Annotated in this window: 109 protein-coding genes, 3 tRNA genes and 1 riboswitch (2 of these 113 only partly in view); of the genes, 56 read left to right on the top strand and 56 right to left on the bottom strand. The window is 41.7% G+C overall.

All coding sequences use genetic code 11. The annotated features are described in order from the left end of the window. Positions 1-385, top strand: partial view of a peptide-methionine (R)-S-oxide reductase MsrB gene (gene msrB / locus FRX45_RS09915; protein WP_152268251.1) — the 3' portion only. Its footprint begins 95 nt before the window's first position; 385 of the gene's 480 nt are visible here — the last part of the coding sequence; its start codon lies off the left edge, out of view; the stop codon is at positions 383-385. 175 nt (positions 386-560) lie between these two features. Here the strand turns inward: msrB and FRX45_RS09910 are convergent, their stop codons facing one another. The 3 genes from FRX45_RS09910 to FRX45_RS09900 are packed head-to-tail and all read right to left on the bottom strand — an operon-like array spanning position 561 to position 2,234. Beyond that, positions 561-977 carry an arsenate reductase ArsC gene (locus tag FRX45_RS09910; protein WP_152268250.1) on the bottom strand — a complete coding sequence of 139 codons (417 nt, stop codon included), beginning with the start codon at positions 975-977 and terminating at the stop codon, positions 561-563. Between the two features lie 18 nt (positions 978-995). Next, on the bottom strand, positions 996-1,844 hold the full coding sequence (locus FRX45_RS09905) for an arsenite methyltransferase (protein ID WP_152268249.1): 849 nt from the start codon (positions 1,842-1,844) through the stop codon (positions 996-998). Positions 1,845-1,901: 57 nt separating this feature from the next. Further along, a complete protein-coding gene (locus FRX45_RS09900; protein ID WP_152268248.1) occupies positions 1,902-2,234 on the bottom strand; it encodes an ArsR/SmtB family transcription factor in 333 nt (110 codons plus the stop codon). Positions 2,235-2,342: 108 nt separating this feature from the next. Between FRX45_RS09900 and crcB the strand changes: the two genes are divergently transcribed. Both crcB and FRX45_RS09890 read left to right on the top strand, forming a co-directional pair. After that, the gene (gene crcB / locus FRX45_RS09895) at positions 2,343-2,714 is read left to right on the top strand and encodes a fluoride efflux transporter CrcB (protein ID WP_152268247.1); all 372 of its coding nucleotides are present in this window, start codon (positions 2,343-2,345) and stop codon (positions 2,712-2,714) included. A gap of 66 nt (positions 2,715-2,780) precedes the next feature. Next, positions 2,781-2,853 (top strand) — tRNA-Thr (locus FRX45_RS09890). Between the two features lie 62 nt (positions 2,854-2,915). Here the strand turns inward: FRX45_RS09890 and FRX45_RS09885 are convergent. The 3 genes from FRX45_RS09885 to FRX45_RS09875 form a co-directional block, all read right to left on the bottom strand. Further along, positions 2,916-4,184, bottom strand: coding sequence for an endonuclease Q family protein (locus tag FRX45_RS09885; RefSeq protein WP_152268246.1), 1,269 nt, complete (start codon positions 4,182-4,184; stop codon positions 2,916-2,918). A 340-nt stretch (positions 4,185-4,524) separates the two neighbouring features. Then, positions 4,525-5,361 (bottom strand): formyltetrahydrofolate deformylase, encoded by an 837-nt coding sequence (purU, locus tag FRX45_RS09880; protein WP_152268245.1) that lies wholly within the window; start codon positions 5,359-5,361, stop codon positions 4,525-4,527. A gap of 51 nt (positions 5,362-5,412) precedes the next feature. Then, positions 5,413-6,933: a DUF4832 domain-containing protein gene (locus FRX45_RS09875; RefSeq protein ID WP_152268244.1), complete on the bottom strand. Its 1,521-nt coding sequence runs from the start codon at positions 6,931-6,933 to the stop codon at positions 5,413-5,415. Positions 6,934-7,111: 178 nt separating this feature from the next. Between FRX45_RS09875 and FRX45_RS09870 the strand changes: the two genes are divergently transcribed. From FRX45_RS09870 to FRX45_RS23265, 3 genes are all read left to right on the top strand, one after another. Beyond that, positions 7,112-8,026, top strand: coding sequence for a DUF6089 family protein (locus tag FRX45_RS09870; RefSeq protein WP_152268243.1), 915 nt, complete (start codon positions 7,112-7,114; stop codon positions 8,024-8,026). Positions 8,027-8,172: 146 nt separating this feature from the next. Beyond that, on the top strand, positions 8,173-8,565 hold the full coding sequence (locus FRX45_RS09865) for a GxxExxY protein (RefSeq protein ID WP_152268242.1): 393 nt from the start codon (positions 8,173-8,175) through the stop codon (positions 8,563-8,565). Between the two features lie 171 nt (positions 8,566-8,736). Beyond that, on the top strand, positions 8,737-8,877 hold the full coding sequence (locus tag FRX45_RS23265; RefSeq protein ID WP_193311649.1) for a hypothetical protein: 141 nt from the start codon (positions 8,737-8,739) through the stop codon (positions 8,875-8,877). A 43-nt stretch (positions 8,878-8,920) separates the two neighbouring features. Here the strand turns inward: FRX45_RS23265 and FRX45_RS09860 are convergent, their stop codons facing one another. From FRX45_RS09860 to FRX45_RS09850, 3 genes are all read right to left on the bottom strand, one after another. Beyond that, a complete protein-coding gene (locus FRX45_RS09860; RefSeq protein ID WP_193311648.1) occupies positions 8,921-9,427 on the bottom strand; it encodes a DUF4251 domain-containing protein in 507 nt (168 codons plus the stop codon). Between the two features lie 273 nt (positions 9,428-9,700). After that, a complete protein-coding gene (corA, locus tag FRX45_RS09855; RefSeq protein ID WP_152268240.1) occupies positions 9,701-10,798 on the bottom strand; it encodes a magnesium/cobalt transporter CorA in 1,098 nt (365 codons plus the stop codon). A 62-nt stretch (positions 10,799-10,860) separates the two neighbouring features. Then, a complete protein-coding gene (locus FRX45_RS09850) occupies positions 10,861-11,382 on the bottom strand; it encodes a ferritin (protein WP_152268239.1) in 522 nt (173 codons plus the stop codon). A 163-nt stretch (positions 11,383-11,545) separates the two neighbouring features. Here FRX45_RS09850 and FRX45_RS09845 point away from each other — a divergent pair, with 163 nt between their 5' ends. Then, the gene (locus FRX45_RS09845; RefSeq protein ID WP_152268238.1) at positions 11,546-12,142 is read left to right on the top strand and encodes a NifU family protein; all 597 of its coding nucleotides are present in this window, start codon (positions 11,546-11,548) and stop codon (positions 12,140-12,142) included. A 57-nt stretch (positions 12,143-12,199) separates the two neighbouring features. On the opposite strand, the gene FRX45_RS09840 is transcribed toward FRX45_RS09845, so the two are convergent. Next, a complete protein-coding gene (locus FRX45_RS09840) occupies positions 12,200-13,330 on the bottom strand; it encodes a saccharopine dehydrogenase family protein (protein ID WP_152268237.1) in 1,131 nt (376 codons plus the stop codon). A gap of 172 nt (positions 13,331-13,502) precedes the next feature. On the opposite strand from FRX45_RS09840, the gene FRX45_RS09835 reads away from it, so the two are divergent. Further along, the gene (locus FRX45_RS09835; protein WP_152268236.1) at positions 13,503-14,072 is read left to right on the top strand and encodes an AAA family ATPase; all 570 of its coding nucleotides are present in this window, start codon (positions 13,503-13,505) and stop codon (positions 14,070-14,072) included. Positions 14,073-14,352: 280 nt separating this feature from the next. Next, positions 14,353-14,583, top strand: a riboswitch (cobalamin riboswitch). 115 nt (positions 14,584-14,698) lie between these two features. Further along, on the top strand, positions 14,699-16,588 hold the full coding sequence (locus tag FRX45_RS09830) for a TonB-dependent receptor plug domain-containing protein (RefSeq protein ID WP_226805192.1): 1,890 nt from the start codon (positions 14,699-14,701) through the stop codon (positions 16,586-16,588). Between the two features lie 116 nt (positions 16,589-16,704). On the opposite strand, the gene FRX45_RS09825 is transcribed toward FRX45_RS09830, so the two are convergent. Further along, positions 16,705-18,228 (bottom strand): malate:quinone oxidoreductase, encoded by a 1,524-nt coding sequence (locus FRX45_RS09825; RefSeq protein ID WP_152268235.1) that lies wholly within the window; start codon positions 18,226-18,228, stop codon positions 16,705-16,707. 359 nt (positions 18,229-18,587) lie between these two features. On the opposite strand from FRX45_RS09825, the gene FRX45_RS09820 reads away from it, so the two are divergent. The 5 genes from FRX45_RS09820 to FRX45_RS09800 all read left to right on the top strand — a co-directional run bounded on the left by FRX45_RS09820 (position 18,588) and on the right by FRX45_RS09800 (position 24,012). Further along, positions 18,588-18,851, top strand: a complete 264-nt coding sequence (locus FRX45_RS09820) for a hypothetical protein (RefSeq protein ID WP_152268234.1) — start codon at positions 18,588-18,590, stop codon at positions 18,849-18,851. 163 nt (positions 18,852-19,014) lie between these two features. Then, entirely contained in the window at positions 19,015-21,477 is a 2,463-nt protein-coding gene (locus tag FRX45_RS09815) for an ATP-dependent helicase (protein ID WP_152268233.1), read from the top strand. 9 nt (positions 21,478-21,486) lie between these two features. After that, positions 21,487-22,542, top strand: coding sequence for an NAD(P)/FAD-dependent oxidoreductase (locus FRX45_RS09810; protein WP_152268232.1), 1,056 nt, complete (start codon positions 21,487-21,489; stop codon positions 22,540-22,542). Positions 22,543-22,752: 210 nt separating this feature from the next. Further along, positions 22,753-23,322 (top strand): peroxiredoxin, encoded by a 570-nt coding sequence (locus FRX45_RS09805; RefSeq protein ID WP_152268231.1) that lies wholly within the window; start codon positions 22,753-22,755, stop codon positions 23,320-23,322. A gap of 90 nt (positions 23,323-23,412) precedes the next feature. Continuing rightward, entirely contained in the window at positions 23,413-24,012 is a 600-nt protein-coding gene (locus FRX45_RS09800) for a carboxymuconolactone decarboxylase family protein (RefSeq protein ID WP_152268230.1), read from the top strand. 252 nt (positions 24,013-24,264) lie between these two features. On the opposite strand, the gene FRX45_RS09795 is transcribed toward FRX45_RS09800, so the two are convergent. Then, positions 24,265-25,347 carry a mannose-1-phosphate guanylyltransferase gene (locus tag FRX45_RS09795; protein WP_152268229.1) on the bottom strand — a complete coding sequence of 361 codons (1,083 nt, stop codon included), beginning with the start codon at positions 25,345-25,347 and terminating at the stop codon, positions 24,265-24,267. 79 nt (positions 25,348-25,426) lie between these two features. Beyond that, the gene (locus FRX45_RS09790; protein ID WP_152268228.1) at positions 25,427-26,389 is read right to left on the bottom strand and encodes a KpsF/GutQ family sugar-phosphate isomerase; all 963 of its coding nucleotides are present in this window, start codon (positions 26,387-26,389) and stop codon (positions 25,427-25,429) included. A 271-nt stretch (positions 26,390-26,660) separates the two neighbouring features. Here FRX45_RS09790 and recQ point away from each other — a divergent pair, with 271 nt between their 5' ends. From recQ to FRX45_RS09755, 7 genes are all read left to right on the top strand, one after another. Beyond that, positions 26,661-28,940, top strand: coding sequence for a DNA helicase RecQ (gene recQ / locus FRX45_RS09785; protein ID WP_152268227.1), 2,280 nt, complete (start codon positions 26,661-26,663; stop codon positions 28,938-28,940). A gap of 223 nt (positions 28,941-29,163) precedes the next feature. Further along, positions 29,164-29,236, top strand: a tRNA-Phe gene (locus tag FRX45_RS09780). 148 nt (positions 29,237-29,384) lie between these two features. Continuing rightward, positions 29,385-29,699: a GIY-YIG nuclease family protein gene (locus FRX45_RS09775; protein WP_226805190.1), complete on the top strand. Its 315-nt coding sequence runs from the start codon at positions 29,385-29,387 to the stop codon at positions 29,697-29,699. A 798-nt stretch (positions 29,700-30,497) separates the two neighbouring features. Then, on the top strand, positions 30,498-30,812 hold the full coding sequence (locus tag FRX45_RS09770; RefSeq protein WP_152268226.1) for a hypothetical protein: 315 nt from the start codon (positions 30,498-30,500) through the stop codon (positions 30,810-30,812). 1,106 nt (positions 30,813-31,918) lie between these two features. Continuing rightward, entirely contained in the window at positions 31,919-32,212 is a 294-nt protein-coding gene (locus tag FRX45_RS09765) for a hypothetical protein (protein WP_152268225.1), read from the top strand. Further along, positions 32,209-32,784: a hypothetical protein gene (locus tag FRX45_RS09760; protein ID WP_152268224.1), complete on the top strand. Its 576-nt coding sequence runs from the start codon at positions 32,209-32,211 to the stop codon at positions 32,782-32,784. The genes FRX45_RS09765 and FRX45_RS09760 overlap by 4 nt, the downstream gene beginning before the upstream one ends. A gap of 574 nt (positions 32,785-33,358) precedes the next feature. Next, positions 33,359-34,981, top strand: a complete 1,623-nt coding sequence (locus FRX45_RS09755) for a hypothetical protein (protein ID WP_152268223.1) — start codon at positions 33,359-33,361, stop codon at positions 34,979-34,981. A gap of 195 nt (positions 34,982-35,176) precedes the next feature. Here FRX45_RS09755 and FRX45_RS09750 read toward each other — a convergent pair whose 3' ends face one another. The 3 genes from FRX45_RS09750 to FRX45_RS09740 all read right to left on the bottom strand — a co-directional run bounded on the left by FRX45_RS09750 (position 35,177) and on the right by FRX45_RS09740 (position 37,325). After that, positions 35,177-35,815, bottom strand: a complete 639-nt coding sequence (locus FRX45_RS09750) for a peroxiredoxin (RefSeq protein WP_152268222.1) — start codon at positions 35,813-35,815, stop codon at positions 35,177-35,179. Positions 35,816-35,966: 151 nt separating this feature from the next. Beyond that, complete coding sequence (locus tag FRX45_RS09745) at positions 35,967-36,428, bottom strand: DUF983 domain-containing protein (protein WP_152268221.1); 462 nt, start codon at positions 36,426-36,428, stop codon at positions 35,967-35,969. Positions 36,429-36,437: 9 nt separating this feature from the next. Then, positions 36,438-37,325, bottom strand: coding sequence for an AraC family transcriptional regulator (locus FRX45_RS09740; RefSeq protein ID WP_152268220.1), 888 nt, complete (start codon positions 37,323-37,325; stop codon positions 36,438-36,440). Between the two features lie 268 nt (positions 37,326-37,593). Between FRX45_RS09740 and tatC the strand changes: the two genes are divergently transcribed. After that, on the top strand, positions 37,594-38,475 hold the full coding sequence (gene tatC / locus FRX45_RS09735; protein WP_226805188.1) for a twin-arginine translocase subunit TatC: 882 nt from the start codon (positions 37,594-37,596) through the stop codon (positions 38,473-38,475). A gap of 226 nt (positions 38,476-38,701) precedes the next feature. Further along, the gene (locus FRX45_RS09730) at positions 38,702-39,172 is read left to right on the top strand and encodes an Lrp/AsnC ligand binding domain-containing protein (protein ID WP_152268219.1); all 471 of its coding nucleotides are present in this window, start codon (positions 38,702-38,704) and stop codon (positions 39,170-39,172) included. Between the two features lie 207 nt (positions 39,173-39,379). On the opposite strand, the gene FRX45_RS09725 is transcribed toward FRX45_RS09730, so the two are convergent. From FRX45_RS09725 to FRX45_RS09715, 3 genes are all read right to left on the bottom strand, one after another. Next, a complete protein-coding gene (locus tag FRX45_RS09725; protein WP_152268218.1) occupies positions 39,380-40,477 on the bottom strand; it encodes an ABC transporter permease in 1,098 nt (365 codons plus the stop codon). A 196-nt stretch (positions 40,478-40,673) separates the two neighbouring features. Further along, the gene (locus tag FRX45_RS09720; protein WP_152268217.1) at positions 40,674-41,819 is read right to left on the bottom strand and encodes a glycosyltransferase; all 1,146 of its coding nucleotides are present in this window, start codon (positions 41,817-41,819) and stop codon (positions 40,674-40,676) included. 24 nt (positions 41,820-41,843) lie between these two features. Continuing rightward, complete coding sequence (locus tag FRX45_RS09715) at positions 41,844-42,647, bottom strand: alpha/beta fold hydrolase (protein WP_152268216.1); 804 nt, start codon at positions 42,645-42,647, stop codon at positions 41,844-41,846. 147 nt (positions 42,648-42,794) lie between these two features. On the opposite strand from FRX45_RS09715, the gene FRX45_RS09710 reads away from it, so the two are divergent. The 4 genes from FRX45_RS09710 to FRX45_RS09695 all read left to right on the top strand — a co-directional run bounded on the left by FRX45_RS09710 (position 42,795) and on the right by FRX45_RS09695 (position 46,987). After that, positions 42,795-44,768 carry a hypothetical protein gene (locus FRX45_RS09710; protein ID WP_152268215.1) on the top strand — a complete coding sequence of 658 codons (1,974 nt, stop codon included), beginning with the start codon at positions 42,795-42,797 and terminating at the stop codon, positions 44,766-44,768. A 330-nt stretch (positions 44,769-45,098) separates the two neighbouring features. Continuing rightward, positions 45,099-46,202, top strand: coding sequence for an IS1634 family transposase (locus tag FRX45_RS09705; RefSeq protein ID WP_152268214.1), 1,104 nt, complete (start codon positions 45,099-45,101; stop codon positions 46,200-46,202). 18 nt (positions 46,203-46,220) lie between these two features. Next, positions 46,221-46,508, top strand: a complete 288-nt coding sequence (locus tag FRX45_RS09700; RefSeq protein ID WP_152268213.1) for a hypothetical protein — start codon at positions 46,221-46,223, stop codon at positions 46,506-46,508. A gap of 152 nt (positions 46,509-46,660) precedes the next feature. Further along, a complete protein-coding gene (locus FRX45_RS09695; RefSeq protein ID WP_152268212.1) occupies positions 46,661-46,987 on the top strand; it encodes a hypothetical protein in 327 nt (108 codons plus the stop codon). 206 nt (positions 46,988-47,193) lie between these two features. Here the strand turns inward: FRX45_RS09695 and FRX45_RS09690 are convergent, their stop codons facing one another. Then, a complete protein-coding gene (locus FRX45_RS09690) occupies positions 47,194-48,681 on the bottom strand; it encodes a SusD/RagB family nutrient-binding outer membrane lipoprotein (protein ID WP_152268211.1) in 1,488 nt (495 codons plus the stop codon). Between the two features lie 36 nt (positions 48,682-48,717). Further along, complete coding sequence (locus FRX45_RS09685; RefSeq protein WP_226805180.1) at positions 48,718-51,885, bottom strand: SusC/RagA family TonB-linked outer membrane protein; 3,168 nt, start codon at positions 51,883-51,885, stop codon at positions 48,718-48,720. 321 nt (positions 51,886-52,206) lie between these two features. On the opposite strand from FRX45_RS09685, the gene FRX45_RS09680 reads away from it, so the two are divergent. Then, the gene (locus tag FRX45_RS09680) at positions 52,207-53,043 is read left to right on the top strand and encodes a UDP-2,3-diacylglucosamine diphosphatase (protein WP_152268210.1); all 837 of its coding nucleotides are present in this window, start codon (positions 52,207-52,209) and stop codon (positions 53,041-53,043) included. 58 nt (positions 53,044-53,101) lie between these two features. Continuing rightward, positions 53,102-54,097, top strand: a complete 996-nt coding sequence (locus FRX45_RS09675; protein WP_152268209.1) for a glycosyltransferase family protein — start codon at positions 53,102-53,104, stop codon at positions 54,095-54,097. Between the two features lie 29 nt (positions 54,098-54,126). On the opposite strand, the gene FRX45_RS09670 is transcribed toward FRX45_RS09675, so the two are convergent. Together FRX45_RS09670 and FRX45_RS09665 are read right to left on the bottom strand one after the other, a co-directional pair. Beyond that, positions 54,127-54,411, bottom strand: coding sequence for a hypothetical protein (locus tag FRX45_RS09670; protein ID WP_152268208.1), 285 nt, complete (start codon positions 54,409-54,411; stop codon positions 54,127-54,129). Positions 54,412-54,477: 66 nt separating this feature from the next. After that, the gene (locus FRX45_RS09665; RefSeq protein WP_226805171.1) at positions 54,478-55,116 is read right to left on the bottom strand and encodes a ribonuclease HII; all 639 of its coding nucleotides are present in this window, start codon (positions 55,114-55,116) and stop codon (positions 54,478-54,480) included. 13 nt (positions 55,117-55,129) lie between these two features. On the opposite strand from FRX45_RS09665, the gene FRX45_RS09660 reads away from it, so the two are divergent. Together FRX45_RS09660 and FRX45_RS09655 are read left to right on the top strand one after the other, a co-directional pair. Then, positions 55,130-56,170: a COX15/CtaA family protein gene (locus tag FRX45_RS09660; protein ID WP_152268207.1), complete on the top strand. Its 1,041-nt coding sequence runs from the start codon at positions 55,130-55,132 to the stop codon at positions 56,168-56,170. 126 nt (positions 56,171-56,296) lie between these two features. Further along, positions 56,297-58,582, top strand: coding sequence for a hypothetical protein (locus tag FRX45_RS09655; protein ID WP_152268206.1), 2,286 nt, complete (start codon positions 56,297-56,299; stop codon positions 58,580-58,582). Here FRX45_RS09655 and FRX45_RS09650 read toward each other — a convergent pair. After that, the gene (locus tag FRX45_RS09650) at positions 58,518-59,432 is read right to left on the bottom strand and encodes a diacylglycerol/lipid kinase family protein (protein WP_152268205.1); all 915 of its coding nucleotides are present in this window, start codon (positions 59,430-59,432) and stop codon (positions 58,518-58,520) included. The genes FRX45_RS09655 and FRX45_RS09650 overlap by 65 nt on opposite strands. A gap of 156 nt (positions 59,433-59,588) precedes the next feature. Next, positions 59,589-60,146: a DsbA family protein gene (locus tag FRX45_RS09645; RefSeq protein ID WP_152268204.1), complete on the bottom strand. Its 558-nt coding sequence runs from the start codon at positions 60,144-60,146 to the stop codon at positions 59,589-59,591. A gap of 222 nt (positions 60,147-60,368) precedes the next feature. Between FRX45_RS09645 and FRX45_RS09640 the strand changes: the two genes are divergently transcribed. After that, positions 60,369-61,100 carry an LOG family protein gene (locus FRX45_RS09640; protein ID WP_152268203.1) on the top strand — a complete coding sequence of 244 codons (732 nt, stop codon included), beginning with the start codon at positions 60,369-60,371 and terminating at the stop codon, positions 61,098-61,100. A gap of 63 nt (positions 61,101-61,163) precedes the next feature. Here the strand turns inward: FRX45_RS09640 and FRX45_RS09635 are convergent, their stop codons facing one another. After that, positions 61,164-61,574 carry an OsmC family peroxiredoxin gene (locus tag FRX45_RS09635; protein ID WP_152268202.1) on the bottom strand — a complete coding sequence of 137 codons (411 nt, stop codon included), beginning with the start codon at positions 61,572-61,574 and terminating at the stop codon, positions 61,164-61,166. A gap of 183 nt (positions 61,575-61,757) precedes the next feature. Here FRX45_RS09635 and FRX45_RS09630 point away from each other — a divergent pair, with 183 nt between their 5' ends. Together FRX45_RS09630 and tnpA are read left to right on the top strand one after the other, a co-directional pair. Further along, positions 61,758-62,903: a methionine aminotransferase gene (locus FRX45_RS09630; RefSeq protein ID WP_152268201.1), complete on the top strand. Its 1,146-nt coding sequence runs from the start codon at positions 61,758-61,760 to the stop codon at positions 62,901-62,903. A gap of 150 nt (positions 62,904-63,053) precedes the next feature. Next, positions 63,054-63,506 (top strand): IS200/IS605 family transposase, encoded by a 453-nt coding sequence (tnpA, locus tag FRX45_RS09625; protein ID WP_152268200.1) that lies wholly within the window; start codon positions 63,054-63,056, stop codon positions 63,504-63,506. A gap of 352 nt (positions 63,507-63,858) precedes the next feature. Here the strand turns inward: tnpA and FRX45_RS09620 are convergent, their stop codons facing one another. The 4 genes from FRX45_RS09620 to FRX45_RS09605 all read right to left on the bottom strand — a co-directional run bounded on the left by FRX45_RS09620 (position 63,859) and on the right by FRX45_RS09605 (position 67,454). Next, positions 63,859-64,692 (bottom strand): glycoside hydrolase family 16 protein, encoded by an 834-nt coding sequence (locus FRX45_RS09620; RefSeq protein ID WP_152268199.1) that lies wholly within the window; start codon positions 64,690-64,692, stop codon positions 63,859-63,861. Positions 64,693-64,733: 41 nt separating this feature from the next. Next, positions 64,734-65,042 (bottom strand): eCIS core domain-containing protein, encoded by a 309-nt coding sequence (locus FRX45_RS09615; RefSeq protein WP_152268198.1) that lies wholly within the window; start codon positions 65,040-65,042, stop codon positions 64,734-64,736. Next, positions 65,043-65,510 (bottom strand): thioredoxin-dependent thiol peroxidase, encoded by a 468-nt coding sequence (bcp, locus tag FRX45_RS09610; protein ID WP_152268197.1) that lies wholly within the window; start codon positions 65,508-65,510, stop codon positions 65,043-65,045. It lies immediately after the preceding gene. Between the two features lie 237 nt (positions 65,511-65,747). Then, positions 65,748-67,454 carry a M23 family metallopeptidase gene (locus tag FRX45_RS09605; protein ID WP_152268196.1) on the bottom strand — a complete coding sequence of 569 codons (1,707 nt, stop codon included), beginning with the start codon at positions 67,452-67,454 and terminating at the stop codon, positions 65,748-65,750. 485 nt (positions 67,455-67,939) lie between these two features. Here FRX45_RS09605 and FRX45_RS09600 point away from each other — a divergent pair, with 485 nt between their 5' ends. The 3 genes from FRX45_RS09600 (at position 67,940) to FRX45_RS09590 (ending at position 73,121) form a co-directional block, all read left to right on the top strand. After that, entirely contained in the window at positions 67,940-68,137 is a 198-nt protein-coding gene (locus tag FRX45_RS09600; RefSeq protein ID WP_152268195.1) for a hypothetical protein, read from the top strand. A gap of 280 nt (positions 68,138-68,417) precedes the next feature. Then, on the top strand, positions 68,418-71,294 hold the full coding sequence (carB, locus tag FRX45_RS09595) for a carbamoyl-phosphate synthase large subunit (RefSeq protein ID WP_152268194.1): 2,877 nt from the start codon (positions 68,418-68,420) through the stop codon (positions 71,292-71,294). Between the two features lie 165 nt (positions 71,295-71,459). Further along, the gene (locus FRX45_RS09590; protein ID WP_152268193.1) at positions 71,460-73,121 is read left to right on the top strand and encodes a PQQ-dependent sugar dehydrogenase; all 1,662 of its coding nucleotides are present in this window, start codon (positions 71,460-71,462) and stop codon (positions 73,119-73,121) included. A 20-nt stretch (positions 73,122-73,141) separates the two neighbouring features. Here FRX45_RS09590 and FRX45_RS09585 read toward each other — a convergent pair whose 3' ends face one another. The 8 genes from FRX45_RS09585 to FRX45_RS09550 form a co-directional block, all read right to left on the bottom strand. Then, positions 73,142-74,689: a DHA2 family efflux MFS transporter permease subunit gene (locus FRX45_RS09585; RefSeq protein WP_152268192.1), complete on the bottom strand. Its 1,548-nt coding sequence runs from the start codon at positions 74,687-74,689 to the stop codon at positions 73,142-73,144. Between the two features lie 71 nt (positions 74,690-74,760). Next, positions 74,761-75,813: an HlyD family secretion protein gene (locus tag FRX45_RS09580; protein WP_152268191.1), complete on the bottom strand. Its 1,053-nt coding sequence runs from the start codon at positions 75,811-75,813 to the stop codon at positions 74,761-74,763. 30 nt (positions 75,814-75,843) lie between these two features. Beyond that, positions 75,844-77,169, bottom strand: coding sequence for a TolC family protein (locus tag FRX45_RS09575; protein ID WP_152268190.1), 1,326 nt, complete (start codon positions 77,167-77,169; stop codon positions 75,844-75,846). Between the two features lie 22 nt (positions 77,170-77,191). Beyond that, positions 77,192-77,818 (bottom strand): TetR/AcrR family transcriptional regulator, encoded by a 627-nt coding sequence (locus FRX45_RS09570; protein ID WP_152268189.1) that lies wholly within the window; start codon positions 77,816-77,818, stop codon positions 77,192-77,194. Between the two features lie 442 nt (positions 77,819-78,260). After that, positions 78,261-78,605 carry a Spx/MgsR family RNA polymerase-binding regulatory protein gene (locus FRX45_RS09565; RefSeq protein WP_152268188.1) on the bottom strand — a complete coding sequence of 115 codons (345 nt, stop codon included), beginning with the start codon at positions 78,603-78,605 and terminating at the stop codon, positions 78,261-78,263. Positions 78,606-78,628: 23 nt separating this feature from the next. Beyond that, on the bottom strand, positions 78,629-78,952 hold the full coding sequence (locus FRX45_RS09560; protein WP_152268187.1) for a hypothetical protein: 324 nt from the start codon (positions 78,950-78,952) through the stop codon (positions 78,629-78,631). 2 nt (positions 78,953-78,954) lie between these two features. Further along, a complete protein-coding gene (locus tag FRX45_RS09555; protein ID WP_226805169.1) occupies positions 78,955-79,701 on the bottom strand; it encodes a TIGR02757 family protein in 747 nt (248 codons plus the stop codon). A 35-nt stretch (positions 79,702-79,736) separates the two neighbouring features. Continuing rightward, complete coding sequence (locus FRX45_RS09550; protein WP_152268185.1) at positions 79,737-80,876, bottom strand: cystathionine gamma-synthase; 1,140 nt, start codon at positions 80,874-80,876, stop codon at positions 79,737-79,739. Between the two features lie 308 nt (positions 80,877-81,184). Between FRX45_RS09550 and FRX45_RS09545 the strand changes: the two genes are divergently transcribed. Next, positions 81,185-81,625: a hypothetical protein gene (locus FRX45_RS09545; protein WP_152268184.1), complete on the top strand. Its 441-nt coding sequence runs from the start codon at positions 81,185-81,187 to the stop codon at positions 81,623-81,625. An 11-nt stretch (positions 81,626-81,636) separates the two neighbouring features. Here FRX45_RS09545 and asnB read toward each other — a convergent pair whose 3' ends face one another. After that, entirely contained in the window at positions 81,637-83,523 is a 1,887-nt protein-coding gene (asnB, locus tag FRX45_RS09540) for an asparagine synthase (glutamine-hydrolyzing) (RefSeq protein WP_152268183.1), read from the bottom strand. 51 nt (positions 83,524-83,574) lie between these two features. Next, positions 83,575-85,308, bottom strand: a complete 1,734-nt coding sequence (locus FRX45_RS09535) for an NAD+ synthase (protein WP_152268182.1) — start codon at positions 85,306-85,308, stop codon at positions 83,575-83,577. A gap of 144 nt (positions 85,309-85,452) precedes the next feature. On the opposite strand from FRX45_RS09535, the gene FRX45_RS09530 reads away from it, so the two are divergent. Further along, positions 85,453-85,668: a hypothetical protein gene (locus FRX45_RS09530; protein ID WP_226805167.1), complete on the top strand. Its 216-nt coding sequence runs from the start codon at positions 85,453-85,455 to the stop codon at positions 85,666-85,668. Positions 85,669-85,734: 66 nt separating this feature from the next. Here the strand turns inward: FRX45_RS09530 and FRX45_RS09525 are convergent, their stop codons facing one another. Both FRX45_RS09525 and FRX45_RS09520 read right to left on the bottom strand, forming a co-directional pair. Further along, on the bottom strand, positions 85,735-86,502 hold the full coding sequence (locus tag FRX45_RS09525) for a glycosyltransferase family 2 protein (RefSeq protein ID WP_152268181.1): 768 nt from the start codon (positions 86,500-86,502) through the stop codon (positions 85,735-85,737). Positions 86,503-86,834: 332 nt separating this feature from the next. Then, positions 86,835-87,740: a sugar phosphate isomerase/epimerase family protein gene (locus FRX45_RS09520; RefSeq protein ID WP_152268180.1), complete on the bottom strand. Its 906-nt coding sequence runs from the start codon at positions 87,738-87,740 to the stop codon at positions 86,835-86,837. 592 nt (positions 87,741-88,332) lie between these two features. Between FRX45_RS09520 and FRX45_RS09515 the strand changes: the two genes are divergently transcribed. The 5 genes from FRX45_RS09515 to FRX45_RS09500 all read left to right on the top strand — a co-directional run bounded on the left by FRX45_RS09515 (position 88,333) and on the right by FRX45_RS09500 (position 93,258). Then, positions 88,333-90,351: a serine hydrolase gene (locus FRX45_RS09515; RefSeq protein ID WP_152268179.1), complete on the top strand. Its 2,019-nt coding sequence runs from the start codon at positions 88,333-88,335 to the stop codon at positions 90,349-90,351. 201 nt (positions 90,352-90,552) lie between these two features. After that, the gene (locus tag FRX45_RS09510; protein ID WP_152268178.1) at positions 90,553-92,232 is read left to right on the top strand and encodes a hypothetical protein; all 1,680 of its coding nucleotides are present in this window, start codon (positions 90,553-90,555) and stop codon (positions 92,230-92,232) included. Between the two features lie 13 nt (positions 92,233-92,245). After that, positions 92,246-92,395 carry a type I restriction-modification system subunit M N-terminal domain-containing protein gene (locus FRX45_RS23705; RefSeq protein ID WP_262884204.1) on the top strand — a complete coding sequence of 50 codons (150 nt, stop codon included), beginning with the start codon at positions 92,246-92,248 and terminating at the stop codon, positions 92,393-92,395. Further along, the gene (locus FRX45_RS23700; RefSeq protein WP_262884203.1) at positions 92,361-92,972 is read left to right on the top strand and encodes an N-6 DNA methylase; all 612 of its coding nucleotides are present in this window, start codon (positions 92,361-92,363) and stop codon (positions 92,970-92,972) included. The genes FRX45_RS23705 and FRX45_RS23700 overlap by 35 nt, the downstream gene beginning before the upstream one ends. Before the next feature lie 106 nt (positions 92,973-93,078). Next, positions 93,079-93,258 carry a hypothetical protein gene (locus tag FRX45_RS09500; protein ID WP_152268177.1) on the top strand — a complete coding sequence of 60 codons (180 nt, stop codon included), beginning with the start codon at positions 93,079-93,081 and terminating at the stop codon, positions 93,256-93,258. Between the two features lie 241 nt (positions 93,259-93,499). On the opposite strand, the gene FRX45_RS09495 is transcribed toward FRX45_RS09500, so the two are convergent. Then, positions 93,500-93,709 (bottom strand): hypothetical protein, encoded by a 210-nt coding sequence (locus FRX45_RS09495; RefSeq protein ID WP_152268176.1) that lies wholly within the window; start codon positions 93,707-93,709, stop codon positions 93,500-93,502. Positions 93,710-93,966: 257 nt separating this feature from the next. On the opposite strand from FRX45_RS09495, the gene FRX45_RS09490 reads away from it, so the two are divergent. From FRX45_RS09490 to FRX45_RS09470, 5 genes are all read left to right on the top strand, one after another. Further along, on the top strand, positions 93,967-94,419 hold the full coding sequence (locus tag FRX45_RS09490) for a carboxymuconolactone decarboxylase family protein (RefSeq protein ID WP_152268331.1): 453 nt from the start codon (positions 93,967-93,969) through the stop codon (positions 94,417-94,419). Between the two features lie 80 nt (positions 94,420-94,499). Next, on the top strand, positions 94,500-95,255 hold the full coding sequence (locus FRX45_RS09485; RefSeq protein ID WP_152268175.1) for an SDR family oxidoreductase: 756 nt from the start codon (positions 94,500-94,502) through the stop codon (positions 95,253-95,255). 72 nt (positions 95,256-95,327) lie between these two features. Further along, positions 95,328-95,678, top strand: a complete 351-nt coding sequence (locus tag FRX45_RS09480) for a YciI family protein (protein ID WP_152268174.1) — start codon at positions 95,328-95,330, stop codon at positions 95,676-95,678. 214 nt (positions 95,679-95,892) lie between these two features. Continuing rightward, positions 95,893-97,152, top strand: coding sequence for an RNA polymerase sigma factor (locus FRX45_RS09475; protein ID WP_226805165.1), 1,260 nt, complete (start codon positions 95,893-95,895; stop codon positions 97,150-97,152). 129 nt (positions 97,153-97,281) lie between these two features. Next, positions 97,282-97,938, top strand: coding sequence for an NAD-dependent epimerase/dehydratase family protein (locus tag FRX45_RS09470; protein WP_226805163.1), 657 nt, complete (start codon positions 97,282-97,284; stop codon positions 97,936-97,938). A gap of 140 nt (positions 97,939-98,078) precedes the next feature. Here the strand turns inward: FRX45_RS09470 and FRX45_RS23515 are convergent, their stop codons facing one another. The 9 genes from FRX45_RS23515 to bshA all read right to left on the bottom strand — a co-directional run bounded on the left by FRX45_RS23515 (position 98,079) and on the right by bshA (position 105,444). Then, a complete protein-coding gene (locus FRX45_RS23515) occupies positions 98,079-98,234 on the bottom strand; it encodes a hypothetical protein (protein WP_317163101.1) in 156 nt (51 codons plus the stop codon). Between the two features lie 42 nt (positions 98,235-98,276). After that, positions 98,277-98,492 carry a hypothetical protein gene (locus tag FRX45_RS23510; protein WP_226805156.1) on the bottom strand — a complete coding sequence of 72 codons (216 nt, stop codon included), beginning with the start codon at positions 98,490-98,492 and terminating at the stop codon, positions 98,277-98,279. Between the two features lie 400 nt (positions 98,493-98,892). Then, positions 98,893-100,131: a serine hydrolase domain-containing protein gene (locus FRX45_RS09460; protein WP_152268173.1), complete on the bottom strand. Its 1,239-nt coding sequence runs from the start codon at positions 100,129-100,131 to the stop codon at positions 98,893-98,895. 41 nt (positions 100,132-100,172) lie between these two features. Continuing rightward, positions 100,173-101,363: a M56 family metallopeptidase gene (locus tag FRX45_RS09455; protein ID WP_152268172.1), complete on the bottom strand. Its 1,191-nt coding sequence runs from the start codon at positions 101,361-101,363 to the stop codon at positions 100,173-100,175. Further along, positions 101,356-101,727: a BlaI/MecI/CopY family transcriptional regulator gene (locus tag FRX45_RS09450; protein WP_152268171.1), complete on the bottom strand. Its 372-nt coding sequence runs from the start codon at positions 101,725-101,727 to the stop codon at positions 101,356-101,358. Before FRX45_RS09450 ends, FRX45_RS09455 begins: the two co-directional genes overlap by 8 nt. 536 nt (positions 101,728-102,263) lie before the next feature. Further along, positions 102,264-102,350, bottom strand: a tRNA-Ser gene (locus FRX45_RS09445). 59 nt (positions 102,351-102,409) lie between these two features. Then, positions 102,410-103,453 carry an asparaginase gene (locus tag FRX45_RS09440; RefSeq protein WP_152268170.1) on the bottom strand — a complete coding sequence of 348 codons (1,044 nt, stop codon included), beginning with the start codon at positions 103,451-103,453 and terminating at the stop codon, positions 102,410-102,412. 2 nt (positions 103,454-103,455) lie between these two features. Further along, positions 103,456-104,229 carry a TatD family hydrolase gene (locus FRX45_RS09435; RefSeq protein WP_152268169.1) on the bottom strand — a complete coding sequence of 258 codons (774 nt, stop codon included), beginning with the start codon at positions 104,227-104,229 and terminating at the stop codon, positions 103,456-103,458. 42 nt (positions 104,230-104,271) lie between these two features. Further along, on the bottom strand, positions 104,272-105,444 hold the full coding sequence (gene bshA / locus FRX45_RS09430; protein ID WP_152268168.1) for an N-acetyl-alpha-D-glucosaminyl L-malate synthase BshA: 1,173 nt from the start codon (positions 105,442-105,444) through the stop codon (positions 104,272-104,274). 137 nt (positions 105,445-105,581) lie between these two features. Between bshA and FRX45_RS09425 the strand changes: the two genes are divergently transcribed. Then, positions 105,582-105,974 carry a hypothetical protein gene (locus tag FRX45_RS09425; protein ID WP_152268167.1) on the top strand — a complete coding sequence of 131 codons (393 nt, stop codon included), beginning with the start codon at positions 105,582-105,584 and terminating at the stop codon, positions 105,972-105,974. Between the two features lie 12 nt (positions 105,975-105,986). Here the strand turns inward: FRX45_RS09425 and FRX45_RS09420 are convergent, their stop codons facing one another. Both FRX45_RS09420 and FRX45_RS09415 read right to left on the bottom strand, forming a co-directional pair. Beyond that, positions 105,987-106,700, bottom strand: a complete 714-nt coding sequence (locus FRX45_RS09420) for an SAM-dependent methyltransferase (protein ID WP_152268166.1) — start codon at positions 106,698-106,700, stop codon at positions 105,987-105,989. 115 nt (positions 106,701-106,815) lie between these two features. Further along, entirely contained in the window at positions 106,816-107,577 is a 762-nt protein-coding gene (locus FRX45_RS09415; RefSeq protein WP_152268165.1) for an EI24 domain-containing protein, read from the bottom strand. Positions 107,578-107,673: 96 nt separating this feature from the next. On the opposite strand from FRX45_RS09415, the gene FRX45_RS09410 reads away from it, so the two are divergent. The 3 genes from FRX45_RS09410 to porT all read left to right on the top strand — a co-directional run bounded on the left by FRX45_RS09410 (position 107,674) and on the right by porT (position 109,988). After that, positions 107,674-108,279, top strand: coding sequence for a DNA-3-methyladenine glycosylase (locus FRX45_RS09410; RefSeq protein ID WP_152268164.1), 606 nt, complete (start codon positions 107,674-107,676; stop codon positions 108,277-108,279). A gap of 249 nt (positions 108,280-108,528) precedes the next feature. Next, positions 108,529-109,272: a bifunctional demethylmenaquinone methyltransferase/2-methoxy-6-polyprenyl-1,4-benzoquinol methylase UbiE gene (ubiE, locus tag FRX45_RS09405; RefSeq protein ID WP_152268163.1), complete on the top strand. Its 744-nt coding sequence runs from the start codon at positions 108,529-108,531 to the stop codon at positions 109,270-109,272. After that, complete coding sequence (gene porT, locus FRX45_RS09400) at positions 109,245-109,988, top strand: type IX secretion/gliding motility protein PorT/SprT (protein WP_226805154.1); 744 nt, start codon at positions 109,245-109,247, stop codon at positions 109,986-109,988. Before ubiE ends, porT begins: the two co-directional genes overlap by 28 nt. A gap of 38 nt (positions 109,989-110,026) precedes the next feature. Here porT and FRX45_RS09395 read toward each other — a convergent pair whose 3' ends face one another. Beyond that, complete coding sequence (locus tag FRX45_RS09395; protein WP_152268161.1) at positions 110,027-110,236, bottom strand: hypothetical protein; 210 nt, start codon at positions 110,234-110,236, stop codon at positions 110,027-110,029. Between the two features lie 104 nt (positions 110,237-110,340). Next, positions 110,341-112,323, bottom strand: a complete 1,983-nt coding sequence (gene gyrB, locus FRX45_RS09390) for a DNA topoisomerase (ATP-hydrolyzing) subunit B (protein ID WP_152268160.1) — start codon at positions 112,321-112,323, stop codon at positions 110,341-110,343. Between the two features lie 295 nt (positions 112,324-112,618). Between gyrB and FRX45_RS09385 the strand changes: the two genes are divergently transcribed. From FRX45_RS09385 to FRX45_RS09375, 3 genes are all read left to right on the top strand, one after another. Next, a complete protein-coding gene (locus FRX45_RS09385) occupies positions 112,619-113,578 on the top strand; it encodes a helix-turn-helix domain-containing protein (protein WP_226805152.1) in 960 nt (319 codons plus the stop codon). Positions 113,579-113,944: 366 nt separating this feature from the next. Further along, on the top strand, positions 113,945-115,183 hold the full coding sequence (gene hemA, locus FRX45_RS09380) for a glutamyl-tRNA reductase (RefSeq protein ID WP_152268159.1): 1,239 nt from the start codon (positions 113,945-113,947) through the stop codon (positions 115,181-115,183). Between the two features lie 57 nt (positions 115,184-115,240). Then, positions 115,241-115,343, top strand: the 5' portion of a protein-coding gene (locus FRX45_RS09375) for a hydroxymethylbilane synthase (RefSeq protein WP_152268158.1). Its footprint extends 875 nt past the window's final position; only the first 103 of its 978 coding nucleotides appear in the window; its start codon is at positions 115,241-115,243; its stop codon lies beyond the right edge, outside the window.

Raw genomic sequence — 115,343 nt, 5'->3', positions numbered from 1 at the left:
AGACGTTTATTATATAGCGAGGCAAAAAGGAACGGAAAGACCATGGAGCAGTAAGTACGAAAAGTTCAGCGATGTGGGAACCTATTATTGTGCGGCTTGCGGCAATCCCTTATTCAGAAGCGATACCAAATTTGAAAGCGGGTGCGGCTGGCCCAGTTTTTACGAGCCTGTTACCAAAGGCAGTATAATTTATGCTCCGGACAATACAGCAGGTATGGAAAGAACTGAAGTGATGTGTGGGCGCTGTAAAAGTCACCTGGGGCACGTATTTGAAGATGGACCGCCGCCGACCGGCCTGCGATACTGCATTAACGGTGTTGTACTTGACTTTGAAAAAGCGGCTGCGGCCGATAAAAAATTCAAAGAAGAAAATAAAAACGGCTGATTACAAAGCAAAACAGCACATGAAATTTAGTATGCAGACATGACCATGCTGCCTGTAGTATACCTATTTTAAAAAAAACTGCTGCAGATTCACAGAAATCTTCTGCGAATCTGCAGCTAAAAATAGCTGTCACCGGTAATGCTAAAGATATGCATGAAGCCTACACAGGCCCTGGTTATTGTATATTCTCTTTTACAAAATCATCCGCATACGCTTTAATCATATCTCTTACATTTCTGAATTGCTGCATGATCTCTTCCTCAGTACCTTTTGCCTTTGCCGGATCCGGGAAATTATGATGAAACTGCTGTGCGGTTGAAGGAAAAACCGGGCAGCGTTCCCTGGCATTGTCGCAAACCGTAATAATATAATCAAACCCAATACGCCGGTATTCCTCCATATTATTGGAAGTATGCTTTGAAATATCAATACCATCTTCCTTCATAATCGTTATCGCACGTGGGTTTACGCCATGCGTTTCTATACCTGCGCTGTATACTGCTGCTTTATCGCCTGCAAAATGCACAAGGTATCCTTCCGCTATCTGGCTGCGGCAACTGTTGCCCGTACAGAGTACTAAAATCTTCTTCATTCCCTTAACTTTAAATGATTACTGGCAGCATCCCGAACCACAGCAGGTATCTTTTGCTTCTACTGGCTTTTCAGCATATACGGTAATGCTGAATATACCGGTGTGACCTGCTTTAAAATCAGCCATTTCATCTTCATTCAAATAGTTCTTTAGTATATCGGCCGGGATGACGATGGGCTTTTCTTTTTGCAGAACCATATTTTCAAAACCACTCGCCTGTATCAATTCCAGGTATGCCTTCTTTTGAATGGCGCCTGCCACGCAACCCGCATACATTTCGGCATCTTTTTTAAGATTACCGGGAAGCTCGCCCACCAGCACAATATCTGAAATACTGAAGTGGCCGCCGGGTTTCAGCACCCTGTACATTTCTTTAAATACTTTGGCTTTGTCGGGCACAAGGTTAAGCACGCAATTGCTTACAATAACATCCGCTACATCGGCGGCAACAGGCATATTATCAATATCGCCCTGCCTGAATTCCACATTGGTATAGCCCAGGTTTTCAGCGTTTGCTTTTGCTTTTACAATCATAGCGGGTGTAAAGTCAATACCAATTACCTTACCGGCTGCCCCGGTTTCTGCTCTTGCAATAAAGCAATCATTACCCGCGCCGCTGCCCAGATCAATGACCGTATCGCCCTCCTTTATTTTGGCAAACTGCGTGGGCAGTCCGCAACCCAGCCCTAAATCGGCATCGGGCACATATCCTTCCACCTGGCTGTAATCATCGGTCATAATATTGTATACTTCGGTTGAACAGCCACCAGCGCCGCAACAGGAGGACTGATTTACTTCTTTATCCTGCAAGGCTATTTCACTGTATTTCTGCCTTACTATATCTTTTAGTTGTTCCTGCGTTTGCATATTTTTAATATTTAAAGTGTATGATCGAAATATTACGATTGATTGAGTCAAAAAAAATCAGCAGCATTTTCCGGCAACGGCTTTATATGCCGAAAACAAATCGCTTATGTAATTTTTGGCGATGTTCCATTCCGTTTCATCTATACAATAACAAACCTTCACCCCTTCTATATCTCCTTTTATTAAACCTGCGACTTTCAGCTCTTTTAAATGCTGTGATACCGTACTTTGCGACAGCGGCAGTTCATCCACGATATCACCACAAATACAGGACTGCTTATTGATCAATAATTTCAATATGGCCACACGTGCGGGATGCGCCAGTGCCCTGGCATATTTTGCTACCCTGTTGTCTTTTACCGAAAATTCTTCTGCCTTTGTTGCTCCCATCGTTGTAATTATATCGCAATATTACGATTAATTTTAAAAAATCAAAAGTTTTCCGGGAATATTCTTTTTTTTGTACTCCTTTTGTAGGAAGGTTTTATTTAGAATGGTATGTTCAAACAATTACTCTTTATAGGAATTGGTGGTGGTATTGGCAGTATACTGCGCTATGTAGTGCAGTGGTCAATAAGCAGGCACACTACTATGGTATTTCCTGCCGGAACCTTTATCGTAAACATTACCGGCTGCTTTTTAATAGGACTGTTTTATGCACTGGCTTCCAGGAACAATATGCTGAATTTGGAATGGCGGCTGTTTTTAATTACCGGGCTTTGTGGCGGGTACACTACTTTTTCAAGTTTTTCGTACGAGAATATAGATTTATTGAAAAACGGACATTATCTCCAGTTTTCATTGTATACGGGTTTAAGTATTTTTGCCGGATTGCTGTGCACTATTGGTGGAATGGCAGTGGGCAAATAACTGCTTCAGGCAATGGGAGTGTACAACAATTAATTGCTGATCATTATTTTGCAGCAATAACATTACGCCAACTTAGCTCAGCTGGTAGAGCATTTCATTCGTAATGAAAGGGTCGTCGGTTCGAATCCGATAGTTGGCTCAATAATATTATTTTTGAGGGATGCAGGGCGTTACCTCATAACGTCAATGGCTGAGCGATCCTTAAAACAATACCATCTGTTCGGGTTTTGTATTTAATTCCGTTTTATCAAAAAACCAGACGCGGCCATGAGCGCCGTCATAACCTGCGGTGAAATGCTTTTTATTTTGACGGAGGCGATCAACAGCAACGGATAGCTGATGATGATAACGTTGAATATCCTGTATGGGCACCTGGTGCAAAATATTGAACTCCGTACCAAAATGCGATATTGCTTTTACATACAGGGCGTTTACTTTTAAGCTGCTTTCGCTAAAGCCTGCGATCTCAGCAAATATTTCGGGCAATGGCAATACATATTTGAAAGGCTGAACCTGACCGGCTGCTTCCTGCTCGCTACGGTTGGCCAATTGTTCCACACGGTGCGCAACGCCAACGGTCAACGGCTTCCGGCACACAGGACAAGTAGCATCATGCACTTCTTCTACGCCAAATGATATATTGCAATTGCGGTGACCATCGTTGAAGTATTTGCCACGTTGCGGATAGTATTCCCAGGTTCCGGAGAAACCCTGTTTTGTTTTAAAGGCATTGAACATCGCATCGTAATCCTGTGCTGTATCGAGCAAATTCACTTCCCTGCCCAGCTTGTGGGCGGAGTGCACGTCGGAGTTGGAGAGCAGGGTTAACCCATCTAATTCTGCATACCGCCGACACATGAGCGGATCCGCAGAAAGACTTGTTTCCACAGCAAACAGCTCGTTCGTAACATCTTTAAAACAATCCTGAAGCGAAGCATGCCCGTTCTTTGAGCCCAGCGTTGAAAACCAGGGTGTCCATATATGCGCCGGTACAAAAAAGGCCCGGGGAGCAATATCCAATACTATTTTCAACAATTCATGCGCCGGTAACAAGAGTGTTGGCCTTCCGTCGGATGAAAGATCGCCGTAGCCTGCAAGGGCTTTGTTGATGTGGCGGGCAGTTTCAAAATCCGGGGCATATATTAAATGGTGGTTCTTATACTGTTTACCGTTTACTGCATATTCGCAGTTCACTTCCGTTGACAGGCAGAAGTACACCGTTCTGCCCTGTGGCTTTGCGCCGGGCAGCACAGTTAATTCCGGCAGTTGCTTTAATGTAAAAAACCCGTTACCGGCAGGCTGCAGCTTTTCCTCCAGCTCTTTTATCCATGCCGGATGTGTGAAGTCGCCCGTGCCCACTACATCAATACCTTTTATCAATGCCCACTGATACATCGTTTCCAGGCAGAGAAATTTACTGGTAGCTCCGGCATAATGCGAATGTGTATGCAGATCGGCGATAAAAAACATAACCGAAGTTACTAAATTAATTAGTATTACAATGCTAATGATTTATGTATCAGTAAGGATTGACAGGAATATCTTTCTGCTTTTGATGGCTGGGTGAGGCTATTTATCAACGGTTGTACTGGTAAGCGGCTTGTTCAAACTGCTGAAATAATGCTGCGATCTGTTCTTTTTTCATAATGGTTAGTTTTATGGTTGATGTGAAAGTAAAGCTTCTATTGGGCAGCGTTCAAATAAAGTGTAAATGGCCGGAGGGGTACGGACCTGCTCAAAGCATTTAACATTTTTTACTCATCAAAAGGCTTTCCGGGCAGATTCTCCGGGTCTTTTAAACCGTTCTTCATTAAAAGATCACCGTTTTATTTCCGCTCAGCATTACCCTGTCTTCCAGCACCAGCTTTAGTGCCTGAACCAGTACCATTTTTTCTATACCCTTGCCGGCGCGGGACATTTCGGCTGCGTTCTGCGAATGATCAACAGGAATAACGTTCTGGCATATAATGGGTCCTTCATCTAAATTATTATTTACGAAATGCGCAGTGGCGCCAATGATCTTTACACCACGGTTGTAGGCCTGGCGGTAGGGATGTGCGCCGATAAAAGCAGGCAAAAAAGAGTGATGGATGTTGATTATTTTTCCATCGTACTGTTTTACAAACGAAGGAGTGAGTATGCGCATATACCTGGCCAATACAATATAATCCGGTGCATAGCTGTTGATGGTGCTGATCAGCAATTGTTCATGTTCCTCCCGGGAAAATCCTTCTGCAGCAATATGATGATAGGGCAGGTTGAACCTTTCGGTAAAATCCTTTAACAGGGCATAGTTGCTTATTACTCCCTTTATCTCTGCATTCCATTCGTTAAAATGATTGCGCATCAGCAGGTCGCCCAAACAATGATTTTCTTTGGTAACCAATATAACCAGTTTCTTTTTGCGGTCGGGCACTACTTCTATCCGGCTATTGGGCGGAAGCACTTTTGTTAATGCTTCCAGCAATGCCTTTGCATCTGCTATCCCTTCCACTTCGGTGCGCATGAAGAAGCGATTGGTATCTTCATCTACAAACTCCTTATTTTTTACAATATTCAACCCGTTTTCATATAATACACGGGTGATCTTATAGATCAAACCTTTCTCATCGGTGCAATTCACCAGTATGGTGATTGATTTATTCATGCTTATCAATATCCTTTTTGTAAAGTAAATGTTTTTTTAATATACAGCATTTCAATCATTTTCATTTCCGATCATGACAATATGGTTTAACTTATTATAGCCTGTTCCGGCTTCCCATACATTTTCATTGGCGAGTTGTATGCTGTATTCGGGTCTTTCTGAAAGAGAAGGATATTGATCGGGAAAGTTCAACAGCAATGCATAGCTGCCGGCGGCAATGGTGTCAGGTAGTGCTTCTGTTTCCTTCCATTGTATATCGCCCGAAAACCAGAATCGTATATCGGTTTTGCAGGGAAGGATAAAAATTTTTCCGCTTTCCGTATTACGTAATACCAGTTCAACAGTACGGGGATTGAAAGGAGAAGCAAAACCTTTATTGCTGAGGTTAACCGAAAAAGCAAATGGTTCACCTGCTTTACCGGCAGCCGGAAAATGGGCATCCTTTAAAACAAAACGATAGCCCAGTCTTTTTTTAATGCTGCTCATGCAGCCCGCCGAATCCCAATCATTGTTTACTGTATTGTTGTAACCTGTATTGAGGTAACTGTAATGCATAGCCGCCATTTCTTCTTCTGCGCGCCCCGCAGGAGCGCAGTCATTTTGCGGACTAAAAGCATCATCGCAGGTTTCGCCGCCAACCGGCCCGTACCGGCTATCGGCTGCAAAATATTTTCGCATTGTTTCATTGGCAGGTTTTTTTGGAGTGGAGGAACTGCCATAATCATAGTATGTACCGTAATCATCGGAACTTGCTAAAAAGCAATCGTTATGAAATCCTATTCGTGCTTCATCGGTATTGTTGTATGCTTTTTCGCGGCTCATTGGTTTTGAATCGGTAGATGCAACTGGTCCGTATACAAATTTCTGTTTCATTTGCGGGGTGCGAACCTGCACCATCCTGTTCTTTGGTAAAGCATCTAACAGCGCTTTCAGTATGTCGTTCCTGTCGCGCCAGCTACTGTCCATTATCCTTCCGGCGCCATTTTCGGAAGCATCGCCAAAATAATCTGTATAATAGTTTTCACCCCATATACCAATAAAGCCCTGTTGCAGAACGGCGATAATATCCGCATTTTTTTGCAGTAATGGTTTCAACTGCAAAATGTGTTGCAGCACAATGGTTTTGGGCGCATCTCCATAGGGAGGGCAAATGCCTTCTTTATCGGCACAGCCATTTGCCTGTACTTTATTGATATAGGAAAAACGGATGATCATTTTTAGTCCTGCATCTCTCACCACGGTGAAATCATTATCCAGTTTCTGAAGAAAATCAGTACTCAATGGCTTGTGAACGAACTGGTCTAATATATAATACCTGAATAGCAGGGTTGAATAGATAGCGTAACTGGCACTGCCGTGCTTTTGCTGCGCTGTTCTGTATTGGATCAACTGCTGTTTGTTCAAAGGAACAAAATTGCCCGCATGTGTTTGTGAAGGGATATAGAAACCTCTTTCGGGGTTGGGGAAATCGGCGCTGCTTTCGGTATAGCGAATTGTTACAGTCTGTGCATGCAGCCTTTGAAAGTTGATAATAAAATGAACGCAAAGCAGAATAAATAGAAACCTTCTCATAGAGACGCTTAATTAATTCTATTAAAAATACAGCTTCCCGTACATTTTACTTTGATATTATGGTATTAGTCCGGAATGTTTTTTGAAAACCCTTTGCGGGTTAATAAAATATTTTATTATCTTAAGCTATCCGTTCCCGCCGTTTCATTATTTACAGCTAACACCTAAAATGCTAACCATGAAAGTGCACACAGTTTACCTGTTGTTCCTGTGCTGCTTATTGAGCAATCCCTCCTTTGCACAGGATTATTTTTACAATAACCGTTATTACGAAAGCGATTTTCTTTTTGAAGCCGGGTTTTCAATTGGCGCCATCAATTGCCTCACGGATATAGGGGGAAGGCCGGGCAATGGCAAAAGATTCCTGAAAGATTTGAACTGGCAAAATACAAAGTTCAGCGGAGGTATATTTATGGGTGTAACTTACCGTTATGCACTATCTGCCAGGTTATCATTTAATATGGGCAATATTCTTGCCTGTGACAGTATTCTAAAAAATGATCCTTCCGAAGCCCGGAACCGTTACCGGCGCAACCTGCATTTCAAAAGTAACATTGCTGAGTTGATGTTGCTTGCCGAATTGCACCCGCTGATGTTTTTCCCGGTAAATAATAAAGCGAATATATTTTCTCCCTATTTGGTTGGCGGTATAGGGTTATTTCATTTTGATCCGCAAGCCTGTCTTAACGGAGAATGGATTTCCCTAAATGAACTGCATACCGAAGGACAGGGCTTTGTGGAATATCCTGAAAGAAAGGAATACAAACTCACACAATTAAATTTTCCTCTAGGAGCTGGTATAAAATTAGAATGCTCAGCTTTACTGAATCTTCGACTCGAAATATTGCATCGCATTACCCGAACGGATTATTTAGATGATGTAAGTACACGGTATATTGATCCTTCTTTATTTCAAAAATATCTTTCTCCCAACAAGGCATCTTATGCCCTGCAATTACACAACAGGCAAAAGGAACTTGATCCTTTAATTGTAACAACGCCCAACGCTATACGGGGCAACAACAGCAGGAACGATTCTTATTTTACCATACAATGTAAGCTGAGCCTGATCATAGGACGTGAAAGAAGATAAAGTGATGGAGACGCATAATGCCACCAAGACACTAAGGCACTAAATCGCACCAAGTTGTTTTGTGAATCTTTGCGTCTTCGCGACTTTGTGGCAAGTAATAAAGGAAACCCATCAATAAAAACCGTATTGATAAAAAGATAAAACTTATGGAATATTTTCCCCTGACCAAAGAAGAAGAAACAATCGGAAAAGCCATAGTAAATGCTGCTTTTAAAATCCATACAACGCTGGGCCCCGGTTTACTTGAGAAGGTTTATGAAATATGCATGGTTCATGAACTCACTAAAAACGGCTTTCATGTTCAGCGCCAGGTAGATATCCCTATTGTTTATGATGGAATTGTTTTTAATGAAGGATTGAGATTAGATTTGCTGGTGAATGATTTAGTCATAGCAGAATTAAAAGCGGTAGAAACTATGAATCCTGTTTGGCAGGCACAAATAATAAGCCACTTAAAAATGACCGGACTCAGACTTGGATATCTTATAAATTTTACTGTTCCAATGATTAAAGAAGGTATAAAAAGGTATAGAGTATAATTGTATAATTGAACTACGGCTACGTAAAAAGAAACCTTCGTGACTTTGTGGTAATAAAGGAATGCCACATAAGTCGCGCTAAGTCGTTTTGTGAATCTTTGTGTCTTTGAGATTTTGTGGCAAGTAATAAAGGAATGCTACCAAGCCACTAAGGCACTAAATCGCGCCAAGTTGTTTTGTGAATCTTTGCGTCTTCGCGACTTTAGTATAAAAGTCGCTGGTTATGATGATTTTGAAAAGTGCTATGCCGGAAGGGTAGAAACGGGTAAGGAAGGTTTCAGCGATCCATTTATGGGAAGGGTAATAGCCTGAGAGTTCCGTGTTTATTGATTCCTTGTTATATCATATACCGCTTTTACTTTCCGGGCCTTACAAAACCATTGAAGCTGATGGAAGATCTGTTGGTAAGCTGTACATTTAACTGTGCTGAGCCATTGTTGAATAAAATAAAATCGAATGACTGCACTTCCCTGTAATCTTTTGGTCTGATCGTAATGCTCCACCGCCCTTTGTCATTTTGTTCTTTACTAATGCTAAAGTCTGTGGTTTTAAAATCCAGCGGGCTGGTCGTTTCCAGAACAGGAGCTGAATATGCCCTGCCAAAATAGGGTAAGTAGGATACGATCGTATCCTTGCTGCAATGTACTTCATATTGGCCGGTTAAATTTCTTGAACGTCCACGTTGAGGAAGGGCCCTGTCGGCAATAAATAACCAGTTATCTGTAGATATCGCCTGTGCAATTTCTTCATTGGAGCCAGTACCCGTGGCCTGCTTCGCAGGAGAGCAACCGGGGGGAATAAAAATAAATAGCATCCCTGCAAATAAACAGCAGTTTAGCAGTGAATTAAATTGTTGTTTCATATGCATAGGTTTAAAAAAAGTGTAAGTTTTCGTTGTTAAAGTTACAGGATACCTGGGTATAACAGGTAACGGATGCATAGCATTTTTAAAGGGGATTGCCGCAATTATAGGTGGTGCATTATGCTTTTAGGCAATTAAAAAAGTAGATTTGACGAAAAATTTAGATACACTGCAGTGAGTAACCAAACAAACAACGAAGGTTAGGCATCGCCTGATCAGTGGTATACCGGTTATTTTAAAACAGGAAGCTGCATTTTACATTCTGAGGTTCTCTTAATACCAGCCTCTTTTTCTGAAAAGATACAGCATAATCAGGGGAATAAACAGCATGGCTGTCACGGAAATGTAAAAACCCCACTTATTGTGGAGCAAAGGAATGGCTTCGAAATTCATTCCAAAAATGCCACCTATAACCGTGGCAGGAGCCATCAGGCAGGTAACAATCGCCATTACTTTCATCACTTCATTCATGCGAAGATTTACATTGTTGATGTAAATATCCTGCATGCTCATCATCATATCGCGGTAGTTCTCGGTAAAATCATAAGCCTGTACAATATGGTCGTATACGTCTTTAAAATATTTGGTGGTGCGGTCCTCGAGTAAGTCGCTTTCGCTGCGTATAAAACCATTGATAAGCTCACGAACGGGGGCGATATTGCGTTTGAGTACAATTAATTCTTTGCGTAAGTGGTTAATGTGTGCCAAAGAGCGGGTATTGCTCCGGCGGATCACTTCTTCTTCCAGCAGTTCAATTTGTTCACCCAGCCTTTCCATTACTACAAAGTAATTATCCACAATCATGTCGAGCATCGAATAGCACAGGTAATCCGCCCCGCGCTGTCTTATCTTGCTGTTCACCATTTTTAATTTGTTCCGCATCGGGTCAAACACATCCCTTGATCCGTCTTCCTGGAATGAAATAACAAAATCCTTTCCCATCGCAATGCTGATCTGCTCGGTTTCTACTGTTCGTGTGGTTTCATTAAAATACAGCATATTGAGCAGGCAAAATAAAATGCCTTCCACATCATCCATCTTAGGGCGCTGTCCTACGCTCAGAATATCTTCCATCAGCAGGGCATGTATACCAAACTGGTTGCAAATCGTTTCTACATCCTGCTTGCGCAGCCCGTCAATATTGATCCACGTAATATGTTCATTATCGCGGAACGAAAAGCAATCTGCTACATGAGCCGGCCTCTGTTCTTCAAAATGTTGTGCATTGTAATCATATACGTATATTTTTACTTCATCCGCTTCTTCCCGAACAGGAAGTATGGTAGGATTATATTGAAATAATTCTCTAGTACGCTGCGTACCAAACAGCGAGGCCAGCGGCAAATAACGGAGGTATTTGTTTTTTACCATCAGGTTTTGTTTAATGAACGGTATAGCGGAAGCCCGACGTTAAAAAAATGATATAATAAATTTTAGCCCCTGCCTCCTTTTTCTGATTTTAAGGAAACTTCAATGGTAACAATATCGCGGTCAAATAAATACAAGCCGCCTTTATCATCTCCAATCAGCTTCAACTTGTCAATTACTCTTCTGGCTAAAGCTTCTTCTTCTATCTGTTCACTTACATACCACTGCAGGAAATTATGGGTGGTGTAGTCTTTTTCCTTTAAACAGATGTCTACCAGCTTATTGATCTCTTCGCTTACATGAATTTCATGATTGAGCACCTGTTCAAATAAGGGCCGGATACCTTTGTATTTTTGGGCGGGTTGAGGAAGTGCCGGAATAATGCCATGCCCTCCTCTTTCATTGATAAATTTTATGAGTTTTAGCATGTGGATCCGTTCTTCATCGGAATGCTTGAACAAAAAGTCCGCAATGCCATTATATCCTTCAACCTCGGCCCAACTGGCCATAGCCAGATAGATCTGCGAGGATTCGGCTTCAAGTTGTACCTGCTGGTTCAGTGATGTTGCAATTTTAGGAGATATCATAATGTTCAGTTTATCAGTTCAATAAATGAATAATTGAAGCCCGTGCAGCATAATTTTACCGAATGTACGGAATCGTTAAATGATTGCCTAATCGGGAGCAGCCAATAGAAAATAGCCTGAAGAAGCGTAATTCTTTTTATCTTTGCATCCTAAATTTGAGTGTATGATCAGGACAGGTAACCCCGTTATAAGCATTTATACGGAAATGACACCGAACCCCGAAACAATGAAGTTTGTTGCCAATAAGTTGCTGTATCCCGGTAAAAGCATTGATTTCCCGGATATTGAAACGGCAAAGCCTTCTGCCCTGGCGCAGGAGCTTTTTGGTTTTCCTTTTATAAAATCTGTATTTATTGCCAGCAATTTTGTAACGCTTACTAAAACATTAGAAACAGAATGGCAGGATGTGATTCCTTCCATACGCAGTTTTTTAAAAGAATATCTCGAAGAAGGCAAAGCTATCATAAATGAAGAAGAGGTAGCAATATTAAAACCAGAAGCATCTAATAATGTTGCAGCCGATGACGATGATGTTGTGAAAAGAATTAAAGAGATCCTGGATAATTATGTAAAACCTGCCGTTGAAATGGACGGAGGCGCTATACAGTTCAGGAGTTATGATGATGGTGTAGTGAACCTCATGCTACAGGGCTCCTGCTCAGGCTGTCCTTCTTCCATGATCACGCTTAAAGCGGGCATCGAAGGTATGATGAAAAGAATGGTACCTGAAGTGAAAGAAGTGGTGGCGGAAGCCGAATAAGGTAATTGGTTTGATAAGAAATATAAGAGATATGTTAGCGCATGTCTCTTTTTTGTTTTACACAAGTTCCTTTTTTTTCCAAATTACATCCCGTTCTTTCAGGTACTGAATCATAAAGTCGAAGCAGGACTGGTTCCTGCCTACTTTTTCAGGCGGGAATACACCGGTTTCTTTAAAAAGTTTTTGAGCAATAAGATGCACTGCCGCGGTGCAGGTATAGCCGGTGGAACGCGCCATGGAGGTAGTTTGGCTTTTTACATCATACCGATCCATCAGGGTGTATTCAATCGTTTGCTTTACGCCTTCCTTCTCGCCCTCTACCAATATCTTCATAACGGTAAGCTCTTCTTCGCCAGGTTGTAGTTTCCATTCATTAAATAAAATAGCCGAGGCAAATTCAATTGGTGATATATCAAGGCCTTTGTATGAGATACTGTTGATATTAAAAAACCCACTTCGTTGCAATGCAATAATAAGTTCGCAGTGCCCCGGGTAGCGGAGGGTTTTTTCTTTCATGTTCGGAATATGGGGCATGGTATATAAAATGGATCGCAATCCATCTGTATTAAAAGCCTCCAGGGTGCCTACGCCTTCAAATTCCATCAGTTCAATTTCCGTTAATGCAGGTTTGGTAACAATGCAACCATTTTCCATCAGCCTTGCCGGACGTGTATATTCTTCAATTACATCAACCGGCGAAAATGGCGCTTTGTATTCAAATGGTTTTTTCCTGATCTTAGGCAATCCTCCTACATAACATTCAAAATTATGCACCTTCATTTCCTCATTGTACCTTCCTAATACCAGGTTGCTCATACCAGGCGCGACACCGCAATCTACTATAGCGGTAACATTTTTTTCTTTTGCGAGTGCATCCAACTGAAGGGTCTCTTCGGGAGAAAAAGAAATATCAACCACGTTTTTCCCTGCTTCAATAACCTGCTTCAATATGGCGAAACCCATAAAGCCGGGAACAGCGGTTACCACCACATCAAAAGATTTAAGTAGCGCGTTGTATCCGCCGGGCTCCGTAAGGTTGTATTGCTGTGTTTTTACTGAAGGCGCTCTTTGTGCAAGTATAGCAAGCGATTCAGTGCTTTTATCGAAAGAAGTGACGTCAAAAGATGCGGCGAGATCTTCAGCAATAGCGCGTCCAACCATACCGGCGCCCAAAACAGCAATTTTCATGAATGATTATTTTGAGCAATAAAGATATTATTTCGCTTTTACATCGCGTTACTTCCTTCTTTAATGAATGCATTGGGATAATAAATTTCTGTGAACTTTGTCCTTTCGCATTCTGTGTTTAATTTCCGCTATGGATACAAGAAGCCGGGTAAGTGCAATTTAAACTTTCGCTATGCAGCAACTAAAAAAAATTGTGATCATTGGTCCCGAGTCAACAGGCAAAAGTACCTTGTGCGAACAGTTGGCCAACCACTATCAAACCATATGGTGCAGGGAATATGCAAGGGAATATCTCTTAAAGCATGGAACAAATTACACGTACGACAACCTGTTAACGATTGCAAAAGGTCAGATTGAGCTGGAGGATAAAGCAGCTGCATCGGTATTGGAACATGCTGCACCAACCGTTACAGTTGGTTCCCCGCTTCTTTTTATAGATACCAATATGTACGTAATGAAAGTGTGGTGTGAATTTGTTTTCGATAAATGCCATCAATGGATCATTGAACAGATCATTAACCGGCATTATGATCTTTACCTGTTGTGCAATACTGATCTTCCCTGGGTGAAAGACGAGTTGAGAGAATACCCCGACCTAGAAACAAGAGAAAGGCTGTATCATATTTATAAGGATATTATGATTAACCAGAACACGCCCTGGGCCGACATTAGCGGTGATTATAACGAACGCTTTGAAAAAGCAAAAGAAGCGGTGGAAAGAGATTTAAAATTTGAGATTTAAAATTTGAGATTGATTCAGGTTACAAGTTGCAGGGTTCAGGTTACAAGGATGTCGCTTTAGATGGTTTCACGCAGAATGCGCAACGAATGCAAAGACGCAAAGCCCATTTTTTCACTTTTATTCAATCACCGCCAGCTACAGCATTGCTCACTTTTATTCGACAGTTGAAATGGAAGAACCTACGCTTGGTGTTGCCATTAAGCGCCATCCCTCTGCACAACGTGGAGAGGGAAAGAGGGTGAGGGGTATTTTCTTTTTTGGTATTTCCATTTTCTGTCATCACCTTTGCGCTGTATTTGGTTGGCGCCGCGGCGCCATTAAAAGGGAAGTCCGGTGTAAATCCGGCGCTATCCCCGTAGCTGTAAGGTTTGTGAGTTGGCGATAGTCAGTGTGTATTTCTCACTCACTATTCACGACTCACCTGTTGAATCTTCATACCACTGTTCCGAAAGAACGGGAAGGTGTTCAACAGTAACCAAGCCAGAAGACCTGCCAGATCCATTTCTTAATCAAAGGGCTTTCGGGTGAAAAGCCGGAGATGAAAATGACTTAATGCATTAAGCAGTTTCTTTTCCTTTCACCATGGCTCATTCGCTCAATTATTAAAATCCCGCAGGGAACAGCAGATGAACAGAACACAGGTAAGTTTTATGGCTATGCTTTTAATATGCAGCCATGCAGCATGGGCACAGGATGACAGCACCAAAGCCACCTCCTTAAACGAGGTAGTTATTACCGCTACACGGTTTCCTAAAAAGGTAAGTGAAACCGGCAAGGTAGTCAGTGTTATCAGTAAAAAGGATATAGAAAGCAGTAATGGTAAAGACCTTGCACAATTGCTCAGCGAGCAGGCGGGACTATTGGTTAACAGCGCGTACAGCAATCCCGGAAAGGATAAAAGCATTTACCTGAGAGGTGCTTCAACAGATTATATCGTTATTCTTGTTAATGGAATTCCCGTAAGTGATCCTTCTGGTACGGGCGGGGCTTTTGATATACGGATGTTTCCTTTGGAGCAGGTTGAGCGTATTGAAATACTTAAAGGAGCGCAATCTACTTTATATGGTTCGGATGCCATTGCAGGGGTTATAAATATTATAACTAAAAAAGCAACAGATAAGCCGGTGCAGGCATACGGAGGTCTGGCCGCAGGTTCGTACAAAACTTTTAAGGCCGATGCCGGCATATATGGGGCCGCCGAGGGATCATCGTATAACATTGGCTTTACGCATTACAAAACAGATGGTTTTTCTGAGGCCTCCGACACAACTGCTGCCGGGATATTTGATAAGGATGGATTTACCCGAAATGCATTTCATGCCAATTTTGATGCCCGGGTCGTAAAAGGTCTGCACTTCAAACCTTATTTCAGGTATGCGCATTTTAAAGGGGATTACGATGGCGGCGCATATACTGATGCCGACAGCAAATACGAGGCGCAAATGATTACTACCGGCGCCCAGGCACAATATAGTTTTGCAAATGGCGGGCTAACTGCTTTTTATAATTATGATGAAGTAAGCCGAACCTTTTCAGAAATATATGGCGTATATCCTTATAAGGGAAATAAAAACAGTCTTGAACTATATGCCCATTATTCATTTAATCCGCGTTTTCAGTTACTGACAGGCATTCACTACAATAAACAAAAAATGAATGATGAAACAGCAACACCTAAAAATCCAACGGCGGAACTAACAAGTCCATACCTGTCTTTTTTTGTACGCGATCCGGGTGGTTTTAATCTTGAGTTAGGCGGGCGATACAATAAACACTCCGGATACGGCGATAATTTTACATACAGCATCAACCCTTCTTTTACTTTTAGTAACGCTGTAAAAATTTTCGCTAATTATGCTACTGCATTTAAAGCGCCATCTCTCCAGGCCCTGTACGGACCTTTTAGTTCAAACACAGATCTTGCACCGGAAACCTCCACTACAACAGAAACGGGTGTGCAGGCAACGCTATTGTCGGGTACAATAGATGCAAGAGCGGTATATTTCAGGCGTACCATTGAAAATGTAATTGTATACGGTCCTTCTTTCCAATTGATTAACCTGAATAAGCAAAAAGATCATGGCTTTGAATTTGAACCTACAGTTTATATAAATAAGCAATTGACATTGAAACTTTTTTATGCTTATGTAGACGGGAAAGTAACTACAAAAAACAATGCTAAAGACAGCACCTACGCTAATCTTATCCGCAGGCCAAAACACAGTTTTGGCATTAATGCAGCTTACCAGGTTACACCACAATTTTTTGTGAGCACACAACTCAGCAGTTACGGTAAAAGAAGTGATCTGTATTATGACGCGGCTACTTTTTCACAACAACCGGCAATACTGGGCGCCTATGCGCTGTGGAATGCGTACGCCTCCTACGGGTTTGTTCAGAACCGTATAAAGCTTTTTGTGGATGTAAAGAATATTGCTAACGCAAAGTATACTGAAGTATATGGGTATAGTACGCAGGGATTTAATATAACTGGCGGAATAAGAATTAAAATATAAAGGGAGTTTCAGGATGATTGCCGGCTAAAATAACGGCTGACAATCATCCTGTTTTTGAGCCACATTTCCAGCTCCTGTTAATGTGCATACCTGCTGCAATAACATTTATACAGAACCTATAGTTCATTGGCTACTGCTTCTTTTTCATTCACCAGATCAAGCGCTGCTGCGGTTCTCTTCCTCGACTCTTTGCTGAATGTTTCATTTTCAGCTAAAGATTGCCTGTAAGAAGGAATCATTTTTTGTATTTTATTTTGCCACTCTGCTGTTTTCATTTTATCAGCAAAGCACCGGTGTAAAAGATCAATCATTATGGCTACTGCCGTGGAGGCGCCAGGGGAAGCACCTAATAATGCAGATATGCTGCCGTCTGCTGCATTTACCACTTCCGTTCCAAACTCCAGTACACCACCTTCCTCTTCATCTTTTTTAATCACCTGTACTCTTTGCCCTGCGATCTCTAAATCCCAGTCCTCAGCTATAGCATTTGGAAAATATTCCTGCAGTGCTTCTATCCTGTCTTCACCGGATTGACTTACCTGCTCAATAAGATATTTGGTTAGCGGCAGATTATGAATGCCTGCCATTACCATTGGTTTGATATTACTTAGTTTAATAGAAGAAGGAAGATCCCATAAGGAACCATTTTTAAGAAATTTGGTGGAGAAGCCTGCATACGGACCAAACAGCAATGATTTTTTTCCCTCAATCACCCGCGTATCTAAATGTGGTACGCTCATTGGCGGCGAACCTACCGCGGCCTTACCATATACTTTTGCATGATGCCGTTCAATTACCGCGGGATTATTGCAGATGAGCCACTGCCCGCTTACCGGAAACCCGCCATAGCCTTTACTTTCGGGGATATCAGATTTTTCTAACAATGGTAAGGAGCCCCCGCCGGCGCCTATAAATACAAATGGCGTAGTAATGGTTCTTTTTTTATCGGTGGTAAGGTTTTTTACTTTTATTTTCCACAACCCCGAAGCATCCTGGCTCAGGTCGTTTACTTCATGCGCCAGGTGTAGTTTTACGCTTGGAAAGTCAAATAGATACCTGAACAATTTGCGGGTAAGGGCTCCAAAATTAACATCGGTGCCTATATCCATGCGGGTAGCAGCAACTTTTACCAGCGGGTCGCGCCCTTCCATTACCAATGGTATCCACTCGGCTAACTGATCCCGAGCCTCCGAATACTGCATGCCCTTAAACAGCCCATATTGGGTGAGCGCCCGGACGCGTTTTTTCAGGTAAGCCACATTTTCCTCGCCCTGCACAAAACTCATATGAGGAATGGAACGGATAAAATCTGCGGGGTTGCGAATATGCCCACGCTCTATCAGATAAGTCCAGAATTCCCTGCTTTGAACAAACTGGGCCGCAATTTTTATTGCTTTACTGCAATCAATGGTTCCATCGTCTTTTTGAGGAGTATAATTCAATTCACAAAAAGCCGAGTGCCCTGTGCCGGCATTGTTCCAGGCATCAGAACTTTCCGCAGCTACAGTATCTAACCGCTCTATTACATGTATGGTCAAATCGGGTTGCAGCTCTTTCAGCATCACACCCAATGTTGCGCTCATAATGCCCGCGCCTATTAATACTACGTCAGGATTACTACCTGCATGAGATTTATGCATTTGCATTAATATTTAAAGTTACAGACGAAGCAATTGTTGAAATTACTGCTTGTATAAGTACATCCTCATGGCAGAGGTTGAAGGCAGAATGCAAATTTACAACAGAAAAAATTAACCATTTTATTAACCGGAATTTTATAAAATATTGTTAACGGATTTTCAAAATGATGATTTTTTTTCCCAGGTTTCCACAGTTTTATTTTGCTAAAAATATAATTATCCCAGGCATTTAAAAGAAAAATAAATTTATGACTAAGCGTTAATAAACAATCACTTACGATGCTTTTTCACGCAACAGAACAGATTATGGCCTGTTTCTTGCAAATATGAGGTTAATCAAATCATCAAAAAAAACGGAAATGAAAACAATAACAGAAATATTTGAAATTATAGCAGAAGGTAAACCATATACGGTAAAGACAACATCTTTCCTGAATGGAATGGAAAAGCTACGTTTTCGTGTGAGCGTGAACAATAGTCCCGTTTGTATTTTCGGATGGGATGAAGATCTGGACCGCTTTGCAATATTGAAAGATGCACGGGATCCGGATATCCAGCCTGCTGTAGAAATGATCGTTGCCAGGAAACTGGAAAATCTGTTTGCCAAAAAACAGGCAGCATAATCTTTTAAATTACCTTAATTTATTATATCCAATCTATGAATGCACTGATAATGTGCGTGGCTTTGGCTGCGCACATTTTTTTTCAGGGCAGTTGCTGCCCTGTTTTCATTACTGCTTTTTGCACAAACTTTTCCGGCTTTAATCCTTTTCTTACCTTGCACCCATGCAGGAGTATTTAAAAGGATTGAATGAAAGGCAGATAGAAGCCGTATTGCATGTTGACGGTCCGTTAATGATCATTGCCGGTGCGGGCAGTGGAAAAACCAAAGTGCTTACTACCCGTATCGCACATTTGATGGCCAATGGTGTGGATGCTTTTAATATACTGGCGCTCACCTTTACCAACAAGGCGGCAAAAGAAATGAAGGAAAGAATAGAGCATATTTTGGGTAATAATGAAGCCCGCAATTTATATATTGGAACTTTCCACAGTGTATTTGCACGTATTCTTCGCGGAGAGGCGCATCGTTTGGGCTACCCCAACCATTTTACCATTTATGATACGGATGACGCCAAAAGCGTAATAAAGGCCGTTGTAAATGAAATGAATTTAGACGACAAGCATTATAAACCAGCTACGGTATACAACCGCATTTCAAGCGCAAAAAATGCGTTGGTCAATGCAGAAGAATACGCTAATGATTATGCTATTCAACAGGAAGATTTGCGCAGCAACCGCCCGGCCATTGCAAAAATTTTTGATGCCTACACCAAACGCTGTTTCAGGAACGGCGCTATGGATTTTGACGACCTGCTGATAAAAATGTATGAGCTGCTCAAAAATTTCCCTGAAGCATTAAGCAAATACCAGCGTAAATTCAAATACATTTTAATTGATGAATACCAGGATACCAATCCGGCGCAATACGAGATCATAAAGCTGCTTGGCGCCATGCACGAAAATGTTTGTGTTGTGGGCGATGATGCACAAAGCATATACAGTTTTCGGGGCGCTACCATCGAAAATATTTTGCAGTTTCAAAAGGATTATGATGATGTAAAAGTGGTGAAGCTGGAACAAAATTACCGGAGCACGCAAAACATCCTGAATGTAGCCAATGAAATTATAAGCAATAACAAAGGGCAGATAGAAAAAACCTTATTTACCGAAAATGTAATTGGCGAAAAAATAAGGCTGGTCCGTACCATGTCTGATAATGATGAAGGAAAGTTTGTTGCGGATACTATCCAGGAACAAAAGCTGCGCAATCATTTTAACAATAAGGATTTTGCCATTCTGTACCGGACCAATGCACAAAGCCGTGCTTTTGAGGAAGCCCTACGGCGCATGGGCATTGCTTACACTATTTACGGGGGCATTAGCTTTTACCAGCGCAAAGAAATTAAGGACTATATATGTTATTTACGTGTGCTGGTAAATCCAAATGATGAAGAGGCCTTAAAAAGGATCATCAATTACCCGGCAAGGGGGATCGGTAAAACTTCTGTTGACAGAGCCATCTTAGCTGCTAATGAAAATAATATTTCATTCTGGCAGGTATTGGAACGTGCACGGGAATTCGGCTATAAAGGCGGCACGCTGGAAGCGATTGAAAATTTTGTGCTGATGATCAGAAGTTTTTCGAGCATGCTGCAGCATAAAAATGCATACGAGGTGGCCGTGCATGTAGGCAAGCAAACCAATTTCGTAAAGGAATTGTTTAATGACAAAAGCACCGAAGGTGTAGCAAGATATGAGAACATACAGGAATTGTTGAACTCTGTTAAGGAATGGGTAGAAAGCGCTTCGCTTCCTCCTGTTGAAGATGAAAATGCAGCCAATCAACCGGTGCTGGTCAATAATGTCACTGCAGCATTAGTAATTGGAGAAAATACAGAAGGTCTGCATGATGCAGATAATACCGGCGAAGTATTGGAAACAGAAGACAAAAGCCTGGGCGCATACCTGCAGCAAATTACTTTATTGACCGATGCCGATAATAAAAATGCCGATGCCGATACGGTAAAACTGATGACCATACATGCGGCAAAAGGATTAGAGTTTGGTTGTGTGTTTGCAGCAGGCCTGGAAGAAAGTCTTTTCCCTAATGCGATGAGCATTAATACCCGGGAAGAGCTGGAAGAAGAAAGAAGACTGTTTTACGTGGTAGTTACCAGGGCCAAACAAAAGCTATGGATTACTCATGCCAATTCGCGTTACCGTTTTGGAAGTCTTATACAAAATGAACCCAGCCGTTTTATTAATGAAATACCTGAAGAATATTTAGACAGGAGTTTTGCAGGAGGTGGCGCCAGGAATGGATTAAGGAGTCCGGCTTTTGAACGGATGAAGGGAGATGCCTTTGGTACAACATCCCGCTCAACTGCCTGGCAGGCCGAAAAGCAATATGGAGCTCCTCCCGGTAAGAAACAGGAAGCTGCTCCTGCTTATATTGGTCCCATACCTCAAAACAAGCTCAAAGAGCATCAGCCTTCACCCGATTTTACTGCAAGTGATACTTCAGGTTTGCAGGCAGGGCAAAAAGTGGAACACCAGAAATTTGGCTTTGGGGAAGTGATAAAAGTTGAAGGCAGTGCGCAAAACCCAATTGCACTGGTAAAGTTCGACCACAATGGAGAGAAAAAAATCATGTTGAATTACGCGAAGCTCCGCATCATCAGTTGATCATTTTATATGCAACCTCAATACCTCATTATAGGCCAGGGGATAGCGGGTACATTGTTGAGTTATGAATTTTGGAAGCAGGGTAAATCTTTCCTGCTAATAGACGAGGCGCATAATATTTCAAAGGCAAGCCTCGTTGCCGGAGCCATTATTAATCCTGTAAATGTGAATCGGTGGACAACGGTACAGGGACAGGAAAATTATATTCCAACGGCACTGCAAACCTATAGGGATCTGGAAAGGATTCTCGGAATTTCATTAGTAGAGGAAAAATCCATGCTGGTTTTTCATGATGAAAGAAAAGGGCAATTGTTGAAAGAAGCACAATCGTCTTCTTCTGAATATATACACCCGCCAAGTCGTGCAGATATTACATTGGCCAACCGTTTTTTTACTGGTAAATATGGTATAGCTAAAGTAGCGCCGGTATGGAAAATACATGCCGCACAATTGTTATCGGCCTGGTCTGATTTTCTAAAAAGCAAAAAATTGCTTAAAGAAGAATTTCTTAATACCGATGAATGCGTGATAACACCCGGAGGTGTGACTTTCAAAGAAATCCGTGCTGAAAAAATAATTTTTTGTGAAGGAGCGAAAGCTATGCACAATCCTCTTTTTAATAAACTGCCCTTTACCAAAAACAGGGGAGAAGCGCTGTTGTTGTCTGTTCCGGATTTGCCACGGGAAAATATATATCATTATGGCATTCGTTTGGTGCCTGCTGCTAAAGATTTATTCTGGTGCGGCAGCAATTACCAGTGGCAGTTCAATAATGTATTGCCCGATCCAATCTGGCGTATGCAAACAGAAGCAACATTGCGACAATGGCTTACCATTCCTTTTGAGGTGGTTGATCATGTTGTAGCAGAACGGCCCACCACTGCAGGGCAGCAGTTTCTGGCAGGAATACATCCTGCAATGCCCTCTGCAGCTATATTTAACGGGTTGGGCACAAAAGGATTTTCCTGCGGACCTGCATTGGCTAACGCATTATGCAGGCAGCTTACTGATCCTGGTAAAACATTTTCATTAATAAGTAAGCCGTTAGAGACCTGGCTTAAGTAAATCCTTATCGGGGATAATTAATCTCGGGGAAGATCTATTTTTTTTCTTTCATAGATATAATTTATAGGATGATAGATAATCATGATTGATGTCTATAATTTATTGCTGTACATTTGCATCACCAACGACAAAGCCATTCCGGCCACAGTTTCCTGCCATAGAAAAGTCAGATCTCGTTTATTCACTCATAGTAAAAAATTTAATTTCAATATGAGCAATCGTGTATTATCCGTAGGAAGTGTGCTTCCTGCATTTCAAAAGAAAGCCGTTGTATCAACCGAAAAAGGGAAAGAATTTATTGACATTACCAATGATTATGCTGCTGCCAAAGAGCAATGGACCGTACTGTTCTGGTGGCCTAAGGATTTTACTTTTGTATGTCCTACCGAAATAGCGGAATTCAATAAAAAGCATAGTGAATTTGCTGACAGGGATACGGTGCTGATTGGCGCGTCTACCGATTCTGAATTTGTACATTTAGCCTGGAGAAAGGATCATACAGATCTTCGTGAATTGAAATTTCCCATGCTTGCCGATACTTCCAAATCGCTTGCTGAAGCGCTGGGAATTTTAACTGAAGACGAAAAGGTAGCGTATCGCGCCACATTTATTATAGATCCGCAGGGTATTATCCGTTGGGTGAGCGTAAACGATCTGAACGTTGGGCGTAATGTGCAGGAAGTGCTTCGTGTGCTGGATGCATTACAAACAGATGAGCTGTGCCCCTGCAACTGGAAGAAAGGAGAAGAAACGCTAACCACACAATTGAATTTGAATTAGGATAGGGAGTAGTGAATCGTCAATAGTGAGTAGTCAATGCTTAAAACAGGCAATTCGATTCCTGTTATAAGCTAATAAAAATAAAATATCATGTCTGAAATAGTAGCCATACAAAATGAAACTTTAAATAACCTGGTAAATGATCTGCAATTGCAGGGCTATGAACCATCTGCAAATATGGAAACACTGGCAAATGCAGCATCACGTTATATTAAAGATCTGAAGATCAATGTAAGCAATGCATTGAACAACACGCAATATTTGAACAGAAAAGAAGCTTTATTATTAGGATTGGCCGTTGCGATCAATGAAAAATTTGACCTGCTCAAACAAAGCTTTACCAACCAGGCTAAAGAAGAAGGAGCCGGAGAAGCGGAGATAGCGGAAATTACCGCAATTACTTCGCTTATGAATACCAATAATGTATTCTACCGGTTCAGGCATTTTATGCAAAAGGATTTTTACAACAACCAGCCTGCAGGAATTAAAATGAGCGTAATGATGAACCCGGTGCTGGGTAAAGAATTTTTTGAGCTGGTGAGCCTTGTTATTTCTGCCATTAACGGTTGCGAAATGTGCGTATCCTCGCATGAGCAATCTGTTTTACAGCATGGCAGCAGCGAAGCAAGGGTTTTTGAAGCGGTAAAAACAGGGGCGATCATCAAAGGGCTCATCACTGTACTTTCGTAGCTTTTGCAACGCAGAAAAACATCGCAGCATGCACAGGTGGGCTTTCAGGTATCAGCGCTCAGCAACAACTGATAGCTGATACCTGATAACAGCAAGGTACCAAAAGACAAATAGCAAGAACCAAATAAATTTCAAATATTAAATTCCAAATTTCAAATTCTTCAACCGACACCTCACTATTCAGGTATTCATCCTGTCGTTAGTAGTAACTCTCCTGATACTTGAGTACTCCTGATCGCCAACCCGATGGCTTTAAAGGTATTTATCGCCCTTGGCAATTTTGATTTGTGAAACATACTCTTTTACTTCCTGTTCTTTGTTCCTGTCGCAGATCAGCAGCACATCGCCTGTATCAATCACAATATAATTTTCAAGTCCCTGCAGTACTACCAGCTTGTCTTTTTTGGCAGAAACAATATTTTTAGAAGCGTCAAAGAGCATGATATTGGTTGCGGAAACGGCATTGGCGTTCTCATCCTTTTCCATGTTTTCATACGCCGAATTCCATGTTCCCAGGTCGCTCCAGCCAAAGCTGGAAGGGATGAGATATACATTATCCGCTTTTTCCATGATGCCATAATCAATGGATATATTGGTGCATTGCGGATAAATCCTTGCAATTGCTTTTTTTTCTGCAGGCGTATTCAGCGCAGTTTCTTCTGCCGTAAAAAGTTCATGAATCTCCGGGAGGTATTTTTCAAATGCCTGTATTATATTTTTTACTTTCCATACAAAAATGCCGGCGTTCCATAAAAATTCGCCACTTGCTAAAAATGTTTTTGCTATTTCAAGACTGGGCTTTTCTGTAAACGTTTTTACTTTATAAACGTTATCACTTACTTCATACTGCTCAATTTGTATATACCCGTAACCTGTGTTGGGGTTGCTTGGTTTAATGCCCAGGGTAAGCAGTGCATTGTTTTGACGAACAAAATTCAATGCCTCGTAACATACCTTTTTAAAGGCGATATGTTCCATTACCAAATGATCAGAAGGCGCACAGATCAAACATCCGTTAGGATTAATGCCTTTAAGTTTATAGGAAATATAAGCAATGCATGGAGCCGTGTTTTTTCGGGAGGGCTCTCCTATTATATTTTCATGAAGCACATCGGGCAATTGCTTTTTTACAATGGGAATATATTCGTCAGAAGTAATGATGAATATATTTTCCTTGGGAATAAAATCTGAAAAGCGGTCAAAGGTTTCCTGTATCAGCGTTTTACCTGTATTCAAAATATCCAGGAACTGTTTGGGTAAGGCCGTTCTGCTCATCGGCCAAAAACGGCTGCCGATTCCACCGGCCATAATGGCTACGTAATGGTTTTTATTCATGACTGCTCCTGAAATATTAAAGTCGTAAAAAATCTTTTCTCAATGGTTATAAGGTCTGCCACCCAATGCTTATAGGCTGTTAAATGATTCCCTCCCTGATCAGGTCATGCAAATGTAACACTCCTGCATAAAGTCCATTGCGGGTTACCAGCAACTGGCTTACATTGTTTTTTCTCATCATATCCAGAGCAGAAACCGCCAACTGGTCTTCTTCAATACATTTAGGGTGCCTGCTCATGATATCTTCCGCAGTAACGCCCGATAAGTTTTCTTCTTTTTGAAGCATGCGCCGTAAATCTCCGTCTGTAACAATTCCTGCAATTGCTCCATCTTTCATTACTGCAGTGGCACCCATGCGGTTTTGAGTGATGGCTACAATTATCTCCTTCAATTTGCTGTTTTCTCTTACCTGCGGGCGGGCGTTTTTCATAAGCAAATCACTTACTTTTAAATACAGGCGCTTGCCCAGCATGCCGCCGGGATGAAATTTGGCAAAATCATCGCTTGTAAACCCATTGTATTCCATTAAGCAAACGGCAAGGGCATCACCCATTACCAATTGCGCCGTTGTGCTTGTGGTAGGCGCCAGGTTATTAGGACAGGCTTCCTGTTGAACCGTTGTATTTAAAATAAAATCGGCGTTTGCGGCCAAATAGGAATCCAGGTTTCCCGTCATTGCAATAACAGGATTACCAAAGTTTTTTATGAGGGGTAACAGCAATTTGATCTCGGAACTTTCACCGCTTTTGCTTATAATCAATATAATATCATCTTCCCGTACCAGCCCCAGGTCGCCATGGATAGCGTCTGCTGCATGCAAAAAAGAAGCCTGGGTTCCTGTTGAATTAAAAGTAGCTACTATTTTTTGAGCTATAACAGCGCTTTTGCCGATACCGCTAATCACTATCTTTCCCGTACACGCAGCTATTTTTTTTACAATTTCTTCAAATTGCATATTGATAAACCCGGACAATTGTTGAACGGCTTCCGATTCCAGCAAAATTGTTTGTCTGGCAATTGCCTGAATATCAGTTGATCTCATTTGTAATTTCCGCAAACCTAATTTAAAAATACTGGTTAACAAAACAAGGCATTATTATAGGAGCTGAGTGGAATATCATTTTGCAAAAAAACATCCCGGATACTTTTTTATATACTGCATATTTCATAACTTATGGAATTTAATATACATTCTTTAACCTTAATATTTAGTACATATTAACTTTCGTGATAGCGGTTAATATAGTAACTTCGTTCACTTTTTTAAAACACACAATAAGGAATTTTTAGAGTGCGAAGGAAAACAGACAGACATGCCAACAGCAACAAAAAAACCATCTGCAAAAGCAGAACCCCCAACCAGGAACAATAAAGGAAACAGCAAACCCAAAGCAGCAAAAAAAAGTATAGACCTTAAGGCCAGTCTCCGGGAATATTTCGGTTTTAATGCATTTAAAGGTAACCAGGAAGCCGTTATTGAGAGCCTGCTTGCAGGAAATGATACTTTTGTTATAAAACCAACGGGTGGCGGAAAAAGTTTATGCTACCAGCTTCCTGCCATCATCAGCCCGGGCTGTGCTATTATTGTTTCACCACTTATAGCTTTAATGAAAAACCAGGTTGACCTGGTACGGGGTTACAGCAGTAAAGACAATGTAGCGCATTTTTTAAATTCCACCTTAAATAAAAAGGAAATAAAGGAAGTACATGACGACCTGCTGAGCGGCGATACCAAGTTGTTGTATGTAGCGCCGGAAACGCTTACCAAACAGGAGAACCTTGATTTTTTCCGCGACCTGGAAGTATCGTTTTTTGCTGTTGATGAAGCCCATTGTATTTCTGAATGGGGGCATGACTTCAGGCCGGAATACCGCAGGTTGCGGGAGATGATGACGGAGATCAATCCCAATATTCCCGTTATTGCACTTACCGCAACGGCAACACCCAAAGTGCAAAGTGATATCGTTAAGAATCTCGGTCTTAAGGATCCTAAAATATATATTTCTTCGTTTAACCGTCCCAACCTGTATTACGAAATACAACCCAAGATCGGCAAGGATCAAACCATCAAAAATATTGTGCGGTTCATTGTAAACATGAAAGGCAAAAGCGGTATCATTTACACCCTCAACCGTAAAACAACGGAGGAGCTGGCAGACATACTGGTAGCGAACGGCATTAAGGCCGTAGCTTATCATGCAGGCTTCGACAGCAAGCTGAGGGCGGGCAGGCAGGATCTTTTTATGAATGAGGATGTGCAGGTAATTGTGGCCACCATTGCTTTTGGTATGGGTATTGATAAACCCGATATCCGTTTTGTGATCCATTATAATATTCCAAAATCGGTTGAAAATTATTACCAGGAAACCGGCCGTGCCGGCCGCGACGGGCTGGAAGGGAAATGTATATTATACTATTCGCATAAAGATGTGGCGAAATTAGAACACCTCATGCGCGACAAGCCGCTGAGTGAAAGAGAAGTAGGCGCCCAGTTAATTAATGAAACCGTAGCTTTTGCCGAAACGGGGGTTTGCCGGCGTAAAGTGCTGATGAGTTATTTTGGTGAAGATTATGGTGATAAAAATTGTGGAAGTTGTGATAATTGCCTGCATCCGAAAGAAAGAGTGGAAGCCAAAGATGATGCGGTGAAGGTATTAAAAGTAGTAAAAAAATTAGATGAACGTTTCGCTACGGATTATGTGGTGAATATTCTCATTGGGCGGCTTACACCACAAATCAATATGTACCGGCATGGAGCCATAAATGAATTTGCCATAGGGAATGATCAGCTCCCTCATTACTGGAATTCGCTGATGCGGCAAATGCTGCTGGAGGGCTTATTAGAAAAGGACATTGAAGAATATGGCGTACTGAAACTGAGTGCTAAAGGCGAAAAGTTCCTTAAGAAGCCCACTTCATTTAAGATTGTACTGAACAATTTATTTGAGGAAGCGGATGATGACGATGATGAGGGAATTGAAGCGGCATCAGCCGCTGGTACGGATGATAAGTTATTTGAGATGCTCAAAGAAATACGGCAAAAAGAGGCAAAGAAAAAAGGCCTGCCGCCCTTTGTAATTTTCCTCGAAACCTCCCTGCAGGATATGGCAACCTTGTATCCTACCACTATAACTGAGCTTGAAAAATGCCAGGGTGTAAGTAAAGGAAAAGCATTACGGTACGGGAAGCCATTTGTAGAGCTGATTGCCCGCTACGTGGAAGAAAATAATATTGAGCGTCCGGATGATTTTGTGATGAAGAGCGTGGTGAACAAGAGCGGTCTGAAAGTGTATATTATACAGCAAACCGATAAAAAAATTCCTTTGGAGGCCATTGCCAAAAACAAAGACCTGCGTTTAGATGCTTTGCTGGAAGAAATGGAAACCATTGCCGCCAGCGGAACCAAACTAAACCTTGATTATGCCATAGGAGAAATGGTGGATGAGTATGATCAGGATGATATCCTGGATTATTTTAAAAGTTGCGAAACCTCGTCTTTACAAGTAGCCCAGCAGGAATTAAGTGAAGGGAACTTTACCTGGGAGCAGTTAAAGATCATGCGTATTAAGTTTTTGAATGAATATGGGATGTAGGGAAGTAAGGTATGAAGGGATAGCGAAATTTACAAAAGATTGGAATTTCGTGGTTTAGATTTCGGAATTATTCAGGAAACCCCTATTTTTGCTGCCCCTTTTGAAAGAAAGGGGTATTACGGTGCGGTAGCTCAGTTCGTAGAAATCAAGGCGAGGCAGGAGTCGTAGATTTCAAGATCCGATAAGCAATAGCGAAATCGGGACGGTAGATAGAAAATTAAATGGTGCGGTAGCTCAGTCGGTAGAGCAAAGGACTGAAAATCCTTGTGTCGCCGGTTCGATCCCGGCCCACACCACAGTGAAGCAGAAAAGCCCCAACGAAACCGTTGGGGCTTTTGTTTTTGCCGATGGGCTTTTCGCTTCACTGTGTCCCGAAGCGATGGGGAGGAACGAACGACATCTGCTTCGGGACTTTTCTTTAACTTTCTATCCAAACAGCCAGCTATGACAATGCCACTCCCTTATTGTGTTTATATTCTTTTTAGTGAAAAAGATCATTTGCTCTACATTGGATTTACAAGTAATATTCAAAAAAGGATAGAGAATCATAATGCCGGACTTACGAAGAGTACAGCCTGGAGAAGGCCGTTGCAATTGGTGTTTTGTGAATATTATCTATTTGAACCCGATGCCCGAAAACGGGAAATGTATTTCAAAACAACTGCCGGTAAAAAAGCGATCAAATTAATGCTTAACAGCACCCTTGAAAAGCTAGATTACAAGCAATCAAAGATTGAATGTTTGTTTGATGAAGAATAGCCCGACAGCGATGACACCTTTTGAAAAGGTCTCACCTTTTCAGAAAAAAAGTTTAATCTGAGATTCAAAATACTCCTCCAAAAGGTGTCGTCTTTAAAACACCGCTACCGCATTCTGATTTACCCTTTCTACCAGGGTCACAATATCTGCCGCTTTCTGTTGGTTGAATACTACTGTCAAATCCGTTGGAAGCAATATCTGGAGTTACGGCCCATACGTCTTTTCAAACTACTTTTTTGTTTATGCACTATGTATACATCATATATTGCCCTTCTTTCGACCGATATTACATTGGAGAAAGTGTAAGTGCAGTTAATGGAACCGAGGAGTCTATGATGATTGTGTAGTATGCAATGATTGTAGGTTATAAAAGCTGGAAAAAATTTGCGAAGTTTAAAAGTATGGACATAAAAAAGCCAGGCGAGCCTGGCAAACTAAATCCTTACTAAAAAAATCCTTTCTAAATAACTTACTCAAACTCAATTCTTAAATCTTATTTCACCGCGGATGCGATATAACTCAGACCCCGTCCAAGTATTTTGTCTTATTTGCGCGCACTAGGAATCGAACAGTTCCACCAAATCCACAATCAGCCTTAGTATTTCGACTATCAGAGTAGCCGACCCCAGACAAAGCTGCCATCTGGGCTTTTTCGAAAACGACATTTCCAAAAGAACTACCGAACTGCTGCGGGACTGCAAAAGTAATACGCCCTTTTTGATTTTGCAAATGCGGGAATTCAGTTAAGTAATATTTAACGAATTATGGCTGCATGCGGGTTAATCTATAAATTTGGATATGTTTAGCGAATCCCTCAACAATGCTATAGGTTATCTTGCTCAGTGCTTTGCGATTGCTTGGGCATACTGGTTGACAAGTATGCTTTTAAAAACCTTTTGGATCGAGGGAAAGCCGTATGCTTACACAGTAGCTGGTAAGATATTGTCCACGCTGTTTTGCGTCATCGGGTGGGCGTTTATAGCTGCAGCCATTTACTTCATGATGAAAGAGATCAAATCCGCATATGTCGTGTTTATCATCGGTATCGCTGTTTCCGGATTTGCGGTCTATAGGGTATATTCGAATAAAGAGCTTAGGGATAAGCTACCTTAAGGTTGATCTTTCCCAAACTTCTTGTATAAAGCAAGAACCAGAACGATAGACGCATTGGTTGTCGAATCTTTAATCGGGATGCATGACATGATTGTTCATATGTTTCGGCCAGGCAGCAGATAACACTCATTCATTTTTCGGCTTATGTTCAAGATACCACCTCAAGCTAATCCTTAATCAGGTATGATATCAAATATGTACAAAAGTCAAAGCGTTTCGGCTTGAGTTGATTACGCGATGTAATGAGTTCAAATTGGAACACTTGTGTACCCCATTGCCGTGTTCTGAAAACGATCAAGAGGCTAACTCCATATCTTCTCAAGGTAAGCTCCAAAGTCACGACCATGTTTGATAAAATACTCCTCTATCGTTTGAATGTAACTATCACCTTGTATGTCGGTCTCTAACATGGTATTTCAGGTTTTGAAAGTTCCATCATCGTATATATGTTTCTCAATCAACATGTTCTCGACTTTATACGGTAATTCTGGTATCATCTGTGATCCGATCACTTCCCCTCTCAAGCTCTTGTCAAGAAGGATTACGTCTGCGTGATTCAATGCGTGCATAGGTTAAAATGTTTTAGAATACAAAGTTGGAAAATAAAAAAGTGAAAAATAATGGCGCCTGTAAAAAGTATCCAAAAAAAAGGATATAATCTTGGTTTATTGATGTGATTAATGGAAACTATCATTGATGTTTGTTGTGCAAGATGTTTTGGGCTGACAAGAATAATCCAAACGTCGAATGATGTCCGATGGTGTTCGATTTACGAATTTAAGGTCAATGCTATATTGTGGAGCTGCAGGGAATCGAACCCTGGTCTATTTCAGGTCATTCGTTCCTATCCAATCCGGATTAACAGCGGTTTGAATCCGCTCGGGACCTCCGCCGATTATATTCCTGTTCCGGGCAATTTTATGAGCATGAGAATACTGTTAAACTTGCTCAAGTTAATGATAATGGACCCATGGAACGGGCTTTGAAATAGGTGTGAAACCGGGGCGCGGTATGCGTTTCAGAGTGCAACACGGCAACCAACGGAAAGATAAAAAATTAGGATTCGCCGCAACATCTATAGCTTTGTTATTTAAAACATACTTATTATGCAACCTAAAGACGCCTTAAATCAAATTCTTTCTTCACGCGGTCAAATCTTGGACATCGGTTTTCCTGACACTCAAGAAAAAGTTTGCCAGATAAAACTCATCTTAAATAATATGCGAGGATTAGTAACCTCAAGCACTCTTAAGAATAATGAAAAAGATACCGACCATGGGGTTTTATTAAATCTAATACTTCAACATCATTTCCTCGACTGTCATTTTAAGACTATACACGCCGACAGCAGGCATCGGGCTTTTTTGTTATATTGGGGTAACCTAAATCCCGCAGTATGAGAAAAATCCCATTGATTGCACTTCTTATTATGATAATTATTTGTTCATGCAGCACCACCCGGTATTACACTTATGATATCAGATTAGAAAAGCCTGCACCCTCCACCAGGCTATTTTTTGAAAACGACACCATGTCCTTATCATTTCAGTTTAAGCCACGGTATATTGAATTTGAGACATATAATAAACTCGAGGATGGTATCCGGATCAATTGGGATGAACTTAGCATTTCGGTAAACGGTGATGCTAAAAGGATCGTGCATTATGAAACCGGAGAAAACAAGATAACAGAAACACAGCCACCGACAACTATACCCCCTAAATCAAAGCTTGTGGATGGAGTTATACCGACTGAAAACATAAAGTATATTATTTCTTCCGGTAAAAGAATACTTCTACCTCTTTACACCTACCCAATTTCAGACAACGGAAGCAAAAAAACAAAGAAGAAGATATTGACTATGAAAGGACAAAAGACGGTGTTTTATTTCCCTTATTATTTAAAAGGGGTCTATCATTCTAAAACATTTGAATTTTTGATTGCAGATGTGGTGCAGAGAAAGAAAAAATAAAGCATGGAAGGGGTTCGACATGGTGTCGGGGCATTATTTAAGCTGCTGCAAGAAACGGGATTAAAGAAGCCAGAAAAGACACAGAAACCGGCGGCGATTACCAAAAACAGCATTCCGGATGTGAAGTCCAATGAAAAGCAATTAAAGTTTCAGGAGCGGTATAATAGAGGTGAGATAACATTTGATGCTTACCGGGCGGGGCGGGATAAACAATCAGATTAGGGACGCAATAAAAAAACCCCACTTTCATGGAGCTTTTGAGTTGTGTCCAAAACCCTGAAAAAATATTTTCTCTAATTTATGATCATATTCTGATTAAAACAATAAGAGCTAACACTCAAAATAAATGCTGTAATGCCTTATAGCTTACCCAAAATACCTTTATTCAATTGTGGAATGAATTAGGCTTGAGTGGCTGGAATCATTCCCCGCAACTCCCCAAAATTGCATTAACTTTAACCTGCTTCGGATAATTGGTCTTTACGCAAGGTTACAACATGCCTCCTCCGGAATTTTATTAGTACAAGGATTTGTTGGTCAGCAGGCTATTTTTTCATCTTTCAAATCAGCAAAAATGAAAGCGCCTTATTTGTTCGTCCTGATATTGGCCGGCATTTCAATATCTGCCTGTAAAAACAAAAATTCTTCTACTCAAACCTCAAATATTGCCGCAATCACTGATTTGCGTAAAGGAGATATTGTGACTTGCGGCCCGGCCAAAGAACAGTTTGGCAATGTTGCTTTTGCTTTATCGGCCACACAAAAAGTTAAAGACAGCTTTAACCTCGCACTGGCCTTATTGCATTCTTTTGAATATGAGGAGGCCGAGAAAGCATTTGCCAAAGTAATTGATATGGATCCAAACTGTGCGATGGCATACTGGGGCGTGGCTATGAGTAACTTTCACCCGCTCTGGAGCCCGCCCAATAAAGCAGAAATGGAAAAAGGCGCCAGGTCCAGTGAAATTGCAGCATCATTAAAAGGCAAAAATAAAAGGGAGAATGAATATATAGACGCGATTTATGATTTCTTCCATAACTGGCAGCAACTCGACCACCGTACACGGGCAGAAAGCTATGAGAAAGCTATGGGAAAGATATATGCCACTAACCCCAACGACAAAGAAGCGGCTATATTTTATGCGCTGGCATTAGATGCCACCGCGGATCCCCGGGACAAAACTTATACGCATCAAAAAAAGGCCGGTGAAATATTAAATGCCTTGTATCCCGGTCAGCCCGATCATCCGGGTATTGTGCATTATATCATACACACTTATGATTATCCCGAACTGGCAGAAAAGGCCTTACCGGCAGCGCGTAAATATGCTTCCATAGCGCCATCATCGGCTCATGCCCTGCATATGCCTTCACATATTTTTACGCGGCTGGGATTATGGAAAGAAGCTATTCAGTCTAACCTTGCTTCAGCCGATGCCGCCAGGTGTTATGCCGCAAGTTTGAAAATGAAAGAACATCCGGGATCCGAACTGCATGCCATGGACTACTTAGTATATGCTTACCTGCAAAACGGGCAGGACAAGGAAGCAAAAACCCAGGTAGACTATCTCGGCACCATCACCGGTTCATTAACCGAAAATTTTTCAGCCAGTTATGCAACTGCGGCTATCCCGGCCCGTTATGCACTTGAACTGCAGCGCTGGGAAGAGGCTTCTGATCTGGATACCACTATTGCCGCGCTTAATACAGACAAGTATGCATGGGAGAAAGCTATTGTGCATTTTGCACGTGTGCTGGGTGCCGTACATACTGGCAAGCTTACAGCGGCCAGGGCCGACTTACAACGTCTGCGTTCTCTGCAGACTGTATTAATAAATGCAAAAGATAATTATAAAGCCAACCAGGTTCTTATACAGGTAAAAGCCGCAGAAGCATGGATCAGTTATGCCGAAGGGAAAAAGAAAGAAGCAGCCGCATTAATGTTAGAAGCAGCTAACATAGAAGATGGTACAGAAAAACACCCGGTAACGCCTGGCGAAGTAATTCCGGCGAGAGAACTGGAGGGAGACCTGTTGCTGGCGCTCGGAAAAAGCAGGGAAGCATTGCAGGCATATGAAACCAATCTGAAGCGATGTCCCAACCGGAGGAACAGCCTTAAAGGCGCAGCATTGGCCGCTGCCAGATCAGGGAATAAAGAGAAGGCAGCAGATTATAATAAGCAATTGAACGGAAGGTAATTATGCTATATCCTGACTCAAAAAACGCCCATATACAGCAACTCTATAGTGCATTAAACAAATAATGCGGAACATACTTAATTATGCTCCGCATTTGATCCTTTCTGTGGCTCCGTCTTCTCATGCTGCAATGTCTCAATTTATTCCTGCCTTCCGGTGTTGTATAAAAATTGTGCGTAAATGCAATCAAAAAAACTAATCAATAGCAGGTTGAGCTGTATACCTTAAATAGGGTTTTATTTCCTTAACTCCTTTGGGGAACTTTTTTAGTGCATCTTCTGTTTTTATGGCCGTTGATATAATAACATCGTCTCCCTGGTTCCAGTCGGCAGGGGTTGCCACACTATGTTTTGCCGTTAACTGCATAGAATCAATTACACGTAAAATTTCAAGGAAATTTCTTCCTGTGGATGCCGGATAAGTTAAAGTAAGTTTTACTTTTTTATCGGGTCCAATTACAAATACGGAACGTACCGTTGCTGTTGCTGAAGCATTGGGATGAATCATATCGTATAATCCTGAAACGGTTCTGTCGTCATCGGCAATTAAAGGAAACTCCACATTGGTATTTTGCGTTTCATTAATATCGCCGATCCATCCCAGGTGCTTGTCTACAGGATCAACACTTACCGCCAGCACTTTTACATTGCGTTTGTCAAATTCACTCTGTAATTGCGCTGTCCGTCCTAATTCTGTGGTGCAAACAGGAGTAAAATCGGCAGGGTGCGAAAACAGAACGCCCCAGCTATCTCCAAGGAATTCATAAAAATCAATGTCGCCTTTCGATGTAACCGCTTTAAAGTTCGGAGCTGTGTCGCCTAATCGTAAACTCATAGTATTGTTTTTTAATGTTCGAATAGTATAAAGAAGCAGGTTGTAAAGCTACAGCCGTATATTTTTTGATTGTGGTGTTTTATACTTCGATTATGGTACTTTTTATTTATTCTACCAAAATCATAGAGTATTTAGGCTGTCTGTTTCATCATTACCAGTTATTCTTAATGCTGTCGTTTATCCTTTCCGGTACTTCAGCCGGTTTTTCCCTCCATTGCGGATCATATCCTACAAAAAAGGACAGCCACATGGTACGGGCGAGGCGCATTAAATAAGGCTGTAATGCAACAAGGAGCAGTCCATTAAAAATTAGCCAGTAAAGCACCCTGGAATCATGAACAGATATGCCAATAGTGAAGGCCCATAGCAGGAGTGTTGCAACGCTTATGGCAATGGCCAGGCCATAGCTAACGTAGCCGGTACCATAATAAAACCCTACTTCAAGGTCAAAATGCTGGCCGCATACTCCGCATGTATTATTCATTTTCATGAAATGTTTCAGGTGATAAGGGTTAGGGTCCGTGAACATTTTACCCCGGCGGCAGCGTGGACATTGCGTTTTGGCCATGCTTACCAGGAGCGAAGGTTTTTTATTATTTAATGATGCTGACATTATTTTGTTTTAATGTTGTTTGTAATTTTTGTTTCGGAAAGCCTCCGGCGTTGTATGGGTGTATTTTTTAAAGAATTTTACAAAATAGGAGTTATCCGGAAAGTTGAGTTCCTGTGCGATATCACCTACCGATAGATCAAAATTGATCAGCAGGCGCTTTGCTTCCAGTATGATCCTGTTCCGGATCACTTCCCCCGCAGAAATACCCAGGTAATCTTTGCACAACGCATTTAAGTGATTGGGGGTGATATACAGCAAGCCGGCATAATCTTTTGGAAGCCTTATGGATTTGAAATTATCCTCAATGAGTTTTTGAAAATTGCGCAGGATAACGAAATTGTAACCTGCAGGTTCTTCCTTTATTGTTTTGGGATTGTCTCTTTCTACTATTAAAAACAATTGCAGCAATAAAGTAGCGATCATCAGTTGCGAGGACGGCTGTTTTTCAGATTGCTCATATAAAATCGCTTCAAAAATTTGTTCAGCCTGCTGCTGTGTATCTTCTTTTAACAGCAATACCTGGTGCGCTGCAATTTGATCAAAAAAAGAAAACTGGTCAATAAAATTGGAACTGATAAATAGTTGATCAAAAAAAGTGGAAGAGAAGTTTACGATATAGCCGTCTACTCCTTCATCAAAATGCCACTTGTGCACCTGCCCCGGTCGCATAAAATAGATCATGCCATTTTGAACCGGAAATGTTACGAAATCTATGACGTGTTCGCCCGAGCCTTCTGTAAAGTATACCAAATGATAGAAAGCATGATTATGGGCTACCCCAAGATGCGGATTGCTGCTGAGATATCTTTTAAACCGGTCGGCATTTAACAGGTTATTGTGTGATTTGTTGGCAACAAGGTTATGAATATCGAAAGTGGGATATATGGGTTTTGCCATGATTTGTGCTTTACCTGTACAAAGGTACCGCATATAACAGGTGCTTTATGGAAGATTAGCAGGCTTCCGTGGTACTATTTACTGATAATTGAAAAATACTGTGAATAGGGCCACCTTGAAAAAGAAAAAATTCCAGACTGGTTTTGTAACTGAATTGTTAACGCGGCTCAATAGCAGCTTTTATTTCCTGTATTGTAAAATCAGGCCGGATACAATTATGGGTAAGATCAGTTTTTTCGTTAGGTTTGCTACCTCAATTTTTAATTAATTGGCAATAGAATCACAAAGGAAATCATTTTTTAAGCGGATCAGGGGACAGCAGGATGCTGAAGACGCCGAAATGAGTTTTATAGACCATTTGGAAGCACTCCGCTGGCATATTGTTCGTTCCGTATTGGCAGTATTGGTTTTTGCCATTGCCATCTTCCTTAATATTGACTGGATATTTGACAAAGTGATCATGGGACCCACCCAGGAAGGTTTTATTTCTTACAAACTGTTTTGTGCGTTAAGTCATAAAATAGGTATGGGCGATTCTTTATGCATGCCTCCTATCGCTATGAAGATCCAGGTCACTACTGTGAGTGGTACCTTTATGTCGAGTATTTCTATAGCCGCCATAGGCGGTATACTTGCAGCATTCCCTTATTTGTGCTGGGAAGTGTGGCGTTTTGTAAAGCCCGCATTAAAAGAACAAGAGCTAAAACATACCAGGGGGATAATTTTCTGGGTTTCTTTTTTCTTTTTCCTGGGGGCTGCATTTGGCTATTTTATGCTGGCGCCCTTTACTTTTAATTTCCTGTATAATTATACACTGGGTTCCCAGCAAATACTGGATTATAAACCCATGCTGAGTGATTACCTGGATTCAATTATTGATATTACTATAGGGTCGGGGGTTGCCTTTGAACTACCAATGGCTTCATGGGTGCTGGCAAGAATGGGGCTACTCACAGCCGGGTTTTTGCGGTCTTACCGTAAGTACGCATATATAGCCTTGCTGGTGCTTGCCGCCATCATTACACCTTCGCCGGACTGGGGTAGCCAGATGATTGTTTGCGTTCCACTTTTTCTTTTATACGAGATCAGCGTTATTATTGCCGCCAGGGTTAACAAAAAGAGTGATAAGAAATGGGAAGAATGGAGTTAGCAAGTGGTGAGTAGTCAGTAGTGAGTGGTCAGAGGAGAGGTAGCAATTTGAGATTTTTCTCAGTGCACCGGGAGCTGATGCTTTCTGCCCTGTTTCTCTATCCCGGTTTCATTGCGGGGGTTGACTGAAATTCTTTTAATTTTCACTGAACGTTTTTTTACTTACAATTATCTTTTTCCTGCCTGTATCAATAAATTGTAGTATTATGTAGATAAAACAGGGTAAAATGGCGTCAAAATTAAATTTAGACAAATTAGACCTGCAGATCATATCAGCTATGATGGAAGATGCCGGGATCTCGTATGCTGATTTGGGAAAAAATCTTTCTGTATCAGGCGGTACCATCCATGTGCGCATTAAAAAGCTACAGGAAAGCGGTGTGGTAAAGGGCACCCGGCTTAACGTGGAGTTGAAGGAACTGGGTTATGACATCACAGCCTTTGTGGGCATCTACCTCGAAAAAAGCTCTTTATACGATACCGTAGCCAAAGACCTGAAAAGAATACCCGAAATTGTGCGCCTTAATTATACAACCGGCAACTACAGTATGTTCATCGAAATTGTATGCAGGGATATCACCCAGTTGCGGCATGTGTTGCATGATGAATTGCAAAAAATAAAGGGTATTGAACGAACCGAAACATTAATATCGCTGGAAGAAAGTTTTAACCGAAATGTACAGGTAGGGCCTTTATAAGTCAGGAAAGCACCAAGAACCAGAACACAAGAACCAAACATGTCCGCCGGGGCGGATAAAATTCAAATTCAAAGAGGGCTGCCAGCGGGCAGCAGTCAGCAAGCATCTACTCACCCGACCGCCAAATTTCAGCAACGGATATTCCCTGCACCCTGCAACTTGTAACGTGCCCTTCATCCCATCAATCTCAAATTTTAAACCTACACCTTACCACTTCCCCCTTACATCTAATGCATCTCTCAACCCATTGCCTAATAAATTAAAGGCCAGCACCAGCAACATAATACAAATGCCAGGCGATATGGCCAGTAATGGATTATGGGTGATGATGAAATTGTAGTTTTCTTTGATCATTAAACCCCAACTGGGCTGCGGTGGTTGAACGCCGATGCCTAAAAAACTCAGTCCTGCTTCTATAACGATAGCCGATGCAAAATTGGAAGCGGCCATTACCATTACCGGCCCCAGCACATTGGGCAGTATATGCCGGAAGATGATTCTGGTATTGGTAAAGCCAAGCGCCCTGGCAGCTTCAATATATTGCAGTTCCCGGATACTCAGCACCTGCGTGCGAATGATCCTTGCCGTGTTTACCCATAAGGTTAATCCAACGGCAATAAATACCTGCCAGAACCCCTTACCCAATGCCAGGGTAATGGCAAATACCAGCAGTAAGGTGGGCATGCTCCATACCACGTTAATAAACCACATGATGATATTATCTGTTCTGCCGCCGAAATACCCGGCAACGAGCCCCAGCACTATGCCGATAGACAGGGAAATTACAACTGCGATCAATCCAACGGCAAGGCTTACCCGCACTCCTACGATCAGGCGGCTGAGAATGTCCCTCCCGAATTTATCCGTGCCCAGCCAAAAAGTTTTATTAACCACAGGGGAAGAAGGATCAGTATTCAGGGTTTTAATAGAATAGGATTGCCGTTCTTCTATGCCTTCATCAATGTATTGCTGCACAACAATACTGTCGCCTTTTTGCTGCCATGAACGAACAGGTATATAATTATACACATCCTCCTGGCCGCTGAGTAACCTTTCAAAAATGCCAGCTTTTTCTACAGCTTTATCTTTGGGTATCTTAAGAAACCACATGCTGAAACCGGGCTTTTGTCCTCCAATTTCCAGGGTCATCCTGTTGGCGTTCGGTGAATGATCCGGGGCAAGCATATAAGCACCAAGGCCTGTTAATACGGCTAAGGCAATGATGCAAAGCCCAAAAACGGCCCCTTTGTTTTTCCGCAATCTTTTCCATGCAGACTGAAAAAAAGTAGGTGATACATTTTGCACGGCGTAAAATAAAGAAAAGAACCAAGAACCAAATGACAAGAACCAAATAAAAAACAAATCCGAAGCTGGTCCCGCACGTGCGGAACGGAAAACGATAAACTCAACATTGAAACGGACAGACCCTGCAACTTGTAACCTGCAACTTATGCAGGCGGTCTGACGCTCCTTCGTCGCGTACCGACCACCACATCCCTACTCACCTCACTCTCCTTCCTTTCCATTTATAACTGCCGAAGCTGCCGAAAAAACCGGCTATAGCGGTATAGGCTATATGCAATGGTTGAAACAAAGGAAACCACCGCATTAAGTGTCGAAGATTAAAATACTTCAATACGCCTGTTACAAAGTTCCATTCAATAAGTGTTTTATAGCAAACAGTCACTGCAAAAAATAATAACCAGCCAGGCTGTACTATGCTTCCGGCCAGTAAAATAAAAAGGCTTAGGTTAATGATATATACAAGCGCAAGAACAAACACAATACGCTTGTCTTTATACTGCCCGGTTTTGCTGGCCCATCGTATCCGTTGGTTAAAAAAGGCTTTCCAGCCAGGGGCAGGTGAAGTTTCCACGGTAGCCTCTCTTGCTTTGAGGTAAGCAATTCCACCCGGATATTTGCTGTATATTTTTTGCATGAGCAGCATATCATCGCCGGAAGCAATATGATCAATGTTTTCAAACCCTCTTACTTCATTGAAAATTGTTTTTTCATAGGCAAGGTTGGCGCCATTGCACATGCTGTGAAATTTTTTATATACGGAAGCTGCCGTTATGCCCTGCAGAATGGCAAAATCTATGCTTTGAAAAACAGAAAGTAGTGAATTATGGGGTTTTACTTTAACAGGCGCTACGATGAAAACCGCTTTGCTGTACTGGTGAAACGCGGCAATCGTTTTAATCCAGTCTTTATGAAAAGTGCAATCCGCGTCGGTAGTAACAATCAGGTTGCCGGTTGCCGCCCGTATGGCTGTTTCAATGGCTTTTTTCTTAAAGGCAATGTAGCCGGCGTCAGTACCTGGTTGTTCATGGAGTGATATGAGTTGGATGGCTTCTTTGCTGTATTGCTTTACAATACCGGCAGTACGATCGGTTGAATGATCGTCCACTATAATAATTTCAAGCAGTTCTTTTGGATAGGATTGCTGTAATAAAGATAGGATACATTGTTCAATTACAGCTTCTTCATTGCGCGCCGGAACAATCACCGAAATTTTTTCTGCAGCAGCAAAATCATTTGCTGCATTGCTGTCGAAATGGGGAACCTGTTTCCACGCCTGGTGGTAATAACGTATCAGGAAATAATAAGCGCCCAATAAAGCAAGGCTTATGATAAATATTATCATGCGCACAAATTAGGGCAAATTGTGTTACTGTAATAAAGCCGCTATAGCCGCTGTATTTTTTTCGTGCAACATCCTGTGGCCGCAGGGCAGGATATGCAGCGTACAGAGATCTTCCATACCTTTTTTAAAAGAACTGCCTGTAGTATGGCGTATTACCCTGTCGTACCGGCCGTATATTAAAAACGCGGGTGTGCTGTTTTTTTGAATAAGCGCTTTTATATTTTTTGCAGCAGGTCTTAATTTTCGCATGGTGGTCCATATCGTATACAATTGTATTCGTTTGTCTTCCTGGTTGAGGTACTGATGCACATAATTATATACGCCTATATTGATCATGCCTGTACTTTTAAGGGCTTTGGTAACCGTAAAAAAAATGCCCGGCTTTTTCATAAAGTATTTGAACAGACGGTTGCCCAAAGCGGTTTGCGTTGCCAGCCAGTACCAAAAGTTAATTTTTAAACCATCCGAGGCCAGTAGTATCAATTGTTGTATGCGTTGTGGGATTAGCTCATATACAGATAATGCAACTCTTCCGCCCATGCTGTATCCCGCCAGTGAAAAAGATCGTTTGTGCAGCACCGGTATATTATCAATAATACTGATAATATCTTCTGTTGTGCACATCATTCCTTCATTCCAAACTGTTTTTCCGTGCAATGGCAGATCAATAGCTACGATGGTATATGTATCGCCAAGCTGGCGTGCAAGCGGAATGAAGCTATCAGCGTTTTCACCAAAGCCATGAAAGCACAGCAATGTTTTTTCACCTGTTCCAAACTGGAGGTAATGGATATTGGAGTATTTGTATGGAATAAAGGTTGACCGCATTGACCGATATCGAAGCCAAATAGAAAGTAAGTCCAAAAATAGGTGAGAATTAGAGAATATCCCCACATTAGGTACCTGCTTTAAAATATAATAATATTTTTTATATTATGGATATAATAATATATTTATATAATAAAAATTAATTGCATGAAAAGTTTTATTATTATATTTATTTTTTTTAACATATGTCTTTCTGCCAAAGGGCAAGTTACATATAATGTAAATGCAGCAGGCGATTATACGCATGAGATATGCCCTGGGGTGGATGTCATTTTAAAATTCAATTTTACTTATCCTTTAAGTAACACTATTAGTTCAACAAATGGACTGAAGGGGATAACGATTGTATCTAATATCCAATCTAATAATACAGCAATCGTACGATTTTCCGATAAAAAAGAACCCCATGAATTTAAAGTATATGACATTGCCTGGCATACCACTACTAATCCTTTTGTTTTTAAGAGAATTAAAACCCTGGATGGGATAAGGCCAGAATGGCCTGCTCCAGTCCCTTCCTGGATTACGCCATTTCCTCTGGGACCTAACCCTACATATAACGATGTCCTAAATTCTGCGTCACCTGCAACTGCTTGTGCAACGACCAGTTTCACTTATTCCGGGCCTGACTTAAAATACAAAGATGCAAATGGTAATGCCTTCGGCACATTTCCTATGCATCAGTATGAATGGCTGCCGCCTAAAGGTTGGAAAATTAATGGGACTATTTGCGATGGAACAAATCCTATTGGCACCACTTCTCCTACAGCGACTATTGTCCCGGATCCTTTAACTGGCGGTGAAATAAGGATGCGTGCAAAAAATGATTGTGATCAGGTTAATCTTAAGAAAAGTGATTGGTATCGAATATTGCTTTCTGGTAGACCCCCTTTAACTTTGTCTGTTAATGGCGTAAATCCAATAACAATTGCTTGTGAGGATCAAGCTACCAGGACTTTTACCATAGCCAACACTTTACCATATACTTGTATTACAAGTTATATTTGGACAGTTGGCGCTAATTGGTTACTTCCTAATGGAACGCCAGCGCCTTCTACAATAACAACAACAACTCCTTCTTTAGCTTTAAAACCTGTCGGTAATGCTGCGCCCGGCGTTATTTCGGTAAAATTCAATATAAATGGAACTCTTAATGCTAATACGCAGTTGTCATGTTCAACTTTATTTATAAATAATCCACCGCCTTCTTTTTCAATCTCTGGAGAAAATGCAATTTGTTCAGGGCAAAAATCCTTCTTTGTAGTTAGCTCTAATACGAATACAACATGGAACTTAAACTCGCAACCAGCAGGAATAGTTACCTATAGTATCAATGGCAACAATATTGTAATAAGTAGGGTACCAAATATGAGTGGGATCTTAACCTTAACATCAACTATACAAAATGCATGTGGAGCACAAAGAATATCTGCACCGAAGACTATTAGCATCGGTACGCCTAACACCCCCTCCTTATATGCCTTTTGGGATAATACTGTCAAAATACGAGTAATTGCAGCCGAGGTTCCCGGCGCAAGGTATCGTTGGTTTATTAATGATGTATTTGTGGCTGAAACTTCTGATTATAATACATCTATCCCAAGTCGGATTGGATATTATCCAGATGGTTGTACAAGAACCTTTGATGTAGGGTTGGATTTAGTGACGAGTTGTGGTACTTCTACCGTTTTACAGAGAAAGTATTATTATCTTGGTATGCCACCATGTGATGGTTCTGGTGGAGGGCATAGGAAATCATCCGATACATCATCTGAAGCAAACTCAAAAGATACTTCCAACAATAAACCCATTAATGATAAATTGGTTAACGCTGAATATAAAATTAGCATTGCACCAAATCCTGTCGCAACAAATTTGAATATTTCAGTATACCGGAATATACTACCACCAATAGATAACGTAGATAACGGCCAAGCACCAAATATAATTAAAGAAATAATTTTGCTGGATCAAATAGGAGTTATAAAGAAAAGAATTAAATGTGGAGAAGGAGTTAAAAATGTAAATATGAATGTTCAAGAATTTATTCCTGGGATATATTTCCTTCGAATATTTGATGGGGAAAAATGGACGAATCACAAGCTTTTAATAGGAAGATAGTTTGATGTAGTGTCTACTGTTTTATTACTACTTCACGGAGTGCTTCAATTCAATTTTGAGGCACTCTTTTTTAATATACTACTTCGTTTATCTAAAACATAGCAAATACTTACACCTGGGAATACCTATAACATTCCACAGTTCTCATACATGTATTAGAGATTTTAACCCACATTGCAGCTAAAACTATTATTTTTTATCATTTTTCATGATTATTTTGGTTTTTAATTTCTGAAAGCCCTGCTACTAAAGGGTTTTGTCTTTTAGAAATGGTTTGTAGTACACAGGGGTGTGTTCGTAGACCAACAGCTATTTTTAGCTTTGTGTTCAATGTATTTAAAAGCTTCATTCAGACACAATCCCGCCATCAAGGATATTGCTGCTTACTACCGGCTGGTAGAAAGTTATCGTAACGAATTCGATAGGGTTTGCCATAAGACGCTTTTAAATATTGGCTTTTGGGCAGATGCTACCAGATCGCAAAAAGATAAAGTAGTTGACCATCTTAATGAAAGATATAAAAACGAATTAGCCCTTTTTGAAGAAACAGATGAGCAAGTAGCGGAATGGGTAAATAGGTTTTGGAAGGAGATGATTGCAAAGAAAACCATCGACCGTAAAACGATGGAAGAAAAACACAGGCTGGTAAAAGTTAATACCATAAAACATAAAGAAGCCAAAGAGATAGGTACAGAATGGATATGTGCCAGCACGTGGCATCAGCTAAAACTTACTGAGCTATTTGAAAATCTCGGCTGGAGTGAAGAAAAGGTGCAATTAGCCATGACACAAGTGATAAGCAGGGCAGTATATCCAGGCTCGGAACTGGCAACCGGCAAATGGATAAAAGAAAATTCGGCGGTCTGCGATATTACCGGTTATGATGCAAATAAAATTACCAAAGACAAACTTTACCAAAGTGCTTTAGATGTATATCAACACAAAACAACCATCGAAAAACATTTATCTACCACTACCAATGAACTCTTTGATCTGCAAGATAGAATAATGCTGTACGACCTTACCAATACTTATTTTGAAGGCAATAAACGCAATAGCCAATTAGCAAAATATGGCCGCAGTAAAGAAAAGCGCAGCGATGCCAAATTGGTTGTATTAGCAATGGTCATCAACATAGAAGGCTTCATCAAATATTCGGCTATCCACGAAGGGAACTATGCCGATACAGCAGACATCAAAACACTCATAGAAAACCTAAGCAGCAACACCAGTACAGCAGCAAGGTCAATAGTGGTAATGGATGCAGGCATAGCCACCGAAAAAAACTTAGCCACTTTAACCCAACAGGGATACAAATATGTGGTGGTGAGCAGGGCAAAAATAAAAGACTACCAGCCAGTGCAGCGAGGCAAGGAAACCTATTTGCTTACAAAATCGAAAAAAATAATAAGGCTGTCATTGGTGCAAAGTTAAAAATATACAGACAGCTTTTTGAAGGTAGAAAGCCCAGCCAAAGGAATCAAAGAGCAAGGCATTAAAAACAGGTTGGAGCAGGGTTATGAAGAACGATTAAATTTAATAAAACAAGGTTTAAGCAAACCAAGGGGCATAAAAAAAGCAGATAAAGTGCAGCAAAGGATTGGCAGAGCCAAACAAAAATATCCGTCCATCCATGATCTATACAACATCATCCTTGATATTGACACAGCTACCAGGATAGTAAAAAACATTTACTGGCAAAAGGATGTAGTAAAAGCCCAGGAAGCTAATAAAAATTAGGTGTCTATTTTTTAAGAACAAATTTAGAGGATACAGATGAAGCCTTAGAATGGATGATTTACAATATGATCCGGGAGATAGAATCTACCTTTAGAATATTGAAAACGGATTTAGACCTGCGCCCCATTTATCATAAAAATGACACCTCAATCATGGCGCACCTACATTTAGGCTTACTGGCCTATTGGTTGGTAAACACCATACGTTATCAGCTAAAACAATCGGGCATCAATGATGATTGGAAGGAAATAAAAAGAAAAGCATCCAGACAAAAATCTGTGCTGACAACAGCGCAAAACAGTTACAATAAAATGATACAAATTAAGCGATGCACCGAACCAACCGAAGACCTCAGACAAATCCACAATGCCCTAAAACAACAAAAATCAAAACCCTTTAAGCAAATCAAATTTGTAGTACACAAACCGCCACCCAACAAAATTGAAATCCCTGCTACCGCTGAACTTGGCTATGGTTAGCTGCAATGTGGGTTAAATTGCAATGATCTTGCTCTGCTAAGCCCTCTTGCTACCAAATAATGTAATGTAATCCGGACGAACAAAAAACATAGTTTAAAAAAAAGAGGCTGTCGTTAATGACAGCCCCTGGTTTCCCAAAAGGATTATAATTTTCCTGATGCGTTTCTCTTAACTCAAATCAATAAATTCTGAAATTTATTATTATTTTACTTAACCCACCATGGTTCAGAACTAATTTTATCATTGCCTTCCCCAAACTGGCTGCTAATAGCAGCCGAAACGTTGGTGGCATTATTATTATATTCTGCCTCCGGATAAATCCAGCGGAAAGGTATAGAAACCCCTGCAGGCCTGCGGAACGAGGGATAGCCGGTTCTGAGATGGTCAAAAAACGGCCCCCACGGAGATTGCTGGAATGCACGTAAATAACGCTGCATAATTATTTTTTCAATCTTTTCTTCCGGCGTGGCCGCAGTTGAAAGGTTATTAATTGCTTTTCCAAGATAAGCATCTGCCTTAGCGGGTGTTACATAGCTCCCCAATCCCTTTGCATACGTTTCGTAAAACTTAAAGGATGATTTTACTCCCTGGTTGTAGTAATCTACTTCATTTCCTGCAACCCAGCCCCTTACAATGGCTTCTGCAATAATCAATTGTTGTTCGGCATATCCCAACAGCACCAATGGCTCAGTGGTTGGATCTTTATGGTACCTGTTATTTACTTTAGAAGTTTTACCGTTGGCTGCCTTGGTATTTACTTCCGCATAAGGAGCGGCAGGGTCTCCACCCTCATATGCAGCGAAGTTATCAATAGCCAGGCCGCCATCTTCCGCATTTTTGGTTTGCGTGCAATAAATAAACAACCGGGGGTCTTCCCGATCCTGCAGGCGGCGTATAAAAGTAGAATCCATATACATGCCGGAGCCATACCCGCTGGAATTGAATTCAGGATAGCGGTTTCCCTGCTGATCAAGGAATACTAATTTTGCATCATCTTCATTACCGGTAAAAAGGGGTTCACTGGTAACAATCTGTGCAAACTTTGATTTAAGGTTCAAATCAGCATCAGCTTCTTTCTTAGAAAGCAGCAGTAACACTTTCAAACGAAAAGCGTTTACCAGTTTGCGCCATTTTGTAACATCACCTCCATAAATAATATCCCCCGCAATAATGGTGTTTTCGGCCGCTAATATGTCATTGGCTTCTTTAAGCTCAGCGAGGATCCCTTTAAATACCTCTTTTTGGGCATCATATACCGGTGGAGCATATTCGGCTTGTGTTTCGCCCTGTAAAGCTTGTGAATAAGGTACATCGCCGAAAGTAAGGGTCAGATTAAGAAAATAAAAAGCTCTGAAAAATTTACCCAGTGCAATATAAGCCTTGCTGTTAATACGTTCGGCTTCTTCCATCATTTTGGTTACATCCCGCATACGGGAATACGCCCCAAAGTCGGAACGATCCCATTTATAATATTGGCCACTGCTTTCGCCATCGGTTTGCACCAGCATTTTCATAGCATAAAGCGAACCGGTACCTGTATTATATTGAAATGCATTCCATTGAATTTGAGTGAGTTGAAGCTGCGGGTGCGTTTCGGTTACCCGGTTAGGATCAACATTTATTTCTGCCAGATCTTTTTTGCAGGAAGCCAAAGCAAAAAAAGCAGCAGTAACTATTAATAGTATCTTCTTCATATCGTTCTAATGCTTTAAAGTGTTTATAAACTTGAACTATAATTTCACATTCAGCGAAAAGCCTACATACCTGGGTGACGGGTCTTGTAAGTCGCCGTCATTACCAGTACCATAATCAGGATCAAGCAATGGAATTTTTTTCCATATCAGCAGGTTATAACCAAATACCTGGGCATTCAGTCCTTTAATCCAGGTACCAAGATTAATTACTTTTGCCAGATCATAACCAACCGCAACTCTTCTCAGTTTAAAAAATGAACGGTCGAAGGTATTAGCGAATTTCTCGTTCTCTTTTTCAGTTACTCTGGCCCTGTAAGGATATTGCTGTCCCCAGGTTTGCCAGCTCACGGCTGTCTTATTAGGTGTGTAAGTCCTGGTGTCGGATATCACATTGCCCAATACGTCACGCTGCAGTTCTCCGCCTGTAACCACTACTCCCTCCGGAACGTAAACCGGTTGCCCCGCGGCATATTCGGCTGCCCGAAACTCTGTTGAACTCGGATGTTTTCCTCCCCACCACATTTTCTCTACAGTAGTAGAGTTCATGATACCACCCCATACGCCATCTATATCTATTCCAATATCAAAGCCTTTGATATTGAACTTATTCATTAATCCCAAGCGCCAGGACGGATCCAGGTGGCCGAGATTCTGTGCAAAAGCATCTCTGATTGGCAATCCGTTGGCACCCAGGATCAGCTCTCCTGTTGCGCTTTTTTGCCAAACGGTAGCATAATAACTATCAACTCTTTCACCCAGTTTCAGATTGCCATATTTGGGCTGATCTCCATAAATCTCTGTAATCTTTTTCACATATTTCGACCAGTTAGCCGCAATGCTCCAGGTGAAATTCTGCCTTTTTATGGCTTTATAACCAGCTACTATTTCAAAGCCATTGGTTGTATAAACATTGCCATTAACCTTGCGGGATGTAAAACCAGATGCCTCGGAAATCCCCAGATCAATAATCTGATTTTCATCCTTGATATTGTAATAGGTCAGATCTAAGCTCAGCCTGCTATTAAGGAAGGCAGAAGACAACCCAATTTCATAGGAAGACGACTTTTCGGGGAGGATGTTGGGATTAATAATGCCTGCAGGATAATATACCGAAGGCGTACTACCGTAAGTAGTCCCTTTATTGTAGGCGGAATATATACTGTATGGATTTAAATCGCTTGACACCTGCGCCCATGAAGAATATAATTTCAGGTAATCAACAAAAGATGGCATCTGGATATACTCAGAAACCATAGTGCTCAACGAAACGGATGGGTAAAAATAAGAATTATGTTTCACCGGCAAGGTGGATGACCAGTCATTTCGGGCTGTAAAACTTAAGAAAACTGCATTGTAAAAATCCAGATTAGCGGCTCCATAAACGCTTCGAATCGATTTTTCCTGCAAATAGTTACTTGCCTGTACCGGTCCTTGTGTATTGTTAAGGCTATATACAAAAGGAACGATCAAACCATCGGATGATTGGTATTCCTGTGAATAGTTACGATTAAATACCGAAGCGCCGGCATTGATGCCTACCTGAAAATTATCCGAAATTTCTTTGTTGTAAGATGCCAGTACGTCCGCATCAATATTCAATTGTGAAGAGTTCCATATTTTGTAATCACCATTTCTCGAATCGCCATAGTTCATATAAGACTTGGGACTTTTCATAGACTCGAAATTGGAAACATTTCTGCCTGTTCCGCGCACCTGGATATTAAGGTCTTCTGTTACCTTCCACAACGCTTTCATTTGCAAATCCACTACATCCCTGTCCTGTTTCTGCTCCAGCTCATACGAGGCAAAGTACGGATTGTTATACCAGGCGTAATTATAATTGGCCTGGCGGTACCCTTCAAGTCCGGGCACGTACATATGATTTTTCAGATCCTGTCCGTTAACGTCATCACTCATCCAGATCAGGATTGTATAAATGTGATTTTTGGGACCATATCCATATCGCGGATAATTTGGAGAAGATACCTTATTATAAGAAAGCGAACTTTCAATTGTTAGATTTTTAGAAATATCAAACGCGGCATTGAAGTTAAGGCTACCTGTAGTGAGAGACATATTGGGAACCTGCCCCTTCTGGTAAGCATATTTTCCGGAAGCGTAATACCGTGCTTTTTCACCTTTGTAAGCAACAGAAAAATTATTGGTGGTTACAAAACCTGTTTGTAAGAAATCTTTAAGATTATTGTGGTAGACAAAGTCGGTAGGAACACGCTCATATCTTGAACGGTCATCGTATACCGTACCTTTTACATCTCCGTACCATTCTATGGTTTCGCCCGTTTGTTTATCCCTGATCGGACTGTTCCATTGCGGAACTTTAACACCGGCGTTCAATTTAGGCCCCCAGGTCATGTCACCATCGGAGATGCCGCCATCGGCGCCATCCCAGAATTCATATAGTCCGTTCGATCCGCTACCATATTCCGTTTGGGTTTTTGGGAAGGCGGCAAAACCGGCTGTGAACATGTTATTGGTAGTAAAATTAACTTCCATCCCTTCTTTTTTTGCATTCTTAGTGGTGATCAGTATGGCTCCATTCTTCCCTCTTGAACCATACAAGGCAGATGCGGCAATACCTTTCAGCACATTAATGTTTTCAATATCTTCACCGGAAACATCATAAAAGTCCGTTTCAACCGGAACGCCATCAATAACAATGAGGGGATTCTTTCCCCTTAATACAAACGAAGGTTTCTGAAACATACCCGTAGGGTTGGTGACAGTAAGACCTGCCACCTGCCCGGATAAGGCAGTGCCCAGGTTCATAGTACGGGAGTTGGACAATTGCTCCGTATTTACTTCCTGCGTAGTGAAACCTAATCTTTTTTTCTGTTGTTTGATTCCAATCGCAGTCACAACCACTTCACTGAGGTTACGTGTATCTTCTTTGAGTTCTACCGATACTGTGTTCCCGTTAATTTCTACTTCAGCGGCTATATAGCCAATGCCGGTTATTACAAGCACGTCGCCTCTTTTGGCATCAATGGAAAATTGCCCTTCCGATGTAGTTAAAGTACCCTTAGTAGTACCTTTTACCGCAACGGATACACCCTCCAGCGGGTTTTGGTCTTTGGAAGAAGTTACTCTTCCGGTAACGGTTTGTTGCGCGAGGGACAGTAATGGCAGGGCCCATAGTGCCAGCATGGCGATGCAGATTCGCCAGGAACATAACTTTTTGGTCATAAGCGTAGTTTTTTGATTTTTTGATAAAAGGGTTTGCAAAGATTACAAACAGGTGTAAACCGGGGGTTAACCGTGTTTAACCATAATGTTATTTGTATATTAATACTAAATATATTGATTTATATGAAAACTGCTGAAACGGGATAGAAAAACTTGAAAATAATTCTCATTTTATTTTTTTAGCTGCATGGAAACACGCGTTTTATGGCATCAACTTTTGCGGGTTTTGAACTTGTTCCTGCACCAATTCCTCACTATTTCTTAACGCCGGCTTAATATCATAGTAATATGAAATAGAGAAATTTGAGAAACATATCCCTCATGGATAAACGTCCCATAGATGTTGTTGTTATCTCCGATGTGCACCTGGGTACTTATGGCTGCAAGGCCAAAGAACTAACCGCTTATCTTAAAAGTATCGCCCCCTCCATGCTTATTCTTAACGGGGATATTATTGATGCATGGCAGTTCAGCAAAAGTTATTTTCCCGCTACTCATCTCGGCGTGATCAAGGAAATCATTCATTGCATCACCAACGGTACAAGAGTATTTTACATTACCGGTAATCACGATGAAGTGCTAAGACGCTATTCGGGTTGCAGGGTGGGTAATTTTATGCTAACCGACAAGCTGGTGCTGGAAATAGACAATAAATTGACCTGGATATTTCATGGAGATGTGTTTGATAACACCACAAAAGGGAGCGCTAAATTTCTGGCCAAGCTTGGCAGCACCGGCTATGGCGCGCTAATACTGGTTAACCGCTTTATCAATACAATTTTACGATGCATTGGGCGTGAAAGAGTATCGCTTTCAAAAAAGATAATGGAGGGTGTGAATAAAGCCGTTTCAAAGATTAATGATTTTGAGATGACTGCCGCGGAACTGGCGATTAAAAAAAAGTACGAGTATGTTATTTGCGGACATATTCATAAACCGCAGAAAAGGATAGTGCGTAATGAAGAAGGTGATGTTACTTATTTGAATAGCGGCGACTGGGTGGAGCATTGCACAGCATTGGAGTATTGTAAAAAGGAATGGAAGCTGTTCGAGTTTGATCCATCCAATTTCCCCGAAATGAAAGTGGAGAAAGAAAGGCCCCGGCCTGATGTAGTTACAGATGAGATCAGCTATTATATCAGTTCGCTAACGGGATAGGATAAGGGAGCAGTAGGTGGTAAGTCGTAAGTGTACAGTAAAAATTGAATATGATTGTATGAAAATATTCTATGCTATACAGGCAACGGGAAACGGGCATATCAGCAGGGCTATGGAGTTATTGCCCTACCTGCAGCAATATGGAACGGTGGATATATTCTTAAGCGGCGCCAACAGCAGCCTGCATCTTGATGCACCCATAAAATACAGGAGCAAAGGCTTGAGTTTGTTTTATACCTGCAAGGGAAGCCTTGATTATTTTTCAATGATAAAAAGGATTTCGCCGTTTCATATCAAAAAAGAAGTAGCGGCATTGCCTGTGGAAAAATATGATCTGGTTATAAATGATTTTGAATGTATAACCTCACTGGCCTGCCGGCAAAAAAAAGCACCCTCCATTCATTTTGGACACCAGGCGAGTTTTATGTCGGCAAAAACACCCCGCCCGGCTCAGCAAAGCCGTATAGGTGAATGGCTCCTGAAAAACTATGCAGGAGCTACGCAATATATGGGTCTGCATTTCAGGCAATACGACGACTTTATTCATACGCCCGTTATTAAGTCTGAAATATGGAACGCCCGTCCGGTCCACGATAATCACATAACCGTTTACTTACCCGCTTACTGCGATTGTGAGATCCGTAAATTTTTTGGAAAACTTACTTCGTACCGCTTCCAGGTTTTTTCACGGGAAGTAAAAGTTGAAACAAAACAGGACCACCTCACTTTTATACCGGTAAGCAAAGAAAAATTTAATGAAAGCCTGATCCATTGCGCTGCAATTGTTTGTGGCGCCGGTTTTGAAACGCCTTCGGAGGCGCTGCATTTAAAGAAAAAAATAATGGTGATGCCCATCAAAGGGCAATATGAGCAGCAATGCAATGCCGCTGCCCTACGGCAACTGGGGGTAAAAACACTAGCTCACCTTCCTGAAAATTTTAATACCATTTTTGAACAATGGTACGCTGATGCGCAGCCCGTTGATATTTCATTTCAACACGATGCCGGTCAAATTGCAGCGATGATGATGCAGAAAGCCGCTGTAGGCCTGTAGTTTTTAATAAAGCCATTCTCCGTAAAACATTACAGGTGTACCAGCCCGGCTTGTGGCAATAAAACCGCACCCATCCCTAACACGCCGCCTGCTACAGAAGCCACGGCATCCATAAAATCATATCTGCCTTTTCCGGTAATTTTTGAGAACAATTCAAAGCCATAGCTGATAGCAATTACTATTGCCAGCGCCATTATGGATGATAAAATAATATCTGTTGGCCAAAGCCACCAGCCAGTTGCCTGCAACAGGGCGCCCATTGCAATGCCAACCAGGAAATGCCTCCATTTATCAGGCGCTATTTTTTTGATCATGTTTTTTAAATGAAAAGGATTATAAAGGGTTGATCACTATTTTTCCGCCTGGCAGGCTTTACCATTTTACTCCCATATTTCCATTTGGGCAGATATGCATTGAAAACTTTTCCGGTGAAAAGGGCTAAGCCCGTGCTTTAGAATGGATCTGCGGTGTGCCGCTGTTCCATAGCCTTTATTATTATACCAATGGTAGTGCGGAAAATCTTCATGTAGTTTCATCATGTATTCATCCCTGTACGTTTTGGCCAATACGCTGGCAGCGGCGATAGAAGAAAAAATCCCATCACCTTTTATGATGCAGTGGTGATCAATTTTTTTATAGGCATGAAACCGGTTACCGTCAATTAATAGCAGCTCAGGTATAATAGGTAGTCCGTCTAAAGCCAGGTGCATTGCCCTAAACGATGCATTTAATATATTGATCCTGTCAATTTCTTCATGATCTACACTTGCTACATTATAAGCTATCGCTTTTTCTTCAATGTATATTCTCATTTCACTGCGCTGTTCCGCAGTTAATTGTTTGGAATCATTGAGTACAGGGTGAAAAAAATCACGGGGCAAAATCACGGCTGCTGCAAATACAGGCCCGGCCAGGCATCCGCGGCCCGCTTCATCGCAGCCTGCTTCGATGTGTATATCCTGGTAAAACGCCTGTAACATATATTCGTGCTGCAATGTTAAGAATAAAAAATCGTACAATACTTTTGCAGTTATGAACAAATCGCTTTCACCCTCGCCCAACAGGGCGGTAGCCTGGTGGTTATTAACAGGTGCGGGTATGATTATGATCCAGGTATTGATAGGGGGCATTACCCGCCTTACCGAATCCGGACTCTCCATTACAGAGTGGAAACCCATTACAGGCATATTGCCGCCAATAGGCGACTTAGCCTGGCAATCGGAATTTGATAAATACAAACAAACCGACCAGTTCAGGTACCTCCATTCAGATTTTTTATTATCCGATTTCAAATTTATTTTCTTCTGGGAATGGTTTCACCGTTTTTGGGCCAGGTTATTGGGCATTGTTTTTATTATAGGATTTGCATGGTTTATATGGAAGAAAAAATTCAAACGGGAGATGATCATTCCGCTGATCATTCTTTTTTTGCTGGGCGCTCTGCAGGGCGCTATTGGATGGATAATGGTAAAAAGCGGGCTGGTGCCTGAAAAATATTTTGTAGGACATGTTGAGCTGGCAACTCATTTTGTAGCGGCACTAATACTGTTGGTATATACTTTATGGTTTGCTTTACGCATGCTGGTGCCGGAGCAGCAAATTGTTCGTTATGCATCTTTAAAAAAATTTACAGTGCTGCTGATGCTGCTGTTATTCGTTCAGCTTGTTTATGGTGGTTTTATGGCAGGGCTTAAAGCCGCTACTATTGCTCCAACCTGGCCTACGATTAATGGCGAATGGTTTCCTGCATCATTGTTTAATACCCGGGGGGTGGAGAATTATATAAACAATCCATTTATGGTACAGTTTATTCACCGGGGAATAGCCTATCTTTTTGTTATACTCATTGTTGCCTGGTTTATTAAAGCACGAAAGGCTGTTGCAGCCCCCTGGCTGAGCAAAACCAGGGCATTGCCACTCCTGCTGGTATTGGTCCAGGTGTTGCTGGGCATACTCACTGTTTTATACTCCCCTTCAGTAAACGCATTAGTATGGTTGGGTGTGCTGCATCAGTTTACCGCTATGCTGCTGCTGGTATCGCTGGTGTGGATGTTGTACCTGGTGAAGAAGTAGAAATTGCAAATAACTAAACAAGAACATTTATTCCGTTATACCTGATGCGAAAAGATAAATTGCTGTTAACAGCATATTATTGTATCCGTCTTTTGCGTTAAATATCAAAGTATTATATTGCGTTTGATGCCTGTTTTTTCTAACATAAAAGCCTATATAAAGGGGTTTTATTATTCCTTTCCTGTTCAGCTTTTCATTCTTCATCTCAGGCGTTATCAGTTGCTTCTTGCTTTCTGGTTCATTTTGGCCAGTGCAATTCATGGCGATTTTATGAGCACATTCGGTGCGGATTCACTTTTTCTGGCCCCCGAATACCTGGGAGAAGTAAACGGGTTTAGTATGGCAATAGTGGGTGTGGCTACAGGTATTTTTATCATGAGCTGGAACATCACTACTTTTATTTTGCATAGCAACCAGTTCAAATTTTTAGCCACTACTTCCAAACCCTTTTTGAAATACTGCATCAACAATGCCATTATACCGCTGCTGTTCCTTATTTTCTATTTGTCTAAAAGCATTTATTATGATACGCATAATGAGCTGCTTCCTGCTCGCAGAATTATTGTACTGGTAACTGGTTTTTTGTCGGGACTTAGTTTTGCTTTCGTGATTTCTTTTTTATATTTTTTCAGAACAGAGAAATCCATGATGCGTACTATGGAGCCTGTTTTCAGGGATCCCAAAACATTTGCCGCACAGTTTGGCATTGGCGGTAAACATTTTCATGAAAGGGGAATGCTGCATATTGACTGGTTTTTTAATACGAGGATGAAATTGAAAAAGCCCCGCAACGTAACGCATTATTCGCAGGAGTTTATTGATACCGTTTTTAAAAGACATCATTTTACCGCTGTAATATCCATTATACTGGCTTTTTTATTTTTGGCGCTGATCGGGATGCTGATGGACAAGCCTTTTTTTATTATCCCTGCGGCGGCGGCTATCCTCTTGTTTTTTTCTGTGCTGATTGCCGGCTCGGGGGCGTTAACCTACTGGCTTAAAAGCTGGGCTTTTCCCATTTTACTGCTTTTGGGTATTGGATTGAATTTTTTGTTTGAAAAAGAGATCATTGATCCGCGCAATAAGGCTTATGGTATCAATTATACGAACCGCAGTGAACGACCTGTTTACACCAGAGACAGTATCATGCAATTGTGCACCATTGAAAAAATGGAGGCGGATAAGAAAAATATGATCCGGATACTGGAACGCTGGAAACAGCGGCAGCGTGAAGAAAAGCCTTTGTTATATATCATAAATGTAAGTGGAGGCGGCACCCGGTCGGCAACATTTACGCTTAATGTAATGCAGCACATGGACAGTATCATGAATGGAGAGTTGTTGAGAAAAACCTTTATCATCAATGGTGCTTCAGGTGGTATGCTGGGAGCGGCTTATTACCGCGAATTGTTTCGCTTAAAACAACAGGGCAGGCCGGTTAACCTCCAGGATCAGCAATACACAGATAATATATCCAAAGATCTTTTGAATGCCCTGTTCTCCTCTTTTGTAACACGCGATCTTTTTGCACCCGCCCAGCAGTTCAAAGCGGGAAATTATAATTATATCAAGGACAGGGGTTATGCCTTTGAAGAACAATTCAACCGCAACACAGGCAGAATATTAGATTATACCTTAAGAGATATTACTGAAGATGAAGCCGCTGCCAAAATCCCTCTTATGCTTTTTAATTCTACTATTACAAGAGATGGGCGGAAAATGATCATCAGCACACAACCTGTTAGTTTTATGATGCGCAATTGGCCCGATTCAGCCGCCGGTATAACAGCCGAACCCGATGCCATTGATTTTAGCGCTATGTTTAAAAAGCAGGATCCGTATAGCCTCCGGCTGCTTTCTACTTTGCGTATTAATGCTACTTTCCCTTATGTTTTACCTAATGTATGGCTACCTTCTTCGCCAATTATAGATGTAATGGATGCGGGTATGCGCGATAATTTCGGTCAGGAATCTTCCCTGCGTTTTTTACATGTGCTGGAAAATTGGATAACTAATAATACAGGGGGAGTTGTATTTATACAAATACGCGATCGTAAAGATGGTGAATGGGATGAAGGGTATGACGATCCCAGCATTACAGGTATGTTTACAAAGCCCATTATGACGCTGCAGCATAACTGGATGAAGATGCAGGATTATTATCATGATGAAATGATTCAGTATGCACATACCGGCTTTGGCTTTCCCTTTAAAAAAATCACTTTTTCCTATGCGCCATTACCCAAACAAAAAGGAGCCGCTTTAAACTTTCACCTTACCAGAAATGAAAAATTAGATATCAGAAGAGCGCTTCATTCTGAATCAAATGTGACGTCATTTAAAAAAATCATTTTTTTTCAATCTGCCCGCGTAAAGGCCGGATCAGCCGAAATGCATTTGGAACAACGCTGATATCAAAACCAGAAGCCGTAGGTTTGGGGTCACCATCAATGTGCAAAGGAGCAGCATCGGGGTTTTTGATATAGAGATTTTTCGTTTGATAATAAATAACGCCCTTTTTTTTATGACGGATTTCTTTTACCTCTCCCCTCCATATTTGCTGCAGTACTGCAAGCAGCATATGCGGCTTATTCATTTTTTGTACAATTACAATATCAAGTAAACCATCATTAAGATCAGCTTTAGGGGCAATGGTAAACTGGTTGCCAAACTGGTTGCTGTTGGCTATGCTAACAAAAAATGCTTCTGTAAAAAGAGAATCACCATTTGCGATAATTTCAAAATGGTATGGTTTTGCCTTAATAAAATTAGTATAGGTCTGCTTTATATAAGTTATAAGCCCTCTCCGGTTTTGCTTTGCGAAATCATGCGCTACCTGCGCATCAAAACCTAAACCGCTAAGCATGCACGAAAACTCATTATTGATCGTAAAGGCATCGGTGAGTACCGGGGCGCCTGTAAAAATAAGATCAATGGCTTTGTGGGGGTTTTTAGAAATACCTGCGCAAAAAGCAAGTCCGTTGCCCGAACCGCAGGGGATAAGCCCAAAACTAACACGGGTATCCCTGAGGTTATGTACTACGCTGCTTATGGTGCCATCGCCCCCGGCAACCACAACATCCGTTACACCTTCATACAATATTTTATAACGGATATCATCATAATTGCCCTCGGTCCTGGTAGGAAAAATTTCAAAATTCACTCCCGATGCAGTAAGTTTTTTTTCAATAAGCCGCCTGATTTTAGAGCGGTTTCCTGTTCCGGCAATTGGATTCAGCAAAAAAATGATCCTGCGTTTCATACTGCAAACTGCGCAACTTAAATGATATTAAGACAAGGCTTATGCTATTATTTTCTGATATTTGTAGAAATAGCCTTAACAGCACTATAAGGCCCCATGAAGCAGCGCTACGCATTTTAGCAGAAAAACGAGCGTTTGCAAGTGAAAATTAAAAACCTAAGCTCTTTGCGATACTTTTTTCTTGCTTTTTAATGCCTGGGTAATAGCCGCGGAAAGATTTTGTAAGGTAGGTTTTCCTTCAAAGCGCTCTCCATTTACAAAAATGGCAGGCACATCTGTAACACCTGCATCCACAGCCTGCATCTGGTCGTCTCTTACATACCATCCAAATTTTGAATTCATCAGGTCGTCCAGAAAATGTTTGCGGGTAACTCCTACATCGCGGGCATAACCCTTAAGGCTGATAGTACCCAAGTTACGCTGGTGATGAAGCAAAATATTGTGCATTTCCCAGAATTTTCCTTCCTGGCCTGCAGCAATGGCAGCTTCGGCGGCTTTAAAGGAACGCTGGTGAATACGGGTAAGCGGAAAATGACGAAAATTGTATTTTATCTTCCCTTTATATGTTTCCAGCAATTGCTGCACAACATCGTGAATTTTAGCGGTGTCAGCACTTTCGTAGTCTCCGTACTCCACAATAAGCACTTTTGCCTCCGGATCACCAACAATCATTTCTTTTGGTGGTATTATCTTTTCTTCAACTTTAAACTTCATAATCCAATCTTTTTATGATTAATCCAATGGCGTCAAAATAGATGCCATTTCATGGTTTGTAATCTAAACCTATATAATATATTAATTAAAAATGTAAAGATCATCAATTTTCAATGATTTACAGCATATTCATCCAATATACTGTATAATGACAGATTGTCTTACCGGGGTTGGCGCTTTTTAGCAAAAATCCGGTAGGTTTGGAATATTTATTTTCAAACTATGCCTAAAGAAAAAGCTTCTGAGATACGGTTTTTAGAAGGCCCTCAATCCAGGTGGGAGGATTTTAAGTTTACTATAAAAGTTGCTCTGGAATTTGTAAAAGGATTTCGCGCCCTGCACTTTGCCGGGCCCTGCGTTACTATTTTTGGATCTGCCAGGTTTAAGGAAGATCATGAATACTATGTATTAACACAAAAACTTTCCGGTCAGATAGCCCGCCTTGGTTTTACTATTCTGACGGGGGGAGGCCCCGGTATTATGGAAGCAGCCAACCGTGGGGCAAAGGAGGTTGGTGGAAGGTCCGTTGGATGTAATATTGTTTTACCACACGAACAGTATCCTAATCCTTACCTTGATAAATGGGTGAACATCAGGTATTTTTTTGTGCGTAAAACCCTGTTGGTAAAATATTCCTATGCTTTTGTGGTAATGCCGGGTGGATTTGGCACGCTTGATGAATTTTTTGAAGCCCTCACGCTTATCCAAACCCAAATGATCAAGGCATTTCCCATTATTGTTTTTTGCAAAGAGTTCCATAAGGAATTAATGGATTATGTGGAGAAGCTGATCGTAGCAGGCACTATTTCACCCGTTGACCTGGAATTGGTATTGCTTACCGATTCTATTGAAGAGGCGGTTGAACACATTAAAACAAACAGCATTGATCAGTTCGGGCTAAAATATGCTGAGCCAAAACCTACGAAATGGCTGTTTGAGAAAAAGTTTTTTTAAACAATATTGCCACTTTTCAGCGGCAATATTGTTTAATGATCATAACAAGTGATCTTATTATAATTATAGCAAAGTAGCGTCCAGCGTAATATCGGTGTTCAGCAATTTACTGATCGGGCAATTGGCTTTGGCATCTGCCGCAGCCGCATCGAATTTGGCTTTGTCAATACCGGGCACTTTTGCTTTAAGTACCAGGTGCGATGAGGTAATGGCGCCATCTCCCAGTGTAATAACACACTCGGTTATAATTTCATCGGGTGTAAAACCCCCGGCGTTCAGTACAAAAGCCAGCTTCATACTAAAGCATCCTGCATGGGCGGCGGCAATCAGTTCCTCGGGGTTGGTGCCTGTACCATTCTCAAAACGCGACTTATACGAATACTGTGTTTTATTGAGTACGGTGCTTTGCGTACTCACTGAGCCATTGCCATCTTTGCCTGTGCCGTTCCATACGGCGGTTGCTGAACGTTTCATATTATATTATTTATTTGTTACGAAAATGCAAATTGCAGCAGGGCGGAATTACGGATCGCAGAAGTAAAATAACAAATTCCAGCAAACCATCCGGTCATTACACGCCACTAAGTTCCGAAATCTTTTCGAGCCTTTGCTGTATAACAAATAATTTTACGTTTTTCGAAAACCAAACCGTTTTAAATGCCATCTATAATCTCCAAACTTCCGGAAGTGGGTACAACCATTTTTACGGTGATGAGTTCCCTGGCAAAGGAACACAATGCGGTAAACCTTGGCCAGGGCTTTCCGGATTTTGACATGAATGAAGAACTGATTGCAAAAGTAAATGAAGCCATGCAAAAGGGATATAACCAGTACACCCACATGAATGGTTACCTGCCACTGCGTGAAGTACTCGCGGAAAAGATAGCAAACCTGTATGGATCAAATATACATGCTGATACCGAAATTACCATAACACCCGGCGGAACCTATGCTATTTATACAGCGCTTACAAGTGTATTGCAGCCGGGCGATGAGGTCATCATTTTTCAGCCGGGCTACGACAGCTATATACCCAATGTGCTGGTTAACGATGCTACCCCTGTACTCATTCCCTTACAGTATCCCAATTATTCCATTAACTGGGATGCGGTGCGCAAAGCCGTTACTCCGCGCACCCGAATGATCATGCTCAATTCGCCGCATAACCCAACGGGCGCCATATTGCGACAACAAGATATAGAAGCATTAAGAACGCTCGTTACCGGAACGGATATTTTTATACTAAGCGATGAAGTATACGAGCATATAATATTTGATGCATTGCCGCACCAGAGTATGCTCCGTTACCCCGATTTGCTGGAGAGAAGCTTTGTATGTTTTTCTTTTGGCAAGATCTATCACTGCACAGGCTGGAAGATCGGCTATTGTGTAGCTCCTGCTGCTGTTATGACCGAATTCAGGAAAGTGCATCAGTTCAATTGTTTTTCAACCGATACGCCCAAGCAGGTGGCGCTTGCCTCTTTTTTAAAGCAAAAAGACCAGTATGAATTTCTGGGCGCTTTTATACAGCAGAAAAGGGATTATTTTCTGCGACTGATGAAGGATACAAAATTTAATATGCATCAATCGCATGGTAGTTATTTTATTTTGGGCAGCTATGGTCATTTCAGCGATGAAGCGGAGAAAGATATTGCCATCCGCATTACCAAAGATTATGGTGTAGCCACTATCCCCGTCTCCGCATTTTACCGAACTCCCATCGATAACAAAGTCCTGCGTTTTTGTTTTTGTAAAAAAGAGGAGACGCTGGAAAAGGCGGTGGAAAGACTGATGAGGGTGTAGGGGATCCGATATTCCACGGACATTATGTTCCTTCAGGGCTAATCTGCGGGATTGGCCAGAACCGTGAAGGGGCGTAATATACCGGTAGTATCAATTATATTAGCGGCAGAGACAACAGGTGTACTATTTTATCATCGCTAACTTATGCATATGGGACAGTCGCTCGTAAAAAATTACGTTCATATCGTGTTCAGCACCAAGTGTCGTCAGCCGCTTATTTACCCTCCGTATGAGGATGAACTTCACAGTTATCTCGGCGGCATCTGCAAAAGCATGGATTGCCAGCCGATAAAAATCGGAGGTTATACAGATCATGTTCATATGCTCTGCAGGTTATCACAAAAAATAGCTTTGATGAAACTGCTGGAAGAAGTAAAATCACATTCCTCCAAATGGATGAAAACCAAAGACAGATCATTAAGTAACTTTTACTGGCAGAATGGATACGGTGCATTTTCTGTTAACCCCGCGGAGGCAGATGTCGTCATCGCTTATATCGCTAATCAGCATGCCCACCACAGTAAGAAAAACTTCCAGGATGAATACAGGGAATATCTTAATTACTATGATGTGGACTATGATGAGAGATATGTGTGGGATTAATATCGGCTACACTCCGCGATCCGGGGATACCGTTCGGAGAATATACGAGGGGCTACTTTCACGTTATGAATATTACGCCATTCAGGGCTAATCTGCGGTGTAATCTGTTATTATGAGCATAACACATCTTTTATAACGAGGGGCTACACCCCACGTTATGGATATTACGCCCCTTCAGGGCTAATCTGCGGGATTGGCCAGAGCCCCAAAGGGGCGTAATCTCTTAACGATGGACATCGTCCATCGTATAATCAGGAACTAAACTGCATAGCCCTGAAGGGGCGTAATATCATATACCGGTAGTATCAATTATATTAGCGGTAGAAACATCAGGTGTACTATTTTATCACAATTACTTCTTGCCCCACACCCGCACATAATCCACCTCCATCTGTTTTGGAAATGCAGTGTGCTGCGGATCACCACCATTTTGCCCGCCAATGGCAAGGTTCAGCAGCATGTAGTGCGGTTGTTTAAAAGGATTGAATCCGCTGCCATCCTTATTTACCAGATCCTTTACTGCTACTTTATTCAGCAGTGAATCATCTACAAATAAAGCTATGTATTCTTCTGTCCAGTCCATACGCCAGGTGTGGAACTTTCCGGCCCACGCAGCGCCCCCTAATTTTTGTACACTTGTTTTGGTAGTATGCCATTCATTGGAATTGTTTTTACCACGACAAAGAATATTCGCTAAAAGTATTTCGCGGTAATATTCCATGATGTCTATTTCACCATTCTCAGGCCAGCGTTTTTCTACCCCCAGCGTCCACCAGGCTGGCCACATACCGGGGTCAATATCAATGCGTGCCCGCATTTCAAAACGACCATACTGCCAGCTCTGTTTTTCTTTGGTGATCAGGCATGAAGAAGTATATTGCACAGTTGGTCTTTTCTTTCGCCAGTTATCACTGCCCGGTTCATATATCGGATTGGATTTTTGTTCCCGCCGTGCTTCAATGATCAGCATGCCCTTTTCACAACGGGCATTTTCGGGCTGGTACCATTGTAATTCCTCATTGCGTACAAAACCTTTTTCATAATTCCATTTTGTTGAATCGGGGGCGCCATTGATATCAAATTCATCATTCCATACGAGTTGGTAGTTATCCTGTGTTTGAGATAGTGCTGCGCTGTGAAATAGTACAACACATGCAGATAAGAATATACATCGGGCAAATTGCATAAGAATAGGTTTACAAATTTTAGTTGAATTTTAAAATCCGCTTACATTATATCCTGTTCCGCCATACGGGCTTCAATTTCATATTTGTTATCGCGGTAACCTTTTTTAATGGTTTCAATGGTGTAACGGGCTATAAAAGGAATGAACCCGTATCGCCTGAATTGTTCAACATGCTTCAATTCGTGTTTTACCCAGCGGGTATCGTCTAAAAACTCCCGGGCAGTAGCATTATACAGGTGAATGGTTTTGCCCAAGGTAAAAGCCACATTGTCTACTCCGAGCCACCAGGCAGCAATCTTTGCTTTCCAGGATCGTTCTCTTATTTTTATATTAGTGGTATCTACCTGCATTTATAACTGCTCCCATGCTTTAATAATTTCTTCTGCATGTTGTTTATTCCTGGGACGTAAAAATACCTTCCTGACCACCCCTTTTTCATCAATAATAAAAGTAGTGCGGTGCAATCCCATGTACTTTCTTCCGTATAACTGCTTCTCGCCCCATACCCCGTATTTGTCAATAACTTTATGATCCGGGTCGGCCAGCAAATTAAACGGGAGTGTATATTTTTCTTCAAATTTTTTATGTGATTTTTCATCATTGGGGCTTACGCCCAATATTTCAAATCCCTTTTGTTTCAATAAAGAAAAATTGTCCCTCAAATTACAGGCTTGTATAGTACAGGTAGGCGTATCATCCTCCGGGTAAAAATACAATACCAGCTTTTTCCCTTTATAATCCGATAGGGCAATTTTTTCTCCTTCTTGATTCTTTCCGGAAAAGGCAGGAGCTTTATCGCCTTCTTTTACTGTAATCATAATGAATGTGAAAATATGGGAAATGTGGGAAATGTGAAAATTGGAGAATGAGGAAAGAGTAGTTGCAGCGTGATAAGAAGAACCAAATAACAAAACACAAGAAGCAAATAAAAATTCAAATCCGAAGCCTTAACTCTGAAATTCGAAGGAATACAATGATAAACACAAAACTAAAGACCAATGAATCCGAAAAAGCCCTGAAACCTGCATTCCTGCAACTTGTAACCCGATCCCCACCTACCGGGTAAATGTAAAAATTTGTGCAGCCGTATTCCCTGCTTCATCGGCTACGCTAATTTTCAACGAATGCTCCCCCGGTGTGCAGTGTTCATCAAAAGTGTAGATAAAATTCCTGGCTTTGTCATTGGTAAAGCGAAGCCATTTGCCGTCTAATTCGGCCCTGAAATTTTTTATCGCTCCCAGATTATCTTTTACGCTAAACATTAACCGGCTGGCTTTGCTCATGTTCTGGCCGCTTTTAAATCCTATTGGAATAATTTCCGGCGCTGTTTCATCCAGCACCAACTGAAAGCTGCCAAAGCTGTTAAATTTCCCCATGGCCCAGCCATTCTGCCATTCCGGTTTTGATATTTCTTTTTTGGTTCCGGCAAACCGTTGCATAACCACCCTGTTTCTTTTATCCTGCAGCAAGCCGGAGTCTGGCTTAATACGAACAACCAGTCCCTCCTGGAGCGGAATGTAATCTGCTCCAATAGTGTGTATAGCCGATACCACTACCGGGTTTGCGGAGGCCGATCTCCGGTAGGCAATCTGTACAGCATCATATAAACCTCTTTCACCAATGTAAAATTCGCAATCTCCACTTCCTTCTCCCACATTCACCATAAAAGGATAATACATCTTGCCGGCAGGCGGTATGGGCTTTATTACCGGCGGCTCGTACTGAACTTTAAAATTCAACAGTGCTGTATTGTTATAGGCGTCTTTTGTTTCAATGCGGATGTTGTGTATAGCTCCTTCAGTTAGCCTGATCACTCCGTTTCCCCTTTGCTGGCGGTACACGCTATTGATATAGCCCGGAAGCTCCGATAGATGTTGCAGGTAGGGACCGCCCTTGGCTTTGGTTTTGTAGTCAATATGCGCATTCAGGTAGCGCGTATCGTAATAACTGATTGTATCCATTGTAAAACGGATTACTTCTTTGGAGCTATCATACAAAACGCCCTGGTAAATACCATTGTGGTTAGCCGAACCTGTTTGTGCATCATAGCTGCTCACAGCAAAACTTACCTTATCTGATGATACTGTTATGGTCGAAGGAACAGTAATATAACCCTGCGTTGTTTTTTTAACCGCTATTATTTGGGGAGATTGTTCGTAAATACTTTTGTTGCGATCGTAAACGGCAAGGCGTTGAATAACGGGTGGAACATTGTCGGCTATGGGAAATCCAAATAATATAGGGTTGAGATTGGTGTCCGTTGCGGTATTGCGTATTTCAAAATGAAGATGCGGACCCTGTGAGCCACCGGTATTTCCGCTATTGGCAATAAAAGAGCCCTTTTTAACCGGAAACATTCCCACGGGTATATCTAAGTAAACGTTCCATGATTCCAGCTTGTATTGCTGTTCCTTTACATATTGTTCCAGCTTTGGAAAGAAACTATTGAGATGCGCATAAACTGTGGTTAAACCATTAGGGTGATTAATATAAATAGCCCTGCCAAATCCAAAGGGCTCAATCTTTATTCTTGCTATATACCCGTCGGCGGCTGCATGTATAGGCAGGTTCTGCACGTGGTTGGTTTTAAAATCAAGCCCCATATGATAGTGATTGGGACGGAGCTCGCCAAAATTGCCGGATAAACTTGCAGGAATATCCAGTGGCTTGATGAAATATCCTTTAGGATAAATATTGGGCAAATGCTCCTGGGCGAATGAATGGAAACCAGTTAAAAAAAACAAAAAGAAAATGGATCTCATCAATAAAGTAATTCTTAAGTATTGGGTAACAAATCTACCTATGATTGATTTAACAATAAAATCATTTTGCCAATCCTTTGAAGCAATATTTACAAATGATGGTTAACAATGCTTATTTGTTGTTTAAATAAATGTTTAATTGTGGTTTTTTTGAACATTTAAAAAAACTGGCATTCTCTTTGAGAAATAAGCAATGACTGCCCCCTGGAAAAATTGCTACTGTTTTTGCCTGCTCTGTAAAGATTATTACAAATATATTTTTCGGGCTGGTTTACACCTCCCCCAATACCTTGATGAACCGTTAAAAATGGGTTCTTGTATACCCTGATTAAGGTATGCCGATGAAAGAATCAATTTGATTTTTGGTAATAATCTTTGAAACGACGAAAATACCCTAAAAAGAGTATAATATTTTCAAACTATAATACAGCGTTTTTCGTCTATATATTGTCTACTATATATTGTTGAACCTAAAATTGAATGTTATGAAAGGGATGAAAACAAAAATCGTACTGGCACTGGCCATCATGACAGGATCTGTAATTGGCGCTTTCCGGGGAGAACTGGCAAAACAGAAATTTATTGCCAAAGTGAAGAACAAGTATGAGGATCATAAACAGGTTCAGCAACAACAGGAAATTATGCTTGATGAATTTGAACTTTCTGCGTTTCATACCAGTTAGGTTCTGTTCCAATATTTTTAAAAGACACTCGCATTTAGCAGTGTCTTTTTTTATGCCATGTCATGTCTTACAAAATGAATGCATGTCCCCGAAACAGGTAACCCGAAAACCGCTGGCCCCGGTCTCGTGCCTTACATAAATAACATATCTCGGAAATATTAACCGTTTGAGTTTCGCATTTAATTTTTCAACCCTTACCTTTGCCCGGTTTTTTCAGTGCCAACCCGGAGGAGGTTTATGCGGAAATACCTGCCAGATTCTTTCAAATCTTTATTAAGAAATGCCTAAAGACAATTCAATCAAAACGGTCCTGATCATTGGTTCAGGTCCTATTATTATCGGACAAGCATGTGAATTTGATTATTCGGGAACCCAGGCTGCGCGAAGCCTGCGGGAAGAAGGGGTTAAAGTAATATTGATCAATAGCAATCCCGCTACCATCATGACCGATCCCATGATGGCCGACCGGGTGTATTTGCTGCCGCTGACTGTAGAAAGCATTGAGCAAATACTGGAAGAAAACCAAATTGACGCTGTATTGCCTACTATGGGCGGACAAACCGCATTGAATTTAGCCAAGGAAGCCAATGAACTGGGTGTTTGGGAGAAATATGGGGTAAGATTAATTGGTGTGGATATTAAGGCCATAGATAAGGCAGAAGACAGGGAACTTTTTCGCCAGTGGATGATCCGGCTGGGTATAGCAGTAGCGCCGGCCAGAACCGCCAACTCATTTTTAGAGGGAAAGGAATTTGCCCAGGAAATAGGATTTCCCTTGGTTATACGTCCGTCCTATACCCTTGGTGGTACCGGTGGCGGATTTGTGCTTAACAAAGAATTTTTAGATGATGCCCTCGACAGGGGCTTATCTGCTTCTCCCATACATGAAGTGCTGGTGGAAAAGGCCGTACTGGGCTGGAAGGAATTTGAACTGGAGCTTCTGCGTGATGATGCAGATAATGTAGCAATCATCTGCACGGTTGAGAACTTTGACCCCATGGGCGTCCATACGGGCGATTCAATAACCGTTGCCCCGGCTATGACGCTGAGCGATACGGCTTTTCAATTGATGCGCAATACCGCTATACGCATGATGCGCGACCTGGGTAATTTTGCGGGAGGTTGTAATGTACAGTTCGCCCTTAACCCGGCAACAGAAGAAATTATTGCTATCGAAATTAATCCAAGAGTAAGCCGTTCTTCGGCCCTGGCCTCTAAAGCCACAGGTTACCCTATTGCTAAAATAGCTGCCAAGCTGGCTATTGGTTATAATTTAGATGAGCTCAAAAACCAGATCACCCAGTCTACTTCGGCTTATTTTGAGCCAACACTCGACTATGTAATTGTAAAAGTACCCCGGTGGAATTTCGATAAGTTTAAAGGCGCCAATGATACATTGGGGCTGCAGATGAAATCCGTGGGCGAAGTAATGTCAATCGGCCGCAGTTTTACCGAAGCCATTCAAAAAGCATGTCAGAGCCTCGAGAATGAAGCGGTGGGCCTGGGTTATTACGGAAAAAGCATGATGCGGTCTGACGAAATTGTGGAATATTTAAAAACACCCAAGTGGGACAGGATCTTCCGTATTAAAGATGCCCTGATGATGGGGGTAAGCGTAAAATCTATTTGTGAAGCTACCCGCATTGACCGCTGGTTTATTTACCAGATCCAGCAAATTGTAAATATCGAGAAAAAAATAGCGCAGTACAACCGGCAGTCCTTACCCGATGATCTGCTGATTGAAGCCAAACACAACGGGTTCAGCGATGAACAGATCTGCCGGATTATGAAAGATGGGAAAGACGAGGATATTTATGAGCGCAGGAAAAAGATGGGATTGACCCGTGTATATAAGATGGTGGATACCTGTGCCGCCGAGTTTGAAGCCAAAACACCTTATTTCTACTCCAGTTTTGAGGCGCATTCTGTTTCAGGAAACGCAAAAGCCGGTGTTGTGCACAATGAAAGTATTGTGCATCCGGGCAGCGCAACTTCTAAAAGTGCCAAAGGATCTGTATTGGTTTTAGGTTCCGGCCCCAACCGGATAGGTCAGGGTATTGAGTTTGACTATTGCTGTGTACACGGGTTGCTGGCCATAAAGGAATGTGGTTATGAAGCTATCATGGTAAATTGTAATCCGGAAACCGTTTCAACTGACTTTGATATTGCGGATAAGCTGTATTTCGAGCCCGTATTCTGGGAACATTTATGGGAGATCGTAGAATATGAAAAGCCTGTGGGCGTAATTGTACAGTTGGGCGGACAAACCGCATTGAAATTAGCCAAACGACTGCATGAAAAAGGCATCCGTATTATAGGTACCTCTTTCGACAATATGGATATTGCCGAAGACAGGGGACGTTTTAGCGATCTTTTAAAAGAATTGGGCATTCCTTACCCCAATTATGGTACAGCCTACGATGCGGATGATGCCATTGAGGTAGCCAAAGAAGTGGGCTACCCGGTGCTGGTAAGGCCGAGTTATGTGTTGGGTGGACAAAGAATGCGGATTGTATTAAATGACGAAGAACTGGAAAAAGGTGTACTGAGTTTATTAAAACATCTTCCCGGGAATAAAATCCTGATTGATCATTTCCTTGACCGTTGCCAGGAAGCGGAAGTAGATGCTATTTATGATGGCGAAACCTTTCATGTAATGGGCGTAATGGAGCATATAGAGCCGGCGGGTATACATAGCGGCGACAGCCATGCCGTATTGCCTGCTTTCAACCTCAGTCCGCTGGAAGTAACCACAATGGAGTTCTATTCAGAAAAGATTGCCCGGTCGCTGGATATCCGCGGGCTCATCAATATACAATTTGCTATTAAAGACGGGGTGGTATATGTTATAGAAGCCAATCCCAGGGCTTCCCGCACTACGCCGTTCATAGCCAAAGCCTACCAGATACCTTATCTTAATATAGCTACAAAAGTAATGCTGGAAGAAGTGAAGTTGAAAGATCTGACCTTTAAGAAGAATCTGAAAGGGTTTGCTATTAAAGAACCCGTTTTTAGTTTTGATAAGTTTCCCGGTGTAAATAAAGAGCTGGGCCCGGAAATGAAATCAACCGGCGAAGCCATCCGCTTTATAAAGGACTTACGCGATCCTTATTTCAGAACACTGTATAAGGAAAGGAGTATGCATTTGAGCAAGTAAATATAATGGTCATTAAATATTCGAAGGCGCTGATTTTTCAGCGCTTTTTTTGTGAACATCCTGCTATATGTCTTCAATAATCGCTTTTGAGACAACTCCCACCTGTAGCTCATATTTTCGAACGGCACTGTATTTGTGACGTTTTCTTTTTTAAATGCTACTGGTATGAGGAAAGAACATTTTCGCTACCTGCAAATTGCTTTTTTACCGGCGCTTATTCTCTTTTTCCAAACTATTGCCCGCTCACAGCCGGCGATTACTTACGAACCACTGATCAGTTCAGGGCTTTCGTCACCCATGGAAATTGCTTCAGCGCCGGGAGATGCTCCCGGCAGATTGTTTATCGTTGAAAAGGGCGGCACTATTAAAATATGGAATGGATCGGAGGTTCTGGAAACTCCTTTTCTTGATATCAGCACAATTATTACATCGAATGGAGAACGCGGGCTCCTGAGCATAGCCTTTCATCCCAACTATGCAAGTAATGGGTACTTTTTTGTTTATTATACAAATGCTGAGGGGTCGGTTACTGTTGCCCGTTACATCGTTTCTTCCAATCCAGATATTGCCGAACCCAATCCCAATCCTGTCGCACCTTTAGTAACAATACCAAAATCTTTTGCCAATCACAATGGCGGTCATTTGCAGTTTCGCACTGAAGAGGGGATTAATTACTTATATTTCGCCACCGGTGATGGAGGTGGCGCCAATGATCCGGATAACAATGCGCAAAACCCCGCCTCATTACTGGGGAAGATGATCCGCATGAATGTAGATGCAACGCCTGTAACAACGGAGCTGTGGGCCATTGGCCTGCGCAATCCCTTTCGCTGGAGCTTCGACCGCTCAACGGGTGATGTATGGATCGGCGATGTTGGACAGGGTAAAAAAGAGGAAGTGAACTTCCGGGAAACGGGCTCATCCGGCGCCAATTATGGCTGGCGTTGCTACGAAGGAACTGTTCAAAATACAGATGTTGACCCGGTTTGCGATCCACCAGGTAAAGTGATTCCTGTTTTTGAATATGATAATCCGGAGGACGGAAGTTCAGTGGTAGGCGGTTATGTATACAGGGGTGATGAATTTGCAACTTTACAGGGATATTATTTTGTTACCGATTATTATTCGGGTACCGTATGGACGATTCAGCATGTTAATGATAACTTTAATATTGTAAATACGCAGCCGGCTTTAAAGACAGGTATATCCAGTATTAGTGAAATACAGGATGGAACCTTATATGCGGCAGCCCTCACTGAAAATGCTGTATATAAAATAATCCCGTTGGAAGCTACACCACTCACCCTTACCCATTTTTCGGGCCGCGAAACGGATGGTGGCTATAATGAATTGAGCTGGACGACGGCAACGGAACAAACCGTTGAAAAATTTGTAATTGAATACAGCAGCAACGGAAATGAATTCAGTAGCGCAGGAGCAGTAAATGCATCCAATAATATTAGTGGAGCTGAGTATAGTTTCAGGCATTATACCATTACAGAAGGTAAAATATTTTACCGGTTATATATTATTGACGCTGATGGCACCGGAAATTATTCTGCCGTTATCAGCATAAACAATGCAATAGCAACCGATGTAAAAATTTATCCTACCATCATTACTGCCGGAAGACTGGATATTAATTCGGGGAAACGGATAGATAGAGTACAGCTCTTTACTGTAGCAGGCAAACCGGTTTTAACAAAGGAAATGAATGGAGCAAGTGGCTATTTTTCTATTGTATTACCCGCTTTGCAAAAAGGGATGTATATCATCCGGTTGACCGGCCGCAATTTTCAAAAAAACCAAAAGATTATTATTAAGTAATACTTCTATGCTTTGAACTGTTAATGTGCATCCACAGGTAAAGCCACATTCTTTTTAAATTTCTGCAGGTATACCAGCGGAATACAGCAAAGCACAAATACGCCCACCAGTAAGTATATATTATCGTAGGTTACCAGCATCGTTTGTTTGATCACCGAACCTTCAACGGCCTTGTTGGCCATTTGTTGCGCATCAAAAGCGCTGTAGCCTTTACTTTGAAAGCCTTGTATAAACGCCTGTTGTTTTTCTGCAAATGCCGGGTTATAGGGATTGATATTTTCCAGTAAAATATTTCTGTTGATCCCGCTTTTAATATGAATGAGGGTAGTAAGAATAGCGATTCCAAAAGAGCCACCGAGTTGGCGCATCATATTGTTGAGACCCGCACCCTGGCCAATATCTTTTCCATGAAGATCCTGTATAGCAAGGGTAGTTAATGGTACAAACAGCAGGCTCATTCCAATTCCGCGTATAATAAGCGGCCAAAAGAAATTGCCGGTACCCGATTCCAGTGTAGAATTAGATAACATCCAGCTAAAAATGAAGAATAATACAAATCCTATGGTAGACATCAACTGCGCCGGTATTCCACGTTTAAGCATCATTCCAACAACTGGCATCATGCATATGGTTGCCATACCTCCGGGAAATAACAATTCTCCTGTTTGTTGTGCAGAAAACCCAAGTAAATTTTGACAGAATACAGGGAAGATAAATACGGACCCATATAAAGCAAATCCCAGGGCAAAGGAAGTTAATATGCCTACAGAAAAACTGCGGAATCTTAGTATTTTGAAATTCACTACCGGGTGATCCGTACTGAGCTCACGCCATATAAAAGCAACAGCGGCAACAATAGTGCTTACTATAAGCACCGCAATGTAAGGAGTAGCAAGCCAGTCTTCGGATTCTCCTTTTTCCAGCACCACCTGTAAACTTCCCACACCAATGGCCAGGAAGGCGATCCCCCACCAGTCAATCGGTTGCCCTTTGGCATATTGGGGAGATTCTTTTACGAACATCGAAACCAGGAATGCTGCCAATGCACCCACCGGGATATTTACATAAAAAATCCAGGGCCAATTAAAATGATCTGTAATGTATCCTCCAATAGTTGGCCCCACGGTTGGTCCTACCACCGCTCCCAGTCCAAACAAGGCGGTAGCCATGCCCACTTCTTCACGGGGCCAGGTTTCTATAAGTATAGCCTGCGCTGTAGAAAGCAGCCCTCCTCCTGCCAGGCCCTGCAAAATCCTGAAAACAATCAATTCATACAAGCCGGTGGCATTGCCGCAAAGTATGGAAGCAATGGTGAAAAGTATAATGGATGCCATGAAATAATTCTTTCTTCCAAACCTGTCACCCAGCCAGCCCGACATGGGTAATACGATTACATTCGCTACTGCATAACCTGTTACCAGCCATCCCGCATCTTCAAGCGTTGCGCCCAGGTTGCCCATGATCTGGGGTAAAGCCACATTTACAATAGTAGTATCAATCAATTCCAGTAATGAAGCCATTATTACTGTAATTGTAATGATCCATTTTCTTAAGCCATGCTCTGCCATTGCTTTTTCTTTGAGTATTTTTTGTGTTTAACCAAACCCTGTATTTACTACTCACCACTTACTACTTACCACTATTTAGTATGTACAATTACTTTTACACTCATCCCCGGGCGCAGGGCTGTATTAAAAGCAGGGCTGGAATCAAGTTTTATCCTTACCGGTACACGCTGTACTACTTTCACAAAATTGCCTGTGGCATTATCGGGCGGCAGCAGTGAAAATTTAGCGCCTGTAGCGCCGGCAAAAGATTCCACACTCCCATGAACCGGCGAATCCGGATAAGCATCAACAGTGATGTCTACTTTTTCTCCAATCTTCAGGTGTTCCATTTGCGTTTCTTTAAAATTAGCCGTGATATACAAACCCTTATCGTTTACTACAGCAAGCAAAGACTGGCCTGCCTGTACCAGTTGACCCAGTTGTATATTGCGTTTGGAAGCAATGCCATCTGCAGGAGCAATAATAGCCGTGTATGATAATTGCAGCCTCGCAAAATCTACATCAGACTGCCTGCCGGCGATATTGGAGGCGGTTGCCATTGCTTCCTGCTCGTTGGTGCTTACTTTTTTATGGATTACCGGTACCTGGGTTTGTGCAACAAGCAAGGCCGCTTCAGCCGATTCCTTCTCTGCCTTCACCGCGTCATATTGTGCTTTAGTAATGGCATGATCATCGTACAGATTTTTATAGCGGTTGAAATCTTCGGTGGTCTTCCATACTTTTACTTTAGCAGCTTTTACATTTGCCTGGGCAGTTGCAATATTAGATTCGGCTTCCTGTATGGCGTAACGGGATACGGTTACCGATTGTCTGGCAGAGGCCAAAGCGGCTTGCGCCTGTTGCAATTTTATTTTAAAATCCCTGTCATCGAGGATTACCAGGGTATCGCCTGCTTTCACCTCCTGGTTATCGGCAAACCTGATCTCTTTTACATAACCGCTTACACGCGAAATAACCGGGCTGATGTCGGCATCAACCTGGGCATTGTCTGTTACCTCATGTGCCTGGAAATAGAAATATTCCTTTAATGTAAATACTACGGCCAATACCAGTACTGCTGCAAGAATAACAGGAAATATGATTTTTTTGCCTTTGTATTTCTTCTGTTGTTTTTTATTGCTCATATAATTTTTTTAAGCTTTTGGTCGGATTGGTTAAAGTTGAATATGCCCCGTTGATTTAAGAAGCATATAATATGCAGCAGTAGCATCTGATTTTGAAAGCTCTAAATTGATACGTGCCTGGTATAGCAGGGTTTGCGCATCAATGCGATCGGTAGTGGTGGCTAAATTGTTGCGGAACTTCGATTCCATTATCCTTTCATTTTCGGTTGCCTGCACAATGGCTTCCTGCAGCACAGTTATTTTTTCCAGCGCCTGTTTATACTGCAGGTAACTTTGGTTCACTTCCGTTTTGATCCTGTCTTTGGTTATCTCATACTTATCAGCTTCCTCCTGTTTCTGAATTTTTGATTCAGTCAATTTGTTTTTATTTTTATACAGGCTGCCAATGTCCCACCCTACACTTATACCCACTACAAAGGGCGCCAGGTAGCTACCATTTTTGGGAATAATATTTCCGGAAGGGTTAATAAAATACAAATTGCCACCAGCGCTTACCGTTGGTAGTTTTTCATCCTGTGTTTTTTTAATGCTGATGTCTGTGAGTTTCAACCGGTATTGCAGTTCAGTTAGTTCCTTGCGGTCTTTCAGTGCCTGAAGCAGGAAATTTTCAAACGGGTCATTTTCTCCCAGACTGTAGTTGATGTGCTCTTCCACAATAACAGTGCTCTCGGGCAAGCCTAACAATACGTTCAGGTTGTAGTTAACAATTTTGCGGTTATTATCCAGTTCAATTGCATTGAGCTTCATATTCGATTTTTCAAGCTCAAACCTCAGCACATCGTTTTTTGTAGCCAGCCCCTGGGCTTCAAATTTTTTAATTTCAACGAGCTTATTTTCTATGTCTTCAAGATTTTGTGCAAGGATCTTTTGGTTCTGCCGAAGTTTATAATAATTGATATACGATTGAATAATGGTAAAAATCACTTCATCTTTATCCGCTTCAGCATTGAGTTTGCTCATTTGCAGCAAAAGGTCTGCCGACTGCCTGGCATAACGGAGTTGGTTACCCGCAAAAATGGGTTGGTTAATGCTGAGTGTAGACTGGTACAATGTATTGTCGAAAGGAAAACTTAACTTTTGCGGGTCATTGCCATTAGCGGCAGGAAGATGAAACGTTTGTGAAAGCATTAAAGCATGGTTATAGCCGACGCTTATTTCGGCCGATGGGAGTGAAGCATCTTTGGCTTGCTCTGCCTGCGATAACGCCTGTTCAATTTCATGCGCTGCCAGCCTTAGCTGTTTGCTGTTTTGTATGCCCATTGTCACTGCATCACGAAGACTCAATGTTTTGGTTTGTGCGGATAGTTGAATAAAGCCTGTTATCCAAAAAAGCAATACGGCTGCCATTTTTTTCATGCTGTGCTGTAGTTGAAGATTTTTAATTCTGATTTTTTATATCCAGGTGGGCTTTCAGCAATTCTTTAAGATGTGCTTTTATTTTGGGGATCATTTTTTTCCTGTAACCTTCTTCATCATTTTTATCAATATGCATTAACCGGCAATACAGGCTTTTAGATAAAGTAACCTGTGTAATTGTTCCCATCACACAGCCAACCGTAAGTTCCATATCTACTTTTCTGAATACTTTCTTTTTTTGCCCTTCTGCAATAATCCTTTTTACCTGTTCAAAATTTTTAAGCTTAATATCGGTGATCATTTCCCTGATGTCATCTGATTGTATGGTAGGCAGATGCATTGTCATAATGCAATGAAACTTATAATTATTTACAATCTTGTCTACATACAGATCAACAAGTCTTTCAATTTTATCCCAGGGAGAAAGCTTTTCGTCTTTATTCAGCTCTTCCAGAATACCATGCGTATAACTTGACCTGTGCGCAATAAGTGCTACCAGCAACTTTTCTTTTGAACCGAAATAATAGGAGATCATGGCAAGATTCACTCCTGCATGCCCCGCTATATCTCTAACTGAAGTACCATCAAAGCCTTTTTCTGCAAAAAGTAGTTCTGCTGAATCCAGTATATGCACTCTTTTATCCTTCATAAACGATTTATTTCGGGCGCAAAATTAAACAAACGTTTAAATTAAACAAGCGTTTAACTTCACTTTTTCGTTAATCCTTTGTTATCGGAGCTTTAATAAAGCTTCCCTTTATTTTTAAAAGGAAATCCTGTATTATTTTAAAAAAGCACCATCCACAAACGATTTTTACTTTTGCTTTCATGCATGATTGCGCTTACGGTTTGTGAAGCGCAGCGAATTACAGGTTGCGGTTTTAAGGTTCCGCCCCGGTCACTACGGTCCAATTTTAGTTCTGTGTATGAGGCAAAGGATATACTGCAAAACATGCTGAACGCGATTAATTGGCAGGAAAATTTTAATGTAAGGTAGCAAAACGAAATACAAAATGCATATGCTACGATCATCAACCGGGCCAGGTGGATTATATATGATAAGGCACAATACAATTTACTAAGCAATAGTACTATTTGAACTCCTGTTGATATAGCGCATCATTGTAACCAGTTACTATTTTGTTGTTATACTCAATAACAGGGCGCTTAATGATGCTGTGATGACTAAGCATTACCTGCACTGCCGCTTTCTGACTGGTTACTGCTGCCTGCTGTTCGGGTGCTAAGCTTCGCCATGTGGTACTTTTTTTATTGAGAATTTTTTCCCACCCTGCCAGTTTACTCCATTCATTCAATTTGACGGCTGTTATGCCTGCTTCCCTGTAGTTGTGGAATGCAAAGTTTATTTTCCTTTTTTTCAGCCAGGCTATTGCTTTTTGTGTGGTATCGCAATTGGGTATTCCGTAAACGATCATTTGTGCATTTGTTTTAAGAGCAATTACCATTTGTCTTCTGTATCATTAGTGTTGTCAAAATGCCTGGTATCATGACGGCTTTTTATTTTTTCCATTTGCCGTTCTATGATTAAGCCGGCAATAATAGCTGCCGCGTCTTTATCATCGTTTGATTCTAATAATTGCTTTAACTTTTGTTCACTCACATCTATGCGGTACAATATATTCACCAGTTTCCCAAAATCGTGCTCAATCAGTTCATTCACTTTTTCCTGTACCCGCAATTGCAGTTCCTTTTCATTTAGCTGGTCATACAATTCTAATGATAATTCCTTTTGCAGCGCGGTTAGTAATGCCTGGTTATCCATGATTAAAATTTTTCAACAACGCCCAATCCAAATAATGCGAAATCATATTTTACAGGGTCTTCAGCACAAAACTGCCGTAAACATACTGTTAATTCCAAAGCCGTAAGCCAGTCGGTTTGATGGCGCGACACCATATTAAAACGTTTGGCCACACGGGCTACATGTACATCAACAGGGCAAATGAGCTGGGAAGGGGAAATATTTTTCCATATACCAAAATCAACACCCCTGTCGTCATTTCTTACCATCCATCTTAAAAACATATTCAACCTTTTGCAGGTAGATTTTTTATCCGGAGTGGCTATATGTTTGCGGGTACGCGGCGGTGCATCGGGGAGGGAAAAGAAGTAATGATAAAAACCGCGCATTGCATTTTCGGTGGTAAGATCGTCAGGGCGCATCCATTGGGTAAAAGCTGTTTCCAAAGAATCGCAATGCGTATAATGGTATTTTAGAAATTCAACGAAATACAAAATGTCTGTTGCATTAAACGTTCTGTGTTTAAATAGCATCAGTCTTTTCAATTCCGGTTCACCTGCATGCAGGCAAAAATCGTGCGGCGCATTATCCATTGCCTGCATTAAGGCTTTGCTTTTGGCGATAATGGTAGTACGGTTCCCCCAGGCTAAAATAGCGGCAAATAATGCGGCGATTTCTATATCCTGTTTTTTTGTAAAAGCATGGGGCACACAGATGGGATCACTGACAATAAAGGAAGACTGATTGTACTCATCCACCTTCCTGTTCATGAAATCTCTGAGATGTGGAGGCAAATTCATTTGCATTATCCTAATGCCTGCTTTAAGTCTTCTATAAGGTCTTCCGCATCTTCAATGCCTACGCTCAGGCGGATGAGTGAATCCACCAGGCCGTTCGCTATTCTTTCTTCCCGTGGAATGGAAGCATGTGTCATACTGGCCGGATGGCCGATCAGCGATTCTACACCACCTAACGATTCTGCACAGGCGAAGAGCTTTGTGGATGATAATACTTTTTCCGCTGCGGCTACCGTGTTATCTTTCAGTTCAAAACTGATCATACCACCAAAGCCGCGCATTTGCGTTTTGGCTATAGCATAATTGGGGTGATCTTCAAATCCGCACCAGTGCACTTTGGCCACTTTGGAGTGCTGGCGGAGGAAATGAGCGATTTGTTCTCCGTTTTCGCAGTGCCTTTGCATGCGCACATGCAGTGTTTTCAATCCACGCAATAAAAGAAAGCAATCCTGCGGGCCGGGCACGGCGCCACATGCATTTTGTAAAAAATACAACTGGTCTGCTATCTCTTTATTACTGGTGATAATACATCCATGCACAACATCACTATGCCCGCCAATATATTTGGTTGCGGAATGCATTACCATATCCGCTCCCAGATCGAGCGGGTTTTGCAGGTAAGGTGACGCGAAAGTATTATCCACTGCCAGCAGGGCGCCTGCTTTTTTTGCAATAGCCGCACAGGCTTTAATATCAATGATCCGTATTAAGGGATTAGTAGGTGTTTCTACCCAGATCATTTTAGTGGCAGGCGTAACATGTTTGCTGATATTGTCAGCATTGCTCATGTCAATAAATTTAAATTTTAAGCCGTAAGTCTCCCAAACTTTCCTCATTAGCCTGTAAGTGCCGCCATATAAATCGTTGGTACTTATAATTTCATCACCCGGTTTAAAAAGCTTAAGCAGTGTATCTGTTGCTGCAAGCCCGCTGCCAAAGCTAATGCCATACTCCCCGTTTTCCGATGCAGCCAGTGCGTTTTGCAATTGGGTGCGGGTAGGATTTTGTGTGCGGGCATATTCATATCCTTTATGTTTACCGGGGCCATCCTGAACAAAAGTTGATGTTTGAAAAATGGGTGTCATAATAGCGCCTGTGGAAGGATCAGGATGCACGCCCGCATGAATAAATTTTGTAGCTGATTTCATATCGTGAATAAGATGAAATGCAAAGATGAGGAAATGAAACGAGTTTCAACTTATCAAGTTATTTTCCGGAATTCCAGTTTAACAGAAACTTAACCGGCCTCGCGTAACAATCTGCAACATTTTTTGAAAGGCTTTGGTGTAAAGGGTTTTACGCGATGCATATATTGTTGTATACACGCAACATTACTATAAGGTAAATACCATCTTATCTTGATCAATCCACCGGCGTAGTATAATTTTTGAATGAATAATGGCGTTCTATTTTTGTTTCGTCAAAATGATTTAATTATCCAAGTAAATGTAATGTTATGAAAAAGATATTTGTTCTTGCTATTGTTGCCCTGATGTCGGCAGGTGTGTATGCCAACGCTCCCTCCGTTAGCGAAAAAGTACTTAAAGCGTTCCACGAAACTTTTACTGCGGCCGAAAATGTAAGCTGGCATGAAGCCAAAGGCGAATACTCCGTTCGCTTTTTGCAGTCGGACGTAAGGTATATTGTTTACTATAATAAGAATGGCAAAATTACCGGTTCTATGCGTTTTTACAAACCTTCATTATTGCCCATGAATATTTTGTCGGAACTTAAAAGGAGTTATGCAAAGAAATCGCTTTTTGGCGTTACCGAAATTACATCCGGAGAGAATGTTGCTTATTTTGTAAAAATGGAAGACAGTAAGAATTGGTATACTATTAAGACGGATGCTTACGGTAATAGCGAGGTATATGAAACGCTCCGGAAACAAAAATAAATATTGGAAGGCTATTTTAAATGCAGCAATGTAGCCGCAATAAGATAACGCCAATCACTGTTTTCTGAATCATAAGCAGACCGGGGACGAACAGAAATGTTCAGCACATCTTTTTTGAGAATGCCTGCAGCCGAAAGTTTTTGTTTAGCATCATGTATACAGTCCTGTAATGAAGGTTGATTCATCCATTGCATTTGAGGAGGTTCAAAACCAATTTTATCTTTTCTCCAGGTAATGGTTGCAGGCAATTCTTTTTTTATACTTTCCCGCAGAACCCATTTGGTATAACCCTCCCGTATTTTATAGTGACCCGGCATGGAGAAAAGGAATTCCACCAGTTTATGGCTAAGAAACGGCAACCGCAGCTCTAATCCGTGCGCCATCGAATTACGGTCTGCATAACACAATAGTTCGTCCAGCCCGTTTTGCATGGTATTGTAATACAACACGTCGTTTAGTCTGCTTACAAAGGGTTTGCAGGAACAATCCCCGTTATTAAATGCCCGCATAAAAGCCGGTTCAATTTCATTATTGATATTAAGCCTTTTTTGTTCCCTTTTTTGAAGTGTTATTGCTGTAAGTCCCGGCGCACAGGCAGCCATATAGTTTTTATAGCCCCACTCAAAAGGCATGTTGTTATCTGTTAAGGCTTTTTTTTCTTTTTTAAACTGTATAAATTTTTTGCGGCTTACCAGTTCCTGGAGCCACCAGTGTATATATTTGGAATACCCGCCTATTGTTTCATCGGCGCCCTGTCCGTCTAACAGTACTTTAATACCATGCCGGCCTGCCAGTTGGCAAACGGCATACTGTGTAAATACGCTGGATGAGCCTATGGGTTGCTCATGATAATAACAAAGCCTTTCCAGGCTATCAATCAAACAGGAATGGGTAGGCGAAACTGTAAAATTGGTAAGGGCAAATGCAGATACAATCTCCTGTATGTGCTTCGACTCATCTTTTTCATAACCCGGAAAAACGGCCGAAAAGCTTTTATAATTTGTATTGTTGGGAAGCAGGATATGTATGGCACTTGCAATGGAAGAGCTATCCAGTCCACCGCTCAGACTGGTTCCAATGGGCACATCGCTTCTTAGCCTTCTTTTAACAGAGGTAAAAAAAAGCGATCTGAATTTTTCTACCCCTTCTTTTTCGTTACAGGGGTTAATATCGTCTTTATCAATATCCCAGTAACGGCAGGCTGTAATACGACTGCGTTTAACCTGCCATTTCATATAATGGGCAGGGGGAAGCGCGTATATGTTTTTATAGAATGTCCGTTGTTTCTCAACCGGAAACTGTGTAAAACCTAAGCCGATATAATATAGTAACGCCTCTTCCTCTACAGTTTTTTCAATTCCGGCTGCCCATAAAGCCTTCATTTCACTGGCAAAAAGAAAAGTGCTACCAGGTTCATCCAAATAATAAAAAAATGGTTTTTCACCAAACCGGTCTCTTGCTGTAAAAAGAGTTTGATTCTTCTCATCCCAAATAGCAAAAGCGAACATCCCGTCAAAGAACTGCAGGCATTCTTCTTTATAGCAATCGTATGCCGCCAGTATTACTTCTGTATCTGAGCCGGTGCTAAAAGTATATCCTTTGGAGGCGAGTTGTTCTTTTATTTCGGGAAAATTATAGAGTTCTCCGTTATAGGTTATGGTATATCGTTGAGTTGATGCTGGGAACCCTCCGGAAGTATAATGCATGGGTTGCGCGGCGGCTTCACTCAAATCAATAACGGATAGCCTCCGGTGCGCAAAACCAACTGTGCCATCCCGACTGATCCAGAATCCTTCACCATCAGGACCACGATGTGCTATAGCATCCGCCATTTTTTTTAAACGGTGGGTAGTAATTGACGCAGGGTTGGGTGATATAATACCGGCAATGCCGCACATAGTAGGTAAATATCTAAAATCTTTAAGGCAAATACGAATTTTTTCGGCGGATCAGCTTAAATATTTTCCCACAATCGGCATTCTCCTGCCTACGCCAAAAGCTTTTGAACTTACCCGTATGACAGGACAAAACTGGTTGCGTTTGTATTCATTTATATTTACAAGCTTCAATATCCTGTTTACCAGTGCAGCATCAATACCCATAGCTATGATTTCGTTTGGTCCCTGCCTTTTCTCAATATATTGATACAATACTTTATCCAATACATTGTAGTCGGGCAAACTATCACTGTCTTTCTGATTGGGACGTAACTCTGCCGAAGGGGCTTTGGTAATGATATGAATAGGGATGACCTCTTTATCACGGTTAATATATTTTGCCAGGGCGTACACCTGCATTTTATATACATCGCCCAGTACACTTAACCCACCGGCCATATCGCCATATAAAGTACCATAACCGGTTGCCAGCTCACTTTTATTGGAAGTGTTTAATAATATATATCCAAATTTATTGGCAATGGCCATTAAAAGATTTCCACGCGACCGGCTCTGGATATTTTCTTCCGCAACGCTGAATGGCAGGTCTTTAAAAACAGGTTTTAAAGTAGTAAGAAAAGTATCATAAACATCTTTAATGGGGATAATATCATAAGGATTGCCCAGTGTTTTACTGAGTTGTTCGGCATCCTGTACAGAATGACCGGATGAAAATGGAGACGGCATTAAAATAGCGCGAACATGGTCTGCACCCAATGCTTCACAAGCCAGGGCCAGCACCACTGCACTGTCTATACCGCCACTGCTGCCCAATATAGCTTTTGAAAACCCCATTTTACTGAAATAATCCCGTATGCCCAATATAAGCGCATCGTGTATCTGGCGGATATTATTACCGGCCGTAAGAAAATCAATGATCTTATCGGGATCCTTAATTTTGGAAACACGCATTTCTTTGTCGGTTTGGCCAGAGATAACTGCAGGTTGCTGACCCTCTACCTCATTTTGTTGTACGGGTTGATTACCGGGCTGCGCTATATCTATTATGCTGAACGCTTCTTCAAAGTATTCCATTTCTTTCAGCAGGTTACCCTTTTCGTCATATACGAGGCTGCCCCCGTCAAATACAATTTCCGTTTGGGAGCCAACAGCATTGCAATACACTAAAGGAAGATGATACTTCAGCACATTGGCTTTTGCTACTTCTTTACGGTCTTCATCATGATCATAGTCAAAAGGAGATGCCGAAATATTGATCATGATATCGGGCTGTTGTTTGGCCAGTATATCCATCGGGCAAATACGGTATAAGGGATTGTCCCCCAGGTTCCACACATCTTCACAAATGGTAAGGGCAATGCGATGGTTTTTGAAAGGGATTACATTCCACTCAAATGAAGGTTCAAAATACCGGTTTTCATCAAATACATCATAGGTAGGCAACAATGTTTTATGCGCTACGCCCGATATTTCCCTGTTGTACAGCAGCCATGCTGTGTTAAAAAGATCTTTACCGAGAGGATTGGGGTTTCTTTGAGGAGCCCCGATAATGACGCCTATACCTTCAGTATGTAGTTTTATTTCTTCAACCGAAGCGTAGCATTCATTTATAAAATCATCAAATTCCAGGAAATCGCGCGGGGGATACCCGCAAACGCTTAATTCGGAGAAAACCACCAGTTCGGCTCCGGCGGTTTTAGCCTGTTCAATGGCAGTTATGATTTTCTTTACGTTACTTTCAAAATTGCCGATATGATAATTTTGCTGCGCTATTGCTATCCTCATAACTGCAAAATTAATGGGAGATCAATAAGATGCAACAAATAATAATTTTGTTGTGCCAAGGGTATTACCGGGCCCCGATTGGGAACATACCCGCATTCGTTGTACCTTAGCACTTCAATTGATAAGGCAATGCAAATGAAAAGGATGACAGCTATTTTGCTGGGTATAGTTTTGATGGTGCTGAGTACTGTTGCTGCTTCCGCGCAATGTTCTATTTGTACTAAAACAGCACAGCAAATGGGTGAAAAGCCGGCTAAGGCATTAAACGCGGGTATCCTGTATCTTATGGTTACACCTTTTGCTGTGGTGGGATTTATAGGTTACCGGTTGTGGAAACAAAACAAGAGTGATAAGGTTTAATAATAACCGGTTAATTGTTATATCAAAATATTTTTCCCAATTTTCTTCTGCCTTCCCAACAATGGGTTAGCTCATATTATGCTTCCGCTGAAGTTGTAAAAGCTTTACATATTTGAGCAGGGTTTGATAAGCAACACTTTTTGCAATCAAAAAGCCATCCACACCATCTAAAAATCCTCTTCTAAAAATATAACCTGTAACAAAAGCGGCGAGCGGATTAAAAATGACATGAAATATAGTTGATCTTTTTCCTTTTTTCAACATGGCTTCCGACTGTATGGTGGTAAAGCGGTTCATCTGCGATATATGCTCCTCAATGGTATAATACGTATAATGCAGGATGTCTCCGGGTAAACGGCAAATGCTGGCTCCGGCATCCATTTCAATCTTATCGTGGGGATTAACGCCTCCCCATTTCCCTTTTTGCCTGTTCAGTATACGCAGTTTTCTATCCGGGTACCATTTACCATGCCTTATCCATTTGCCGCAGTAATTGGCGCAACGGTTCATTGCGTATCCATCGTAAGGAAATCCTTCCTGCTTTGCAGAAGATATTGCATTGTAAAGCGTTTCATCCAACGCCTCATCGGCATCCAACGACAACACATGGTCATACTTTGCCTGTTGAAGTGCAAAATTCTTTTGTTCGATATAGCCCAAAAAAGGCTGCTCAATAAACCGCACTCCATATTGCCGGCAGATACCCCTGGTATGATCCTCTGATAAAGAGTCCACAACAACAATCTCATCTGCAAGATCCTTTACACTTTCCAGGCACCTGGCAATGTTTTTTTCTTCGTTGAATGTAATGATAACAACGGATAAAGGTTTCATTAAATATAAAGAATTATTATTTTTATAAATATATTATTCCTTATGTTATAAAAGCAAAGCTTTGCGCACCGATTTAAAACATCTATTTCCATACCAATGCTTTCAAAATTTATTTAATTAACTCAACTTTCTGTTTGACAATCATATACAGCATTATGTTGCATATGCTTAGTATTAGAAAATATCGGGTACCGGCAATTTTCAGCGTAAGCTCTTCCATTGAACTATTAAAGGTGAAAAAAATTGCCCTCCTTCCTTATAAAAAGGAAGATTGAATGAGAAAGTATTATTTTGTGGCCGTATTTGTATTAAAAGGAATGAATCTGGTTTTATCAATAACCCCATTTCTTCATGATCTTCAGATCTTCGGTTATGCTTTCCATAGGCGTTTTCCCCTGGTAAGATTCCTGCTCAATAATAAAATGTTTGGTCCCGGATTTTCTGCCCAGGTCAATTATCTCTTTTACCGGGATAACACCTTTGCCCAGGATCGTACTTTCGTAAGGATCGTGTCCCCCTGTTGATTTTATTTCATCTTTCACGTGCATGGATTCAAACCTGCCCGGGTATTTCTTCATAATATCAAGCGCTTTTGCACCGGCATTGTACATATTTCCAATATCCAGTTGCTGTACTACCAATGATGGATCGGTATTTTGAAGAAGTATATCAAAAACAGTTATGCCATTGAGCTTTTGGCTAAATTCAAAATCATGATTATGATATCCAAACTTCATCCCTGATTTTTTACACAGTTCACCGCTTTTATTGAATACATCCATATAACGTTTCATATCATCGTATGTTTTGCGGAGACTTTCATCCAGCCATGGGCTGATCACTATTTGTTGCCCTAAAGTGGCTGCATCTTCTACAGTCATTTTCCATTCATCTGTAAAATCATTCTTAGCGGCGTCCCAATGTTGCTTACCCATTACGGTATGCCCGCTTGGCATCTTTAAGCCAAGACTGTCGAGTATTTTTTTAAATTCCACGGCACTATATCCGTACAGTTTTCTGTTTACATAATTGGCGTGCTCTACGTGTTTATATCCCATTGCCGCCACCTTTTTAAGACTGCCAAGCGGATCGCTTTTCATATCATCGCGTATACTGTATAGTTGTATGCCCAGCAACTCACCCGGGTTTATCGCGGCAAATAGTTCATTGGACAATACAGTGGTACCGGCTAAAGCCAGCGCAGTTTTTTTTAGAAAATTTCTTCTTGATGTATACATTGAATGTAGTGGTTTAAATAAATGACGAAAGCGGTAAAATTATTGAACCCAAAAGATAAGACTTTATTCGTTGCGGAATAATTTCGGGAATCAATCGTTTAAAATAGGCTTTACCTGAATTTACGGTTTCCATTAGCCTGACCCTTTAACAAAAATATTATAATAATGAGTATCGGGTAAATATTTCCGTCTCCCGTTGGCGGATCAATACCATCATCTTTTTAAGGTAGATCATGTTTTCTCATGTTGGCTTTCTACCGGTCTGCGAGCGTTGTTTCCACAGCACTCCACATTTTTTAAAACGGGTGGTTGTTGGCGGGTATCCGACCATAGAAGAAAGCCGCCTGGATGGGAGTGGACTTTAATATCCCCGAAACACCCTTCCGTAAACATTATTCACACTTATGCAACATACCGGTAATCAAATTGTCTTTACAAAAGCTATAACAGCATCGTAAATTGACCTGTCCCCCCGCCCATGGAAATCTGTCCCACCTATTGAAATCTTTTCATTCCATAGTAACATTTTGGCAAACCCATTCGTACAAGTAAAAAATCAGCGGGCGGTATTTCAATTGTACAATTGTAAGCTATGTTTATATCCACCACGAAAGTCAGGCGCTTCAGCCTCGTAATTTTATTTGTTGCCCTGGGGCGGCAAATCCTGGCGCATAATGGTACGGTAGGTTATGCCTACCCGCTGGGCAACATAACCATTGACGGCGATTTTTCCGACTGGCCGCAGAATATCGCCACATACAAAATCGGGGTAAACGGTTCGGATACCAAACCACTCAGTGAATCAGATTTCAGCGGTTTTTTCCGCATGGGTTACCGTATCGAAGATCATTCCCTGTATGTGGCCATTACAGTAACAGACGATGATTTTATAGAAGATACTTCTGCCAGTGTGCGCTGGAATACACAGGATGCACTGGAACTCTACCTCGATGCACGGCACCTGCCCTTTGGTTCCGGAGTGGCTTCTTTTATGTACAGCAAAAAACTTCGCAATACCAATAATGCCTATTACGACCCCTTTGCCAAAAACGCGAAATGGAATATCATAGACGTAGCTTTTATACAAAAAGGCAATACGCGTTACTACGAATGGCAGATTAAACTCGGTGACCAGCTTACCATAGGAAAATCTATCGGGCTGGACTTCTTTGTTTTTGATATGGATGCCGATAAGAGCTTTTCGTTCGCCTCCTGGGGCAGTGGTGAAATGAAATATGTAAATCCGCGCAGCCTGTCGGATGTGATCATTATGCCCGCCAATCAAAAGTTGGTTACACTTTCCGGTAATGTGGCATGGGACAAAAAAATAAATGTGCCGCTTCCAGGCCGGGTACGTTTGATCAATACCCAACATCCCGAGCAATGGCTTACCACGGCAACGGATAGCCTGGGCCATTATTCGGCACAGGTTCCCCCAGGAAAATATACCATTGATCTGCCCGAAGCATATTCTCAACGGGGCGATACCGTATATGCCGCCGCGCAAAAAAAGCCGGTCATCGTTGACGCTGCAGGTGGCAAAAGCGCCACGACCCCCGGCATCATCATTCCTTCTGCCCCCGCGCCTCACCTCATCCCGGATAAAGGCATGCTGCAAGGCAACTTCACGGCAGCCACCGCCAAACAGATTGATCATTTTATAGAGACTTACAAAAAGTATTACCAGGTACCCGGTGTGTCGCTGGCCCTGATTAAAGATGGTAAACTGGTATACCACCACACATACGGTGTACGAAATACTTTTACAAAACAACCGGTGGACAGCAATACCCTGTTTGAAGCCGCTTCCATTACCAAGCCTGTTTTTGCTTTTGCCGTCCAGCGGCTGGCAGAGCGGGGTGTAATTGATCTCGACAGGCCATTATACCTCTATCTCCCTTACCCGGATATTGCGTATGACGACCGATACAAACTGATGACGGCAAGGCATGTGCTTACACACCGTACGGGTTTTCCCAATTGGCGCTCCATGAACCCCGATGGTAAGCTGAACCTGAAATTTACACCTGGCACCAGCTATAATTATTCCGGCGAAGGTTTTGAGTATTTGAAAATGGTAGTAGAAAAAATCACCGGCAAAAAAGTGGAACAGGTGTTAAAGGAAGAAGTAATACAACCCATCGGGCTCTGGCATACCTTTTTTTCGCGCAACGATTCACTGAGGAATATGGTAGCGGAAGGGCATATAGATATGCTGCCCAATTACGATGAGCTGCCCGACGCTCCCGGTATGGCCTACTCGATGCATACCGAAGCAAAAATATTTACGCGTTTTATGCTGTACCTGTTAGAACAAAAAGGGCTGAGCGCTCAAACCTACAATACCATGCTCAGCAAACATTCCGACTACTCTTTTGAACCCGGCGATGAAAAGCCCAAGTATCCCACCTATATGGGTGAAAGCCTCGAGATCCGGGAAACACCCTGGGGTAAATCCTTCGGACATGGCGGCAACAATGGTGACTTTAAATGCACTTTTCGTGTATATAAGGACCAGAAAATGGGTTATGCGCTTTTTACCAACTCCAATACATCGGATGTATTACTGGAAGCCATAGGACAGTTTTTGGTAGAGGGAAAGGATAAGTAACGTGAATTTTGGATGTTGGGAAATGAAAATCAGTTTGTTATTTTTACTGAACATTAGCCACATAGGTACACATCGTCTTTAATATAACCCTATTTTTCATAGGACCTATTGTGCCTATGTGTTGAAGATAACAAACACAGGAGGAACATGGTAGTTAAGGGGGAATATCATTCAGGGTCTTAATCAGTATATTTGAACCCTATGATTTCAATCAATCTTTTTTCCCGGAGCTTCATTTCAATATTGCTGCTGCTTTGTTTTGCCGGTTATAAAAGCCATTCGCAAAATGCGGCAAACCAGGAGCAACATCCCAAAATTGTAAACATCATCAATTTCATCCGGTTACTCGAACCAAGGGATGCACAGATAACAGAAGATGTACTGTATCAAACCGTGGTAAAACAGGTGCAGATCATGCAGCAGTATCATTTGCCCGGCACTTTTTTATTGCAGTACGACGCGCTGATGGATGCGCGTTACCAGCAATTGCTGAAAAATCTTCCTCCTTCTTCTTTTGAAATAGGCGCCTGGTGGGAAATTCCACAGCCGCTGGTAGAAAAATCCGGGTTACAATGGAGAGGTCGTTATCCCTGGGACTGGCATGCGGATGTGGGGTTTTCTACCGGCTATACGCCCAAAGAGCGGGAGAAGCTCGTAGATGTATATATGCAGGATTTTAAAAAAATATTCGGCTATTACCCAAAGTCTGTAGGCTCCTGGTTTATAGATGCGCACACGCTGAATTATTTGTACGAGAAATATAAAATTGTCGCTTCTACCAATTGTAAAGACCAGTTGGGCACGGATGGATATACCTTATGGGGCGGCTACTGGAACCAGGCCTATTACCCCAGTAAAATAAATGCTTATATGCCTGCGCAAACCGAAAAGAACCAAACGCCCGTTCCTATTTTCCGGATGCTGGGGAGCGACCCTATACGGCAATACGATGATAAAGGAAGTGGTAGCAACGGACAAGGCGTGGTAACGCTGGAGCCCGTATATAAATTTGGTGGCGGCGATTCTGCCTGGGTGCATTGGTATTTTAAAGAATTTGTAGAGGGACAATGTATGGAATATGCTTATGTGCAGGCAGGGCAGGAAAATTCTTTTACATGGAACGCCATGTCGAAGGGTTTTGAAATACAAATGCCATTGATCGCCCGTTTGCGGGATGAGCAAAAAGTAAAAGTAGAAACACTGGCGGCATCCGGCGAATGGTTTCGTAAAAAATATGCGGTTACGCCGGCAACATCTGTTACGGTAAATAATGATCTGAACGGAAGCGATAAAAAAACGGTGTGGTTCAACAGCCGCTTTTACCGTTTCAATTTATTGTGGGAAAACAACAACCTGCGTTTCCGCGATATTCATATTTTCAATGAAAATTTTCCTTCCGTGTATACAGAGAACAGGGCCACATCTAACGAATGTTCTTTTTTTACACTTCCTTTTGTTGACGGCTATCGCTGGAGCAGTGCTGAGCAACCCGCGGCGCTGCGGTTCAGAATGGTTTCCAATGGCAAAGAAATACCGATGGAAGGCGGCACTCCAACTATAAACGATGATGTTCCGGGCAAGCTCCATATTGAATGGCCATTGAAATCTGCGAACGGAACACTGGTAATGGATGTGGATGAAAAGCAAATGCAGATAAAAGTAGAAGGAAGCAAAACGGTTGACTGGTTTTTGGATCTTTCGGCCGGCGATACAGCATCCCTGCCTTTTACAAAAATAGCTCCGCATACCATAAACTGCCGGTTTCAAGAAATGGATTACCGGGTTAAAGCATCCAAAGGAAATTTTTTAAATCCTGGTGGTGATGCCATTATGCGCATTAAGCCTGAAATGAGTACGGTGGTATTGAATTTTACGCGATAATGAAACAATAAGTATGGCCAAAGAAAAAACAGCAAAAGAAGAACCATTGGAAAAGCAACTCTGGAAAGCGGCGGATAAAATGCGTAAAAATATTGACGCGGCCGAATACAAGCATATTTGTGCTTGGTTTGATCTTTCTCAAATACATCAGCGACTCCTTTGAAGAAATGTATGCAAAGCTGGCTGCAGGCAAAGGCGAATATAAAGGCGCAGACCCCGAAGACCGGGACGAATACAAAGCGGAGAATATATTCTTTGTGCCTCCTTCTGCAAGATGGAAATACCTGCAAAGCCGCGCAAAGCTGCCCGAAGTGGGTAAAGATGTAGATGAAGCGATGGATGCTATTGAAAGAGACAATGCATCATTAAAAGGCGTATTGCCCAAAGTATTTGCCCGGCAAAATCTCGATCCTGTTAGTCTCGGTGGATTGATAGACCTGGTAAGCAATATAGCGCTCGGCACTGCCAAAGCAAGGAGCGCCGATGTGCTCGGTCACGTGTTTGAGTATATTCTCGGTGAGTTTGCACTGGCCGAAGGAAAGAAGGGCGGACAGTTCTATACGCCAAGAAGTGTTGTTGAATTATTGGCTGAGATGATGGAGCCGTACAAAGGCCGTGTGTTCGACCCCTGCTGTGCTTTTACATTACTTGCCTTACAAATAGAAATTTTCGGCACCAGGGCTGTTTTGTTCCCATTGTTTACTGAAAAAATGAGTAATTCCGCTTGCTGTTTCCTTTAAACCTAACCCATTAACAATAAAATATAGTAATAAATAAAATATAGTAATAATAGGTATCCAGCAAACATTCCTATCTCCTTTTTGCGGATTAACACTATTGCCTGCGATGTCTTTTTATTCTTCTGCAACAGCAGGACGTACAAATGGTCAGCGGCGGGAAAAGAAACAGCTAAAAAACAATACCCTGTACAGGAGCTTGCTTTTTAACAAAATAAACAATGAATGGAAAATAGCGTATGCGCATGAATTGTGCGCTTCGCCGGTGCGGGAACCTAAAATAAAATAGTTCCTTTCATCGTTAACCAACAGGTTGCTAAATTTTTAGGTAGATCAAGTTTTCTCATGTTGGCCTTCTACCGGTCTGCGAGCGTTGTTTCTACAGCACTCAACATTTTTTTAACGGACTTCTGCGGGAGTTTCGTATGTTTATAGAGACAAGATGGGGCATGCGTTGTTGTATGTACTATTTAGTTCATTAAACATCTCAACGTCAGGACCGGTGAAAACCACGGTATTTGACTTTTCATCTAATTCATCCTCGCATTCATGTTTTTAATGTGTAACTCAATAGTATCGGAATCCTTACCGGCTAATTGAGCCATAAACGATAACCAAAGTGTCTGACTTTCCTGCTTAACCTCAACTGTGGTTTCATCATTGTTGCTTTTATGAATAATAATTTCCCCGGTTTGTATATAACTTACATGTGGAATAATTCCACTATACTGCCAGTTCATTATAAGGCAATGCGGAACTTTCGTAACAGTCAGCTCATCCCTATTTTACGCCCCAAGGGCTGCCGGATGGGAGCGAATACCCCGCTGAAGCCGTCGCCCGGCTTTGTGGCGGAGTAGCAGCGCACAGCCGGTTTTGTGGCCGAACAACGATATCCGGCTCACAGCCCCAAATTTTTTTAAAAATATTTTCTCTTTTTTGTCCAATTGCTGCAGGTTGTTTGTCATTCTGCTTTAAACGCATTATAATGATTAATACAATGGAAAAGAGAACGAATTTTTTTGTAAAGGGACAGGAAGCCCTGAAACCACTGTTTGCAATGGGCAATTATGTAAAAAACAGCCGTATAGAAAAACCGCTGCAACTGTTGATAGAGGTCAGGGTTTCGCAGATCAACGGTTGCGCCTACTGTTTGGATATGCACTGGAAGGATGCCCGCGCTATAGGCGAAACGGAACAACGGCTGTATGGGCTGAGTGTATGGCAGGAATCGCCTTACTACAGCGACAGGGAAAGGGCAGCACTGCTTTGGGCGGAAGCAGTTACGGCGAGCAAAGTGCCGGACACAGTGTATGATGAAGTATCACCACATTTTTCCGAAGAGGAATTGATAGACCTGACGATGGCGGTTACTACCATCAATACCTGGAACCGGCTGAACATTTCCTTTCCGCATGGAGTGGGTACGTACAGGGTGGGGCAATTTGGTTAAATTTACTGTACTTTTTTACGGAAAAAGGTACAGAAAAAACCCTTTCACACACAAACAACTTACGTAAAAAAGCAAGCAATATGAAAATAGTAGTAATTGGCGGCAGCGGGCTGATCGGGTCGAAGCTGGTAAAAAGGCTTACCACAAAAGGACACGCGGTGATCGCCGCGTCACCATCGGCAGGCATCAACACCATTACAGGCGAAGGCTTGGCCGAGGCGCTGGCAGGGGCTCAGGTGGCGATAGACGTGGCCAATTCGCCTTCGTTTGAAGACAATGCGGTAATGGAGTTCTTTCGCGTGTCGGGGCAAAACCTTTTGGCTGCCGAAGCAAAGGCCGGCGTGCAGCATCATGTGGCGCTATCGGTGGTGGGGACACAACGTCTGCAGGAAAGTGGGTACTTTCGCGCCAAGCAGGTACAGGAAGAACTGATACAGGCTTCCGGCATACCGTATACCCTTGTGCATTCCACGCAGTTCTTTGAATTTGCAGGTGGCATAGCGCAGTCGGGCACCAAAGCCGATGGTATACATTTGTCAACAGCGCTGATACAACCCATTTCTTCGGAAGATGTGGCAACAGCAGTAGCGGATATTGCAACCGGCGCACCGCAAAATAAAACGGTGGAAATTGCCGGACCGGAAACCTTTCAACTGGACGAGTTGGTGCATGCATACCTGCAGCACAACCGTGATACACGCAAGGTAATAGCGGATGGTGGCGCCCGTTATTTCGGCGCCTTATTGCAGGAGCGTACCCTATTACCTGAACAAGACGCTTACACCGGTACTGATCGTTTTAGCGATTGGCTGAATGGGTCACCAATAAAAAATTAGAAACAGATTTAATTAGCGTCTTATGCTGATATTGCTTTAAGAATCATTTATCACCATTTTAATTCAAATATTATGAACGAATTTTTAATAGCCATTCACAGGGATATGAAAAGCAAAAATGCAAGTCCCTCGCCTGAGCAAATGCAGGCAGCCATCAAGCCTTTCCAGGATTGGATTGGCGGCATTGCTGCTCAAAACAAATTGGTAGCGCCACCCAAACGCTGGGATGGCGATGGCAGGGTGGTAAAACAACATTCGGTAACCGAGGGTCCGTATGCGGAGATCAAGGAATCGCTGGGCGGATTGTTTTTTATCCGCGCCGAAAGTTACGATGAAGCGGTGGAAATCGCTAAGGGCTGTCCCGTACTGCAATGGGGTGCCACTGTAGAAGTGCGTATGGCGCTGGCTCCGCCGGTGCAGTAGATAAAGCGTTCCAAACTGTTATTGCGTTTGCAATATTCAATTTTATTATTTATCACCGGCAGCAACATTTAATGTCCTTTATTTTTTATGTACCAGGCCGCATTGCTACTATGAATCTTCCGTTGCGTCGCACACTTGTGGGTTCTGTTTTTTTATTCAGCAAACAAAATGCAGGCCGTAGTGTTGCATCCGGTGTTTGTATTTTAGCGGTACAATGATGAAACCTGAACAGGAACTATTACCCGGCTTATTCAGAACAGAGTACGGCAACCTTGTGTCGGTACTCTGTTATAAGTTTGGTATAGAAAATATAGCAGTTGCCGAGGATATTGTGAGCGATACTTTTTTAACGGCTATGGAAACCTGGTCGCTGAAAGAAATACCCGGCAATCCTAAAGCATGGCTGTACACGGTGGCAAAAAACAAAACCCAGAATTACCTCAAACGGCATTCGCTGTTCAATAAAAAAATTGCTGCGGAGCTAAAGCACAACAGCGTCACCACCCAGGAAATAGAAATTGATTTGTCGCCTAAGAATATAAACGATAGCCAGCTTGCCATGATGTTTACGGTATGTGATCCGTGTATACCTGCCGATGCACAGACCTCACTTGCACTGCACCTGCTGTGTGGGTTTGGTGTGCAGGAAATTGCCGATGCCTACCTCACCAGTAAAGAAGTGGTGTACAAACGCATCAGCCGGGCAAAAGAAAAGCTACGGGAACACAACATCCGGATACAACATCCAGGGCTAACCGCTATCAGCGACCGGCTGGAACAGGTGCTTACAACGTTGTATTTATTGTTTTCGGAGGGACATTATTCTAAATCGCACGACCTTATTGTGCGGCGGGATCTTTGCAATGAAGCCATGCGCCTTACCCTGCTGCTGATAGAAAATGATGTGACCAACAAGCCGGCGGTGAATGCTTTGTATGCCTTAATGTGTTTTCACGCCTCAAGATTAGATGCGCGAATAACCGGCACCGGCGAAGCGGTTTTATACGAAGACCAGGACGAAACCTTGTGGGACCGGTCGCTGGTTGAAAAAGGAATTGAACACCTCAACCTGGCTTCGCGTGGCAGTTACATATCGCGCTACCACCTGGAAGCCGGCATTGCTTACTGGCATACCCATAAGGAAGATACACCTGCCAAATGGGAAGAAATACTGCAACTGTACAACCAGTTGCTGCAAATTGAATATTCGCCCATAGCAGCGCTCAACCGCACGTTTGCGCTTGCCAAAGCCCGTGGTAAAGCAGCGGGTATAAAGGAAGCAGAGAAGCTGCAGCTCAACAGCAATCCGTTTTATTTTTCATTGCTGGGTAATTTATATACTGATATTGACAATGCTACTGCACTGCAGCATTATACTACCGCATTAGAGTTCGCAAATACAGCGGCTGATAAACAAACGATCGGGAGACATATGGAGAAGATTATTCACGAGATTAAAATTTCCGGGAAATAGATTTTGCCGAAGGCATTGTGTTTTTTTGCTGCTTTCATTGGATGAAATCCCTGCAGAAATATTGAGCCGGTCTGATTAACAAAGCTTCGTTTGCTTTTTCTGCCGATCTTTATTTATAAATACAAAACAATGGCAGGTATCAAAGTAATCATTACCGGGGCAACAGGTATGGTAGGTGAAGGCGTTTTATTTGAATGTCTTCAGAATGCCGAAGTGGTCGAAGTGCTGATCGTAAACCGCAGGCATTACGAATTGCAGCATCCTAAGCTCAAAGAATTGATCCTGCCTGATTTTTTTCAAGTGGATAAACATGATGAACAGGTGTCAGGCTATGATGCCTGTTTCTTTTGCGCGGGCATCAGCTCTGTAGGCATGAAGGAAGATAAGTTCAGGCATATTACCTACGATACTACGCTGGCCTTTGCCAAAAGCCTACTGAAAGTGAACAGCAATATGGTGTTTACCTATGTATCGGGCAGCCATACCGACAGCACAGAAAAGGGCAGGCTGATGTGGGCGCGGGTAAAAGGCAAAACGGAAAACGACCTGGCAGCATTGCCATTTAAGGCGGAATACAATTTTCGTCCGGGTGCTATGCTGCCGTTCCCTGATCAGAAAAACTGGAAGACGGTATACAAATGGATTGTAAAGATCATGAGGGTGCTGTCGCCGAAAAGAGTACTTACCATGGAACAGGTAGGCAAGGCCATGATTCATGCGGTGACGAAAGGATATGGTAAAAATATTTTAGAGATTGGGGATATACGGGAGTTGGCTGAAGCCTGATTGATGCTGACTTTTTCTGCGAAAATTTTCTACAAAGTTGCATTTGTATCTGTATTATTTTGTGCCCCATCGGATTTATAGCTATCCTTAACACAATAGTATCCATTGCAGTAATTATACCTGTTTCATCATGGATGCTTTTATTTTTTATTCACCTCGTTGTATTTTTCATCTGTTACAGCTTTCAGCCACGTTACATTCTCTTCGCCATTGTAATTGGTAATAGCAATGTGTACCATCTTAGTGTTTGCAGTAGCTCCGTGCCAATGCTCTACATTTTCAGGAATGTTCACCACATCGCCTTTCTTAATCCGTTGTGCAGGGTTCCCTTTCTCCTGTTAAAAACCTTCACCTTCTGTTAGGATCAAAACCTGGCCCTTTGGATGTGTATGCCAATGCGTTCTTGCAGCTGCTTCGAAAGTTACACTTCCCAAAGCAAATTCATTGTTTTTATCTTTTATCAATAAGGGTTTTAAAAAAGCGTCTCCGCTAAACCACTCGCCGGATAATTTATCTCCTTTCGGAAAAAGGGAGATGTTGTTTTGTTCGTTCATTGTTGTTTGATTTTTATCTGGATTATCAATAGTACGAGGGTGCAACGCAGCGGAAATGCCATGAAATATTATTGCTGGTATTATAAAATTACCATGTATTATTCTGAATACCTGTTAATTTCATCAATTGGTCTTCTATATTGCGAGGGTATTTACCGGCCTGCGGGATTACAATTGAACACCTTCAGCGGACTTTGTCCGCCGTAGCCCACGACTAATAAAATTGAAATAAGATATAATGAAATAAAAAGCCCCGTCTTCGTTAAAACTTCGGTGGGCGGAGGCGAGGTGAATGGGTCTCTATTAGAACACCTTAGTAAAATTCTGACTGTAATCCAGGAAATAACAGTCAGAAAATGACCTAATTATTGTTGCTATCTCCTTGATTATTATGAATGAGTCAATTATTCTGTCGCTTAATCTTTAGTTGCAAAACCGCCAGGGGATATAATTTTTCAAAAAGTCCTGATGTGCCGTCTGTGGATGCATTCTGAAAAGTAATGATACCAAGTTTGGAAACCGGATTGAAAAAAAGATAAGTTATAATACCCGGATCGCCGCCAGTATGGCCCCATAGTATTTCACTATTCCCCGGAACATCCCATTCATAAATATGCCAGGTCAATCCCTGAAATTTATAGTTTACGGTTTGAAGAGACAGCATTTTACTCACCGTTTCTTTCTTCAGTATCCTTTTTCCTTTGAATTTGCCCCCATTCATCATTGCAATAAGGTAATTAGACAATTCTTTTACGCTGGTGCGAACGAGCCCGTCAGGGTAATTTGGAAAGCTATAGAGGCAGGCCGGGACAAATGTTCCGGGCAGGAATTCTCCACCCTTGGGATAAAGCTGCTTTCTTTCCATTAAACTGTTACGGTTCTTTTCCGTTACGTAGGCGTAGGGAATAATATGGTTTTGAGTATTCACCTCGTTAAGCATCCAGCCCGTATTTTTCATACTGAGAGGCTTGAAAATATGTTCCCTGCAGTATTGGTTAAACGGTTGTCTGGCAATCCGTTCGATGATGAGGCCAAGAAGTCCAAAAGAAACGTTGGAATACCTGCGTTGCCCGGACCCTGGAGCCCACTCTCCAAAGTTGCTTCCGTTATCGTAAAATTTTCCCTTCGGCGTCAGGTTCTCAAGTATCCAGTCGTGCAAGGCAATAGTCGGATCACCGCAGGAGTAACTATGGCTATACGCTTTTCCGTCCTGAATAGAGGAGGTATGCGTTAAGACCTGGAAAACTGTTATCGGCTTATCCGGGTATTTGGGGTTCCTTACTTCAAAATCCAGATATTTGTTAATATCGGCATTAAGATCAAGCATCCCTTTTTCCCAAAACTGCATGGCAGCAACTGTAGTGAAGGTTTTGGATATGGATCCGATATTCATGATGCCATCTACACTCATTGGGGTTTTATCTTCAATATTTGCCTGCCCGTATGCTTTTGACCATATTATGGATCTTTTTTTAACAATACCCATTGCGAAGCCCGGTATTTTCTTCTCTGCCATAAAGCTTTTAACTGCCGCATCAATCGATTCGCTGTTCTTTGGCTGGGCGCCGGCTATTGTAACGGCACCTGAAAAAATAAGGGCAATAGAAACCCTTATGGGTCTGTTTATTAATGTACTCATCGTAAAAATTAATTAGAAGATGATTATCTTAAGACCGGCGTCTATCTGGAGGTATTAATTTCAATAACGCCTAATCTGCCATCTGCGCCATATTTCTGTGCGGCTTCGTCTTTTGTTAAAATTATGACCTCACATTTTTTGCCTGAAACCAGAATTGACGAATCAAGCACTGCTTTCTTACCATCAACTACCAACAGGTTTACCTGTCCGAATCCTGAAAACCTACCCGAGCCGGTAAAGTCGTTCGAACCGAACTTTACGATCATTTTTTCGCCGTATATCCAGACCTGTTTTGTTTCTGCCGACCATACCAAGCGTTCGGCATAGAATGAACCCAGAGTTTTTGCTGCTGTGGTTTTGAAAGCAGTTGTGAAGAATAATACCATGATAAGCGGAATAAAGAGTGCCAGTTGGTATGCCGGACGTCTTTTCTGGTTGAATTTTGATAACATAGTGAGTCTTTGATTAATTAATAAATGGTTAAATCCGCTTGCAAACGCCAGAGGCTGCCTGCTTTTTACGGTATGGTTGAGAAGTTTTAAAGAATAGTCGTTTTGCCTGATGCCTGATCTTATAACATAATCATCAGCCAGAAATTCATGATTGGCCCGGATTAGTTTCTTAAAAAGATGAATAAAGGGATTAAACCAGAAAAACACCTGGATGAATTCGACTAACACGATATCTGCTGAATGAAATTGTTTTTTGTGTGCGATCTCGTGAACGATCATTTCTTCATTCACATGTCTCTCATAGTACGTACGATTGATAAATATATAACCCATAAAAGTGAATGGGTCGATATTTTCATCGATCAGCGTGAGTTTGGTTCCATTATGGTCCGTTTTATCCGATTTACGGGCTTTTATCGACAGGATTGAAATATTCGTTGCAAACCTTATCAGGAATACAAAGCATATAATTGAATAAGCAATCAGAACGATTCGCCAAAGGTCGGTTGAATTCTCTGTAGCTAGTGTTTTTGCAGGGACAGAAGTCTGAACATAGTGCTGATAAGAGGCAATTTTATAAAGAACTTCAACCTGTTGGATATCTGCTACCGGAATTTCTGCCGGTGTAATCTTAAACAGTGGTGCCAGCAGGGGAAAGATCACTGAAAACAGCAATACTACCCGGTTAATATGATAGTTCCTGGAGCGCCTGAACATTATAACGTAAACCAGGTATAGGAACAGCAAACAAAGCGTTGATTTTATGAGATACTCAATCATTGGATTTAGTCTTTAACTGTTTGTCTACGATATCCCTCAATTTCTTCAGGTCATTCTCGCTGATCTCAATTTCTTTGGTAAAGAAACTTCCGAATTGTTCCACGGAATTATTGAAATGATTTTTTATCAAACCGCCGATCTGCCTGGAAAAGTACTGATTCCTGCTTACCAGAGGATAGTATTCACGGCTATTGCCATATAAGCGGTAATTGACAATACCTTTATCAATCAGTCTCTTCAGCAGGGTATTAATGGTTGTGGTAGCCGGTTTAGGATCGGGATACTGATCTTTCAGATCTTTGAAAAAACACTTCTCCAGTCTCCATAAATATTTCATTAACTCTTCTTCTCCCTTAGTCATCATAACTTGCTCTATTTGGTTTTAGTTTACTCTACAAATATAGAGCATATATTTACACGTGCAAATTATATTTTAGAAAGTTCAAAAAGTAATGAACGGAAGAGTTGATTTGAAATCATTGCTGTCAGTACCTGATTGAAGATTGGCTGTCCGGTAAAAAAAGTACCTTTACTCATCGGCTGTTTTTTTGTGTGGTAACTTAAAAATACCGAAAAAGGAGGCTACTCGCCTCCTTTTAATTTATCAATCAAGTATTTTTACCGGACACTAATGATGAAATTCAGGGTGTTTGTGTAAGAACCGCTAAATGGAACGAACTACAATATAGCTCGTGCTTGTGGTGTTCTAAAAAATAGAATTGCGGAGAGGGCGGGATTTCTTTCAGTGATCCCTAACGCCTGCGGCGGGCGGGCTTAAGCCGGTAAATGACCGTTCGCTCCGCTCACTTCCATTTTTGTTTCCACTCACTTTGCAAAACAAGCTTTGCACGCTCCTGAAAACAAAAATGCCCCGCTAATGCGGGGTCATTTACTGGCTTGCGGAGAGGGCGGGATTCGAACCCGCGATACAGTTTCCCATATACACACTTTCCAGGCGTGCTCCTTCAACCACTCGGACACCTCTCCTTTTTTTGAAGGACTGCAAAAATAGTATTATTAGCCTTAGTGCAGGCGGGTGGCTTTATTTATTTTTCAGTGAGTTCGCCTTTTAAAGAAATTTCAAGCAATTGTTTAACTTTTTCCACCGGGTATCCCTGTGCCAGCAGGTACATTAATTTGGTAACAGCCGCTTCAAAAGTCATATCATGGCCACTAATTACCCCTGCATCCTTTAGGTAAGCGCTGGTTTCATATCGCCCCAGCTCCACCGATCCGCCATCACATTGTGTCCTGTCTAACACAATAATGCCTTCATCAATGGTTTTTTTCAGGCAATCAATAAACCAGGGTGCTGTAATCGTATTCCCATTGCCAAAGGTTTCAAGGATAACAGCCTTGAGTTGCGGTGTTTGTAAAACTGCGTTTACAGCATGGGGTGTAATGCCAGGGAACATTTTGAGCACAGCTATATTGACATTTAACCGGGTATTGATCTGAAAAGGTTCACGGGGGTAATCCAATATAAATTGATCATTATATTTAATATCTATACCTGCTTCAGCTAACGAAGGATAATTGAACGAGTTAAAGGCTTCAAATGTTTCTGTATTGTATTTTTTGGTGCGGTTTCCCCGGAATAAATCATAGTCGAAGTAGATGCAAACTTCAGGAACCCGGGCCTTGCCGTTTTTTTTGGCGGCGGCAATTTCCATAGTGGTAATAATATTCTCTTTGGCATCGGTACGTATTTCGCCTATGGGTAACTGTGAGCCGGTAAGTATAACAGGTTTAGCGAGGTTTTCGAGCATGAAGCTTAGCGCCGATGCGGTAAAAGCCATCGTATCGGAACCATGTAATATAATAAACCCGTCATAGTTCGCATAATGGGTATAAATGATGTTCGCCAGTTCTATCCATATTTCAGGCGACATATTGGAGGAATCCATCGGTGGATTAAAAGCATGCATGTCAAATTCATAACCCAGTTTGGCAAGCTCCGGTATATGGTATTTTATTTCACGGAAACCCATGGGCACAAGTGTTCCTGTGGCGTCATCGAAGGCCATCCCAATAGTGCCTCCGGTATAAATGATAAATAGTTTTGCGCCGGGTGAAGAAGCAATGGACATATCTAACCCTTATTTTGAAAAACGAATGTAGCATTTGCGGTGGTGATCTGTGCAACTTCTTCCGGAGAAGTGTGTTTGATTTCGGCCAAAGCCGCTATAATGTATTTCAGGTAAGCGCTTTCATTCCTTTTGCCGCGTTTGGGCACGGGAGCAAGATAAGGCGAGTCTGTTTCCAGTACCATATGATCAAGACTTATATGCTCCAGTACGGCCGGCAACCCCGATTTTTTATATGTCAGTACACCGCCTATGCCCAGGTAAAAGCCGAGGGCTATTATTTTTTCAGCTTCCTGTATGCTGCCGCCAAAACAATGAAAAATTCCTTTCAACCCGCTGCCTGCATATTCCGAAACTACGTCTATGCATTGCTGCATCGCATCTCTTGTATGTATTACAATGGGTAACTGGTATTGCAGCGCCAGCGCTGTTTGCCGCCGGAAAGCTTCATACTGTTGTGTTTCAAAAGTCCGGTCCCAGTAAAAATCAAGTCCTATTTCACCTATGGCCGCAAAACGTCTTTTTTGCAGCCAGTTTTCTACTATTTGTAATTGTTCTTTATAATCTGCATTAACGGAGCAGGGATGCAGTCCCATCATGGGTATACAAATGCCGGGATATTTTGCCTCTAACTGCAGCATATCTTCAATGGAAGCGCTGTCTATATTGGGAAGATAAAATTGCCGAACAGCTTCTTGTTGCGCATTTTCAATCACCTGTGCAATATCATTTTCAAATTCCTTTACATACAAGTGGCAATGTGTATCAATAATGGTCATGTGCTTTCTTTAAGTCTCCCCTTTGAGGTGCATGCTGTAGTTTCACTTCTGCACTTCGGGTACATTATTTTCTTTATGCTGTCCTTTACAAAATCCTTCATACAGCCTTTCATACAAATGTTCATATTGGGGTACAATACGGGTGATATCAAAGTTTTCGGCCTGTCTTCTTGCGTTGGCCTTAAACCGTTTAAAAGTATTTTCATCTTTTAAAATATCTATGGCATACTGTGCCATTTGACCGGTATCTCCAATATTGGCCATAAAACCGTTTTCGCCCGGCGTTATAATTTCGGGTAAACCGCCAACATTGGTAGACACAACAGGCGCCCCGCCAGCCATAGCTTCCAGCGCCGATAAGCCAAAACTTTCATATTCCGAGGGGAGTAAAAACAGGTCGGCTATGGCAAAAATCTCTTCCATGTCCTGTTGCTTGCCTACAAAGCGTATTTCATCGCACAAATTCAATTCCCTGCATAAAGCTTCCGCCATAGGCCTTTCCGGTCCGTCGCCTACCAGTAATAACTTAGATGGGATAACATCATTGAGTTTTTTGAATATTTGAATAACATCGTCTATACGTTTTATCTTCCTGAAATTAGAAGCATGCAATATAATACGTTCATTATTGGGTGCTATTACTTTACGAAAAGCATCAATAGGCTTTTTACTGAAGCGCTGTACATCCACAAAGTTGTAAATCACCTCTATGTCCTTTTCAATCTTAAAGGTACGGTAGGTTTCTTCTTTCAGGTTTTCCGATACGGCCGTTATGGCATCGCTCTGATTGATGGAAAAGGCCACAACAGGGGCATAGGTTTTATCGCGGCCTACCAGGGTAATATCCGTACCATGCAATGTGGTTATAACAGGAACATATTTATTCTCTTTTTGAAGGATCTGTTTGGCCATGTAGGCAGCAGAGGCATGCGGAATGGCATAATGTACATGCAGGAGATCGAGTTTGTTGTTTTTTACCACATCAACCAGGGTACTCGCTAATGCTGATTCATAAGGAGGGTAATCAAACAAAGGATAAGTCGGAACCCTTACTTCGTGGTAAAACATATTGGCGCGAAACCCTGTAAGTCGTACCGGTTGCCGGTAGGTAATAAAATGAACATTGTGATCTTTGTCGGCCAGCGCCATGCCCAGTTCGGTAGCCAATACACCGCTTCCCCCAAAAGTAGGGTAGCAAACTATTCCTATATTCATACATTTTTGTTTTAAAAGATCAGCGAAGTTAACTATTATAGCCGGGCTATGGGAATGGACGGAAAGTGAATTTTATATTATACCTATGCAACAGTATTCCAGCTACATTTATTAAATTGTTGTTTCAAACACCATATATGAAAAAATTCTTTCGTATTTTTTTGCTGCTTGTTGTAGTTGCACTTGCCATATTTATTTATGTACGCTATTATTTTGTTTTGGGCGAGGGGGTAAAATCGGGAGAGTTGAATTATTGTGTAAAAAAAGGATATGTTTTTAAAACCTACGAAGGAAAGCTTATCCAGTCTGGTATCCGTTCCCTTTCCCCGAATACTATACAGTCGTACGACTTTGAATTTTCTGTGACAAATGAAAAGGTAGCAAAAACATTAATGGCTAACTCTGGTATGGTATTCGACCTGTATTACAAGGAATACAAAGGAGCCATTCCGTGGCGGGGATTTAGTAAATACGTGGTGGATAGTATTGTAGCGATGAAAGACCCCCGGAATGGTAATATTGTACGCTAATTCCCTCCTTACTCAATTTTCGCCCAGAATAAAGATCGCCGGTTTTTTATGCAGATCGGGTTTATCTTTTTTCCATTCTGCAATGCTTCTTGTTTTAATATATTCTTCAGGAGAAGTAAGGGAGGCGGCTATGCATAAGCTTGTAAGCGGGTTGCAGGTTTTGAGCAGCGTGTCGAGCAATTGATTGTTCCTGTATGGGGTTTCAATGAATATTTGCGTGCAATGCTTTGTAATTGCTTCGTTTTCGACAGCTTTTACTGCTTTCGCTCTTGCGGCATTGTCTATGGGCAAATAGCCTGCAAATCTGAAATGTTGTCCATTCATGCCGCTGGCCATAAGCGCCAGGATAATCGAACTTGGACCTACCAATGGTTTTACCAATGCGCCGGCCGATTGTGCGGCCGCCACTAAAATTTGCCCGGGATCAGCAATGCCGGGGCAACCCGCTTCACTGATGATGCCCACTGTTTTATTGTTTTTCAATGCTGCTGTAAAAATGGATCGTACTGTTTGTTCTGCTTTATGAATAATATGCCATTCATAATCATCAATCACCATTTCTTTCCAGATGCTTTTTAAAAAGCGCCGGGCGGTTCTTTCATTTTCAACAAAAAATACACTGCACGCTTTAACTGCATCTGCAATATATGCTGGTATAGTTGCGGGTGCGCGATCATCAATTACAGAAGGAATTAAATAAACAGTTCCGTTGTTCGTACCGGGCATAATCCTTGATTTTGATTTGAGATTTGAAATGTGGAATGGCGGATAACTTCTTTGTAACGAATGATATAGACTCGCAATGGAAATTTGAAATCTAAAATTTCAAATCAGAAATGGTTCATTCGCCTTCTTTAGGATGATACAGGCTGAGTGTTGCTGCTATTACCGCATAAGCGGGTGCCAGTACCCAGCCAATTCCTATTAATCCATGCATCAAATAAAATATCAGTCCGTTTCCAATAGCGAGTCCTTTGTGCTTACCTATAAATTCAATGCTTTGTGTGGGAGATAGTTTTTGCCGTTCACAACTATAATCCAGCATGGAAAATCCATAATAATAACATTCTATCAGTAAAACGATTAATGGAGTTATCCAGCCCAATATGGGCACAAAAGAAATGATAAGCAGTGTAAAAGTATATACTGTTTGCCATAATGCATTACGCATAGCCAGCCGTATACCCCGTGCAATATCTTTTAATAACTGTGGGAAGCTGAAAGGATAATCTCTTTCTTCAATAATTGATTCTGTTTTTTCGCTCAGGTATCCAAATAATGGCGATCCCACGATCAGCCACATGTATTTGAACCACGAAAAATACAGCATCATCAGTATCAGCCATATCATTATGCCCCCCAATGCAAAGAAGAATCCCAGCAGGCTGCTTTGCATTTTATCTACCCATACTTTTAAACCTGTTTTAATACTCAGCAGTTCAATTACATAGGTAGCACTTTTGCTAAAAAAATACATGCTCACCACAAACAGCAAAGCATAAATCAACCCGGGAATAATGATCCATTTCCACAGGTTGTGCTTACGGATAAACTGGTGTGCCTTAAAGTACGATTGAACAGCTATTATAATCTCTTTAAGCAAATGATCCTGTTTAAATGATTTTTGTAAACTTGCCTCAGTAAATGGGGCGATCCCAATGATCAAACTTAATGAAATTCTTTTGCTTAATTTCCGGAGATGAAGAAACTGGATTATTATTTTTATAACCGTGCCGATGTAGTGAACATTGCCAGGGAATTATTGGGTAAAGTGCTGGTTACACAATGGGATGGCGTGGTAACATCGGGAAGGATTGTTGAAACAGAGGCGTACCGGGGTGTTACCGACAGGGCTTCTCATGCATGGAACGGCAGGCGAACCCGGCGTACAGAAATAATGTATGACGAAGGAGGTAAAGGATATGTATATTTATGTTATGGCATCCACCATTTGTTTAACGTAGTTACCAATATAAAAGAAACGCCGCATGCAGTGCTGGTGAGAGCAGTGGAACCAATGGAGGGAATAGGGACTATGCTGCAAAGAACAGGAAAGAAAAAGCCGGATCGTACTTTAACGTCGGGCCCCGGAAATGTATCCAAAGCCCTTGGGCTGATGGTCTCGCACACCGGGGTTAGCCTTTTAGAAGATACTGTTTTTATTGCAGATGATAGCTATGAACTTAAGAAAAAAGATATTATTGCTACCACACGTATAGGAGTGGATTATGCCGGCGAAGATGCTTTATTGCCCTACCGTTTTTTTATCAGGGATAATATATATGTAAGCGGAAGAAGATATTGATTGCCACTTTGATGCTGATCTTCAATACAGAGGCGTAATCGGATCATAGGAAAGCATAGGGTTATATTAAAAACGATGTGTAGCTATGTTTCTATGCTCTATGTGGCAAATATTCAGAAACAGAAACAATAACAAACCGATTTTCATTTCCGAACATCCAAAATTCACGTTAAGATTGCCTTCAATTCAATGCCGCCTGCAGCATAAATCCGCATTCATCTGGATTATTGTTTTACTTTTGCTGCCCGGATGGCGAAATTTGACCATGATAGCGTAGTTCCCTATAAAGAATCGGGTTTAACAAAAAAACAGCAGGTTGCTGAAATGTTTAACCGGATAGCGTTCCGCTATGATTTTATGAACCGGTTTCTTTCTGCCGGTATAGACGTTGGCTGGCGTAAAAAAGCGTTAAAGCAATTGGCAGAAGAAAAGCCTAAAATTATATTAGATGTTGCCACCGGAACGGGTGATATAGCCATCATGGCATATGAATTGCTTAAACCCGATAAAATAACCGGTATTGATATATCGGAGAAGATGCTGGAGATAGGTAAAGAGAAAGTGTTAAAGTTAGGACTGGAGCAGTATATTGACCTGCAAAGCGGTGATAGTGAAGCAATAAACTTTCCCACCGGTTCGTTTGATGCAGTTACTGTAGCCTTTGGCGTTCGGAATTTTGAACATCTGGAGCAAGGCCTTGAAGAAATAAAAAGAGTATTGAAACCAGGTGGTAAATTGGTAATATTAGAATTTTCAAAACCTAAAATAACAGGCATAGCACAACTTTACAATTTGTACGTGGGAATCGTAGCGCCGCAGATGGCTTCAATTGTTTCAAATAACAGGAAGGCCTATCAGTATCTTAACAAGTCGGTGCAGGGATTCCCGGAGGGAAAGACTTTTGTGGAAATTTTAAATAACGTTGGATTCCGAAACACATCATGCAAAAAATTAAGCCTGGGTATTTGCAGTATTTATTGCGGTGTAAAATAATTGTAGCGGTTATTATTGCATCGGGTTTTGTTACACCTTCTTTTGCACAGCTTCGTGGTAACATTAATCTTCCCAATCACGATGAAAAGCCGTACTACTTTGGTATAGTGCTTGGCTATAACACTTCGCACTATCATATTTCTCATGCTTCCTCTTTTTTAAACCAGGACAGCATACAGGGTGTGAATGGATTGAACAGCGGCCGGATACATTTGGGTATTATGGCCAACTGGCAGTTGTCGAAACGCTGGGATATCCGGTTTTACCCATTGAATCTTATTTTTAGTGAAAAGAAATTTCGTTATGATCTTAAATATCCCGACCTGGGAGAAAGCGTATTAGAAAAAACGCAGAAAATAGAATCTATTGTAATGAGTTGGCCATTGCAGGTGAGGTTAAAAAGCGATCGTATAGGCAACTTCCGGGTATACACGCTTGCAGGAATAAAATTTGATTACGACCTGGCATCCAACTCCGGCACTTCCAACTCGGAGAACCTGCTGAAAGTTAAAAAAACCGACTTCGGCGTAGAAGCCGGAATCGGTTTTCAATTCTTCAATAAATATGTTATTGTATCCCCTGAAATCAAAATCAGCAGCGGTCTGAGCAACGTTCATGCAAAAGACCCCTCGCTCAAATACTCCAATGTTATAGACAAACTGAATTCCAGGATGATCTTGTTTTCATTGCATTTTGAAGGAGGGGGTATGCTATAGGTAACGCTAAACTGGTAGCTAACCTAAGTTATCATCATTTATTCCCAGCCTTGTTTGGCTGTACCCGCTTTAATGGCAGCCAGGGCTTTAGCTTCACCCAGCAATGTGGTAAGCTTATTTCCCTTTCCATCATGACCCTGAGCCATATAAGCTCCTTTGGAAGTTTTTGTGATTACTGCGTCCTTGATGGGAACGTTCTTTTCTTTGGTTTTTACGTTGTATGCGGTTAAAGTTGCATCGTCTGACATAAAATTACATTTGATGGTTAGTAAAGTAATGATTTATTCTATGGATAGCCAAGTATTATTATTCTAAGATAAGAATATTTCACCATCCTCAATGCTAAAATTGTTTACACGTCGAGATTGGCATATTTGGCGTGCGATTCAATAAACTCTCTTCTTGGCGCTACTTCATCGCCCATTAACATACTGAATACGCGATCTGCCTCAGCCGCGCTTTCAATAGTAACCCTTTTAAGGGTGCGGGTTTCGGCATTCATAGTGGTTTGCCATAATTGTTCAGCGTTCATTTCTCCCAAGCCTTTATAGCGCTGCACATTTACACTGTCATCTTTTCCTGCTCCAATCTTTACTACCAATGCTTTACGCTGCTCTTCCGTCCAGGCATAACCCGATTCTTTTCCTTTTTTTACAAGATAGAGCGGCGGCATAGCAAGGTATACATAGCCCTGCTCCACCAATTCTTTCATGTACCGGAAAATGAAAGTAAGAATCAGGGTAGCGATATGGCTACCGTCTACATCGGCATCGGTCATAATAATAAGCTTATGATAGCGGAGTTTGGATATATCCAATGCCTTAGGATCTTCCGGCGTGCCGATTTTTACACCCAAAGCCGTAAACATATTGCGAATTTCCTCATTATCATAAATCTTATGCTCCATTGCTTTCTCTACGTTCAGTATTTTTCCTCTTAAGGGCAGAATAGCCTGGAAACGCCTGTCGCGGCCCTGTTTGGCCGTTCCGCCTGCAGAATCGCCCTCAACTAAGAAAAGCTCACATTTTTCAGGGTCCCGGTCGGAACAGTCGGCCAATTTACCCGGCAATCCTCCGCCGGTTAACACGCTTTTGCGTTGAACCAGCTCCCGCGCCTTTCTGGCTGCCGCACGCGCCTGTGCCGCCAGTATTACTTTGGAAATAATTATTTTGGCATCTTTGGGGTTCTCTTCAAGGTAGCTTTCCAATACCCTGCTTAAGGTAGTATCCACCACACCCATTACCTCATTATTACCTAATTTGGTTTTGGTTTGTCCTTCAAACTGCGGTTCGGGCACTTTTACTGAAATAACAGCGCTAAGCCCCTCCCGAAAATCGTCTCCTTCAATTTCTACTTTGGCCTTTTCAAACATGCCCTGCTTTTCACCATAAGCTTTAAATACTCTTGTAATGGACCTGCGGAAACCGGCCACATGTGTGCCGCCTTCAATGGTATTGATATTATTTACATAACTAAAAATATGCTCCTGGTAGCCGGTATTATAAACCATGGCTACTTCCACCGATACATTGCTTACAGGTTCAAGCGCTTCCCCGTAAATAACTTTAGGCAGCAGTGGCTGGCGATTGCCATTTTTATCTAACATTTCTACAAATTCTGCAATACCACCTTCGCTGAAAAACTTTTTGCTGTAGGTAATGCCGTTATCATCTTTCTCACGCAGGTCATCAAGAACAATGTTCAAACCTTTATTCAGAAAAGCGAGCTCTCTCAGGCGGGCTTCCAGAATATCCTTGTTATAAACGGACACGATAAAAATAGACTGATCGGGCCAAAAACGAATCAGGGTACCGGTTTTTTCGGTTGGTCCTATTTCACGTACAGGATATTGCGGTATCCCTGTATGATATTCCTGCTCAAAGATTTTCCCATCGCGCCATACAGTTGCATGCAGGGTAGCACTTAATGCATTTACACAACTCACACCCACACCATGCAATCCTCCCGAAACTTTATAAGTATTCTTATCAAATTTTCCTCCGGCATGCAGTACGGTCATTACCACTTCCAGCGCGCTGCGCTTCTCTTTGGTATGCATACCTGTGGGTATGCCCCTACCATCATCTTCAACACTTATAGAATTATCTTCATGAATGGTAACGGTAATGTTTTTACAATATCCCGCCAATGCTTCGTCAATGGAATTATCTACTACCTCGTATACCAAGTGATGTAAACCCTTAGTGCTGATGTCCCCGATATACATAGCGGGACGTTTGCGAACCGCTTCTAAACCTTCAAGAATTTGGATACTGTCTGCACCATAACCGGTTATAGGAGAAGGAGAGGCTAAAGCCTGTGTTTCATTGCTCATAAATCGTTCTGAATCACTTTTGCTGATCAAAAAAAATATTCGTGCAAAGGTACTGATATTAGCCTGCACAGGCAATTTTAATATCCTTTTTTACTAATGGCCCGGCGGGGAGAATTTTGGGTAATTTTTCTGTTTTTTGAGCGTCCCGTGAGATCCGTTCCGGGGAGTTGAAACCAATAAAAAAAACAGTCGCAACAGGTTCTGTAAACTGCTGCTCTTGGCTTTTTTATATGATGTATTTCATTTGTCATGAAGCAGTCATTACTGCTGTTCCTGCTTTTTTAATTGTTTATCAATGTATATTTGCAAACTTATTATGCTGCAGGCACCCAATATATTAGATTTGGCACAAAAGCATCCCGTGATGCTGGAAGCATTGAATATATTGCATGAAAAGGAACGCCAAACCCCTGGTGCAGTGCAATACAGCATAAAACGCTACAGTCGCATTCCCCAATGGAACGCCGAGGATATGGGCATGATGGTATACCATTATAAAAAAAATGAGCCCGCTGCAAGCTATCTTGAAATGCGGTTTTGTGTGAGTGGAAATGTGTATTGCAAGGGTAAGGAACAGGAGTGTCTTAATTGTAGGAACGGCCTAACAAAAGCCTGTTCAGAAAGAGAAGATACTATTGATGTAATGAATTTTACATTTTTGCCTGAACATTTATTGCAATTTGTAAAAAACCCCCGTTCTTTCAGCTTTACCAATGATGTGCTTTGTTTTAAGCACCCTTCATCTTTTACAAAGATCCTCCCGCTTTGCAGCCGTGTGAGAGTGATATTGGAAAGCCTTTTAAGCAATACTTATACAGAAAGCTTCGAGAATATATACATTAATGCGCAAACCCAGATGCTGTTGTTGTATAGCCTGGAATGCATGCTGGGTAATAAGGAAGAAGAGACCTTTAGTTGTAAGTTTCTTGCCAATGAGTCCGACAGGGATAAAATCCTGAAAGCAAGGGAAGTGTTATTGGAGCATATTGGCGAGCCCATCACCATTAAAGATCTGAGCCGCAAGGTGGCAATTAATGAATGCTACCTGAAAAAAGGATTTAAAGAAATTTTTGGGACTACTATTTTTGATTTTTACCAGAGCCAGCGTATGGAACACGCAAAATACCTTTTATATGAAAAAGGATTAAGCGTAACCGAAGTTTCACTTATGCTGGGCTATTCCTCTATATCTCATTTTTCTACTGCTTTCAAAAAACATACCGGCTTAAAACCTTGTGAGTTGCTGCTGAGATAGGGATATTTGTGATTTATGGTTTGTGATTTATGGTGGCATTTCGCTTCGGATTTTGTTTCGCACGTGTGGATACCCGCCCTCGGATTTTACCTGTCATGGTAGGCACGAACCATCTGCATTTATTTGTTTCTTGTTTTTTGTGATTTTATTCTTTGTATTTCCACGGATTTCGGATTTCCCGTCTTCGGATTTCTCCTTCATTTGGTTCTTGTGATTTGGTTTTTGGTTATTGTATTTCCCCACACAACTCATACCTGATTTTAATCAGTTGAATAAATGATTTTGAACAGTTTATACAGAGATGACTATTTTATGACAATACACTGACGCTAAGATGGTTGTTGTCTATTACATTTGCACCTGTTTATGTTCAACTCTTGTACATACGATGTTTGTAGCGGATTAGACAATTTTATTGTTATTGGCGTTAATTATCACAATGCCGATACCTCCACCCGAAGCAATTTTTCGGTTTCTAATGCAGCATACGACAGGATCGCCGAAAGTGCAGCACAAAAAAACATTAAAGATATTTTTGTTCTTTCTACCTGCAACAGAACTGAAGTGTATGGCATTGCCCCTGCTGAATTGCTGACCAATATGTTATGTGAGGCCACCGGTAATCCTGTTTCCGGGTTTAAACAGCACGGTTATGTTTACCAGGGCATGGCTGCTGTGATGCACCTGTTTAAAGTTGCTGCGGGCCTGGATTCCCAAATTATAGGCGATTATGAAATTTTGATGCAGTTAAAAAAAGCAACAAAATACGCTAAAGAAAAAGGTTTGCTGGGTACTTTGCTGGATCGCCTTGTGAATTTTGCGCTTCAGGCATCAAAAAGAGTAAAATCGGAAACCCGTCTCAGCACCGGCACGGTTTCAGTGGCCTACGCAGCTATTGAAGTGATACGTGAAAAAGTACCGGATATTAAATACAAAAATATTCTGCTCGTTGGCGCAGGTAAGTTTGGCTGTAATGTGGCTAAAAATATCAATGCATATTTTCCCGGGGCAAGAGTAAGGATCACAAATCGTACGCATCAAAAAGCGGAAGCTTTTGCGCAGGAATATGGATTGGAATGTGTGCCTTATGAAACGCTGAGCGCTGTAGCCAATGAAAGTGACGTGTTGATTGCAAGCACTGCTGCTGAATCATTTAATATCATTCCTTCATTTTTTTCAGTTCAGAAGCCCAGGTTGCTTTTAGACCTTTCTGTTCCTAAAAGCATTGACCCCGCTGTAAAATTTTTGCCTGGAACTACCTTAATGGATGTGGATGAGATATCGGCTATTTTGGATAATACATTCGCTATGCGAAAGGCCGAAGTACCTAAAGCATTGACCATTATTCAGGAAACCCTGGGTGAATTTGTAGAGTGGCATAAAATATTTTTACATCGCCATTTTCTTGGTGAAGTAAAATCCAAATTATATGAAATAAGCGAAACACATTCTTGTGTAGCCGCCGGTAAGAGGGAAAAGGAAGTTACGGATGCACGAATTCAGAAAGCAGTAAAAACGCTTGCCGTAGATCTGCGTACACGTACCGCCAAAGGCTGTCAGTACATCAGTACAATTAATGAGTACCTGCAAATGAATCCTTCATAGCATAAGAGTAGCGACCCCTCTTTTTCTAAAAGATTTCAGTTTAAGAATATTCATTTCATGAAGCATACAGTAAAAATTGGCACCCGTGAGAGTGAGTTAGCGGTTTGGCAGGCAAAAAAGGTACAATCCCTTTTGGCTGAGCAAGCCATTGATTCATCGT

The organism is Agriterribacter humi (genome assembly GCF_009192765.1).
GTDB classification, from domain to species: Bacteria; Bacteroidota; Bacteroidia; order Chitinophagales; family Chitinophagaceae; genus Agriterribacter; species Agriterribacter humi.
This window is presented reverse-complemented; position numbering and strand designations above follow the sequence as displayed.

Excerpts from the sequence above, each read along its gene's own strand:
- FRX45_RS09910 (WP_152268250.1), bottom strand. The coding sequence starts at position 977 with ATGAAGAAGATTTTAGTACTCTGTACGGGCAACAGTTGCCGCAGCCAG.
- FRX45_RS09905 (WP_152268249.1), bottom strand. The coding sequence starts at position 1,844 with ATGCAAACGCAGGAACAACTAAAAGATATAGTAAGGCAGAAATACAGT.
- FRX45_RS09900 (WP_152268248.1), bottom strand. The coding sequence starts at position 2,234 with ATGGGAGCAACAAAGGCAGAAGAATTTTCGGTAAAAGACAACAGGGTA.
- crcB (WP_152268247.1), top strand. The coding sequence starts at position 2,343 with ATGTTCAAACAATTACTCTTTATAGGAATTGGTGGTGGTATTGGCAGT.
- FRX45_RS09885 (WP_152268246.1), bottom strand. The coding sequence starts at position 4,184 with ATGTTTTTTATCGCCGATCTGCATACACATTCGCATTATGCCGGAGCT.
- purU (WP_152268245.1), bottom strand. The coding sequence starts at position 5,361 with ATGAATAAATCAATCACCATACTGGTGAATTGCACCGATGAGAAAGGT.
- FRX45_RS09875 (WP_152268244.1), bottom strand. The coding sequence starts at position 6,933 with ATGAGAAGGTTTCTATTTATTCTGCTTTGCGTTCATTTTATTATCAAC.
- FRX45_RS09870 (WP_152268243.1), top strand. The coding sequence starts at position 7,112 with ATGAAAGTGCACACAGTTTACCTGTTGTTCCTGTGCTGCTTATTGAGC.
- FRX45_RS09865 (WP_152268242.1), top strand. The coding sequence starts at position 8,173 with ATGGAATATTTTCCCCTGACCAAAGAAGAAGAAACAATCGGAAAAGCC.
- FRX45_RS09860 (WP_193311648.1), bottom strand. The coding sequence starts at position 9,427 with ATGAAACAACAATTTAATTCACTGCTAAACTGCTGTTTATTTGCAGGG.
- corA (WP_152268240.1), bottom strand. The coding sequence starts at position 10,798 with ATGGTAAAAAACAAATACCTCCGTTATTTGCCGCTGGCCTCGCTGTTT.
- FRX45_RS09850 (WP_152268239.1), bottom strand. The coding sequence starts at position 11,382 with ATGATATCTCCTAAAATTGCAACATCACTGAACCAGCAGGTACAACTT.
- FRX45_RS09845 (WP_152268238.1), top strand. The coding sequence starts at position 11,546 with ATGATCAGGACAGGTAACCCCGTTATAAGCATTTATACGGAAATGACA.
- FRX45_RS09840 (WP_152268237.1), bottom strand. The coding sequence starts at position 13,330 with ATGAAAATTGCTGTTTTGGGCGCCGGTATGGTTGGACGCGCTATTGCT.
- FRX45_RS09835 (WP_152268236.1), top strand. The coding sequence starts at position 13,503 with ATGCAGCAACTAAAAAAAATTGTGATCATTGGTCCCGAGTCAACAGGC.
- FRX45_RS09830 (WP_226805192.1), top strand. The coding sequence starts at position 14,699 with ATGAACAGAACACAGGTAAGTTTTATGGCTATGCTTTTAATATGCAGC.
- FRX45_RS09825 (WP_152268235.1), bottom strand. The coding sequence starts at position 18,228 with ATGCATAAATCTCATGCAGGTAGTAATCCTGACGTAGTATTAATAGGC.
- FRX45_RS09820 (WP_152268234.1), top strand. The coding sequence starts at position 18,588 with ATGAAAACAATAACAGAAATATTTGAAATTATAGCAGAAGGTAAACCA.
- FRX45_RS09815 (WP_152268233.1), top strand. The coding sequence starts at position 19,015 with ATGCAGGAGTATTTAAAAGGATTGAATGAAAGGCAGATAGAAGCCGTA.
- FRX45_RS09810 (WP_152268232.1), top strand. The coding sequence starts at position 21,487 with ATGCAACCTCAATACCTCATTATAGGCCAGGGGATAGCGGGTACATTG.
- FRX45_RS09805 (WP_152268231.1), top strand. The coding sequence starts at position 22,753 with ATGAGCAATCGTGTATTATCCGTAGGAAGTGTGCTTCCTGCATTTCAA.
- FRX45_RS09800 (WP_152268230.1), top strand. The coding sequence starts at position 23,413 with ATGTCTGAAATAGTAGCCATACAAAATGAAACTTTAAATAACCTGGTA.
- FRX45_RS09795 (WP_152268229.1), bottom strand. The coding sequence starts at position 25,347 with ATGAATAAAAACCATTACGTAGCCATTATGGCCGGTGGAATCGGCAGC.
- FRX45_RS09790 (WP_152268228.1), bottom strand. The coding sequence starts at position 26,389 with ATGAGATCAACTGATATTCAGGCAATTGCCAGACAAACAATTTTGCTG.
- recQ (WP_152268227.1), top strand. The coding sequence starts at position 26,661 with ATGCCAACAGCAACAAAAAAACCATCTGCAAAAGCAGAACCCCCAACC.
- FRX45_RS09775 (WP_226805190.1), top strand. The coding sequence starts at position 29,385 with ATGACAATGCCACTCCCTTATTGTGTTTATATTCTTTTTAGTGAAAAA.
- FRX45_RS09770 (WP_152268226.1), top strand. The coding sequence starts at position 30,498 with ATGTTTAGCGAATCCCTCAACAATGCTATAGGTTATCTTGCTCAGTGC.
- FRX45_RS09765 (WP_152268225.1), top strand. The coding sequence starts at position 31,919 with ATGCAACCTAAAGACGCCTTAAATCAAATTCTTTCTTCACGCGGTCAA.
- FRX45_RS09760 (WP_152268224.1), top strand. The coding sequence starts at position 32,209 with ATGAGAAAAATCCCATTGATTGCACTTCTTATTATGATAATTATTTGT.
- FRX45_RS09755 (WP_152268223.1), top strand. The coding sequence starts at position 33,359 with ATGAAAGCGCCTTATTTGTTCGTCCTGATATTGGCCGGCATTTCAATA.
- FRX45_RS09750 (WP_152268222.1), bottom strand. The coding sequence starts at position 35,815 with ATGAGTTTACGATTAGGCGACACAGCTCCGAACTTTAAAGCGGTTACA.
- FRX45_RS09745 (WP_152268221.1), bottom strand. The coding sequence starts at position 36,428 with ATGTCAGCATCATTAAATAATAAAAAACCTTCGCTCCTGGTAAGCATG.
- FRX45_RS09740 (WP_152268220.1), bottom strand. The coding sequence starts at position 37,325 with ATGGCAAAACCCATATATCCCACTTTCGATATTCATAACCTTGTTGCC.
- FRX45_RS09730 (WP_152268219.1), top strand. The coding sequence starts at position 38,702 with ATGGCGTCAAAATTAAATTTAGACAAATTAGACCTGCAGATCATATCA.
- FRX45_RS09720 (WP_152268217.1), bottom strand. The coding sequence starts at position 41,819 with ATGATAATATTTATCATAAGCCTTGCTTTATTGGGCGCTTATTATTTC.
- FRX45_RS09715 (WP_152268216.1), bottom strand. The coding sequence starts at position 42,647 with ATGCGGTCAACCTTTATTCCATACAAATACTCCAATATCCATTACCTC.
- FRX45_RS09710 (WP_152268215.1), top strand. The coding sequence starts at position 42,795 with ATGAAAAGTTTTATTATTATATTTATTTTTTTTAACATATGTCTTTCT.
- FRX45_RS09705 (WP_152268214.1), top strand. The coding sequence starts at position 45,099 with ATGTATTTAAAAGCTTCATTCAGACACAATCCCGCCATCAAGGATATT.
- FRX45_RS09695 (WP_152268212.1), top strand. The coding sequence starts at position 46,661 with ATGGCGCACCTACATTTAGGCTTACTGGCCTATTGGTTGGTAAACACC.
- FRX45_RS09690 (WP_152268211.1), bottom strand. The coding sequence starts at position 48,681 with ATGAAGAAGATACTATTAATAGTTACTGCTGCTTTTTTTGCTTTGGCT.
- FRX45_RS09685 (WP_226805180.1), bottom strand. The coding sequence starts at position 51,885 with ATGACCAAAAAGTTATGTTCCTGGCGAATCTGCATCGCCATGCTGGCA.
- FRX45_RS09680 (WP_152268210.1), top strand. The coding sequence starts at position 52,207 with ATGGATAAACGTCCCATAGATGTTGTTGTTATCTCCGATGTGCACCTG.
- FRX45_RS09675 (WP_152268209.1), top strand. The coding sequence starts at position 53,102 with ATGAAAATATTCTATGCTATACAGGCAACGGGAAACGGGCATATCAGC.
- FRX45_RS09670 (WP_152268208.1), bottom strand. The coding sequence starts at position 54,411 with ATGATCAAAAAAATAGCGCCTGATAAATGGAGGCATTTCCTGGTTGGC.
- FRX45_RS09660 (WP_152268207.1), top strand. The coding sequence starts at position 55,130 with ATGAACAAATCGCTTTCACCCTCGCCCAACAGGGCGGTAGCCTGGTGG.
- FRX45_RS09655 (WP_152268206.1), top strand. The coding sequence starts at position 56,297 with ATGCCTGTTTTTTCTAACATAAAAGCCTATATAAAGGGGTTTTATTAT.
- FRX45_RS09650 (WP_152268205.1), bottom strand. The coding sequence starts at position 59,432 with ATGAAACGCAGGATCATTTTTTTGCTGAATCCAATTGCCGGAACAGGA.
- FRX45_RS09645 (WP_152268204.1), bottom strand. The coding sequence starts at position 60,146 with ATGAAGTTTAAAGTTGAAGAAAAGATAATACCACCAAAAGAAATGATT.
- FRX45_RS09640 (WP_152268203.1), top strand. The coding sequence starts at position 60,369 with ATGCCTAAAGAAAAAGCTTCTGAGATACGGTTTTTAGAAGGCCCTCAA.
- FRX45_RS09635 (WP_152268202.1), bottom strand. The coding sequence starts at position 61,574 with ATGAAACGTTCAGCAACCGCCGTATGGAACGGCACAGGCAAAGATGGC.
- FRX45_RS09630 (WP_152268201.1), top strand. The coding sequence starts at position 61,758 with ATGCCATCTATAATCTCCAAACTTCCGGAAGTGGGTACAACCATTTTT.
- tnpA (WP_152268200.1), top strand. The coding sequence starts at position 63,054 with ATGGGACAGTCGCTCGTAAAAAATTACGTTCATATCGTGTTCAGCACC.
- FRX45_RS09620 (WP_152268199.1), bottom strand. The coding sequence starts at position 64,692 with ATGCAATTTGCCCGATGTATATTCTTATCTGCATGTGTTGTACTATTT.
- FRX45_RS09615 (WP_152268198.1), bottom strand. The coding sequence starts at position 65,042 with ATGCAGGTAGATACCACTAATATAAAAATAAGAGAACGATCCTGGAAA.
- bcp (WP_152268197.1), bottom strand. The coding sequence starts at position 65,510 with ATGATTACAGTAAAAGAAGGCGATAAAGCTCCTGCCTTTTCCGGAAAG.
- FRX45_RS09605 (WP_152268196.1), bottom strand. The coding sequence starts at position 67,454 with ATGAGATCCATTTTCTTTTTGTTTTTTTTAACTGGTTTCCATTCATTC.
- FRX45_RS09600 (WP_152268195.1), top strand. The coding sequence starts at position 67,940 with ATGAAAGGGATGAAAACAAAAATCGTACTGGCACTGGCCATCATGACA.
- carB (WP_152268194.1), top strand. The coding sequence starts at position 68,418 with ATGCCTAAAGACAATTCAATCAAAACGGTCCTGATCATTGGTTCAGGT.
- FRX45_RS09590 (WP_152268193.1), top strand. The coding sequence starts at position 71,460 with ATGAGGAAAGAACATTTTCGCTACCTGCAAATTGCTTTTTTACCGGCG.
- FRX45_RS09585 (WP_152268192.1), bottom strand. The coding sequence starts at position 74,689 with ATGGCAGAGCATGGCTTAAGAAAATGGATCATTACAATTACAGTAATA.
- FRX45_RS09580 (WP_152268191.1), bottom strand. The coding sequence starts at position 75,813 with ATGAGCAATAAAAAACAACAGAAGAAATACAAAGGCAAAAAAATCATA.
- FRX45_RS09575 (WP_152268190.1), bottom strand. The coding sequence starts at position 77,169 with ATGAAAAAAATGGCAGCCGTATTGCTTTTTTGGATAACAGGCTTTATT.
- FRX45_RS09570 (WP_152268189.1), bottom strand. The coding sequence starts at position 77,818 with ATGAAGGATAAAAGAGTGCATATACTGGATTCAGCAGAACTACTTTTT.
- FRX45_RS09565 (WP_152268188.1), bottom strand. The coding sequence starts at position 78,605 with ATGATCGTTTACGGAATACCCAATTGCGATACCACACAAAAAGCAATA.
- FRX45_RS09560 (WP_152268187.1), bottom strand. The coding sequence starts at position 78,952 with ATGGATAACCAGGCATTACTAACCGCGCTGCAAAAGGAATTATCATTA.
- FRX45_RS09555 (WP_226805169.1), bottom strand. The coding sequence starts at position 79,701 with ATGAACAGGAAGGTGGATGAGTACAATCAGTCTTCCTTTATTGTCAGT.
- FRX45_RS09550 (WP_152268185.1), bottom strand. The coding sequence starts at position 80,876 with ATGAAATCAGCTACAAAATTTATTCATGCGGGCGTGCATCCTGATCCT.
- FRX45_RS09545 (WP_152268184.1), top strand. The coding sequence starts at position 81,185 with ATGAAAAAGATATTTGTTCTTGCTATTGTTGCCCTGATGTCGGCAGGT.
- asnB (WP_152268183.1), bottom strand. The coding sequence starts at position 83,523 with ATGTGCGGCATTGCCGGTATTATATCACCCAACCCTGCGTCAATTACT.
- FRX45_RS09535 (WP_152268182.1), bottom strand. The coding sequence starts at position 85,308 with ATGAGGATAGCAATAGCGCAGCAAAATTATCATATCGGCAATTTTGAA.
- FRX45_RS09530 (WP_226805167.1), top strand. The coding sequence starts at position 85,453 with ATGACAGCTATTTTGCTGGGTATAGTTTTGATGGTGCTGAGTACTGTT.
- FRX45_RS09525 (WP_152268181.1), bottom strand. The coding sequence starts at position 86,502 with ATGAAACCTTTATCCGTTGTTATCATTACATTCAACGAAGAAAAAAAC.
- FRX45_RS09520 (WP_152268180.1), bottom strand. The coding sequence starts at position 87,740 with ATGTATACATCAAGAAGAAATTTTCTAAAAAAAACTGCGCTGGCTTTA.
- FRX45_RS09515 (WP_152268179.1), top strand. The coding sequence starts at position 88,333 with ATGTTTATATCCACCACGAAAGTCAGGCGCTTCAGCCTCGTAATTTTA.
- FRX45_RS09510 (WP_152268178.1), top strand. The coding sequence starts at position 90,553 with ATGATTTCAATCAATCTTTTTTCCCGGAGCTTCATTTCAATATTGCTG.
- FRX45_RS23705 (WP_262884204.1), top strand. The coding sequence starts at position 92,246 with ATGGCCAAAGAAAAAACAGCAAAAGAAGAACCATTGGAAAAGCAACTC.
- FRX45_RS09500 (WP_152268177.1), top strand. The coding sequence starts at position 93,079 with ATGTCTTTTTATTCTTCTGCAACAGCAGGACGTACAAATGGTCAGCGG.
- FRX45_RS09495 (WP_152268176.1), bottom strand. The coding sequence starts at position 93,709 with ATGAACTGGCAGTATAGTGGAATTATTCCACATGTAAGTTATATACAA.
- FRX45_RS09490 (WP_152268331.1), top strand. The coding sequence starts at position 93,967 with ATGGAAAAGAGAACGAATTTTTTTGTAAAGGGACAGGAAGCCCTGAAA.
- FRX45_RS09485 (WP_152268175.1), top strand. The coding sequence starts at position 94,500 with ATGAAAATAGTAGTAATTGGCGGCAGCGGGCTGATCGGGTCGAAGCTG.
- FRX45_RS09480 (WP_152268174.1), top strand. The coding sequence starts at position 95,328 with ATGAACGAATTTTTAATAGCCATTCACAGGGATATGAAAAGCAAAAAT.
- FRX45_RS09475 (WP_226805165.1), top strand. The coding sequence starts at position 95,893 with ATGATGAAACCTGAACAGGAACTATTACCCGGCTTATTCAGAACAGAG.
- FRX45_RS09470 (WP_226805163.1), top strand. The coding sequence starts at position 97,282 with ATGGCAGGTATCAAAGTAATCATTACCGGGGCAACAGGTATGGTAGGT.
- FRX45_RS23510 (WP_226805156.1), bottom strand. The coding sequence starts at position 98,492 with ATGAACGAACAAAACAACATCTCCCTTTTTCCGAAAGGAGATAAATTA.
- FRX45_RS09460 (WP_152268173.1), bottom strand. The coding sequence starts at position 100,131 with ATGAGTACATTAATAAACAGACCCATAAGGGTTTCTATTGCCCTTATT.
- FRX45_RS09455 (WP_152268172.1), bottom strand. The coding sequence starts at position 101,363 with ATGATTGAGTATCTCATAAAATCAACGCTTTGTTTGCTGTTCCTATAC.
- FRX45_RS09450 (WP_152268171.1), bottom strand. The coding sequence starts at position 101,727 with ATGATGACTAAGGGAGAAGAAGAGTTAATGAAATATTTATGGAGACTG.
- FRX45_RS09440 (WP_152268170.1), bottom strand. The coding sequence starts at position 103,453 with ATGTCCATTGCTTCTTCACCCGGCGCAAAACTATTTATCATTTATACC.
- FRX45_RS09435 (WP_152268169.1), bottom strand. The coding sequence starts at position 104,229 with ATGACCATTATTGATACACATTGCCACTTGTATGTAAAGGAATTTGAA.
- bshA (WP_152268168.1), bottom strand. The coding sequence starts at position 105,444 with ATGAATATAGGAATAGTTTGCTACCCTACTTTTGGGGGAAGCGGTGTA.
- FRX45_RS09425 (WP_152268167.1), top strand. The coding sequence starts at position 105,582 with ATGAAAAAATTCTTTCGTATTTTTTTGCTGCTTGTTGTAGTTGCACTT.
- FRX45_RS09420 (WP_152268166.1), bottom strand. The coding sequence starts at position 106,700 with ATGCCCGGTACGAACAACGGAACTGTTTATTTAATTCCTTCTGTAATT.
- FRX45_RS09410 (WP_152268164.1), top strand. The coding sequence starts at position 107,674 with ATGAAGAAACTGGATTATTATTTTTATAACCGTGCCGATGTAGTGAAC.
- ubiE (WP_152268163.1), top strand. The coding sequence starts at position 108,529 with ATGGCGAAATTTGACCATGATAGCGTAGTTCCCTATAAAGAATCGGGT.
- FRX45_RS09395 (WP_152268161.1), bottom strand. The coding sequence starts at position 110,236 with ATGTCAGACGATGCAACTTTAACCGCATACAACGTAAAAACCAAAGAA.
- gyrB (WP_152268160.1), bottom strand. The coding sequence starts at position 112,323 with ATGAGCAATGAAACACAGGCTTTAGCCTCTCCTTCTCCTATAACCGGT.
- FRX45_RS09385 (WP_226805152.1), top strand. The coding sequence starts at position 112,619 with ATGTATATTTGCAAACTTATTATGCTGCAGGCACCCAATATATTAGAT.
- hemA (WP_152268159.1), top strand. The coding sequence starts at position 113,945 with ATGTTCAACTCTTGTACATACGATGTTTGTAGCGGATTAGACAATTTT.